The organism is Aureibaculum luteum (assembly GCF_003449015.1).
Classification (GTDB): domain Bacteria; phylum Bacteroidota; class Bacteroidia; order Flavobacteriales; family Flavobacteriaceae; genus Aureibaculum; species Aureibaculum luteum.
Genome location: NZ_QRGD01000008.1, coordinates 1 through 115343, shown reverse-complemented (window position 1 = coordinate 115343; position 115343 = coordinate 1). Strand labels below are relative to the sequence as shown.

96 protein-coding genes, 1 other RNA gene and 1 pseudogene (1 of these 98 running past the window's edge) are annotated in these 115343 nt (G+C 31.6%); 67 read left to right on the top strand and 31 right to left on the bottom strand.

Going from position 1 to position 115343, the window contains the following annotated elements; all coding sequences use genetic code 11:
• A protein-coding gene (locus D3P13_RS17025) for a GlmU family protein (RefSeq protein WP_117884085.1) crosses the window boundary here: on the top strand, positions 1-981 show its 3' portion. Its footprint begins 198 nt before the window's first position; only the last 981 of its 1179 coding nucleotides appear in the window; the start codon falls outside the window, past its left edge; the stop codon is at positions 979-981.
• A 1069-nt stretch (positions 982-2050) separates the two neighbouring features.
• On the opposite strand, the gene yidD is transcribed toward D3P13_RS17025, so the two are convergent.
• From yidD to D3P13_RS16985, 8 genes are all read right to left on the bottom strand, one after another.
• The gene (gene yidD, locus D3P13_RS17020; RefSeq protein WP_117884084.1) at positions 2051-2287 is read right to left on the bottom strand and encodes a membrane protein insertion efficiency factor YidD; all 237 of its coding nucleotides are present in this window, start codon (positions 2285-2287) and stop codon (positions 2051-2053) included.
• Positions 2288-2299: 12 nt separating this feature from the next.
• Complete coding sequence (cysS, locus tag D3P13_RS17015) at positions 2300-3775, bottom strand: cysteine--tRNA ligase (protein ID WP_117884083.1); 1476 nt, start codon at positions 3773-3775, stop codon at positions 2300-2302.
• A gap of 278 nt (positions 3776-4053) precedes the next feature.
• Positions 4054-5001: a hypothetical protein gene (locus tag D3P13_RS17010; protein ID WP_117884082.1), complete on the bottom strand. Its 948-nt coding sequence runs from the start codon at positions 4999-5001 to the stop codon at positions 4054-4056.
• The gene (locus D3P13_RS17005; protein WP_117884081.1) at positions 4982-5527 is read right to left on the bottom strand and encodes a hypothetical protein; all 546 of its coding nucleotides are present in this window, start codon (positions 5525-5527) and stop codon (positions 4982-4984) included. Before D3P13_RS17005 ends, D3P13_RS17010 begins: the two co-directional genes overlap by 20 nt.
• A complete protein-coding gene (locus tag D3P13_RS17000) occupies positions 5520-6068 on the bottom strand; it encodes an RNA polymerase sigma factor (RefSeq protein ID WP_117884080.1) in 549 nt (182 codons plus the stop codon). Before D3P13_RS17000 ends, D3P13_RS17005 begins: the two co-directional genes overlap by 8 nt.
• Before the next feature lie 325 nt (positions 6069-6393).
• Entirely contained in the window at positions 6394-7488 is a 1095-nt protein-coding gene (locus D3P13_RS16995) for a peptidylprolyl isomerase (protein WP_117884079.1), read from the bottom strand.
• A 4-nt stretch (positions 7489-7492) separates the two neighbouring features.
• Positions 7493-8047 carry a gliding motility-associated peptidyl-prolyl isomerase GldI gene (gene gldI, locus D3P13_RS16990; RefSeq protein ID WP_117884078.1) on the bottom strand — a complete coding sequence of 185 codons (555 nt, stop codon included), beginning with the start codon at positions 8045-8047 and terminating at the stop codon, positions 7493-7495.
• A complete protein-coding gene (locus D3P13_RS16985) occupies positions 8037-9068 on the bottom strand; it encodes a DHH family phosphoesterase (RefSeq protein WP_117884077.1) in 1032 nt (343 codons plus the stop codon). Before D3P13_RS16985 ends, gldI begins: the two co-directional genes overlap by 11 nt.
• 123 nt (positions 9069-9191) lie before the next feature.
• Here D3P13_RS16985 and D3P13_RS16980 point away from each other — a divergent pair, with 123 nt between their 5' ends.
• Entirely contained in the window at positions 9192-9611 is a 420-nt protein-coding gene (locus D3P13_RS16980; RefSeq protein WP_117884076.1) for a nucleoside-diphosphate kinase, read from the top strand.
• A 128-nt stretch (positions 9612-9739) separates the two neighbouring features.
• Here D3P13_RS16980 and D3P13_RS16975 read toward each other — a convergent pair whose 3' ends face one another.
• The 3 genes from D3P13_RS16975 to recF all read right to left on the bottom strand — a co-directional run bounded on the left by D3P13_RS16975 (position 9740) and on the right by recF (position 14806).
• Complete coding sequence (locus D3P13_RS16975) at positions 9740-13351, bottom strand: choice-of-anchor D domain-containing protein (protein WP_117884075.1); 3612 nt, start codon at positions 13349-13351, stop codon at positions 9740-9742.
• 69 nt (positions 13352-13420) lie between these two features.
• Positions 13421-13720, bottom strand: coding sequence for a DUF721 domain-containing protein (locus D3P13_RS16970; RefSeq protein ID WP_117884074.1), 300 nt, complete (start codon positions 13718-13720; stop codon positions 13421-13423).
• A 3-nt stretch (positions 13721-13723) separates the two neighbouring features.
• Positions 13724-14806, bottom strand: coding sequence for a DNA replication/repair protein RecF (recF, locus tag D3P13_RS16965; protein ID WP_117884073.1), 1083 nt, complete (start codon positions 14804-14806; stop codon positions 13724-13726).
• 103 nt (positions 14807-14909) lie between these two features.
• On the opposite strand from recF, the gene D3P13_RS16960 reads away from it, so the two are divergent.
• The 7 genes from D3P13_RS16960 (at position 14910) to D3P13_RS16930 (ending at position 21071) form a co-directional block, all read left to right on the top strand.
• Positions 14910-15683, top strand: a complete 774-nt coding sequence (locus D3P13_RS16960; protein ID WP_117884072.1) for a tetratricopeptide repeat protein — start codon at positions 14910-14912, stop codon at positions 15681-15683.
• Positions 15684-15689: 6 nt separating this feature from the next.
• The gene (gene ribH / locus D3P13_RS16955) at positions 15690-16163 is read left to right on the top strand and encodes a 6,7-dimethyl-8-ribityllumazine synthase (protein WP_117884071.1); all 474 of its coding nucleotides are present in this window, start codon (positions 15690-15692) and stop codon (positions 16161-16163) included.
• Between the two features lie 116 nt (positions 16164-16279).
• A complete protein-coding gene (locus D3P13_RS16950; protein ID WP_117884070.1) occupies positions 16280-16549 on the top strand; it encodes a riboflavin synthase subunit beta in 270 nt (89 codons plus the stop codon).
• A complete protein-coding gene (mutL, locus tag D3P13_RS16945) occupies positions 16550-18376 on the top strand; it encodes a DNA mismatch repair endonuclease MutL (protein ID WP_117884069.1) in 1827 nt (608 codons plus the stop codon). It abuts the gene before it with no gap.
• A 20-nt stretch (positions 18377-18396) separates the two neighbouring features.
• The gene (locus D3P13_RS16940; RefSeq protein WP_117884068.1) at positions 18397-19143 is read left to right on the top strand and encodes a rhomboid family intramembrane serine protease; all 747 of its coding nucleotides are present in this window, start codon (positions 18397-18399) and stop codon (positions 19141-19143) included.
• A gap of 6 nt (positions 19144-19149) precedes the next feature.
• Complete coding sequence (locus tag D3P13_RS16935) at positions 19150-20004, top strand: rhomboid family intramembrane serine protease (RefSeq protein ID WP_117884067.1); 855 nt, start codon at positions 19150-19152, stop codon at positions 20002-20004.
• Between the two features lie 14 nt (positions 20005-20018).
• The gene (locus D3P13_RS16930) at positions 20019-21071 is read left to right on the top strand and encodes an endonuclease/exonuclease/phosphatase family protein (RefSeq protein WP_117884066.1); all 1053 of its coding nucleotides are present in this window, start codon (positions 20019-20021) and stop codon (positions 21069-21071) included.
• A gap of 167 nt (positions 21072-21238) precedes the next feature.
• Here the strand turns inward: D3P13_RS16930 and D3P13_RS16920 are convergent, their stop codons facing one another.
• Together D3P13_RS16920 and D3P13_RS16915 are read right to left on the bottom strand one after the other, a co-directional pair.
• The gene (locus D3P13_RS16920; RefSeq protein ID WP_117884064.1) at positions 21239-21742 is read right to left on the bottom strand and encodes a GNAT family N-acetyltransferase; all 504 of its coding nucleotides are present in this window, start codon (positions 21740-21742) and stop codon (positions 21239-21241) included.
• A 16-nt stretch (positions 21743-21758) separates the two neighbouring features.
• Entirely contained in the window at positions 21759-24641 is a 2883-nt protein-coding gene (locus D3P13_RS16915; protein WP_117884063.1) for a triple tyrosine motif-containing protein, read from the bottom strand.
• A gap of 245 nt (positions 24642-24886) precedes the next feature.
• Here D3P13_RS16915 and D3P13_RS16910 point away from each other — a divergent pair, with 245 nt between their 5' ends.
• The 11 genes from D3P13_RS16910 (at position 24887) to D3P13_RS16860 (ending at position 40075) form a co-directional block, all read left to right on the top strand.
• Positions 24887-27994, top strand: coding sequence for a SusC/RagA family TonB-linked outer membrane protein (locus D3P13_RS16910; RefSeq protein WP_117884062.1), 3108 nt, complete (start codon positions 24887-24889; stop codon positions 27992-27994).
• A 13-nt stretch (positions 27995-28007) separates the two neighbouring features.
• A complete protein-coding gene (locus D3P13_RS16905; protein WP_117884250.1) occupies positions 28008-29525 on the top strand; it encodes a RagB/SusD family nutrient uptake outer membrane protein in 1518 nt (505 codons plus the stop codon).
• Positions 29526-29542: 17 nt separating this feature from the next.
• A complete protein-coding gene (locus tag D3P13_RS16900; RefSeq protein ID WP_117884061.1) occupies positions 29543-30427 on the top strand; it encodes a hypothetical protein in 885 nt (294 codons plus the stop codon).
• 122 nt (positions 30428-30549) lie between these two features.
• The gene (locus D3P13_RS16895) at positions 30550-32034 is read left to right on the top strand and encodes a glycoside hydrolase family 30 protein (protein ID WP_117884060.1); all 1485 of its coding nucleotides are present in this window, start codon (positions 30550-30552) and stop codon (positions 32032-32034) included.
• An 18-nt stretch (positions 32035-32052) separates the two neighbouring features.
• Positions 32053-33519 (top strand): glycoside hydrolase family 30 protein, encoded by a 1467-nt coding sequence (locus tag D3P13_RS16890; RefSeq protein ID WP_117884059.1) that lies wholly within the window; start codon positions 32053-32055, stop codon positions 33517-33519.
• A gap of 28 nt (positions 33520-33547) precedes the next feature.
• The gene (locus D3P13_RS16885) at positions 33548-35290 is read left to right on the top strand and encodes a cellulase family glycosylhydrolase (protein WP_117884058.1); all 1743 of its coding nucleotides are present in this window, start codon (positions 33548-33550) and stop codon (positions 35288-35290) included.
• Between the two features lie 6 nt (positions 35291-35296).
• A complete protein-coding gene (locus D3P13_RS16880) occupies positions 35297-36373 on the top strand; it encodes a glycoside hydrolase family 16 protein (protein ID WP_117884057.1) in 1077 nt (358 codons plus the stop codon).
• A 124-nt stretch (positions 36374-36497) separates the two neighbouring features.
• Positions 36498-37835 carry a tRNA (N(6)-L-threonylcarbamoyladenosine(37)-C(2))-methylthiotransferase MtaB gene (gene mtaB / locus D3P13_RS16875; protein ID WP_117884056.1) on the top strand — a complete coding sequence of 446 codons (1338 nt, stop codon included), beginning with the start codon at positions 36498-36500 and terminating at the stop codon, positions 37833-37835.
• On the top strand, positions 37832-38488 hold the full coding sequence (locus D3P13_RS16870; protein ID WP_117884055.1) for an alpha/beta hydrolase: 657 nt from the start codon (positions 37832-37834) through the stop codon (positions 38486-38488). The genes mtaB and D3P13_RS16870 overlap by 4 nt, the downstream gene beginning before the upstream one ends.
• 94 nt (positions 38489-38582) lie before the next feature.
• Complete coding sequence (rfbC, locus tag D3P13_RS16865; RefSeq protein WP_117884054.1) at positions 38583-39122, top strand: dTDP-4-dehydrorhamnose 3,5-epimerase; 540 nt, start codon at positions 38583-38585, stop codon at positions 39120-39122.
• Positions 39123-39136: 14 nt separating this feature from the next.
• Positions 39137-40075: a lytic transglycosylase domain-containing protein gene (locus D3P13_RS16860; protein ID WP_117884053.1), complete on the top strand. Its 939-nt coding sequence runs from the start codon at positions 39137-39139 to the stop codon at positions 40073-40075.
• A 48-nt stretch (positions 40076-40123) separates the two neighbouring features.
• Here the strand turns inward: D3P13_RS16860 and D3P13_RS16855 are convergent, their stop codons facing one another.
• On the bottom strand, positions 40124-41071 hold the full coding sequence (locus D3P13_RS16855; protein WP_117884052.1) for an NAD(P)H-dependent flavin oxidoreductase: 948 nt from the start codon (positions 41069-41071) through the stop codon (positions 40124-40126).
• A gap of 9 nt (positions 41072-41080) precedes the next feature.
• On the bottom strand, positions 41081-42268 hold the full coding sequence (gene mnmA / locus D3P13_RS16850; protein ID WP_117884051.1) for a tRNA 2-thiouridine(34) synthase MnmA: 1188 nt from the start codon (positions 42266-42268) through the stop codon (positions 41081-41083).
• Between the two features lie 201 nt (positions 42269-42469).
• Between mnmA and D3P13_RS16845 the strand changes: the two genes are divergently transcribed.
• The gene (locus D3P13_RS16845; protein WP_117884050.1) at positions 42470-43450 is read left to right on the top strand and encodes a fasciclin domain-containing protein; all 981 of its coding nucleotides are present in this window, start codon (positions 42470-42472) and stop codon (positions 43448-43450) included.
• 73 nt (positions 43451-43523) lie between these two features.
• On the opposite strand, the gene D3P13_RS16840 is transcribed toward D3P13_RS16845, so the two are convergent.
• Positions 43524-44243, bottom strand: a complete 720-nt coding sequence (locus D3P13_RS16840) for a toxin-antitoxin system YwqK family antitoxin (protein WP_232829225.1) — start codon at positions 44241-44243, stop codon at positions 43524-43526.
• Between the two features lie 238 nt (positions 44244-44481).
• Here D3P13_RS16840 and D3P13_RS16835 point away from each other — a divergent pair, with 238 nt between their 5' ends.
• From D3P13_RS16835 to D3P13_RS16805, 6 genes are all read left to right on the top strand, one after another.
• Positions 44482-45060 (top strand): hypothetical protein, encoded by a 579-nt coding sequence (locus D3P13_RS16835; RefSeq protein WP_198680055.1) that lies wholly within the window; start codon positions 44482-44484, stop codon positions 45058-45060.
• Positions 45061-45125: 65 nt separating this feature from the next.
• A complete protein-coding gene (gene purB, locus D3P13_RS16830) occupies positions 45126-46469 on the top strand; it encodes an adenylosuccinate lyase (RefSeq protein ID WP_117884048.1) in 1344 nt (447 codons plus the stop codon).
• A complete protein-coding gene (locus D3P13_RS16825; protein ID WP_117884047.1) occupies positions 46469-46858 on the top strand; it encodes a hypothetical protein in 390 nt (129 codons plus the stop codon). The genes purB and D3P13_RS16825 overlap by 1 nt, the downstream gene beginning before the upstream one ends.
• A 35-nt stretch (positions 46859-46893) precedes the next feature.
• Complete coding sequence (locus D3P13_RS16820) at positions 46894-47781, top strand: DUF808 domain-containing protein (RefSeq protein ID WP_117884046.1); 888 nt, start codon at positions 46894-46896, stop codon at positions 47779-47781.
• 402 nt (positions 47782-48183) lie between these two features.
• Positions 48184-50460: a TonB-dependent receptor gene (locus D3P13_RS16810; protein WP_117884044.1), complete on the top strand. Its 2277-nt coding sequence runs from the start codon at positions 48184-48186 to the stop codon at positions 50458-50460.
• Positions 50461-50869: 409 nt separating this feature from the next.
• Positions 50870-51589 carry a 3-ketoacyl-ACP reductase gene (locus D3P13_RS16805; protein ID WP_117884043.1) on the top strand — a complete coding sequence of 240 codons (720 nt, stop codon included), beginning with the start codon at positions 50870-50872 and terminating at the stop codon, positions 51587-51589.
• Positions 51590-51701: 112 nt separating this feature from the next.
• Here the strand turns inward: D3P13_RS16805 and D3P13_RS16800 are convergent, their stop codons facing one another.
• The 3 genes from D3P13_RS16800 to D3P13_RS16790 are packed head-to-tail and all read right to left on the bottom strand — an operon-like array spanning position 51702 to position 54092.
• Complete coding sequence (locus D3P13_RS16800; protein WP_117884042.1) at positions 51702-52808, bottom strand: isochorismate synthase; 1107 nt, start codon at positions 52806-52808, stop codon at positions 51702-51704.
• 1 nt (position 52809) lies between these two features.
• On the bottom strand, positions 52810-53673 hold the full coding sequence (locus tag D3P13_RS16795) for an alpha/beta fold hydrolase (protein WP_117884041.1): 864 nt from the start codon (positions 53671-53673) through the stop codon (positions 52810-52812).
• Entirely contained in the window at positions 53673-54092 is a 420-nt protein-coding gene (locus tag D3P13_RS16790; RefSeq protein WP_117884040.1) for a hotdog fold thioesterase, read from the bottom strand. The genes D3P13_RS16795 and D3P13_RS16790 overlap by 1 nt, the downstream gene beginning before the upstream one ends.
• Positions 54093-54202: 110 nt before the next feature.
• On the opposite strand from D3P13_RS16790, the gene D3P13_RS16785 reads away from it, so the two are divergent.
• The 10 genes from D3P13_RS16785 (at position 54203) to D3P13_RS16740 (ending at position 65716) form a co-directional block, all read left to right on the top strand.
• Positions 54203-54721, top strand: coding sequence for an IS1096 element passenger TnpR family protein (locus D3P13_RS16785; protein WP_198680054.1), 519 nt, complete (start codon positions 54203-54205; stop codon positions 54719-54721).
• Between the two features lie 167 nt (positions 54722-54888).
• A complete protein-coding gene (locus D3P13_RS16780) occupies positions 54889-55788 on the top strand; it encodes an ABC transporter ATP-binding protein (RefSeq protein ID WP_117884039.1) in 900 nt (299 codons plus the stop codon).
• Between the two features lie 18 nt (positions 55789-55806).
• A complete protein-coding gene (locus D3P13_RS16775; RefSeq protein WP_117884038.1) occupies positions 55807-56685 on the top strand; it encodes an ABC transporter permease in 879 nt (292 codons plus the stop codon).
• Positions 56686-57281: 596 nt separating this feature from the next.
• Positions 57282-59270, top strand: a complete 1989-nt coding sequence (gene uvrB / locus D3P13_RS16770; protein ID WP_117884037.1) for an excinuclease ABC subunit UvrB — start codon at positions 57282-57284, stop codon at positions 59268-59270.
• A gap of 233 nt (positions 59271-59503) precedes the next feature.
• On the top strand, positions 59504-60064 hold the full coding sequence (locus D3P13_RS16765) for a LemA family protein (protein ID WP_117884036.1): 561 nt from the start codon (positions 59504-59506) through the stop codon (positions 60062-60064).
• A gap of 52 nt (positions 60065-60116) precedes the next feature.
• Positions 60117-61880, top strand: coding sequence for a DUF2207 domain-containing protein (locus D3P13_RS16760; RefSeq protein WP_117884035.1), 1764 nt, complete (start codon positions 60117-60119; stop codon positions 61878-61880).
• A 101-nt stretch (positions 61881-61981) separates the two neighbouring features.
• Positions 61982-63553, top strand: coding sequence for a M28 family metallopeptidase (locus D3P13_RS16755; RefSeq protein ID WP_117884034.1), 1572 nt, complete (start codon positions 61982-61984; stop codon positions 63551-63553).
• 77 nt (positions 63554-63630) lie between these two features.
• Complete coding sequence (locus D3P13_RS16750) at positions 63631-64104, top strand: hypothetical protein (RefSeq protein ID WP_117884033.1); 474 nt, start codon at positions 63631-63633, stop codon at positions 64102-64104.
• Between the two features lie 12 nt (positions 64105-64116).
• Positions 64117-64578, top strand: a complete 462-nt coding sequence (locus tag D3P13_RS16745; RefSeq protein ID WP_117884032.1) for a DUF1569 domain-containing protein — start codon at positions 64117-64119, stop codon at positions 64576-64578.
• Position 64579: 1 nt separating this feature from the next.
• Positions 64580-65716 carry a lactonase family protein gene (locus D3P13_RS16740; protein WP_117884031.1) on the top strand — a complete coding sequence of 379 codons (1137 nt, stop codon included), beginning with the start codon at positions 64580-64582 and terminating at the stop codon, positions 65714-65716.
• A gap of 79 nt (positions 65717-65795) precedes the next feature.
• Here the strand turns inward: D3P13_RS16740 and fsa are convergent, their stop codons facing one another.
• From fsa to ffs, 3 genes are all read right to left on the bottom strand, one after another.
• On the bottom strand, positions 65796-66449 hold the full coding sequence (gene fsa / locus D3P13_RS16735; RefSeq protein WP_117884030.1) for a fructose-6-phosphate aldolase: 654 nt from the start codon (positions 66447-66449) through the stop codon (positions 65796-65798).
• 195 nt (positions 66450-66644) lie between these two features.
• Complete coding sequence (locus D3P13_RS16730) at positions 66645-67448, bottom strand: SDR family oxidoreductase (protein ID WP_117884029.1); 804 nt, start codon at positions 67446-67448, stop codon at positions 66645-66647.
• 104 nt (positions 67449-67552) lie between these two features.
• An RNA gene (gene ffs, locus D3P13_RS16725) (signal recognition particle sRNA small type) lies at positions 67553-67651 on the bottom strand.
• A 124-nt stretch (positions 67652-67775) separates the two neighbouring features.
• Here ffs and D3P13_RS16720 point away from each other — a divergent pair.
• The 6 genes from D3P13_RS16720 (at position 67776) to D3P13_RS16695 (ending at position 75225) form a co-directional block, all read left to right on the top strand.
• Positions 67776-68300 carry a DUF4199 domain-containing protein gene (locus D3P13_RS16720; protein WP_117884028.1) on the top strand — a complete coding sequence of 175 codons (525 nt, stop codon included), beginning with the start codon at positions 67776-67778 and terminating at the stop codon, positions 68298-68300.
• A gap of 14 nt (positions 68301-68314) precedes the next feature.
• Entirely contained in the window at positions 68315-69256 is a 942-nt protein-coding gene (locus D3P13_RS16715) for a glycosyltransferase family 2 protein (RefSeq protein WP_117884027.1), read from the top strand.
• A gap of 139 nt (positions 69257-69395) precedes the next feature.
• Positions 69396-71117 (top strand): phospho-sugar mutase, encoded by a 1722-nt coding sequence (locus D3P13_RS16710; protein ID WP_117884026.1) that lies wholly within the window; start codon positions 69396-69398, stop codon positions 71115-71117.
• Complete coding sequence (locus D3P13_RS16705) at positions 71117-72943, top strand: ABC transporter ATP-binding protein (RefSeq protein WP_117884025.1); 1827 nt, start codon at positions 71117-71119, stop codon at positions 72941-72943. Before D3P13_RS16710 ends, D3P13_RS16705 begins: the two co-directional genes overlap by 1 nt.
• 65 nt (positions 72944-73008) lie before the next feature.
• Positions 73009-73641, top strand: coding sequence for an NAD(P)H-dependent oxidoreductase (locus D3P13_RS16700; RefSeq protein ID WP_117884024.1), 633 nt, complete (start codon positions 73009-73011; stop codon positions 73639-73641).
• Between the two features lie 132 nt (positions 73642-73773).
• Positions 73774-75225, top strand: coding sequence for an aminoacyl-histidine dipeptidase (locus tag D3P13_RS16695; protein WP_117884023.1), 1452 nt, complete (start codon positions 73774-73776; stop codon positions 75223-75225).
• Positions 75226-75295: 70 nt separating this feature from the next.
• On the opposite strand, the gene D3P13_RS16690 is transcribed toward D3P13_RS16695, so the two are convergent.
• The 4 genes from D3P13_RS16690 to D3P13_RS16675 form a co-directional block, all read right to left on the bottom strand.
• Positions 75296-78127, bottom strand: coding sequence for a S9 family peptidase (locus D3P13_RS16690; RefSeq protein ID WP_117884022.1), 2832 nt, complete (start codon positions 78125-78127; stop codon positions 75296-75298).
• A gap of 232 nt (positions 78128-78359) precedes the next feature.
• On the bottom strand, positions 78360-78785 hold the full coding sequence (locus tag D3P13_RS16685) for a GNAT family N-acetyltransferase (protein ID WP_117884021.1): 426 nt from the start codon (positions 78783-78785) through the stop codon (positions 78360-78362).
• A 181-nt stretch (positions 78786-78966) separates the two neighbouring features.
• Entirely contained in the window at positions 78967-80412 is a 1446-nt protein-coding gene (locus D3P13_RS16680) for a glyceraldehyde-3-phosphate dehydrogenase (RefSeq protein WP_117884020.1), read from the bottom strand.
• 151 nt (positions 80413-80563) lie between these two features.
• Positions 80564-82009: a trypsin-like peptidase domain-containing protein gene (locus D3P13_RS16675; protein ID WP_117884019.1), complete on the bottom strand. Its 1446-nt coding sequence runs from the start codon at positions 82007-82009 to the stop codon at positions 80564-80566.
• Between the two features lie 167 nt (positions 82010-82176).
• Here D3P13_RS16675 and dapF point away from each other — a divergent pair, with 167 nt between their 5' ends.
• From dapF to D3P13_RS16650, 5 genes are all read left to right on the top strand, one after another.
• Complete coding sequence (gene dapF, locus D3P13_RS16670; RefSeq protein ID WP_117884018.1) at positions 82177-82959, top strand: diaminopimelate epimerase; 783 nt, start codon at positions 82177-82179, stop codon at positions 82957-82959.
• Positions 82960-82965: 6 nt separating this feature from the next.
• A complete protein-coding gene (locus D3P13_RS16665; protein ID WP_117884017.1) occupies positions 82966-83490 on the top strand; it encodes a GNAT family N-acetyltransferase in 525 nt (174 codons plus the stop codon).
• Between the two features lie 69 nt (positions 83491-83559).
• Positions 83560-84594, top strand: coding sequence for an endolytic transglycosylase MltG (gene mltG, locus D3P13_RS16660; RefSeq protein ID WP_117884016.1), 1035 nt, complete (start codon positions 83560-83562; stop codon positions 84592-84594).
• 60 nt (positions 84595-84654) lie between these two features.
• Entirely contained in the window at positions 84655-85638 is a 984-nt protein-coding gene (locus D3P13_RS16655) for a DUF2279 domain-containing protein (RefSeq protein ID WP_232829224.1), read from the top strand.
• Between the two features lie 105 nt (positions 85639-85743).
• Positions 85744-86373, top strand: coding sequence for a peptidoglycan-binding protein LysM (locus D3P13_RS16650; protein ID WP_117884247.1), 630 nt, complete (start codon positions 85744-85746; stop codon positions 86371-86373).
• Positions 86374-86449: 76 nt separating this feature from the next.
• Here the strand turns inward: D3P13_RS16650 and D3P13_RS16645 are convergent, their stop codons facing one another.
• Genes D3P13_RS16645 through dnaA form a run of 3 tightly spaced genes read right to left on the bottom strand, consistent with a single transcriptional unit; the run spans position 86450 to position 89055 of the window.
• Positions 86450-87166 carry an SAM-dependent methyltransferase gene (locus tag D3P13_RS16645; protein ID WP_117884014.1) on the bottom strand — a complete coding sequence of 239 codons (717 nt, stop codon included), beginning with the start codon at positions 87164-87166 and terminating at the stop codon, positions 86450-86452.
• Positions 87156-87617, bottom strand: coding sequence for a low molecular weight protein-tyrosine-phosphatase (locus tag D3P13_RS16640; protein WP_117884013.1), 462 nt, complete (start codon positions 87615-87617; stop codon positions 87156-87158). The genes D3P13_RS16645 and D3P13_RS16640 overlap by 11 nt, the downstream gene beginning before the upstream one ends.
• A gap of 10 nt (positions 87618-87627) precedes the next feature.
• Positions 87628-89055, bottom strand: a complete 1428-nt coding sequence (gene dnaA / locus D3P13_RS16635; protein ID WP_117884012.1) for a chromosomal replication initiator protein DnaA — start codon at positions 89053-89055, stop codon at positions 87628-87630.
• A 165-nt stretch (positions 89056-89220) separates the two neighbouring features.
• On the opposite strand from dnaA, the gene D3P13_RS16630 reads away from it, so the two are divergent.
• On the top strand, positions 89221-89625 hold the full coding sequence (locus tag D3P13_RS16630; RefSeq protein WP_117884011.1) for an acyl-CoA thioesterase: 405 nt from the start codon (positions 89221-89223) through the stop codon (positions 89623-89625).
• Here D3P13_RS16630 and D3P13_RS16625 read toward each other — a convergent pair whose 3' ends face one another.
• Entirely contained in the window at positions 89626-90204 is a 579-nt protein-coding gene (locus tag D3P13_RS16625) for an IMPACT family protein (protein ID WP_232829223.1), read from the bottom strand.
• 52 nt (positions 90205-90256) lie between these two features.
• Positions 90257-91303 carry a bifunctional diaminohydroxyphosphoribosylaminopyrimidine deaminase/5-amino-6-(5-phosphoribosylamino)uracil reductase RibD gene (gene ribD / locus D3P13_RS16620; RefSeq protein WP_117884009.1) on the bottom strand — a complete coding sequence of 349 codons (1047 nt, stop codon included), beginning with the start codon at positions 91301-91303 and terminating at the stop codon, positions 90257-90259.
• 27 nt (positions 91304-91330) lie between these two features.
• Between ribD and D3P13_RS16615 the strand changes: the two genes are divergently transcribed.
• From D3P13_RS16615 to D3P13_RS16530, 18 genes and pseudogenes are all read left to right on the top strand, one after another.
• Positions 91331-91807, top strand: coding sequence for a GNAT family N-acetyltransferase (locus tag D3P13_RS16615; protein ID WP_117884008.1), 477 nt, complete (start codon positions 91331-91333; stop codon positions 91805-91807).
• On the top strand, positions 91808-92707 hold the full coding sequence (gene prmC / locus D3P13_RS16610; protein ID WP_117884007.1) for a peptide chain release factor N(5)-glutamine methyltransferase: 900 nt from the start codon (positions 91808-91810) through the stop codon (positions 92705-92707).
• A 31-nt stretch (positions 92708-92738) separates the two neighbouring features.
• Entirely contained in the window at positions 92739-93785 is a 1047-nt protein-coding gene (locus tag D3P13_RS16605) for an AI-2E family transporter (protein WP_117884006.1), read from the top strand.
• A 177-nt stretch (positions 93786-93962) separates the two neighbouring features.
• Entirely contained in the window at positions 93963-95450 is a 1488-nt protein-coding gene (locus D3P13_RS16600; protein ID WP_117884005.1) for a T9SS type A sorting domain-containing protein, read from the top strand.
• Between the two features lie 127 nt (positions 95451-95577).
• Positions 95578-97218 (top strand): alpha-glucan family phosphorylase, encoded by a 1641-nt coding sequence (gene glgP / locus D3P13_RS16595; RefSeq protein ID WP_117884004.1) that lies wholly within the window; start codon positions 95578-95580, stop codon positions 97216-97218.
• Between the two features lie 70 nt (positions 97219-97288).
• Complete coding sequence (trmD, locus tag D3P13_RS16590; protein ID WP_117884003.1) at positions 97289-97975, top strand: tRNA (guanosine(37)-N1)-methyltransferase TrmD; 687 nt, start codon at positions 97289-97291, stop codon at positions 97973-97975.
• 114 nt (positions 97976-98089) lie between these two features.
• Positions 98090-98440, top strand: a complete 351-nt coding sequence (gene rplS, locus D3P13_RS16585; protein WP_117884002.1) for a 50S ribosomal protein L19 — start codon at positions 98090-98092, stop codon at positions 98438-98440.
• A 791-nt stretch (positions 98441-99231) separates the two neighbouring features.
• On the top strand, positions 99232-99957 hold the full coding sequence (locus D3P13_RS16580) for an NADase-type glycan-binding domain-containing protein (RefSeq protein ID WP_117884001.1): 726 nt from the start codon (positions 99232-99234) through the stop codon (positions 99955-99957).
• 436 nt (positions 99958-100393) lie between these two features.
• A complete protein-coding gene (locus D3P13_RS16575; RefSeq protein WP_117884000.1) occupies positions 100394-102619 on the top strand; it encodes an NADP-dependent isocitrate dehydrogenase in 2226 nt (741 codons plus the stop codon).
• A gap of 86 nt (positions 102620-102705) precedes the next feature.
• Positions 102706-103953, top strand: a complete 1248-nt coding sequence (locus D3P13_RS16570) for an efflux RND transporter periplasmic adaptor subunit (protein ID WP_117883999.1) — start codon at positions 102706-102708, stop codon at positions 103951-103953.
• Position 103954: 1 nt separating this feature from the next.
• Complete coding sequence (locus tag D3P13_RS16565; RefSeq protein ID WP_117883998.1) at positions 103955-105316, top strand: ABC transporter permease; 1362 nt, start codon at positions 103955-103957, stop codon at positions 105314-105316.
• Between the two features lie 128 nt (positions 105317-105444).
• A complete protein-coding gene (locus D3P13_RS16560; protein WP_117883997.1) occupies positions 105445-106905 on the top strand; it encodes a TolC family protein in 1461 nt (486 codons plus the stop codon).
• A gap of 152 nt (positions 106906-107057) precedes the next feature.
• A complete protein-coding gene (locus tag D3P13_RS16555) occupies positions 107058-109433 on the top strand; it encodes a TonB-dependent receptor (protein WP_117883996.1) in 2376 nt (791 codons plus the stop codon).
• Between the two features lie 7 nt (positions 109434-109440).
• The gene (locus D3P13_RS16550; protein ID WP_117883995.1) at positions 109441-110253 is read left to right on the top strand and encodes a DUF4249 domain-containing protein; all 813 of its coding nucleotides are present in this window, start codon (positions 109441-109443) and stop codon (positions 110251-110253) included.
• A 54-nt stretch (positions 110254-110307) separates the two neighbouring features.
• Positions 110308-111129 (top strand): N-acetylmuramic acid 6-phosphate etherase, encoded by an 822-nt coding sequence (gene murQ / locus D3P13_RS16545; RefSeq protein WP_117883994.1) that lies wholly within the window; start codon positions 110308-110310, stop codon positions 111127-111129.
• Entirely contained in the window at positions 111116-111358 is a 243-nt protein-coding gene (locus tag D3P13_RS16540) for a DUF6095 family protein (RefSeq protein ID WP_117883993.1), read from the top strand. The genes murQ and D3P13_RS16540 overlap by 14 nt, the downstream gene beginning before the upstream one ends.
• Positions 111336-112394 carry an ATP-grasp domain-containing protein gene (locus tag D3P13_RS16535; RefSeq protein WP_198680053.1) on the top strand — a complete coding sequence of 353 codons (1059 nt, stop codon included), beginning with the start codon at positions 111336-111338 and terminating at the stop codon, positions 112392-112394. Before D3P13_RS16540 ends, D3P13_RS16535 begins: the two co-directional genes overlap by 23 nt.
• Before the next feature lie 421 nt (positions 112395-112815).
• Positions 112816-115343, top strand: a pseudogene (locus D3P13_RS16530) (hypothetical protein); the annotation flags it as partial.

Below are 115343 nucleotides of genomic sequence, written 5' to 3'. Positions count from 1 at the left end.
ATGTTGAATGCCTCATTTTTACCATCGGAAAAATTAGTAGAAATGGTACAAGGTTTAGCAGAAAACGAAGCTATCTATTATAATGATGAGATTGTTGCCTTTTTCACCTCTAGTTCTCAAGAAGAAGTTGATTTTGATTCGTATAAGGTGATTAACTATGATGAAGAATTACTTCAAATAAAGCACACATGTGATATTTTCTCATTAAATGAAAAGGCAATTCAAAGTGATTTCAATTTAATTACCAAAGGCAGAAAATCAGAACCTATACCTGATACTGTAAATTGTATCAATAAAGAAAATATTTTTCTAGAAGAAGGTGTAGAAATAGACTTTGTTACGCTAAACGCTTCAGCAGGGCCTATATATATTGGTAAAGATGCTAGTATTTGGGAAGGGTCTTCTGTAAGGGGTCCATTAGCTCTTTGCAATAATGCTGTCATAAAAATGGGTACAAAGGTTTATGGAGCTACCACTTTGGGACCTTTTAGTAAGGTTGGTGGCGAGTTGAGTAATGTTGTTATTTTTGGATATTCAAGTAAAGGTCATGATGGCTATTTAGGGAATTCTGTAATTGGCGAGTGGTGCAATCTGGGAGCGGATACTAATAATTCAAATTTAAAAAATAATTATGCACACGTTAAATTATGGGATTATGAAACTGATTGCTTTGAAAGCACAGGTTTACAATTTTGTGGTTTAATGATGGGCGACCACTCTAAATGTGGTATTAATACGATGTTTAATACAGGTACCGTAGTTGGTGTTAGTGCCAATGTATATGGTAGTAATTTCCCTCGAAACTTTATTCCTTCTTTTTCATGGGGTGGTGCCTCTGGTTTTACCGAATATAGAATGAATAGAGTTAATGACGTAGCAAAAATGGTAATGCTTAGAAAGCATGTGGTTTATACAGAGCAAGATCAAAGAATACTACAAAGTGTTTTTGAACTCTCTCAAAAGTACAGAAACTATAAATAAATTTCGTAAAAAACACCTCGTTTAGTATCAATTTTTACCGTAAAATCATCTTCAACTTATATGCTAAATTAAATAAATAGCACTTTTTTTATTTTATTTTAGTTTTTTTTATTTATCCCCTTCTTACAGTTACCCCTATTTAAAATACTGTTTAACAAATACTTACAACAAAAACAAAGAACTTATATCTAATTCAAATAGTTAAATAATCCTTAAAACAGTACTATTTATTGCATAGTACTGTAACAAAATATTAATACTCTCGTCTATTAAGTGTAAATCATTTATAAACATATAAAATAAATCAAGAATTATGAGAACAATAGCAAATCAAGAGAAATTAACTTTAGGAAAATCTTCAAGTCGCATTTGGAACAAGAAAAGAAGATACAATTAATCAAAAAGAATAATAAAAACTAATATTATGAGAACAATAGCAAATCAAGAGAAATTAACTTTAGGAAAATCTTCTAGTCGCATTTGGAACAAGAAAAGAAGATACAATTAATCGAAAAGAATAATAAAAACTAATATTATGAGAACAATAGCAAATCAAGAGAAATTAACTTTAGGAAAATCTTCTAGTCGCATTTGGAACAAGAAAAGAAGATACAATTAATCGAAAAGAATAATAAAAACTAATATTATGAGAACAATAGCAAATCAAGAGAAATTAACTTTAGGAAAATCTTCTAGTCGCATTTGGAACAAGAAAAGAAGATACAATTAATCAAAAAAAATAATAAAAACTAATATTATGAGTCCCGAAGTTTCGGGATAAAAAATCAAGAGAAATTAACTTTAGGAAAATCTTCTAGTCGTATTTGGAATAAGAATAGACGTTATAGATAGAATAAAACACCTAACCTTTAAAACTTTAAATTATGAACACAATACTCAAAACAACAAATGAATCTTGGAAAAATACACTATTACCTTCTACTAAAATTAGAAAAAAAATACTTTGGACTAACTATAAACACTATAATTTCTAACAGCGTATGAAAAAGATTCTATCAAACAGCTAAAAGATAAGCCATAACTGACTTATCTTTTTTGTTATTTAGCATTATTTATCTTCCTTATCTGGCACCGGATCATAACCACTTCTACCCCATGGGTGGCAACTAAAGATTCTCTTTATTGATAACCATCCTCCTTTAAACAGTCCATGTTTTTGCAAAGCTTCCACTGTATAGTGAGAGCAAGTTGGCGTAAACCTACAACTTGCTGGAGTATATGGCGAAATGGCCGTTTGGTAAAACCGTACAAGTAATATAAACGGATATGTAAGTATTTTTTTAATCTGATAGTGTATTTATATCGAAAAAGTGGTTCCCTCTTTTCCATCCTTTAATTGGACACCAGCATCTGCCAATTGATCTCTTATTTGATCAGACAATGCCCAATCTTTATTAATCCTAGCTTCATTACGCATATCAATCAACAATTCTACAACATTACTCAACTTTTCTGAACTATCCGTTGAAGTAACATTTTCTAGACCTAAGACATCAAAAATAAATGTATTAAATGTAGCCTTAAATGTTTTTAAATCATCAGATGATAAAGTCTCTTTTTTCTCCACTAACAAATTTATTGTTTTTACACCTTCAAATAAATTTGCGATTAAAATGGGACTATTAAAATCGTCATTCATGGCATCATAACAACTTTGAATCCATTTAGAAATATCTATTGAAGAAGATTTGCTTTCTGGTATATTGTCTAATAAATTAACTGCATTCATTAAACGATAGTACCCTTTTTCAGATGCCACTAAGGCATCATTTGAAAAATCTAAAATACTTCTATAATGTGCTTGTAACATGAAGAAGCGTGCTACAGTAGCTGGAAAAGGCTTACTCAGAATAGAATTATTACCCGTAATTATTTCTTCAGGTAAAATATAATTACCAGTTGATTTTGCCATTTTTTTTCCATTCAAAATCAACATGTTACCATGCATCCAATATTTAACAGGAGTTACGTTATTATGAGCTTGAGCCTGTGCTATTTCACATTCATGATGTGGGAATTTTAAATCCATTCCTCCTCCATGAATATCGAATTGCTCACCTAAATATTTAGTGCTCATAGCTGTACATTCCAAATGCCAACCCGGAAAACCATCGCTCCATGGTGAAGGCCAACGCATAATATGCTCCGGTTGAGCTTTTTTCCATAAGGCAAAATCTTGAGGGTTTCTTTTTTCTGATTGACCATCTAAAACACGTGTGTTATGAATGGCATCCTCAATATTTCTTCCACTTAAAATACCATAATGCTCTTTCTCGTTATACTTTAAAACATCAAAATATACAGAACCATTAACTTCGTATGCCAAGCCTTTATCAATTATACTTTTTATAATCTCTATTTGTTCAATGATATGCCCCGTAGCCGTTGGTTCAATATTTGGTGGTAATAAATTGAATTTTCTCAATACATTATGAAAATCAACAGTGTATCGCTGAACGACTTCCATAGGTTCAATTTCTTCTAAACGTGCTTTTTTAGCAATTCTATCTTCACCTACATCAGCATCATTTTCTAAATGCCCAGCATCCGTAATATTTCTTACATAACGTATTTTATACCCTAAATGTTTAAAATAACGATACACTAAATCGAAAGACATAAAGGTTCTAACATTACCTAAATGCACATTGCTATATACCGTAGGTCCGCAAACATACATACCAATATAACCTTCGTTTATTGAAACAAAATCTTCTTTCTGATTAGAAAGAGAATTATAAATTTTTATTTTTTGTTGTTTATACAACTCCATAAAATATGCTCTTTTTTAGAAGCTCTAAAGGTAACAACATTTTAAATAGTGTCAGGTCGAAAATTTACAAAAATTAAAACCAATTCTTTTGAGCCCCTTTTTATTCTTTTCTTGTCGGTTGATGCTTAGGCATCTCCTTAATAAAAAAAACAAAACTATCCTTCAAAATTTATTTAGTACATAAAAACCTGTCCATTTCCGACCTGCCACTATGAACTAAAAAACCACTAAATTTAATAAAATTTAGTGGTCCATTTGAGTTAGTTTTTTTTTGATAGCTAATTGAGGAAACTTAACGTTCCGTATTTTACATTCATTTTAAATTTAGCATCTTTTGGTGCCTTAATTATTATTGTTCTTTTAACTTTTACTTTTTCTCTGTCTTCCAAAACTCCAATAATTATATTTCGTTTTTTATTAATATCAGCCTCGTGCTTTTTAAAATCCCCTCTAATAATAACTTGATTTTTTCTTTGTTTTATTAGTTCTTTTCTTTGTGTTATCTGATTTTTCATCATCTCTTTTCGCTGTTCTGCATGTTTCTTCTGTTCCTCTGCCATTTTTTCTAGTTCCACCTTTAATACTGCTGAATGTTCTTCAATTTTTTCAGCTTCTTTTTCCCAATTCACTTTGTTTTTTTCTAAATTCTCTTCCATCTCTTTTTGCCATTTTTTTAAATAGCTCTTGTCTGTCTTATATTTTTCATAATCAAATTTGGGTAGAGCATCCTCAAAATGAAAATCAAAATCAAGCATAACAGGCAATCTTGGAGATTCTGGAAAAACCATAATATCGTTGTTTAACGCTATCAAATTATCTAGCTCTAACTCTGGAAAACTATATTCAAAATTTTGAAGATCGTTACCGTTTCCATTTATAGTTATATTATTTATATCATTTGAGAAAAAGTAATTACTAGAAACACCATTAGATTTAGATGTAATTTCTACTTCACTTTTATTACCAATGGCACTAAATTTCCAATTATCTAATGTTCTTTCTGCTCTTTCATCTTCTGCTCCTTCTACTTCTATAATGGCTTCAATACTTACTTTGTTTTTGCTCCATGTTTCAATTTTAACATCTGTATTTCTTGTATTTACATCAATTATGACATCTTTGTTAGTATTAAAGTCCTCATTGTATGTTCTTCGATGGTTTTGTGCACCAATGGTTGTACTAACCATTAACAGTAACCCTATTGTTTTATATAGTATTGTCTTCATTTTGAATTGTTTTATTTGATTTAATTTCTTTGAGTTTATCTTTTAATTCCAATAGAAGTTGCAACCTTAATTGTAAATTATTTATTAATGCATTTACGATGTTTTCATTAATATCGTCAGTAATTAGCTTTTTACTCAATACTTTATAGTCATCTGACAACACTGATACTTTTTCTAAATAACTATCTAGTATTTCTTTATTGTCGTCAGTGACTTCAATACCGAGCATTTCATAATTGATAGCCGTTTCATAGTTGTTTTCGATTTGTTTTAATTCTGGAGATATAGCGGCTAGATCTATTTTTTCTTCAATTACATTTGTTTGTATGTCATTATTTCCAATTAAAAAATATCCAAGACTTATCAATACTAATATAGATGCGGCTATTTTTAGAAAAAAATAATTTTTGCTTTTTTTAGGTTGTTGTTTTTGCAACCTGTTTTCAAACCGTTCTCTATGATTAGATAACATAACTAACTTTTCATCTTCATTTTCTTTTATGATGTCTTTTATATCTTTAAGCATAGTTTTTTTGTTTTAGCATTTCCTTTAATTTATTCTTAGCTCTAAATAATTGTGATCGCGATGCTACTTCGGTTATATTTAGTATTTGAGCAATTTCTTGATGATCGTAACCTTCTAATAAAAATAACTTTAAGGTAATTTTATAATTTTCAGCCAATTGTTCAATCGCATAATAAACTTGATCTATAGAAATGGAACTTTGTACCTTCCAATTATCCTCATCTGATAATTGTAAATGATTTTCATTTATTTCAACAATTGTCAGTTTTCTCCTTTTTAAGTGATCTAAACATTGATTGATTACAATCTTCTTTAACCAAGCTCCAAAGGCAACACTTTCATTAAATTGATTTAAGTTCTGAAAAGCTTTTATAAAAGATTCCTGCATCATATCTTCAGCTTGAGCTTTATCTTTAGTAAAATTAAATGCAGTTTTAAACATTGCGTCACAATACAAATCATAGACTTTCATCTGTGCTTTAGAATTGTTCTTTTTGCATTTTTTAATTAGATCTGTATGCAAGAATTTGGTTCGATTCATTATAGCAATTGGCTATTTCTATTCGTTCAATTATTTCTGAAACTCATATTAAATACGATGAAAAAAAAGTAGTGTTGCACTTTTATCAAAATATTATATTAAATCTACAACAATTCCCTCTTATTACTATAAATAATAGGTGGGTACAAAAGAATAATTAAGAGGGTAAGTAGATGTGAATATATTGTAATCGAGAAAGAAAGTAGTGTTAAATAATAGTTGTCCCTATTAATAAAAGCATCGTAAAATCAAAAATATTAGACCTATGAAATATTTGTAGTTATTAGCTGTAATGACCTATTGAATCAATAAAAGAAAATTGTAATTATTCTACAATTTCTAATTCAAATATTAAATCTGTGTCTGGTGGTATCGGTCCACGTCCTTGAGTTCCATAGGCTAAATGAGAGGGAATAAAAAGCATCACTTTATCTCCAATATTCATTTTTTGTAACCCTTCTTTAAATCCATGTATGAGTTCAGCATCTGGACTATAATCCATTTTTTTAGGATTATAACCACCTCTTGCTTCTACTTTAGGATCATATTTTAAATAAAGTTCAGCTATTTCTTTATTATTGGTCGTAAACAGTTCCCCTGAATTGAAATAACCCGAATAATAAACATTAACGGCAGTTCCTAAGCTAGGTTTTTCTCCGTCTCCTTTATTTATAAAATATATTTTAAGTCCCGAGTGTAAACTATCAGCATTTACCTCATAAGTTTCCTTTTGCTTTAAAAAATTAGTTTTAGCCGTTTTGGCCATTTCTACTTTTATTTCAGCTTCTTTTTCTAATTTCTTAAAATAGTCTCCAAAAATTTTAGGAGCGTTAAACTTTTTTGATTCATTTCCTATTCTAATAATTTGGACTTTGTTTATTACATCATCCTTAGCAATAGAATCTAATACTTGTACACCTTCTACAACACTTCCAAAAACAGTGTGCACTCCATCTAAATTCGAAGCTTCTTTTAAGGTTATAAAAAACTGACTCCCATTCGTATCAAAACCAGCATTAGCCATTGATAAAATACCCTTTTTGCTATGTGTCAGAATTAAATCCCCAATTTCATCTAATGGAAACTCATCTTCAAATTGATACCCTGGTCCTCCAGCACCAGTTCCTTGAGGATCGCCACCTTGAATTATATAATCTTCAACAACGCGATGGAATAATAATCCTTCATAAAAATGTTTATTCCTAAATCTTTTAGCAACATAAGGGTTTGTACCTTCTGCTAAAGAAACAAAGTTTGCCACCGTAATTGGCACTTTTTTATAATCTAATTGCACTAAAATAGCCCCTTTGTCTGTTTGAATATCTGCATACAAGCCCTCCTTCAAATCAGTATAGTTGTTTGATTTACAGGAAGAGATAGCAACTACTACAATTAGAAAAAGGATCTTAGCTATTCTCATTTTATTAATTTTTGAGAACTTTAGCTAAAGTAACCGTATATAGTAGCGGCTGGTTAGAATTAATTTTTTGATATCCTGAATACCCATATGCTTTATGAGATGGAAATAGAAAAGTAACCGTCTCTCCTTCTTTCATTAATTTAATTCCATCTTGTAAACCAGTAATAAGTTCCTGCTTATCAACGAGATAATTTTTCTCACCTAATTCTTCTTTGGTATAAATCGTTTTATTATTAACATCCTTAATTTCATAGGTAAAAATTACTTCATCTCCAGTTTTAGGTAGTTCATTTATTTCAGCATTTTTGATATTATAATAATACCAAAATCCTTTTTCAGAAGTAATATATTCTTTTGTAGTGTCAGATTGCATTAATGCAATTAATGCCTCTTCTTCTACTTTATTTATAATTTTATTTCGCTCAATTGACTCTTCTAAAAAAGAGGATGTTTTCTGTACTACTGGTTTCCTGGGTTGCGGAGTTGTACATGAAATAATTAAAGCAAGTAAACTTATGCTAAACCCAATGGTTGAAATATTTTTAATTTTAGTATTCATAAGAATTTTCTAATTCATTTTTATAATCTGGTAAAAGCTCCATAAAATGTTTCACAGTATCTTGCAAAGGAATTTCGCTTCTACCTCCTGCGGCATTTAAATGACCACCACCATTAAAATGATTACGGGCAAATTCATTTACAGAAAACTTTCCTTTAGATCGTAAAGACATTTTAATAATACCCTGCTTTTGATCTTCAATAAATATAACGGCAAAAACAATACCTGCAACGGACAATCCATAATTTACAAAACCTTCTGTATCTCCTTTTTTAAAATTCTTACTATTTAGTTCCTGCTGAGATATGGTAATAAATGCTGTTCTATATTCATGCATTACCTTTAAATTGCTTAATGCTGTACCCAGTAATTGCAAACGACTATAAGAGTTGGTATCATATAAACGGTTATGTATTTTAGTATGATCAATACCTACATCCATCAAATTGGCTATAATTCGATGCGTTGTACTTGAAGTCGCTTGATATTTAAACGAGCCTGTATCAGTTAAAATTCCAGTATAAATACAACTCGCAATATCTTTATCAATACTATCTAATGCATTTACTTTATCTAAAAAATGATAAATCATTTCACACGTAGAGGCTATAGAAGCATCTGAGTACATATACTTGGCATAATCATCTGGTTGTTCATGATGATCAATCATTATATATACAGGACTAATACGCTCTAAAACATGCTCCATTTGATGCCCTACTCTATGTAATGCATTAAAATCTAAGGTAAAAACAATTTCGGCATCTTCTAAGAGCTTAGTACCTTCATCAACATTTTCGTCAAATACAATTATTTTATCTTGATTTGGTAGCCATTTTAAAAAATCAGGACAATCATTTGGAGAAACTACTTTAACTTCATGATTTCCCATTAATAAGTAACGGTATAATGCTAAACTGGAGCCATATGCATCGCCGTCTGGATTTCTATGTGAGACAATAACTATTTTTTTAGGAGTAGATAACAACTCCTTTACTTCTTGTATATCTTTCGTATTCATTGCTCGCGAATATACAATATTTTAATATTTTTTCTCCTTTTGTATTAAAACAAAAAGTTAAAATGAATTCGTTATTTTTAATAAAACGATTACTTTTGCATTTCAATAAAAGAAAATTTAAAAATGACAACAAACAGAACATTTACAATGCTTAAGCCTGATTCAATTGAAAAAGGTAATATTGGAGCTATTTTAGAAAAAATAAATGCTGCCGGTTTTAGAATAGTAGCCATGAAATTAACCCAAATGACGGAAAATGATGCTAAAGCATTTTATGCTGTTCATAATGAAAGACCATTTTTTGGTGAGTTAGTTGAATATATGACACGTGGACCTATTGTTGCAGCTATTTTAGAGAAATCTAACGCGGTAGACGATTTTAGAGCGTTAATTGGAGCTACAAACCCAGAAGAAGCAGCAGAAGGTACTATTAGAAAATTATTCGCTACATCTATTAGCGAAAACGCTGTACATGGAAGTGATAGTAATGAAAATGCAGCTATAGAAGGTGCTTTTCATTTTTCCGGACGTGAGATGTTTTAATATTAGATATAATATACTTTAGGTATTAATAAAACTAACTTATAACTTAACAGAAAACATATAGCACAAAAAAATGCCTCGTAAATACGAGGCATTTTTTAATTTAATAAATTGTAGATTAAGTAGTCTTAATACTTAATTGCTTTTTTACTTATTTCTGTACCATTTTCAAAAGTAGTATTCAAAATCAATACTGTACCTCTTCTAATATTCTGAGTATTCACTCTGAACTCACTTTCATTAGGTAACATATTCACTAGTAATCTACCAGTGACATCATACATTTTTAATTCTTTTACTATGGTTTTAGATTTTACTAACAAGGCATCATCTTCATTAATAACTACAAAGTCATTGTTTAAATCAAAATCATCAACACCTAAAGTTGCTTTAGTAAATTGTAAAGTAAATCTATTATCATGATATCCTGTTACGGCAGAGAAGTTATAATCACCCTGTTTCAAATCATGAGTAACATTTAACTCATTGTCAACTAAATAAATATCGTTATCAGTTAATGATGCCCCTTCAAAACGATCAATACTAATTTTATAAGTAACATCAGCTTCTTCAATGTAGGTATTAAAGGCCAATGGTACTTTTTTCTCTGCTGTAAAACTACTCAACCCCTGAATACCATATTTCAAAGTATCAATTTTAGAGTATAAATTTATATAGCCCTCATCAATTTTAATACCATCATATGCTCTATCAAAGCCATCTGTTGCATCCTCAATAAAACCAACTAAGATTTGACTAAAAGCTCCGCCTGTACTACTTTCAACATTTAACCAGATTCTATCTCTTTCATCTGTTTGGGTACTTTTAGTGTCTACACCTCTAAAAAATTGTGTGTTATCACCTTTCCTTCGCATTTTATCAGTAAAAGTTATTTTCTCTATATTCGAATTTGTCTGTACCATAAAGCCTTGTCCTGAACCTATTATTCCACTAGGTACTTGTCCACCAGGATTTGAAACTGCAGGTAAACCAGATAAACCTCCTAATAAATTATATGAAGCATAATCATCATCAGTATATTGTGCACCAGTTGAACTCAAATTGTTAGCTGTACTATGAGTCCAAAACCAGATTGTACCATTAATAGATGCAGCATTATTAGAATTAGAAATAAACAAATCAGCATTAATAGCTGACGGATAAGGATTACCCACTAAGTTTAAATCATCTAAATCATTACCATTATTATTAAAAACAACATCAATTGCTGTAGTCGTTGGAGAACTATTACCAAGTCCATCTCCCGATAAATTGACAGAACCTGTTTTAGGTTTCCCGGTAAAAGACACGGTAGCTTTAAAATCAGCAGGATATGGGTCACTTTGAGGTCCTTGTGAAATATATCCCTTACCCGATTTCATGGTAAGTCCAGTTGATGAAATCCATTCACCAAGTGCTTCATCACCTCCATATTCAATAACATTTGTAGCCGCTTGGTTCCAATAATATAATCTTGATTGGTGATATGTTGGTGCTCCAAATACCGTTGACATATTTGACCCTTCTACTGGCGAAGACCAATAGGTATAATCATTACTATCACTTAATTCTGTTGTCGTTTCATATTTTGTAATGGTACCTGTTATAGTAACAGGAGAGCCACCAATGTTTGATGGGTCTAAACTATTTACAGTATACAAGGATTCTTGGTCACCAAAATTAGCTGTACCCGTAATCGTCAAGCTTTTATTAACCTCTACATAATTGCTAGTTCCTCCATCCATATTCAAGGTACCCGTAACCGTTAAATCACAAGACGCAAAAGAGCCATCTGAGGCATTATAAGTAAAAGTACTACCAATCACAGCTGCTCTTGTTTTATCAGGCACACCCTTATCCCATGAAGTTGTCCATGTTGTTGTTCCACTTTCGTGAATCCCTAATGCCATATTCGATTCATTGTCTGCATTATCTACTTCACTTAAAGACACTTCAAGATAATCCGTTACTAATAAACCTGACGGACCAGTTGCCACGCTAAAAGTTATTGTTGGTAACTCTGTAGTTCCACAACCTTTAATAAAACTTTTATCTAATCCCCAATTTGGTGGTGTACCAGTTTCTTGTACTACCCCCATAATATCAGTGCGATCATTATAACAATTATCTTCAAAAGATGTAGAAATTAAAATTATATCGTTACCATTAAAACTACAAACTTCTGTTGCTTCAGCTGTAATTGCCACTGCTCTATTACCTGCTAATGGTAAAACAGCACCAGTTCGACTATACAATCTAACATCTCCTGCGGCCATGTCTCCAATTATAATAAATTCTTGAGGAGATGATGTTTCTAAATTACCATCAGTTAAAGTAGCATTAGTATCCTTGTACAACGCCAAGTAGTATTTTCCAGAAGGTACAAAATTTGAAGAAATATTTGTTACTTCAATCCATCTATCTGTATTTATACCAGAACCTTCATAATATTGAGTTATAAGCAATTCACCTGTTGGAGGTAAATCAATCGCATTACCACTTATTGCAAAATTATAAGGGGTTTCTCCGTTTGTAGAATTATTATTTATACTAATTACAGCCTCTTTTAGACCAATTGTACTTGGATCAAAACGAACTGTAAATGTTGTTGAAGCACCTGTTGCAATCGGTGTTGTAGGATTAGCCGTAACTGTAAAATCAGAAGCATCAGCTCCTGTAACACTTACAACTGGTGATACACTAGTTAAAAACAAGTCAGCTGTACCATTATTTTCAATAGTAAATATTCTTGAAAAACCATCTACCGTTTTTATATCTACGTCTCCAAAATACGTATGGTCTAATTCCGTTAAATCTGGACTCAAATCACCATCAGCAATTTCTACACTATTACCAAAAACATCCATATTTGGCGATGCGGCAATACCTTCACCTGAAACTTGATAATAAAAAAATGGAACTATAGTTGTATCATCACTTTCAATTTTGATATATGAATCAAGCGGGGCTGCAATAGAAACAGGACTAAATTCAATATCATAATCAAAACTAAATCCACTAGGAATAGTAAATGGAAATGTAGTACCTGGTGGCAATACAAGATTGTAGTGTGGATCAGGAGATGATAAAAAATCAATACTCGTAATGGATAAATCTGCACCTCCATTATTTATTATGGTATATTGTCGTGAAACAGTTTCTGAATTTGCAACTGCTTGTCCAAAATCAGTATTATCACCTGAAGATGTATTATGGAAATTATTTATTTGAACACTGTCATCACCTGTTAACACAAGCTCAGGCGTAGCAACTCCTCCAGTTCCCTTTACTTCAAAATAATAATCTTCAGCTGTTGGTACTGGTGAAGCCAAAATATCTATTACTCGGAGATGCACTGTTACCGTCTGATCACCAACAGTGGTTGGTTCAAAAGTCACTGAAAATGTAGATGTAGTTCCAACGGGGTCAACAATTGAAATACTTCCTGGAGTAGGTGAATTTATAGCAAAATCTCCAGTTAATGCTGTTGGTGTTTGGACTATATATTGTGAAGCCGCTAACGTTGTGAACGTATATGTCTGACTCGTTGAATTACCAACATTTACAGTACCTAAATCCGTACCATCTGCAGTTATAGGAGTATTTGTACCAGGGCTGGAGCTTGTAGTGGGTATGACCTGTAAAGTTGGACTACCACCACTTACGTCGCCAAATTGTGCATGAATAGACCCTATTGCAAAAACTGCAACTAGAAGCGTACATAGTAATTTTTTCATCATTTTTTTATTAGTGTTACCGTCTTTAGAGACTTTTTCTTATTTCGCAAATATACTAATTATAAACAAATGTTAATTAAGCTTAACACTTTTTATTAACATTTTATTTAACTTTTCATTTAACAATTTTACAATTTTTTCTTTTCCATAACTTAGTTCTTCTCGTAATACGGAAGAATTTAGCTTTACGGTTAAAATACCATTTCTAAATTGCACATCGCTTGTATAACTAACTACACCACTTCCCATTACCTCTTCCCAAGCTTCTTTTATTAATACTAGATCAATACCTTTTTGCAATTTATTATCTTGCAAAACATTATCCATAACATCTTTTATGGACAAAAATTCGTTATTTCTTCTGTTGCTCATAGTCTAGTTTAATTCAAACATTTTATACGATTGATCTGTTTTTTTAATTACATTTTCAGTCCTTTCTGCATGTGTATCTGTAATAAATATTTGACCAAAATTGTCATCATTAACCAAATCTACAATTTTTGACACTCTATTTTCATCTAATTTATCAAAAATATCATCTAATAATAATATTGGGGTCTTTTTTGATTGCATTTGAATAAAATCAAATTCCGCCAATTTCAACGCTATTAGATAGGTTTTTTGCTGTCCTTGCGATCCAAACTTCTTAATAGGATACTCCTCTATACTATATAACAAGTCATCACGTTGAATTCCTACCGACGTGTACTGTAAAACCCTATCTTTTTCTAAACTTTTTTGCAATAATTCTTCAAAATCTGTTTTTTCTAACTGACTTTTGTATGTAAAACTAACATTTTCCCCTTCACTACTAATGTGTTTATGCCTTCTTTCTAATATTGGGGCAAAATCTTCTGCAAAACTTTTCCTTTTTTTATAAATTCTATCACCAAAATCAATCAGCTGTTTATTATAAACTTCAATATTCAAAGCATCGAAGGTATGGTTAGATGCGAAATATTTTAATAAAGCATTACGTTGTGATAACACCTTATTATAACTAATCAAATCTTGTAAGTAATTTTTATCGGATTGGGCGATAACACTATCCATAAATTTACGTCGAACATCACTACCTTCACTTATTAAATTCGTATCATTCGGAGAAATGATAACTACGGGAATTAACCCAATGTGTTCAGAAAGCTTTTCATAATCTTTCCCATTGCGTTTCACCACTTTTTTTTGCCCTTTTTTAAAACTACAGTTAATTAACTCTTCCCTTTCGTCAAGATTAAAAAGACCTTCTACCACAAAAAATTCTTTTTCATGTTGAATATTCTGGCTTGCTATACTATTAAAATACCCTTTTGTAAATGCTAAGTGATAAATGGCATCTAAAACATTTGTTTTACCAACACCATTATAGCCAACAAAACAATTTATTTTAGTATTGAATTCAAATGCTTCCGCCTCAAAATTCTTATAATTAACAAGGCTAATTTTCTTTAAATACATACTTTATATGAAGTTCATTGCAAAAAAACGAAATTTACATCAATAATAAGAATATTATATCATAAAAAATTATACTTTTGCACCCACAAATTTTGACATAGAAATGGCAACATATAAGAAAAAAGGTAATAAGGCTAAAATTGATAAGGTTTCTAAAGTAGAGGAACAAAGCACAACAGCAGAGGTATTTAATACCCTAGACGAAACGGCTTCGAAATCTGAAAAATGGATTGAAAAAAATAGTAAACCATTAATTATTGGATTCGTAGCACTTGCGGCCTTAATATTAGGTTATTTAGCTTATAACAAATTTGTTAAGGAACCAAAAAGTATTGATGCAGCAAACGAATTGGCCTATCCAAAAAGCTTTTTTGACCAAGCCGAATCAGGTTCTGCTACAATAGCGGTAGATTCTCTTTATAAATTAGCCCTTAATGGTGCTGACGGCAAATATGGCTTAATTGATATTATTGATAATTACGGAAGCACAGATGCTGGTAATTTAGCAAAATATATGGCGGGTATTTCTTACTTAAAAACCAATGATTACGAAAATGCTGAAAAATATTTGAATGCTTTTTCAACAGATGATGAAATTTTAGGTGCTATAGCGGAAGGTAACTTAGGTGATCTTTATTCAGACACTAACCAACCAAAAGATGCTATTGACAGTTATATAAAGGCTGCTAATTTTAAAAGTAATGAGTTTACTTCTCCTTTGTATTTATTTAAGGCCGGTAACATTGCTATGGACTTAGAAAATTACACGAAAGCTGAAGAATTGTTCACTAGAATAAAAAATGAATATCCTAATTCTGATGAAGGACTTAAAATTGATATTTATTTAAATAGAGCTAGATTAGCTGCTCAAAATTAAGCCTATATGGCAACTACAAACTTATCAGATTACGATAAATCAGTAATTGGCAATGCTAAAAAATTAAAATTTGGTATTGTTGTTTCCGAGTGGAACACTTCAGTTACAGAAAACCTTTATAAAGGTGCTCATACTACATTATTAGATAATGGAGCTGTGGATGCTAATATTATAAGACTGAATGTACCTGGTAGTTTTGAATTAGTTTACGGAAGTAAACACCTACTAAAACAAGGTAAATTTGATGCTATAATTGCTATTGGATGTGTGATACAAGGTGAAACCAAACATTTTGATTTTGTTTGCGAAGCTGTTTCACAAGGCATTAAAGATTTAAATATTCAATTTGATGTACCTACTATTTTCTGTGTATTAACGGATAACTCAATGCAACAATCTATTGATAGATCAGGAGGAAAACATGGTAACAAAGGTGTAGAATGTGCAGTTGCCGCCATTAAAATGGCAACATTAGCATAGTTTTAACACGTATTTTCCCTATTAAATTTTGATTGCCCCTATTTATTTCTGTAAATTTGATTTTGGTTTAATTTTTGGTGTAAATAAGCTAAATTTATAATTAAACATTCACTGTTATGGGATTTATTAAACGTAAAAACAAAAAATTTGAATATTCTCCAAGATATTATAAAGGAGAGGGCAATCCATATAAGATAGAACATAAGTTTGACGAATTTAGAACAACTGTTGGAAAAAATTCTCTCAAAACAAAATTCACCAATGCCTTTGAAGAAACAAAAAGCTCAAAAGGCATCAATAAAACAATAGCAATTACAGTCGCTATTTTAGTGTTTATTTTTCTCTATATAATAGATTTTGATCTATCCATTTTTCAAATGAAATAAATGTCAGATATTATTCAACTACTTCCAGATCATGTTGCCAATCAGATTGCTGCCGGCGAAGTGGTTCAACGTCCTGCTTCCGTTGTAAAAGAATTGCTAGAAAATGCAATAGATGCAGATGCAACGGAAATAAAATTACTCATTAAAGATGCTGGTAAAACCTTAGTTCAGGTTATTGATAATGGCAAAGGTATGAGTGCAACTGATGCTAGATTATCATTTGAACGCCATGCTACTTCAAAAATAAGAACCGCAGAAGATTTATTTAATTTAAATACCAAAGGTTTTCGAGGTGAAGCACTGGCTTCTATTGCGGCTATTGCACATGTTGAAGTTAAAACAAAACAAGTAGATCAAGAATTAGGTACGCAAATAAAAATTGAAGGTAGTACCATCCAGAATCAAGATGTTATTGCTACACCAACAGGTACAAGTATAGCAGTTAAACACTTATTTTTTAATATACCCGCTCGTAGAAATTTTCTTAAATCCAATTCGATTGAATTACGACATATAAAAGATGAATTCTATCGTGTAGCCCTTACCCACCCCGCTATTGCATTTGATTTTTACAGTAATGATAGTGAGGTACTGAATTTAAACAGCAGTAATTTACGTCAGCGAATAGTTGCCGTATTCGGAAAAAAAATAAATGAAAAACTAGTCCCCATTCAAGAACATACAGATATTATTACTATTGAGGGATTTGTATCAAAACCAGAATTTGCCAAGAAAAAACGTGGTGAACAATTTTTCTTTGTAAACAATAGATTTATCAAAAATGGATATTTACACCATGCGGTAATCAATGCTTTTGATCAATTATTACCACCAGGACATCATCCTTCCTATTTTTTGTATCTATCTGTTCCTCCTAACACAATTGACATTAATATTCATCCTACAAAAACGGAAATAAAATTTGAGAACGAGCATGCTCTTTATGCCATTTTACGATCTACCGTAAAGCATAGTTTAGGACAATATAATGTGGCACCCGTATTAGATTTTAATAGAGATGCCACTATGGATGTTCCTTATTCATTTAAGGATAAAACATCTGTTTCTACACCACAAATAACCGTTAACCCAAGTTTTAACCCATTTGAAAGTGAGTCTAACTCAAAATCATATGACAAACCAAAAACGGCCCAATGGGATTCTTTATATTCAGGAACAGAAACAGCACTAGATGTGCAAGAAATTGAAGTGGAGGCTGATGTTGTAAATAAAGATTTATTTAATTCTTTAGAAAACGAAATAAAGGCAAAAACACTTCAAGTTCATAAAAAATATATACTTAGTGTTATCAAATCAGGTGTTGTGTACATTAATCAAAATTTAGCACATCAGCGAGTTTTATATGAAGAGTTTTTAACGAAAATGACTATTGAAGACACTTCTAGTCAACAATTACTCTTTCCATTAGAAATAACATTTAATAAAGGTGATATTACACTTTGCAAAGAAATTCAACCTGATTTAGAAAGTGTAGGCTTTCAATTTGACAAAATTGACAATGATACCATTACGTTAGACGGAATTCCTGTAAATGTTAATCAAAACAATGTGCAAGGTTTATTTGAAGAGCTTTTTGAAGACATTAAAAACGAAATACCCGATTCTAGTTTCAGTCAATTAGACGCGATAGCTAAAAGCCTTGCAAGAAGCTTAGCTATAAAAAATGGAACCAAGCTTAACAGTAAAGAACAAGAGGAGTTATTAGAACAATTGTTTTCATGTAAAGAGCCTAATCAGTCACCATTTGGTAAAAAAACATTTATTACACTTTCTTCTGAAGAAATTCAACTTAAATTTGACAATTAAACCCTTTATAAATAATAACAATGGGAAAAATAACTGATACGGTTAAACATATCATCATAATAAATGTGCTACTCTTTCTTGTAGCTAAATTTGCTTATCCGCCTTTACAGGACCTATTTGCTTTACATTTTCCTACAAATCCAGCATTTGGTATTTGGCAATATGTTACGCATATGTTTATGCACAGTCAACAATCGTTGATGCACATAGGTTTTAACATGCTAGGCGTTTGGATGTTTGGTAGTCCATTGGAACAACTTTGGGGTCGTAATAAATTTATTTTCTTTTATTTTTCTGCAGGTATAGGTGCTGGATTAATCTATAGTGCTGTCAACTACTTTCAATATACAAGTATTTACAATGATATCATTTCTATGGGATTTAGCAGTGCTGATATTCAGAATTTATTAGATACTGGAGGTTCTTCTTCAGGAATATTTGATAAGTTTTCTCAAGAAGAATTACTAAAATTCTACAGGCTTTATAACACCCCTGCTGTTGGTGCATCTGGAGCTCTTTATGGCGTATTGGTCGCTTTTGGAATGAGTTTCCCAAATGCTAAATTGGCTTTAATATTTTTTCCCGTGCCTATTGCGGCCAAATATTTTATTCCAGTTTTAATTGCATTGGATTTATTTTCAGGCCTAACGGGATATTCAATTTTTGGAGATGGTGTAGCTCATTTTGCCCACGTGGGTGGTGCCATTGTGGGATTAATAATTATGTTGTATTGGAAAAAGAATCAGTTTAAAAGGTGGGATAAATAAAATACATTGAACACTATAAAAGATCAAATATTATACAGAATAAAATCAGCAAACATTGCTGAGCAGATCATCTATGCCAACATTTTATTATATATAATTACTTTATTATTTAAAGTGTTATCTAGTTTTATGCAATGGCATGATAATTTATTTGTTAACTGGCTGTCTTTACCTGCAGATTTTAACCTATTTCTAACAAAACCTTGGACCCTAATTACGTATGGGTTTTTACATGCTGATTTTTTACATATTTTATTTAATTTAATATTCCTATTTTATATTGGAAACCTATTTTTAGATTTCTTTTCAAAACGTGATTTTTTAATTTATTATGTATCAGGTATTGCTGTTGGAGGTATAATTTACCTTGCTAGTTATAATTTTTTTCCGGCTCTAAAAGGAAGTAATGCCGTTTTATTAGGTGCATCAGCCGGTGTAACTGCAATTCTAGTAGGTATTGCTGCTAAGGTGCCCAATTACGCTATCCATTTGAGGTTTATAGGGGCTGTAAAATTATGGCATATTGCGGTAGCCATGATCTTTATTGACATTATTCAATTACCTATAAATAATACAGGCGGGCACTTGGCACATTTAGGTGGTGCTCTAATTGGTTTTTTACTCACTAACCAAGCGAATAAAGGAAAGAACCTACATCAGCTTTTCGGATCAATTTTTAAATCAAAAAAGAAAGAGTCGTTGAGAACTGTTTATAAAAACCCTAACCCTCAAAAAAGGGCGAAAAATAATGCAAATGATCAGCAAAAGATAGATGCAATTTTAGATAAAATAAGTAAATCTGGTTATGAAACATTAACGCAACAAGAAAAAGATTTTCTTTTTAAGGTTGGTAAAAAATAACATAGTAATTTTATATGGTGAAGAAACTATCATTTTTTAATAAAATACTATTTATCATTAATACAATTTTTGCGATTGCATTAATTTTTGCTATTCTTTTACCGCGATTATCTCCAAATAAATTTGGTGTATTTTCTTTATTTAGTATAGTAGTTCCTGCTGTTATAATTATAAATATACTATTTGTAGTATATTGGATATTAGTAGGCTTCAAAAAACAACTTTTACAGTCTTTTATAGTATTGATAATATCCTATTTTTTTATTCCTCAATTATATAAATTTAATGACAATATCAATCAAGAAGATTCTAATACCATAAGCGTAATGAGTTTTAATGTTAGAAAATTTAATATGTATAAATGGATAAAAGTGGATGATATAGAATCAAAGATTAAAGATTTTGTTGAAAATGAGGATCCAGATATTTTAGCATTACAAGAATATAGAATTCCTAAAAACTTTAAATTAAAATACCCCTATTTCAGCAACCCTACTTTAGAAAATTATTCTGACTCTATTCAAAATAGCAAACATAGAATTGCTTTAGGCATATATTCGAAATATCCCATTGTAAAACAAGGTATAATTAAATATGCTAGAACATCAGCAGCAGCAATGTTTGTAGATGTTGTTAAGCGTATAGATACAATAAGAATTTATACTTTTCACATGGCCTCTTTAGGAATTGTACCAAATCAGCATTACTTTGGGCACGATGATTCGGAAAAATTAGTAAAAAAAGTACGCCAATCGTTTAAAGTTCAGCAACAACAAATAGACTCCTTAAATAAGCATATAAACACCTGTAAGTATAAAGTAATAGTAACAGGTGATTTAAACAATACAGCCTATTCATGGGCTTACAATAATGTTAAGAATAATTTTAAAGATACATATTTAGAGGCTGGTGAAGGTTTTGGAACTACCTATAAGTTTAATAAATTTCCTTTACGTATCGATTATATTTTTGTGGATAAACACTTTAAAGTGAAGTCGCATAAAAATTATGGCATACAACTTTCAGACCATTACCCTATTATGGCGACCTTAGAACTTATCAAATAAATTATTACTGAAATGTTTCCGCATTCCATGATCAACGTTATGACCAAAACCGTTTGGCAGATTCCTTAGAGCCTTAATTTTGATTGTCATTGTGATCATACTCAATATTATAAAAGAAGTTGATACGGCAACGAATTGAGTTTGAAAGGGTAATAATGATTTAGCTATCATAGCTCTAAGTAATACCTTTGTTCTGGTATCTGTAAATCATCACTCACAAAATTTTCAATAAACTGAAAACCTGCATTTTTTATCATCTTTAACGAGGCAACGTTTTCTGTGGCTACAATTGCAATTAAATTTTCCATTTTTATTGATTTACAGTAAGCTATCAAACCGCTAAGAACTTCTGTTCCATAGCCATTCCCCCAATATTCTTCTAAAAATCGATACCCTATTTCATCGTTATTATGTTCATCTTTGACCAATGCAACAGTACCAACAAATAAACCATCTTCAATTCTTGAAATTGCATAAATAAAAAAATCATTCTCCTCTTTATCATAAAATTCAATTAATTTGGGTAATTCTTCCATATTCTCCTGATAGGTCATCGGTCTCCCTCTAACATATTTCATCACATTTTTATTCGTCTGCATTTTATTAAAAGCTTCAAAATCTTCCATTTTTAAACTTCTTACTAGCAGCCTTTTTGTCTTAAAAATTGTCATTATTATATATTTAATACTATATATTCATCAAAAAACCTGTTAAATTGTCTTTTCTTGATAGTCCCAGTTTTTTACGCAGTCTATATCGTGCTAGCTCTACTCCTCCTTTTGATATATTCATAACTTCAGCTATTTCCTTTGTTGACATATTTATAAGTAAATAGGTAGATAAATCTAATTCACGTGGCGTAATATTTTCATATTTATCTTGTAAGCGTTTCAGAAAATCAAAATGTACATTTTTAATATGTTTTTCCAAATCCTTCCAACTTTTGTCTGCATTTATTTCTTTTAAAACACTTTTTTTAAGACTGTGTAATTGCAATTTCGTTTCAGGACTTATTTCTGAAGTTTCTAATTTTTTCAATTTATCAATTATTCCATTTAAAATTTTATTCTTTTTTACAACTTGTAATGAATTACTTACCAACTCCTTATCCTTAGCTAGAATTCTTGTTTGTAATTTATCTCGATTTAAATCCTCAATTTCTTTCTCAAGCTTATACTGCTCTGATATTATTTTTGCTTCTTTTTCTAAATAGCGTTTTCGGTGTTCTAAGGTCTCGTAATATTTATCTTTTCTAATTTTTAATTTCATCCATAAAGAAATAAAATATATACTCACTATGATAAACAATGAATAACATATATACGCTAAATAATGTCGATACCAAGGAGGATAAATTCTGAATTTAAAGAGTGTTGGGTCAGAAACATTATTATAACTGTTTTTAACTCTAACATGCATTTGATAATCATTCTCAACTAAATTAGTATATTCCTTCATTGCATTTTTCGTCCATAAACTCCATTCTTTATCAAATGGATCTAACTTATAGGAATACAATATAGGCTCTCGATTATATTCCGGTGAAGAGAATGTGAATTTAATATTGTTTGACTTATACGGAATCTTTATATTGAAACTACTTTGTTGAGGATTGCCCTGCATTATAGTATCTTTTTCATAAATAAAACTTCTGATGACCGCTCTTGGAACTGATATTCTATTTGAAACAGTGGTATCATAATGTGCAAGTCCATCAATTAAACCAATAAAAATATTTTTATTATCCTTTGCATTAATTGACAAGTAATTAGGCACTAAATTACCAGTTAAATTAGAAAATGGTTTAATTATATTGGTATAGTCTCTATTTTTGTTTTTCATTAACACCCCCAAAGACTCATCAAAAACATACCATAAATTACCTCGTGCATCTTCTATTAAATTATTTATCGTAGCTACATCCTTAAAATAATTACTCAACTTTCTATCTTCAAAAAATCTATCTTGCCCTTTAGAATAGGAGTAAAAATGATTATTTGTTTGAAAATAAACTTCATTATTGATTCTTTGTAAACTATTAATCGCACTAACAGTATCATTAAATTTAGTTATGGTTTCTATGGAGTTAAACTCTTTATAATCTTCGGAGATCTCCATTTGATACAATAAATTATCTCTTTTCAACCATAAAAAGTTACCATCATGTTCAAATATATTTGAAGCTTTATCAAAATCACCAATCTGATTTTTGTAAACTAACCCAGTTTTTGTTTTTTCAAATATCGAAAAGCCACCATAATTAGAACCAATAATCAAATTCCGTTGATCTGGTATTTCTTTAAATCCATAATAGCCAATATTATCAAGTACTTTGGCTACCTTGTTATTCTTTATTAGCATGGCTCCCCTATTATTTGCACATACTAAATCATCACCAATAACTTGAATATTCCATGTTTGTGCCGTTGTTCCTTCAACCAATTTAAAGGAGTCATCCGAAAAAGTATTGTTCAATAAACGATAAAAAAGACCTTGATTTGTGGCTACATATAAATATCCCTTATAAATAACTGTACCATATACGGTACTCAAATTTTGACTCGAACCGAAATAGGTAAAAGGAGAGTTTATACTAACATGAGTAATTCCATTATCTAAACCTAACCAAAGATTACTATTACTATCAATAAATGAGCTAAGAATTGTATTATTTTGAAGTCCTTTATCTAAGTTAATATGTTGTTTTATTTTACCATCCATATTACATATGATAATTCCATCCAATACAGTATTAAATACTAAAGAAGTGTTATTAATTGTTATTCCACCAAGTGTACTATTCTTCTTAACAAACTCATTCGCTTCCGTATTCCAAGGTTTAACTATTTCATTTTGATAGGTATACAATCCCTTTTCTAATAAAGTAAAAAGTAATGTATTATTTGGCATTTTTAATATACTCCAAATCTCCGTGTTTTTTAATACTTCAGTACCCTTTAGTGCTATTAAAGCACCTTTTACATATTCAAATACCCCATACTCGATGTCTTGAAAATAAAGATTATTATCAACTAAAAATGAGAACTGAAATCGTTTAGGTGCTTCAAGCGTCTTTATCTCATTGTCTTTGAAAATATATGCCTTATGAAAAGCCTGAAAAATAACTTCATCATTAAATATATGAATCTTCCAAATAAAATCAGTTGGTTTACTTTCGGTACTATCAATTAATGGTAATAATGATTTAAATACAAGTTTTCCTTTTAAATTAGATTCAAAATAACCAAATTGATTATAACCACCAACATAAATACGTCCATTTGTTCTATCATATTTTACACTTCTTATGTTAGAAGAATTAGGAATTTTATATAATTGCCATGAATTTCCATCAAACTGAAGCAACCCATTATTATTGGCAAAATAAATATTACCAATGGTATCTTGATCTATTTGCCAATTTTGAGTACCACCATCATAATCTGTTTTTGTAAAATTATTAATTTTTGGTAATCCATTATTTTTAACCTGACCACTAATGCCTTTTACACCAAAACATAAAAGAATTAAAACTAAATAAACTGATAATTTATTACTAAAAAAAACCATTTAAATTATATTGATTAAGAAATAAGACCCTTACACCAAATGTAGTGTTTTATTTTTAGCTTTAACATAAAATTAATGTATTTTAACATTTTTATCAATCTGATTATTAATATTATATACCTATATTGATGTGTTTTTGTATAATAATATTTCAAGTAATGATGTGTTTTTGTATAATTAATAAATTTAATTAAAAGTTAAATATTGGTTAAATTCGTACCATTATTAACTCAAACACTAATTATATGAAATTCAGAAAACATTATGTTTTACTCTTTCTATCTATGTTTATATCTTGGATGGTAAGTGCACAGTCTGTTACCGTTAATGGTACAATTAAAGATGGTAGTGGTGAACCTGTTCCTGGGGCCACTATTCTAGTAAAAGGAACAACACAAGGAACAACATCAGATTTTGATGGAAACTATCAAATTGATGTTTCGTCCGAAGGTGTACTCGTTTTTAGTTTCGTGGGATTTACCACGGTTGAAGAACCTGTAAATGGAAGAACTGAAATTAACGTTACCTTAAATGAAGATGCTCAAGCCTTAGATGAAGTAGTAGTAGTTGGTTATGGTACACAAAAGAAAAGTGTAGTAACCGGTGCTATATCTAGTATCAAACAAAGTGATTTAGAAGACTTACCCATAACAAGGGTAGAACAATCTCTACAAGGTAGAGCTTCTGGTCTTACAATTGCGTCTAATTCTGGTCAACCAGGATCTTCTTCAACTATAAGGGTTCGTGGTATCACAACATTAAACAATAACAATCCGCTTTGGGTGGTTGATGGTGTTGTTGTAGATAATGGTGGTATTGGTTATTTAAATCAAGCAGATATTGAATCTATCGAAGTTTTAAAAGATGGTGCATCTGCTGCAATTTATGGTTCTAGAGCCGCTACCGGTGTTATTTTGGTAACTACCAAAAAAGGTAAAGCTGGTAAAATGAGCGTAAATTACAATGGATATGTTGGTGTTTCATCACCTTCGAGAAAATTGGATTTATTAAATGGAACAGAATATGCTACGTTAAGGAATGAAGCTTTAGTAGCTGGGGGTGGTTCTATATTATTTGCAAATCCAGAATCTTATGGACAAGGTACTGATTGGCAAGAAGAAATATTTAATAATAGTGCAGTACGTCAAAGCCAAGAATTAAGTTTAAGTGGTGGAAATGAAAAATCTACTTTTTATGTATCTTTTGGTTTAACAGATCAAGAAGGTATTGTAGCTACTCAAATTTCAAATTATATTAGACAAAATATTCGTTTGAATTCTACTCACAAGATTACTGATAAAATTACTTTCGGACAAACAGCAGCTTATTCTCATGAGAAAGTAGTGGGAATTGGAAATACAAATAGTGAATATGGTGGGCCATTGGCTTCAGCCATTAACTTAGACCCTTTAACTCCTGTTGTAGAAACTGATCCTGTTTTAGCGAATCAAGCTCCTTATAACAATGCTGGTATTTTTAGAAACAGTAATGGCGACCCTTATGCTATTTCAAGCTTTGTAGGACAAGAAATGTCTAATCCCTTGGCTTACATACAAACAAGATTAGGAAACTATCAGTGGTCAGATAATTTTGTTGGAAATGCTTATTTAGAAATAGAACCAATTGAAGGATTAAAAATAAGATCAACTGTCGGTGCTAAATTAGCCTATTGGGGTGAAAATAATTTCACTCCTCAATCTTATTTAAACTCTGCATTTGTTGTAGGGCAAAATAGCATAAATAAACAACTCAACAGAGGTTTTGCTTGGAACTTAGAAAATACAATATCTTATGATAAATCTATAGACGAGCATAATTTTACTTTATTACTTGGACAAGGAACTTATGTTGAAGGTATTAATAGTGGAAGTTCAGTTACTTATTCTGACATCCCGACTAATGACTATAAGGAAGCCGCCTTTGTTAGTGGTCATCCTTCAGATAAAATTACTTCTTCTGCCTACAATGGATATGAGCATACCGTTTATTCATTATTTGGAAGACTAAATTATAATTATAAAGAAAAGTATATGTTTACGGGGATTATCCGTAGAGATGGATCCACAAAATTTGGTGCGAATAATAAATTTGGTGTTTTCCCATCATTTTCTGCAGGATGGAATCCCGTATTAGAAGATTTTTGGCCAGAAAACAATGTTGTTAATCAGTTTAAAGTAAGAGGTGGTTATGGTGTTGTTGGTAATGATTCAAGTGCTGATTTTTTATATTTAGCAACAATAGGTAGTGGTCGAAATTACCCAATTGGCACAGCGGGTAGCGTAGTGGCAGGTAACAGTCCAAATGCACCGTCAAACCCTGATTTAAAATGGGAAGAGACTACTCAAATAAATATAGGTTTTGACACAAGATTGTTTCAAAATTTTACTTTTACTTTTGATTATTATAATAAAAAAACAACTGGGATCTTACAAACGATTGTGTTACCTGGTTATGTTGGTGCCACAGGAAATCCTTGGGGCAACGTAGCAGATATGGAAAACAAAGGTGTCGATTTGGAATTTGGTTACTCTAAATCTTTTGAAGATTTGAAAGTTTCCGCAAATGCAAACGTTGGTTATGTTCAAAACAATGTAACCTTTTTAGGAGCTGGAGTTGAATTTTTAACTGGAGGTGAAAGTATTCAATCAAGTACCTATCCAATCACAAGAACCCAAGTAGGGCAACCCTATAGTTCATTTTTTGGATTTAAAACGGATGGAATTTTCCAAAATCAAGCTGAGATCGAAGCTTATACTAATGCAGATGGAAGTTTAATTCAACCAAATGCAGTACCAGGTGATTTTAGATATGTTAATGTTGATGGAGAAGGAACTATAACTTCGGATGACAGAACTTTTATTGGTAACCCATTACCTGATTTTACTTTTGGATTTACAGTAAATCTTTCCTATAAAAATTTCGATTTTATGGCTTTTGCACAAGGTGCAGTTGGTAATCAAATTTATCAAGGTTTAAGAAGATTGGATATTGGTAGTGCCAATTATCAAACAAATGCTTTAAATAGATGGACTGGAGAAGGTACTTCTAATTCTTATCCTAGATTGACCACAAATGACACGAATTTGAATTTTAACAATCCTTCTGATTTTTATTTGGAAGATGGAGATTATTTAAGATTTAAAACAATTCAGTTAGGTTATTCCTTACCAAATACTGTCATTGAAAAATTAGGATTGGCTAAAATTAGATTATATATCACTGGAGAAAACTTATTTACCTTTACAAAATACAGTGGCTTTGATCCAGAAATTGGAGGTAATGTATTGGGTATTGACAGAGGGTATTACCCACAAGCTAAAACAGGAATGTTAGGTATAAATGTTCAATTTTAAAAAAAATAATATTATGAAACTAAAAAATATAAAAATTATAGTTGGGCTATTAATGATATCGCTTATGGGCATTTCATGTAGCACTGATTTTATCGAACTAGATCCAAAGTCGGATGTGCCTTTAGAGGTAAATTATTATTCTAATGAAGCGGAAGTATACTCTGGTGTTATCGCAGTTTACGATATACTTGGAAAAGAATCGAGTACCTTCGAAAATATGATCACGATGATGAATGCAGGTTCTGATGATTTTTTCGCAGGTGGTGGTGGTGCTACAGATGGTACCGGAATTCAATCTTTTTCAGATTATTCTATAAGTGAATCTACTATTCCTGGTAGTTTTTGGAACAGTTATTATGAAGGAATTTTCAGGGCTAATGTCTTACTTACTCAGTTACCAGAAGCACCCATAACTGATGCCAATAGAGTTCGTTATACTGCTGAGGCTAAAACATTGAGAGCCTATTATTACTTTCAATTGGTCCGCTTGTTCAAAAATGTACCGTTAATTCTTGACCGAATCGCTACGGCTGACATATACAATGTACCACAGGTAGCACCAGATGCTGTTTATGCACAGATTGAACAAGATTTAATAGATGCTAAAACCGGATTGCCAAACACTTTAGCAGATTTAACTACTGAAGCTGCACGTTTAACTAAAGGTTCTGCACAAGCATTATTGGGCAAAGTATATTTGTATCAAGGTAAAAATACTGAGGCTGCAACCGAATTAGCAGAGGTTAACGGAACACCAGGTGGTACAAGTACTTATGGTTACAAGTTGATTGATAATTTTGCAGACCTATGGAGTATTGACAATAAATTTAACTCAGAAAGTATCATAGAAGTTGCTAGTACCGATAAAGCCAACGTTGGTTGGGGTGAATGGGGAGGTGGACAAAATGATGGTAACACCATAAACACCATGGTAGCTCCAAGAAGTATTTCAAGACCCAGTGGTTCAACTGCACCAGATTATGCATCTGGGTGGAGTTTTAACACGGTTACATTAGAGTTATATGAGGTAATGAAGGATGACCCAAGATTTGAAGCTACCATTGCTGATTTCAAAGCTTTAAAAGAAGCAGGGCAAATAGATTATATTCCTGGCTATAAAGACTCAGGATACTTCCTGAACAAGTTTATGCCTTTAAACTCTGAAGTAACAACTGGTGGGGGTGAACCGATTTTAAACTACAGACAAAATGTTTATGCTATCCGTTTAGCTGACACCTATTTAATGGAAGCTGAAGCTTTAGGAGCTTCTGGTGCAAGAGCACAAGCCTTATTAGATGCTGTTCGGGCAAGAGTAGGATTATCATCAATTCCAGTTTCTTTAGATGTTATCGCAAAAGAGCGTAGATTGGAATTAGCGGGTGAAGGTCATCGATTTTTTGACTTAGTAAGAACAGGAAAAGCTGCATCTGCATTAGCAGATAGAGGATTTACAGCTGGTAAGAACGAAATTTTCCCAATTCCTTTAAAAGAATTAGAAAATACGATCATTGAACAAAATCCAAACTACTAAACTTTAAATAAAATCTTATGAACTTAAAAATAAAATTTAACAAATACCTATATCTTTTTATAGGTTTAATGGGCTTGGGAACTATTATAGCTTGCCAACCCGATGATTTTGGAGGTGGCAATGGTCTGGGAGATTCTAATGTTGACGCTTCCTTTACCATTACACCCGTTGATGGAGAAATAAACAGATATATGTTGGAGTCTCAAACAAGCGGCGTTATTGCCTCAAAATGGGATGTTGGCGATGGTGTTTTTGCTGGTAAAATGAATCAAAAAGTTTTTTTTCCAGATAAGGGAACTTACACAATTTCGCACATTGCAATAGGTAAAGGAGGTCTTACGAACACAACTTCACAAGAGTTAGTGGTATTACAAAACGATCCTATTGCCGGTAATATAGTACAAGGAGGTAAATTTATCGACACCGATGATCATGACAAATGGACCATTCATGAAATAAGTGATTCTGGTGCCGAATGGAAATTAAATGAAGGTAGTGCTACTATTTATAGCACTTCAGCTTGGGCTCAACAAGGTATTTATCAGGCTATTGAAGTTGAAAAGGATAAGACTTATTCAATCGACATGTTAGTTTCAGCTGAAGGCGGCTTTATAAATACGTGGTTCGAAGTCTATGCAGGTACTACCGAACCAGTTTCCGGTGTAGAATATAAAGATAATAAAATCATGGGCTTAAGTACATGGGATGGTTGTGCTACTTCCGCTTTTTCAGGGAAGTTATCTAGTGTGGGCTGCGTAAATAATTCCAATTCAGATGCAATAGATAACACCGTTTCATTTAATGAGTCTGGTACTATTTATTTGTACATAAGATCTGGTGGTGAAGTATTCGATACCGCAGGTATTACAATTAGAAATTTTGAAATGCGAGGCAGCGAATAAAATTAAAACAAATATTTATTTGAGTTAGTAAAGATTATAGCCCGTAGTTCTAAAGATTGCGGGCTATTTTCGATTTTAACAATTCAAATTACTTCCTTTTTCAATATAAAATATTTAAAAAAATGAAACTAAAACACATCTATTTTGTCGGTTTATGCTTCGCATTACTTTCATGTAATGATAAAACAGATACCAAAAAAAACAACCCTGAGCAAAGTTCTACCACTAATGAATTTACTACTAAAGATAAAACTATTATTATATACACAACTGCAAACAATACGAATTTACGTCTCACGAAAACGGATAATTTAACTTTTCAACCTGCAACACAACCCAAAGAAACAGAAATTTCTGTATTTGTAAATCCAAATAAAACATTTCAAACCTTTATAGGAATCGGTGGTGCTATAACCGATGCGAGTGCTGAAGTTTTTGCCAAACTAAATGCAGACAAACAGACGGAATTTTTAAACGCCTATTATAGTAAAGAAAACGGAATTGGTTATTCCTTATTAAGAACTAGTATTCACAGTTCTGATTTTGGTTCTGCCAGCCATACTTATATCAAAGAAGGAGATTCTGCATTAATATCCTTTTCCATTGAACATGACATGAAATATCGCATTCCGATGATGAAAAGAGCAATTGAAACAGCAGGTGGCAAATTATTGACCTATGCCTCTCCTTGGAGCCCTCCTGCGTTTATGAAAAGTAACAAGAGCATGTTAAAAGGAGGTACCTTACTTCCACAATACTATCAGAGTTGGGCCACTTATTACACTAAATTTATAAAGGCTTATGAAAAAGAAGGTATGCCCATTTGGGGAATTACCATTCAAAACGAACCTATGGCAACTCAAACTTGGGAATCTTGTATCTATTCAGCCGAAGCAGAACGCGATTTTTTAAAGAATTACTTAGGTCCTACTATGGAAACTGAAGGTTTAGGAGATAAAAACATCGTAATATGGGATCATAACAGAGATTTAATAACACATAGAGCCAACGTTATTCTATCTGATCCAGAGGCTTCTAAATATGTTTGGGGTACCGGTTTTCACTGGTATGAAACGTGGACAGGTGGTGATCCAATGTTCGATAACTTAAAAGCAGTGAATGAAGCTTTTCCTGATAAAAAATTATTGTTTACAGAAGGCTGTAATGAAAAATTTGATGCTGAGAAATATCAATATTGGCCTAATGCTGAACGTTATGGAAATTCTATGATTAACGATTTTAATAGTGGTACTGTAGGCTGGACGGACTGGAATATTTTATTAGATCAGAATGGTGGGCCTAATCACGTAGGTAATTTTTGCTTCGCTCCTATTCATGCAGATACAACTTCTGGAGAATTGATTTACACACCTTCGTACTATTATATTGGACATTTTTCAAAATTCATCCGCCCTGAAGCTAAAAGAGTTAGCACAGCCGTAAGTAGAAGTACCTTAATTAGCACCTCTTTTCTAAATGATGATGGAAACATGGTGACCGTTGTAATGAACAAAAGTGACAAAACGATTAGTTACAACTTATTTGTTGGCCAAGAAAAAACAGAGGTTGAAATTCCACCTCATGCTATGCAAACATTACTTTACTAATAAAAAAAATCTTTGAAAATGAAACAAATCATCTTAAAACCTATCAAAATAATACTAAAGAATCTATCATTTCTACTTTTAGTAGTGTTGCTTGCTAACTGTAGCTCTTCTAGCGATAAAGAACCTATTGACGAACCAGATGAGCCAATATTAACAAGTGATATGGATTTCTGGTTAACAAAAGGAGATCGTAGCGTACTTTTGAGTCAACAAGAAACGGTTTTAAGCTTTGGTACTAAACCGAATAATTATCCTCAAATTGAAATAAACGAAGGTAAAACCTTTCAAACGGTTGATGGATTCGGATTTACATTAACAGGTGGAAGTGCAATGGTAATAAATGAATTATCATCAGAAAAGAAAGCCGAATTATTACAAGAATTATTTGGCAATGGTGATAGCGATATATCTATTAATTATATCAGATTAAGTATTGGTGCTTCTGATTTAGACCCTGCCCCTTATAGCTATAATGATTTGGAAAGCGGTAAAACAGATTTAAACTTAGATAACTTTAGTTTAGATGCTGATAAAAGTGGTGTAATTTCCTTATTAAAAGAAATATTAAAAATCAACCCAAACATCAAAATTATGGCAACTCCTTGGTCGCCTCCAGTTTGGATGAAAGATAATGACAGCTTTAAAGGTGGCAGTTTACAAACGAAGTACTATGAAGTATATGCCAATTATTTTGTGAAATATATCCAAGATATGGAAGCAGAGGGTATTATTATTGATGCCATAACGCCACAAAATGAACCATTGCATCCTGGAAATGTACCTAGCTTATTAATGACTGCATCAGAACAAATCAATTTTATAAAAAATAACTTGGGACCTGCTTTTAAGGCTGCAAATATTACAACTAAAATAGTTGCCTATGATCATAATTGTGACCAACCAGAATATCCAATAACTGTTCTTAATGACGTTGATGCTAAACCTTTTATAGATGGTGCTGCATTTCATTTATATGCTGGTGATATTAATGCCTTAACTACCTTTCACAATGCACATTCTGATAAAAATGTGTATTTCACAGAACAATACACTGCATCAACTGGAGAATTTAAAGGAGATTTAAAGTGGCATTTAAAAAATGTAATTATTGGTTCTATGAGAAATTGGAGTAAAACAGCATTAGAGTGGAACCTTGCTAATAATACTTCTTTCGAACCTCACACTGATGGCGGTTGCACTACCTGTAAAGGAGCAGTAACCATTAGTTCTGGCGGAAATTTAACTAGGAATGTAGGTTATTATATTGTTGCACATGCCTCTAAATTTGTTCCGTTAGGCTCTACTAGAATTGAAAGTAATATTACGGGAGATTTAAACAACGTTGCTTTTAAAACTCCTGAGGGTAAAATAGTACTAATTGTAGAAAATGATGGTGCTACCAACCAAGTATTTACGATTAAGTACAAAGACAAATGGGTTATTGCAGCTCTAGATGCTGGTTCCGTTGGTACTTTTGTTTGGTAATAATCAAAAATAAAATCTTATTTACAAAATGAAAAACTTAGTCTTATTTTTGTTTTTAGTAATGTTTCATGTTGCTACATCTCAAAGCTTTTTGCATCGCGATGGACAAAACATTGTTGATAAAGATGGAAACAACATATTGCTTAGAGGTTTAGGTCTTGGTGGATGGATGGTTCAAGAAGGTTATATGTTGCAAACGGGAGCCTATGCCGGCCCACAACATGTTATCAAAGAAAAAATTATTGATCTCATTGGGGAAGAAAAGACAAAGATATTTTACGATGCCTATTTAGCGAATGGTATTACTAAAAGAGATATAGATTCTCTTGCGGCATGGGGCTTTAACTCTGTTAGATTACCTATGCATTATAACTTATACACACCTCCTATCGAAGATGAAACAACTGATGAAATTACGTGGATAGAGAAAGGATTTAAAATGACTGATGATGTACTCGAATGGTGTAAAGAAAATAAAATCTATCTTATTTTAGATTTACATGCGGCACCTGGAGGTCAAGGTAAAGATGCCAATATTTCAGATTATGACACTTCAAAACCTTCACTTTGGGAAAGTGATGCCAATCAGAAAAAAATGATTGCTTTATGGCGAAAATTAGCAAATCGCTATAAAGATGAACCATGGGTTGCTGGTTACGACATTATTAATGAGCCTAATTGGGGTTTTACAGGCCAAAATAAAAATGGCTGTGACGAAACATCAAATGCTCCTTTAAGAAAGTTAATGGTTGCTACTACCAAAGCAATCAGAGAAGTTGATAACAATCATATAATTTTTATCGAAGGTAATTGTTGGGGAAATAATTACGAAGGTGTTTTACCTGTTTGGGATGACAACATGGTATTAAGCTTTCATAAATACTGGAATTATAACACACTAGGTTCTATTCAACAAATGTTAGATTATCGCAAGCAGTACAATATCCCTATTTGGCTTGGTGAAAGTGGAGAAAATTCTAACGTTTGGTTTAAAGATGCCATTAGCTTAGTGGAAAAAAATAATATTGGTTGGGCATTTTGGCCAATGAAAAAAGTAGATAATATAGCTGGTGTGACATCCGTCACTATGAATCCTGATTTTGAAATTATTAAAAATTATTGGAAAGATGGCGGTGAGAAACCTTCTGAAGCGTTTGCTTTTAATGCTTTAATGCAATTGGCCGAAAATTACAACATGGAAAATGTTACAATAAAACCCGATGTAATTGACGCCATGTTCAGACAAGTAATGACAAACACTACGATCCCTTTTAAAAAACATACTGTTCCTGGAATTGTATATGCTACGGAATATGATTTGGGAACAAACGGTTATGCATATCAAGACGAAGATTTTATTAACTATAAAACAGATACAGGAATTCAAGGTCCATGGAATAAAGGAAAAAAAATGCGGAATGATGGTGTTGATATCCAACTTTGTAAAGATGATAATTCAAATGGATATGAGGTTTTTGACATTCAAGATGGAGAATGGTTACAATATACTGTTAACGCTATAGAGAAAGGTTCTTACGACATATTAATTCGATATTCAAGTACTATTAAGGAAGCTATAATTCATTTAGAAAACGAAAAAAAGCACATCTCAAAACCATTACTACTTACGAATACAACTGACAAAAGTGCAATTTATAAAATCGTAACTTTTAAGGATGTAAAATTAGTAAAAGGAGAAAACAAACTTAAAGTAGTTTTTGACAAGGGCGGCATTGCTTTAAATTATTTAGAATTTAAAATAAAAAAATAAAATTCCATGTATAAAATAAAGTCATTATTGTTCGTATTCTTATCAATAGCAATTTTATCATGTAGTAGTGACAGTGATAACGACGAACCTGCAACTACAAAACCATCTAACCTTTCAATTATCGGAAATATAACTGGAGTAGACAACGAAAATCCAAATGGAGATGGTAGCGGAATAGTAAACTTCACTATTAATGCCACAAATGCGACTTCTTATAAAGTATTGATAAATAATGAAACCTTAGATTTAACTCAAAACACATTTAGCTATACCTTTACTAAAAAAGGAACAAATGACCATACTATTATAGTTTCTGCTTACAACGCTAGTGGATTTACGAGTACAACATCTACCTTTAAAGTCTATGTAAATGATGTGTTAGCCTTAGTATGGCAAGATGAGTTTGACCAAGATGGTGCTCCAAATGGTTCTAATTGGGGCTATAATATTGGTAATGGCGATAATGGATGGGGTAATAGCGAATCTGAATACTATACAGATCGTTTGGATAATGCACAAGTCGAAAATGGACTTTTAAAAATTACAGCTAAGAAAGAATCGTATGAAGGTTTTCAATATACCTCAGCACGACTATTGACTGCTGGTAAGTTTGAATTTACGTATGGAAGAATTGATGTAAAAGCTAAATTACCTGCCGGTGGCGGTCTCTGGCCTGCAATTTGGATGCTCGGAGCCAATATAAATACAGTCGGCTGGCCTACTTGTGGTGAAATTGATATTATGGAATATGTAGGAAATAATCCGGGACATATTTCAAGTGCACTACACACCGCTTCTAGCTCAGGAGCAACAGTTAATTATAAAGCAAACACGATAACGAATGAAACTACTGAGTTTCATATCTACTCAATGGTTTGGACAGAAGAAAGTATTACTTTTTTATTGGATGATGTAGAATATTACACCTATAATCCAAGTACAAAAAACAATCAGACATGGCCATTTTCAGAAAAACAATTTATTATTTTGAATGTTGCTGTAGGTGGTAATTTAGGAGGTACTATTGATCCCGATTTTATTACATCAACCATGGAAGTTGATTATGTACGTGTATATCAGTAAACGTAACTATTTTATATATGTATGAGATAAAATGAATGCTATAAAAATCAAACTGAGTTTTCTTTCATTAAAAGAAACTCACTATTAAACTTTTTGTACTTTTGCATTTTATCAAAGTAATGGTATGCCTATACAACAAAAAGTCGCTTTTTATACACTCGGATGTAAATTAAATTTTTCTGAAACCTCAACAATTGCTAGAGGTTTTCAAGACAAGGGATTTACACGGGTAGACTTTAGTGAAAAAGCAGATATATATGTGATTAATACCTGTTCAGTGACTGATAACGCAGATAAACGATTTAAAACTATCGTAAAATCAGCTCTAAAACAGAATGATCAGGCTTTTCTAATTGCTATTGGATGTTACGCCCAATTAAAACCAGAGGAACTAGCAAAAGTAGATGGGGTTGATTTGGTTTTGGGTGCTACTGAAAAATTCAATGTTACTGATTATATAAATGATCTCTCAAAAAATGACAAAGGAGAAGTTCATTCATGTGAAATTTCAGATGCTAATTTCTATGAAGGCTCCTACTCTATTGGCGATAGAACACGTGCCTTTTTAAAAGTTCAAGATGGTTGCGACTATAAATGTACCTATTGTACGATTCCTTTAGCTCGTGGCATTTCTAGAAGTGATACCTTAGAAAATGTTTTGCAAAATGCAAAAGAAATTTCTGAACGCGGTATTAAAGAAATTGTATTAACTGGGGTAAATATTGGCGATTATGGTAAAGGTGAATTTGGTAACAAAAAACACGAACATACTTTTTTCGAACTCGTGCAAGCCTTAGAAGATGTTGTAGGCATACATCGTTTACGTATTTCTTCTATTGAGCCTAATTTGCTAAAAGACAAAACGATTGACTTTGTAGCGAATTCAAAAACTTTTGTACCTCACTTTCATATACCCTTGCAAAGTGGTAGCGATGATTTATTGAAGAGAATGAAACGTCGTTATTTAAGTAATACGTATACAAACAGAGTTAGACAAATTAAAGAAACAATGCCCAATGCCTGTATTGGAGTTGATGTTATTGTAGGCTTTCCTGGAGAAACTGATGCACATTTTTTAGAAACATATAATTATTTAAATGAACTAGACATATCTTATTTACACGTTTTTACGTACTCTGAACGTCCAAATACGGAAGCTGTTTTAATGGATCAAGTTGTCCCAAAAAATGTACGTCATAAACGTAGTAAAATGCTGAGAGGTTTATCCGTTAAAAAACGTAGAGCCTTTTACGAAAGTCAATTAGGAAATGATTTAATAGTATTGTTTGAAAACGAAAACAAAGAAGGTTACATTCATGGTTTTACAGAAAATTACGTTAAAGTAAAAACACCATGGAATCCTGAATTGGTAAACACCCTCCATCCTATTAAATTAAGAGAAATTGATGAAGATGGAATTGTTAAATTTGATTTTGTAAAACAACCTGATTTTGTAGCATGATAGAAAAAAAGCACCTCTATTTTGTGCCAGGTTTAGCGGCTAGTCCAGAGATTTTTGAATACATAAAACTACCTAAAGAACACTATGAAATTCATCATTTAGATTGGTTAATACCTGATACAAAAGAAGAAAACATTCAACATTATGCAAAAAGAATGTGTGATCGAATTACACATAAAAACCCTATTTTACTGGGAGTATCTTTTGGTGGTGTTGTTGTTCAAGAAATGAGTAAGCTTATTACAACAGAAAAAGTTATTATAATTTCAAGTGTAAAATGTAAAGATGAAATTCCTAAACGTTTAAAATTAGCTAAAATAACAAAAGCATATAAACTCTTTCCTGTAAAGGCTGTTACCAATATTGAAAGCTTAGCAAAGTATGCCTTTGGTGATACTATAAAAAAGCGTGCAGAACTTTATAAAAAATACCTCTCCATGCGAGATGATAATTATCTACCTTGGGCAATTCATAACGTATTAAACTGGTCTCAGGAAATACCATTACCCAACATAATTCATATTCATGGTAATAATGATAGTGTATTTCCCATTAAACATGTCAAAGGTTGTAAAGTTATAAAAGGAGGTACGCATTCTATGATCATAAATAAGGCAAGACCTATTTCTAAGTTATTGCTAGAAGTAATTTAGTATCTTTAACGCAACATTATTCCCTACTTGAAATAAAAAACAATACTCTATTTTAAAAGAATAAACCTTAAATTTAAGAAGTCGAACTATACTTATGAAGATTGAAAAAACATTTATCAAAGATTTACTAATTATTACACCTAATGTTTTTACAGATGAAAGAGGTTACTTTTCAGAAAGTTACAACAAAAGAAATCTGGAAAATTTAGTTAATGATGAATTTGTACAAGACAACGAATCTCTATCACATAAAGGAGTACTTAGAGGTTTGCATTTTCAAGCTCCACCATTTGCACAATCTAAACTCGTTCGTGTAATTACGGGAAGTGTTTTAGATGTTGTTGTTGACTTAAGAAAAGATTCGCAGACCTATGGACAACATTTTAAGCAAGTATTATCGAATAAAAACAAGACACAACTATATGTACCTAAAGGATTTGCTCATGGTTTTTCAGTACTCGAAGACAATACCATATTTAGTTATAAATGTTCAGATTACTATAATAAAGCCTCTGAAAAAGCAATTTTATGGAACGATAGCACGTTAAATATAGATTGGCAAATTAAAATGCCAATTATTTCTGAAAAGGATAAAATTGCAGAAAATTTCGCTAATTTTGTATCACCCTTTTAACAATCCCCAATATTATGAATAAGCCTCTTCGCATACTAGTTATATTAAGTGTTATTATTTTAAGTGGTGTTTTAATAAATGCTGCACAGCAAGACAGTGTAACTGAATATGAAAATACAGATACAACTGAAGTTACTGTCGAGCACGATAAAATAACAAGTGATTCTTATAATATCAAAGCAATAAAAATTCCAGAAAATCTAGAGTTTGCTGGCGAAAGAGTTCCTTTGGAGAAAGATTACATTAAGGAAGATGTCGATAGAGAATTTTTAGTGAATACCTATTGGCAATCGAATGGTCTATTATGGATTAAACGTGCAAATAAATACTTTCCAATCATAGAACCCATTTTAAAAGAAAAAGGTTTACCAGACGATTTTAAATATATAGCGGTTATTGAAAGTAATTTGATGAATGTAACCTCACCTGCCGGAGCAAAAGGCTTTTGGCAACAATTAAGTGGTGCAGCAAGAGAAAATGGCTTGGAAGTAAACAGTAATGTTGACGAACGTTATCATTTAGAAAAAACGACTCGTGCAGCTTGTGATTACTTAATAGACGCTAAAAAAACTTTTGGTACATGGGCTTTAGCTGCCGCAACGTATCATTCGGGTAAAGGAAATATTAATAAATACTTAAGGGAGCAAATGGTTGATAGTTATTATGATTTACTATCAGGCCCTAATACAGAACGTTATTTACCTAGAATTTTAGCAGCAAAGTATATCTTAAGCAATCCTAAAAAATATGGTTTTCAATTTGATGAGTCTGATTTATATACCTATCCTGAGCATACTACAATCAAAGTGGATACAGCTATTTCGAATTTAGCACAATTCGCTAAAGAGCATAATACAACTTACAGGGAATTGAAAATTTTAAACCCATGGTTACGTGAAAATAAATTGAATAATAAATCACGTAAAGTTTATTATATAGATATACCTAAGTAATCAATTTAAAAGATTTGATATTGCTCTCTGTTATAGAGGTTATTCCATTTAATAGGATGCCATTTCTTTTCTTGCAATTTCAAAATCTGACATAATTTCATTAACAATTTCAGAAGCTGGTTTTATGGTATGGATTAAACCTGCTATTTGACCTATTTCTAATTCACCTTCTTCTAAATCACCTTCAAACATGCCTTTTTTGGCTCTGGCTCTACCTAATAAACTTTTTAAGTCATCGATTGTAGGATTCTTTTTATACAAATCTTGAACATCATTAAAAAACTTATTCTTTAACAAACGAACGGGAGCTAGTTCTTTTAACGTCAACTGCGTATCTCCTTCCTTGGCCTCTACTACTTTTTGTTTAAAATTAATATGCGAAGAGCCCTCTTCACTAGCCACAAACCTACTCCCTATTTGAACAGCATCTGCACCCAATACCATAGCGGCTAACATTCCTCTTCCAGTGGCTATTCCACCAGCAGCAATAAGAGGAATCTTTATTTTTTCTTTTACCATGGGGATTAGCGTAAATGTAGTAGTCTCATCACGACCATTATGTCCACCTGCTTCAAAACCTTCAGCTACAATAGCATCAACACCAGCCTCTTGAGCCTTTAAAGCAAATTTCAAAGAACTGACAACATGCACTACAGTAATACCATTTTCTTTTAGAAAAGAAGTATACGTCTTTGGATTACCCGCAGATGTAAAAACTATTTTAACTTCTTCGTCAATTATAATTTGAAGTAGTTCTTTTATGTTAGGATATAACATGGGCACATTTACACCAAAGGGCTTATCAGTTGCTTTTTTACACTTTTGAATGTGTTCCTTTAATACATCGGGATACATAGATCCAGCTCCTATCAATCCGAGTCCACCAGCATTACTCACCGCTGATGCTAATCTCCATCCACTAGCCCATACCATTCCTGCTTGGATTAATGGATATTCTATGTTGAATAATTTTGTGATTTTATTATTTTCTAACATTGATTTAATTTAAGAAATTACTCCAGAACCTAACAACTCATCATCTTGATACCAGGCCACAAATTGACCTTCAGTAATAGCAGATTGTTGATTTTCGAATTCCACATATAGTCCTTCACTCATCTTATATATTGTAGCATTTTCCAACGCTTGCCTATATCTAATTCTAGCCTTTACTTGTAATTGTTGACCATCCTTTAATACCAAGTCCTCACGCACCCAATGAATTTCATCATTATTTACAAAAAGAACATTTCTATAGAGTCCTTTATGGTTTTTCCCTTCACCAGTATAAATAATATTTTCGTCAACATCTGTTTCTATAACAAAAAGTGGTTCTACAGTTCCACCAACAGCCAATCCCTTCCGTTGCCCTTTAGTAAAATAATGAGCACCTTGATGTTTACCAACTACTTTTCCATCATTTAAATGATATTCATATTTTGTAGCTTTATAGGCCAATTCCTCTTCTTTAGATTCAAATTTAGTTTTAGATCTATTAAAAACTGGAGCTTCATTAGGTATTTGAACAATAACACCTTCTTTAGGTTGTAATTTTTGCTGTAAAAATTCTGGTAGACGTACTTTACCAATAAAACATAAGCCTTGTGAATCTTTCTTTTCTGCTGTAATTAAATCTAAATCAGTAGCAATTTGTCTAACTTCAGGTTTCGTTAGTTCTCCAATAGGAAAAAGTGTTGTAGCCAATTGTTCTTGCGATAATTGACATAAAAAATAAGATTGATCTTTATTAGCATCCTTACCAGCTAACAATTGATAAGTTTCTTTACCATTATTCTCAATAATACCTTTACGACAATAATGTCCCGTTGCTACAAAATCAGCACCTAGTTCTAATGCTATTTTTAAAAAAACATCAAATTTTATTTCTCTATTACACAGTACATCAGGGTTTGGCGTTCTTCCTATTTCATATTCACGAAACATATAATCAACTATACGTTCCTTATATTCTTCACTCAAATCTACAACCTGAAAAGGTATTCCTAATTTTTCAGCAACTAGCATGGCGTCATTACTATCTTCTAACCATGGACATTCATTAGATATAGTAACCGAATCATCATGCCAATTTTTCATAAATAAGCCAATAACTTCATACCCCTGTTCTTTCAGTAAATAGGCGGCAACACTAGAATCTACACCTCCTGAAAGTCCTACTACGACTCTTTTCATTTTTAATTCAATTTAAATGCAAAGATAAGCATAGCGAAGGATATAAAAAACACCTCATTCATTAAGATGCATTGTAGAAATACAAATTCAATTTTTACTAAAAAAATGTTAAAATTCACATTTTGTTTAACTTTTTTACAAAATGTTTAAACAGTATTGAAATTTATTTATATATTTGTCGAAACTTTAAACATAAAAACGATGAAAAAACTATCAAAATTATTACCAGCATTTCTAGCCTTATTCCTTGTATTCTCATTTGTATCTTGTGATGACGATGACGATCCTAAACAACCAGAAATTAAAACCATAACTGATTTTGTGCAAGCCAATGAAGCCAATTACGGACTTTTACTTGAAGCATTGACTAAAGCAGATGGAGGATTGGCAACAGTACTTGACGGACCTGGACCTTTTACAGTTTTTGCACCAAATGACGCTGCATTTACAGCCTTTCTTTCTTCTAACGGTTTTGCAAATATTGATGCCGTACCAACTGACGTATTATCACAAATTCTTTTAAACCATGTTGTTAGCGGTGCTGTTAAATCAACAGGTTTATCAACTGGATATATTGAAACCTTATCTACACTATCTCCTGGTTCAGGAAATCTAAATATGCATGTAAATACTGAAGGCGGAGTTACTTTAAATGGTGGAGCCAAAGTTACTGCTGCTGACAATGTGTTAGAAAATGGAGTGGTTCATTTAGTAGACGAAGTTATTGGTTTACCAACAATTGTAACTTTTGCAACTGCAGATCCTAATTTCTCAACGTTAGTTGCTGCTTTAACAAGAGCAGATCAACCTGATTTTGTAGCCACGTTGTCTACAGCAAATGGAACAGATCCTGCACCTTTGACAGTTTTTGCACCAACCAATGATGCTTTTGGAAGTTTATTAACTGAATTAGGAGCTTCAGGACTGGATGATATAGATGAAGAAACATTGACTGCAACTTTACAACATCATGTTGTAGCGGGTGCAAATGTTTTATCCTCAGCTTTAACAGATAATATGACTGTTGGAACTCTTGGTGGAAATATAACTGCAAACGTTACTGGAGGTGCTACATTAACAGATGCTAACGATAGAGTAAGTAATATAGTGGCTGTGGATGTTCAAGCTGCTAACGGCGTAATACACGTAATAGACAAAGTGATATTACCTCCATTAAATTAAAATATAGTTTGGTTGGTTAGTTAGTTTAAAGGCCTTAACACCATTGTATTAAGGCCTTTTCTATACTAAAAATTTAATTTTTTTCTTGTTTTTTTGGACGTTCTTTCTTTTTGTTCGGTTGTTCTGTACTAATTAATTCTCCATCTACATAATTCTCCCAAGTACCCACTTTCTTATCATCCTTAAATTCTCCTTTTGTTGTAAGTTCACCTGTTTTTCTATTATAATAAACCGCTTTTCCATTTAACAAACCATTCTTATAATTAAAATGTTGATATAAATACCCCTTGATAGAATACTTTCTGTAAACACTATCCAATTTACCATCCTTAAAATACCCTACTTCTGTAGGTTTTCCTGTATTATAAAAGGTTTTATAGTCTCCTTCTAACTTACCATCGACATAATTTTCTTCTGACATTATTGTTTTACCATCATCATGAAAATATTGCCACTTCCCTACTCTTTTTTTACCATCCATTTTTCCACTACTTAGTAATAATCCTTCATCACTGTAAAAGCCAACATCAGCAATGTCATCATTAGTCTTATATTTTTTTATTACATTCGGATAATCAGACTGAGCCGCTGAGTAATATTTAAATGTTCCTACTTCCTTACCATGTTCAAAGGTACCTCTATAACGAATCCGACTATTACTGTAATACTTTTTCCAAACTCCATGTCTCTTTCCATTTTCATCTAATTGGTTGCTATCATCTTGTGAGAATGACAAATGAGAGCCCAAAATTGCGACTATCAAAAATATATAGGGTAGTTTAATTTTTTTCATAAACATTGTTCTTTTCTATTTCGTTAAACAAATAATGTTCCAACTCTAATTTTTATAACAATTTAACGCAACATTCAATGATAAATTATAGAGATAATAAAGAATATTATTAACTGGTATACAAAAAAAAAGTTAATATTTATAATATTTTCCTTTTTTTTCTGTTAAAATACATCCAAAATGTGGCGATTAAAACAGTTTTTAATTCTTAATGTAGTCTATGAACGCAGTTAAAAATATGAATAAATATTCTTTAATAAAAGAACTTAACATAATACCCAATACAAATAGAGAAAGTCTTAAGAAACTTTCAAAAATAATTCTTACAGACCAGTCTTTATTTGAATCATTGGTGGAAATATCATTTGATTATGATAATGATATTTCATTAAAAGCTATTGCTACATTAGAGATAGTTGTTGAGCAACGTCTTGATTGGATCGCTTATAATTTATCCTATTTCACAAAGAACATTTCCAAATTAAGTGATGAGAATGCTATTAAATCAGTATCAAAAATATGTAGTTTAATAGCCCAAGAATATACGTCTAAATTCGATTCGCCAATTAAACTGATATTAACACATGAACAATTATCTGAAATAATTGAAACGTGTTTTGATTGGATGTTAAAAGATTATAAATCGAATACCAAAACCAATGCAATGGACACATTATTCTACATTGGTAAAAAAATTGGATGGATTCATTATGAAATGAAATTGATAATTAATAAAAATATTTCGAATGAAAGTGCCAATTATGCGTCAAAAGCTAAAAAAGTATTGGATTTAATTGAAAAAACAACCGTTGCTTAGAAAAGCTCTTAATTACTTTTCTGTTCATTAGTTTTCATTTATTTTTACAGTCTAATTTAGACTAAATGATCCTTAACGAATTAAGTGCCGTTTCTCCAATTGATGGTAGATACAGAAATAAAATATCAAATTTAGCTCCTTTTTTTTCGGAAGAAGCATTAATAAAATATCGTGTTAAAGTTGAAATTGAATATTTTATCGCGTTAACCGAAATACCACTTCCGCAATTAAGTGATTACGATAAAAACACAAATACTGCATTACGTGCAATTTATATAGATTTTTCAACAAAAGATGCCCAAAGTATCAAGGACATTGAAAAAGTCACTAACCATGATGTAAAGGCTGTTGAATATTTTATAAAAGAAAAATTTGACATTTTAAATTTACAGAAGTTCAAAGAATTTATCCATTTCGGACTTACATCACAAGACATAAACAATACTGCAATTCCACTTTCTATTCATGATGCTTTTGATGCCGTTTACTATCCGGATTTAGCAACATTAATTGAAAAATTAAGAACCTTATCTAATGACTGGGCAGAAATCCCCATGTTAGCACGTACACATGGCCAACCAGCATCACCAACTAGACTAGGTAAAGAGTTTATGGTTTTTGTAGAACGTATTGAACAACAAGTCAAGCAATTACAGAACATACCGTATGCCGCTAAATTTGGTGGAGCAACAGGTAATTTTAATGCTCATAAAGTTGCTTATCCTACTATAGACTGGAAAAAATTTGGTACTAATTTCGTAGAAAATGTCCTGGGTCTACATCATTCTTTTCCTACCACCCAAATTGAACATTACGATCATATTGCTGGTATTTTTGATGCTTTAAAGCGAATAAACACAATAGTAATAGATTTAGATAGAGATATATGGACTTATATTTCTATGAATTATTTTAAACAAAAAATAAAAGCTGGCGAAGTAGGCTCTTCTGCAATGCCACATAAGGTAAATCCAATAGATTTTGAAAATTCGGAAGGTAATTTAGGAATGGCTAATGCTATTTTTGAGCACTTGTCTGCAAAACTTCCAATTTCTAGATTGCAACGTGATTTAACCGACTCAACTGTACTAAGAAATGTGGGCGTTCCTTTTGCTCATACATTAATTGGTTTTTCTTCCACCTTAAAAGGACTTAGCAAGTTATTGTTAAATAAAGAAAAATTTGAAGAAGATTTAGAAAACAATTGGGCTGTTGTTGCGGAGGCAATTCAAACCATTTTACGTAGAGAAAGTTATCCAAATCCATATGAAGCGTTAAAAGGATTGACGAGAACTAATGCTGTGATTAATCAAAAATCAATGGCTGACTTTATTGATAGCTTAGATGTTAATGATAGCATAAAAACAGAGCTAAAAGCAATTACTCCGTCTAATTACACGGGAATTTAATGCGATATTTAATTGTCATATTAACTTTTATCCTCATTTATTCTTGTGCTAAACAAGGAGATGTAAATCAATTTAAAATTGGCACATTTAAAACCCATTTAGATGATTCAGATGCTACATCTGTTGCTTTTAGAAATGAAAATATTCAAATTGAAACTTATGACAATGTAAAGGATACTTTTGCTATTAAATGGAATTCAAACTTTGAGTATGAGTTGACAAAACTAAAGCCAAAAACGCAATTAGACAGTACACCATTTATTGTAAAAATAACAGGAATTAAAGACAATTCCTATTCTTTTACTGCTCATTATAAAGGTTCTAATTTTAAACAAAAAGGAACGGCTATTAAAGTTCTAGACACTAGTTTGGAAGGACAAAACGAATAATAATTAACAATTATTAAATTACAATTTAGAAAATTATGGCTACAGGATTTTTTGCCTTACTTGATGATATTGCAGCTTTGATGGATGACGTTGCCGTTATGGGCAAAATTGCTACAAAAAAAACGGCTGGAATATTAGGTGATGATTTAGCCGTTAATGCAGAAAAAGCATCAGGCTTTATGTCCTCAAGAGAAATTCCTGTATTGTGGGCAATTACAAAAGGTTCTTTTCTGAACAAACTAATTATCTTACCTATTGCTTTTTTATTGAGTGCTTTTTTACCTTGGGCGGTAACACTAGTATTAATTTTAGGTGGTGTTTATTTAGCCTATGAGGGTGCTGAAAAAATATATGAATTTTTTGTACCTCACCATCATGAAGTAGCTGTTATTGAAGAAAAAGAGCTCACAAAAGAAGAAGTATTAGCACTTGAAAAAACAAAAATAAGGTCAGCCATTATTACAGATTTTATTTTATCTATTGAAATTGTAATTATTGCACTAGGTACCGTACTCGACAAACCCCTTCTCACGCAAATAATGGTAGTTTCGGTGGTAGCTATTATTGCAACAATTGGTGTTTATGGCATTGTAGCCCTAATCGTTAGAATGGATGATTTAGGCGTCAGGTTTATTAAACTTAGTAAAGACAAGAAAAACATATCCTATTATATTGGTACATTTTTAATAAAAGCGTTACCAATGGTGATTAGAGCGTTAGGTATTATTGGAACAATCGCTTTATTATTAGTAGCGGGTGGTATTTTTGTTCATTATATTGACTTTTTTCATCATCTTTCAGAGGACTTATTATCATCTGTACCATCAATTCTGAAAGAGTTTATTTTTGGGCTAGTCATTGGCTTTGTTGCATTATTTGTTTTAAATAGTTTTAAATTTATCTGGAAAAAAATAAAGAAGTAAAAAACTATTTAAGATTTTAGTATCTTTGCAACTTGAGAAAAAAGTATTCACATAAAATTCTATCTACATTTGTAGCTATAGTTGTTCTTTTGCCCTTTGCATTTCAAACACTACATGCTTTAGAAGGTCATGAACATTATTTTTGTAATGCGAAATTAGAAAAACACTTCCATAAAAAGCAAATTGATTGTCATTTTTACCATTTAAAAATCACCTATAATTCATTTGATTTTAGTAGTACCTTTACGTTAATCAAACCCCACATTTATTTTCAACTTTTTGATTCGTACACTCAATCTTACTTTTATTCATTTGAGAGTACAAAATCTTCAAGAGCACCCCCTTCTATTATTGCTTAATTAGTTTTTTATCAACGCATTAACAATAATAAAATTTACAAAAATGAAAATTTATTTATCTATACTTATGGTATGGTGTGGCCTTGTATTACATGCTCAACACACGCTTTCAGGAAAAATTATTGACACCAATAACCAGCCTCTTATTGAAGCCGATGTTTATGCTCCAGAGTTGCATAAAGGCACAATAACAGATATGGACGGTAATTATATCTTAAAAAATTTACCAAAAGGCACTTTAACAATTGTTATCGGTTATGTCGGATTTAATTCAAAATCCGTAACTGTAGAAATTACTGAAGAAAGAACGGTATTAGATGTAACCTTAGAAGAATCTGTCTTTAATATGGACGAAGTCATATTATCTACTCCATTTAATAAATTACAAAGCGAAAATGTAATGAAGGTAGAACACAAAACAGTTCAACAATTACAACGCTCGGGAGCAGTAAGTCTAATTGAGGGTATTTCTAATGTTGCTGGGGTTTCTCAAATATCAACAGGTATGGGTATTGGAAAACCTGTAATTAGAGGTTTAAGCGGTAATAGAGTGTTGGTTTATTCGCAAGGGGTTCGTTTAGAAAATCAACAGTTTGGTGATGAACATGGGCTTGGATTAAATGATAATGGTGTTGAAAGTGTAGAAATTATAAAAGGTCCGGCTTCCCTTTTATACGGATCTGATGCTTTAGGAGGGGTCTTGTATTTTAATCCTGAAAAGTATGCTAATGCGAATATTACTACTGCCACTATTAGTCAAAAATATTTTACCAATACTATGGGAAGTAATACTTCATTTAATTTTAAATCTTCTTCTGAAAATATAAAATTTATAGCGTCTATGGGCTATAACTCTCATCATGATTATAAAATACCAGATGGAACACATGTTACCAATTCTCGATTTAATGAGTTTGACGTAAAATCTGCTTTAGGCTTCGAGTTGAAAAATTTCAGTTCTGACAATCGTTTTAATTTAACCTCATCAAACATCGGTATCGCTGAAGAAATTGGTGTACAAAACTCTAATATTATTCCTCAAAACCCGTATCAAAGAATTGACAATTATATTATAAGTTCTCATAATCACATCTATTTTAATGATTCTAATCTAGATATCCATTTTGGTTATACAGCTAATAACAGAAGAGAATTTGAAGAGGAACATGAACATGAAGAAGAAGAAGAAGAAGAAGAAGAACATGAGGAGGAAGAACATGAAGAAGAACATTTAGAACCTTCATTACAAATGAAGCTTAAAACATTTACTTATGATGTTCAATATCATTTACCTACAATAGGTCAGTTTGAGAGTATTTTGGGTGTACAGGGTTTAACACAAAGCAATACTAATTTTGGAGAAGAGTTATTAATACCCGATGCTAACATGAATGATTTAGGGGTATTTGCTATGGTAAACACAAAATGGGATACTCATTTTTTACAAGGAGGCATTCGCTTTGACACAAGAAATATCAATACTGAAGAACATCTAATAGAACATGAAGGAGATGTGCACATATTTGAGGCCATTGATAATTCATACAACAGTTTTACCGCTTCTCTGGGTTATAAAACCACATTGTTTGAAAAGGTAGAGACTCGATTAAATTTAGCTACTGGTTTTCGTGCTCCTAATTTAGCAGAGTTGACTTCAAACGGCATACATCATGGAACAAATAGATATGAAATAGGAAATTCTGATTTAAATAACGAACAAAATTATCAAATAGATTTAGCATTTGAATATAAAAACGAACACATTGAATTTTTTGCCAATGGTTTCTTAAATGTGATAAAGAATTATATATTTTTAACTCCTACAGGAACAACTATAGACGATATTGATGCCTATACATACATACAAGATGACTCGAAGTTGTATGGTAGTGAATTTGGTTTTCACTTACACCCTCACCCTTTGGATTGGTTGCATTTAGAAAGTAGTTTTGAAATGGTTATTGGAAAACAAGACAATGGAGATTACTTACCACTAATACCGGCAAATCAGTTTAATAACACCTTACGCGGTGAGTTTGATATTAAAAACTGGATTTCTAATGGCTATGCATCCATAAAATTGGAAAGTGTATTAAACCAAAACAACGTGGGACTGTTTGAAACAAAATCTGATGGTTACCAATTATTACATTTAGGTCTTGGTGGAGATATAAAAATTAACAACACTAAGTTTAACCTCAGCTTTACACTTAACAACGCCTTAGATACAGAGTATATTTCGCATTTATCACGTTTAAAAAGTGAAGGCATTTATAATATTGGAAGAACAGCAATGTTAGGCCTAAAATTTAATATTTAGTCTGAATAACTATCGTAATTTTATTATTTTTAATTCTTAATAAAATTACGATAGTTTAATAAATACATTAACTATAACAACAATCAGTATATTATTTAAGAATTTTAAAGCTACATGAACTATCATAAAACTTAATGAGAAAGGTTCATTACTCATTTCGGTAAAGTAATTGTTTTGAATGGGTAATTTGTATGAATTAACATCAAGGTCTTAAGCTAAATTTTAGAATTTATATAATTCGTTTTCAACTTCATTTTATATCTTCGTGGTCGTTCTATCAGCTTTAATATAAAAGATAAAATAAAAACGTTGTGTTAAAAAAATAATGCGAACATTATGTCTTTTAACGTTATGCTACTATTGGATAAACGGTTACAAACAATTATAAATACTTATTCTATAAACTCATATGAAAGATTTAAAAAATAAAAAAGCAATAATCACCGGTGGTGGAAGGGGACTTGGTAAAGCTACAGCTATTGCGTTTGCTAAAGAAGGAATAGACGTTGCTATAACTGGAAGAAATGAAGCTATTTTAAAAGAAACAGTTTCTGAATTAGAAGCTTTTGGTATTAAAGCAATTTATTCCGTATTTGATGTAAGCAACTATGAAGAAGTCAAACATAGTATTAAAAGTATCATAAAAACCTTAGGATCAGTTGACATTTTGGTAAATAATGCAGGAATTGCAGCATTTGGGACTTTTAACGAAATGGAAGTTAGCCAATGGAGCCAAATTATTCAAACTAATGTGATGGGGATGTATTATGTTACTAAAGAAATTTTACCCTATTTAATAGCTGAAAATGAAGGTGATATTATTAATGTTTCATCTACAGCTGGATTAAATGGAAATGCCAGTACATCAGCTTATTCTGCATCAAAATTTGCAGTTATTGGAATGTCAGAATCCCTAATGAAAGAAGTTCGTAAAAATAATATTAGAGTTTGTACACTAACTCCAAGTACTATAGCATCTGATATGTCAATTGAACTAGGTATTGCAACCAAAGATTCTCAAGATAGTGTTTTACAACCTGAAGATTTTGCTGAATTAATAGTTGCAGGATTAAAACTACCAAGAAGAGCAATGCTTAAAAGTGCAGCCTTATGGTCTACAAATCCTTAATTCAATTAAAAGTACACTAATTTTACAATCCGTACACTTTGAAAGCAACCTTAAAAGATAAAAATTCTTAGAACCAAATACAAATAGTGACCGAGCTAAATATAAAGTGAAATTATAATACTTTTAACATTATCTTACTTTTAGCTACGGTTTCTTCCCATTCATTTTCAGGGTTACTATCATTTGTAATACCGCCACCAATATAAATTTCAATAGTATTTTTTATAAGTTGCATACATCTTAAATTAACATATAGATTTGAAGTTCCTGCTAAGTTTAATTCTCCTAAAAATCCAGTATAATATTCACGGTTATAATTTTCATTTTGTAAAATAAAATCTTTCGCTTCTTGCTTAGGCACTCCGCACACAGCTGGTGTTGGATGTAATAAATTAATTATATTTTTTAAAGTTAGTTCAGGTGATAATTTTCCTGAAATATCAGTACGAAGGTGCAGTAAATTTCCAGCTTTTGAAGTATAAGGTTTAGAGACCCTAAAATCATTTAGTACTCGTCCCTGCTCGAATTGTTCTAATATAAAGTCTGTGACATGTTTTTGTTCTTTTATCTCTTTCACTTTCCATACTACATCTTTGTAGTCTGAATCGTGACCTGAAGAATAATTTTTGTTATCAATAACCTGTGTACCAGCCAATGCCATTGTAGCAAACGTAGTTTTACTAACCTTTAACAAAGTTTCAGGCGTAGCTCCTAACCACAACCCCACTTTAGGATGAAACCAACAATACACCAACGCATTACTATAACTTGTAAGTAGTTTTTTAAAGGTTTCAACTAGGTTAAATTCTGAAGTAGGAATAGCCTGCTTTCTAGAGAGTACAACTTTTTTATAATTATTATTTTCTAAAAATTTAATTCCCTTTTCAACCAATGCTATATGACTCGCTTTTGAATTTTCTAAATTCGATACCATTGACAAATCTTTTTGGTTATCTATAAAGCGAGCATTGGTAAATTTAGAAGCGTATAATTCAGATTCTGATAATGGAAATAAAATAGAAGGTAAAGCATTGTCAAAAGGTGCAAAAACGAAACCTGAATCTAAATAGTCTTTGGTATTACAAAGGTCATTATTTGTTTGAAAAAAACCTTTAACAAAATCACTCTCAGCCTGCCTATATACAACAAAAGGTTTTTTAGTTTCAAAAGCTTGTTGAACCTTAGCGAAAAGTTCATTTATAGATTTATTTTCAAACATTCTATTTAAGTGTTTTTAAAATTTCACTTTTTATCAAATCAAAATTTGACCAAACTAATTCATGACCAACACCTTTAATGGTGATCATTTTAAATTTATCTGTGTCAATTTTCTGTTGTAAAAATATTGAATTCTCATAGGGTACAATCCAATCAGCATCACCTTGAATATTTACAATTGGTGAAGGACTTTTATTCCATAATTTCTCATACTTAGGTAAATCGGATACGTGTGAATATTTTTCTTTCGCTGCCGCTTGTACTTTTTTTGGAAGTATCCATCGTGTTAATTTCCAATCATATATTTTTAATCCCCAAAACATAGGTTCTAATTTAGCATTTACCGCACTTGCCAAAGATACTTTATACTTGTAATTTTTGGGTGAAGCCAATACTATTGAGCCACCATAAGAATAGCCTATTAGTATAATTTTTTCTGCGGAAATACCATTAGTAACCTTATTCAAAAGGCCCAATTCAAACGCTAGAGATCCTTGAACATTAGCTGTGTTTTCTGTACCATACCCTACCCTATCATAACTCAGCAAATTAGCCTTTGCATTTAATGTACTATCCGTTAAATACTCTTTATAGTCTAAAAAATCTCCTGGTGAGCCATGTACAAAAACTAATGTTGACAAACTCGTATCAATTTTTTGCTGCATTTCCACCGCACGATATTCAAACCCATTATACGTTTTGTGAATAATATTAGGATGTAAACCTGTTATAGTTAATTCCTCTAAGGCTTTTTTATCAGATGTTGGACTTAAAAAAATATGAGCAGCAAACACAACACTAATAAAAAATACCAAAAGAACAATAGCGATAAATTTTAAAATCTTCTTGATTCTTTTCGGCATCATTATCCTTTTCTATTCAGAACAATTACAGTAAGCTTACAAATAGAAATCAATTTTTCTTGTTCATCAACAATTCTAATTTCCCATAATTGTGTTGTCCTACCTTTATGGATAGGTTTGGCTATGGCGGTAACTACCCCTTCTCTTATACCACGAATATGGTTTGCTGTGATTTCCAATCCACGTATTTCTTGCGTATTGATATCAATAGAAAAATGAGCTGCTGTACTACCTACACTTTCCGCTAAAGCCACTGAAGCACCACCATGCAACAAGCCTGCTGGTTGATGCACTCGGGCATTAACAGGCATAGTAGCGACTAGATAATTCTCACCAATATCTGTATAAACAATATTTAATGTTGCCATCAAGGTATTCTCTGTACGACTATTTAGTTCTTCTAATAATGCTTCTTTATCCATAAAATAGTTCTATTTGCCGTAAAAGTAATGAAAAGACTATTAAAGAAAAAGTTACTTTCAGTTCTTATTATATATAACAAATACATAACTTTGCCCCAGATAAGAATGCTATGATATATAAAATTAGATTGATATTAGATACTGAAGAAGATGTTGTAAGAGATATAGCTATTGGTTTTAACGATTCATTAGAAGACTTGCATAATGTAATTACCAATGCCTTTGGTTTTGATGGTACAGAAATGGCTGCTTTTTACCTTACGGATGATGACTGGAACCAAGGTGAAGAAATCCCATTATTTGATATGAACGAAACTGAAGCTAATATTTCTATGCAAGGTTTTATTCTTAGAGATATTTTAACTGAAGATAAGAGTAAATTACTATATGTATATGATTTCTTTTCAATGTGGACATTCTATGTGGAGTTGATAAGTGTCGAAGAAAAGACGCCTGAAGTTGAATTACCAAGTATTTTACTTTCAGTAGGTTTGGTGCCTAGTGAAGCTCCCGATAAGGAGTTTGTCAGTGAGGATAGTTCTAATGGTGATGATGATGATGATGACTTTGATGCCATGGAAAATTTTGATGATTTTGACTTCGATAACTTCGATGAGTTGATGAATTAAAAAAGACCGCCTGCCTCTACGTAAAGGCAAGATCTTGCACGCTTAATTCAATTTTTTGAGATTTAAAATTCTTGATTAGGTTAACTAAATAAAGTAGAAAATCGTTTTTTTCTGTTACGAAATTCAATTTCGTTCGTCTTATTTAATGTAATCAAACAATCACAATCTTGGAAAACATCTTATCCCTCAGAAATTTAGATAAAAAATTTGGAAGTGTACATGCGGTAAATAACCTATCCTTTGATATTGAAAAAGGCAATGTTTATGGCATTTTAGGTCCAAATGGTAGTGGAAAATCTACTACTTTAGGAATCATTTTAAATGTTGTTAATAAAACCTCTGGAGAATTCAGTTGGTTTGACGGAAACATTTCTACACATGAAGCTCTAAAAAAAGTTGGAGCAATTATAGAGCGTCCTAATTTCTATCCGTACATGACAGCGGTTCAAAATCTAAAACTTATTTGCAAAATCAAAGGCGTTTCTTATGATAAGATTGATGAAAAACTAAAAGTTGTTAATTTATTTGAGCGTAGAGATAGCAAATTTAAAACCTATTCTTTAGGTATGAAACAACGATTAGCTATTGCCTCTGCCCTATTAAATGACCCTGAAATTTTAATTCTTGATGAACCTACTAACGGACTAGATCCGCAAGGAATTCATGAAATTCGTAAAATTATTAAAGACATTGCTAGTAATGGGACTACCATTCTATTAGCATCTCACTTATTAGATGAAGTTGAAAAAGTATGTTCACATGTCGTTGTAATCCGCAATGGTATTAAACTTTATTCTGGAGCTGTTGATGGTATTACAGCAACAAATGGCTATTTTGAATTAAATACAGAAGCCGAATCAGAAAAACTATGGGAGTTATTAGAAAAGCATCCAGCAATAGCTAGCGTAAAAAAAGAAGATGGAAAATTAATTGCCTCCTTGGAAAATGAATTGTCAGCATCTGAAATCAATGCGTATTTATTTAAAAACGGAATAACGCTATCACATTTAGTGAAACGAATGCCAAGTTTAGAGCAACAGTTTTTAACCCTTACCAACAACAACTAACCCATAAGCTACCAAATAATGTTACGACTTTTAAATATAGAATTTCACAAACTAAAGCACAATAGAGCAAGTAGAGTGCTCACTATCATCTACTTTGCATTACTAACATCAATTGCATTAATTGCAGCTATAAAATTTGATATTGGTGTTATAAAATTCCATTTAGCAGATCAAGGTATTTTTAACTTTCCGTATATCTGGCATTTCAACACCTATATGGCATCTATCTTTAAGTTCTTTTTACTCTTGGTAATTGTTTCTATGATGGCAAATGAGTATAGTAATAAAACATTGAAACAAAACTTAATTGATGGTTTAAGTAAAAAGGAATTTATTCTTTCAAAATTTTATACTGTAATTGTTTTTGCGGCAATTTCTACATTTTTCGTATTTGTAGTATCAATGACTTTAGGGCTAATTTATTCAGATTTTAATGAGCTGAGTATTATATTTTCTGATCTAGATTATCTTTTTGCCTTCTTTATAAAATTAACTGCATTCTTTTCGTTTGGTCTTTTTATGGGAATTTTAGTAAAACGATCAGCCTTTGCGGTTGGAGGTATTCTCGTTTGGTTTTTTGTAGAAAGTATTTTTAAGTTATTTCTATTTTGGAAATTTAATTCTGATAAATTGGCTTCAAATGATACTATTAGTAGTGACTCATTATCTTCTATTGGTGTAAATGATATCATGCAATTCTTCCCATTAGAGTCTATGGCTAACTTGATAAAACAACCTTTTACAAAACTAAATGCGATACAAACCGCAGGGAAACAATTAGGGCAAAATTTTGCTTTTGATGTTAGTGTACATTGGTATCAAATTGCAATTGCTACTGTTTGGATATTTATCTTTATTTATGCTTCATACGCCTTATTAAAGAAAAGAGATTTGTAAATCTCAATTTTTAATTCAAAAACACCTAAAACGCTTAGTTGCTATTTTAAATGATGAACAAAAAAAATGGGTATTGTTTATGAACCAATACCCATTATTTAACTAACTAACTCAAATAATATACTACAAATTTAAGGTAGAATTTTTTGATTAATGTTAAATTACTATTAAACAATTAATGATTAATGTTAATAATTGTTAAAATTTTAAGATTTAAATTGAATTATATGGAAAATTACTATTTTCGATTAGAAGCCTAGAAATCTAAAACAGTAAGTTTTCCAGAAAATCGTGTATTTTGAAAAAAGTATTGAAGTTCTATTCAAAAAAAAATGGGCGTTGTTTATGAACCAACACCCATTATTTAACTAACTAACTCAAATAATATACCGCAAATTTAAGGCGGAATTCATCGTTTAATGTTAAATTAGTATTAAACAATTTATACTTAGTGTTAATTAATGTTAACGATAGCGTTATAGAATATATACATCGTTTTTTTATCAAATTACAAACTACAATATTAATTCCTATCACTTCTTATTAAAGGGATTGCCATATGCCTTTAATACAAATTAGTTCGTTATTTTTGTAAAATGCAATTCGAATTAAAATCAGAATTTAAGCCCACAGGAGATCAACCTGAAGCTATCAGACAACTTACAGAAGCCATAGCTTCCGGTGAAAATTATCAAACTTTGTTAGGTGTAACGGGTTCCGGTAAAACTTTTACCGTAGCCAATGTAGTTAATAACATTCAACGGCCTACCTTAGTATTAGCTCATAATAAAACGTTGGCGGCACAATTGTATTCTGAGTTTAAACATTTTTTCCCTAATAATGCGGTTGAATATTTTGTATCCTATTATGATTATTATCAACCTGAAGCCTATATTCCTTCAAGCGGATTGTATATTGAAAAAGATCTTTCCATAAATGATGATATTGAACGTCTGCGATTAAGCACTACATCTTCGTTGTTATCTGGTCGTAGAGACGTTTTGGTAGTTGCCTCAGTTTCTTGTTTATATGGTATCGGTAATCCGGTTGAATTTAAAAAGAATGTCATACATATTGAGATTGATCAAAAAATTCCTCGTACTAAGTTTTTACATCAATTGGTTACCAGCTTATATTCTAGAACAGAATTTGAGGTAAAAAGCGGGACTTTTAAAGTAAAAGGAGATACAATAACTATTTTCCCTTCCTATGGAGATTATGGCTATCGTGTTCATTTCTTTGGTGATGAAATAGAAGAAATGGAAAGTTTTGATATTGTCAACAATCAAATCATTGAAAAATTTGAAAAACTAACTATATATCCTGCCAATTTATTTGTGACTTCTCCAGATGTATTGCAAAATGCAATACATGCAATCCAGGAAGACATGGTGAAACAGGTGGATTATTTTAAAGAAATAGGTAAACATCTTGAAGCGAAACGTTTAAAGGAACGTACCGAGTTTGACTTAGAAATGATTCGTGAATTAGGGTATTGTAGTGGGATAGAAAATTACTCACGTTACCTAGACGGAAGACAACCCGGTACAAGACCCTTCTGTTTATTAGATTATTTTCCTGATGATTATTTAATGGTAGTAGATGAAAGTCATGTTACCATTCCGCAAACCCATGCTATGTATGGTGGTGACCGTTCCAGAAAAGAAAATTTAGTTGAATACGGATTTCGATTACCTGCGGCAATGGATAACCGTCCATTAAAATTTGAAGAATTTGAAGAAGTCCAGAATCAAGTAATTTTTGTGAGTGCCACACCAGCAGATTATGAATTACAAAAAACAGAAGGTGTTTTTGTGGAGCAAGTAATTCGTCCTACAGGGCTGTTAGATCCAGAAATTGAAATTAGACCAAGCTTAAATCAAATTGATGATTTAATTGAAGAAATTCAATTACGTGTAGAAAGAGATGAACGAACTTTAGTTACTACCCTTACCAAACGTATGGCAGAGGAATTGACAAAATATTTGAGCAGAATACATATTCGTTGCCGTTATATTCACAGTGATGTAGATACATTGGAGCGTGTCGAAATAATGCAACAACTTCGTAAAGGTTTGTTTGATGTGTTAATAGGTGTAAACCTATTACGTGAAGGGTTAGATTTACCCGAAGTTTCTTTAGTTGCTATTTTAGATGCCGATAAAGAAGGTTTTTTACGTAGCCAGCGATCCCTGACCCAAACTATTGGTAGAGCAGCAAGAAACATTAATGGTAGAGCCATTATGTATGCCGATAAAATCACCAATAGCATGCAATTAACCATTGATGCTACTAACGGGAGACGTGAAAAACAAATCGCTTACAATACAAAACATAACATTACCCCAACGCAAATTAAAAAGAGTCTAGACGATAGTTTAAGTAAAAACAATATTAGTTCTTTTCATTACGATGCAGCTGCTACAAAAGCGGCTGAAGAGGATTTAGAATATTTACCAAAACCTGAAATTGAAAAACGAATTAGAGATCGTCAAAAAATGATGGAAAAAGCAGCCAAAGCGTTGGACTTTCTAGTTGCCGCACAGTTAAGAGATGAAATAAAAGTGCTGAAAGAGCAGTTGTAAAGTATTTTAAGACAACCCTAATTTACAGCTTTACTTGTTGTAAATAATATGAAAATAAAAATCTGAATTATAGTTTGTTTTTTTATACTTCTTCTCATAAAATAAATAACCACTATTTCAATAATTATACAAGAGTTTAGATATTACATTAATAAAATTATTTATTGAATTAAATTCTAACTAAAAAACATTAAATTAGACTCGTATTAAATTAACAACCTAATCTATAAATTATGGTACCTTTTATTGTTATCGGCGGAATTATCGTTCTAATTGCACTTTTCCTTATTTCTGTTTTCAACAAATTTGTAAAAAATAAAAACGTCGTTAAAGATGCTTGGAGTAATATAGACGTTGCTCTTAAACGTCGTTATGACCTAATACCCAATTTAGTAGAAACGGTAAAAGGATATGCTAAACATGAAAAATCTACCTTAGAAGCCGTAATTAGTGCTCGTAATGCTGCAATGGAAGTACCTACAGGTGATATTAATGCTAAAATAAAAGCAGAAAACCAGTTGCAACAAACCTTACGAAGTATTTTTGCATTGAGCGAGGCTTATCCTGATCTGAAAGCCAATACTAATTATTTAGATTTACAAGAAAAACTAAATACTATAGAAGAAAATCTTGAACGAAGTCGTAGATATTATAATGGTACGGTAAGAGAAAATAATACCTATGGAGAAAGTTTCCCTGGAGTTCTTGTTGCCGGAATGTTCAACTATCAACATTTTGACTATTTTGAAACCGATGAAGTAAGTAGAGAAAATGTAAAAGTAGAATTTTCATAAAAACTTTGTATTTACAGACATAAATGTTTGTGAATTAGATTTATTTTTAGACATGAAGAAAATTCTAACTATATTCTTATTAATTTTCACATCTGCCTTAGGGTTTTCTCAAGATTTTACGGTTGATAGCTGTTCGGTAGATATTTTTATCAATCAAAAAGGATATTTTGATGTTGTAGAAAATTACAATCTGAATTTTGAAGCTCAAAAACATGGTATTTTCCGTACAATTAATACCGAATATGATCTAGTAACCTACGATCAAAAGAAAGAAAAAAGAAAAATTAGAATCAGTACTATTGAAGTTCCTGGATATAATTTTGAAAAACCATTCGATTTTGAACAACGGTTAAGTAAATCTCTAGAGATAAAAATTGGCGATAAAGATAAATTCGTAATTGGTCCTCAACAATACCAAATAAAATATCGTGTCCACAATGCCTTTCTTTTTGAAGACAACCAAATCAGTTTTTATTGGAATATAAAACCTGATGGATGGAATGCTAGTTTTTACAAGCTGAATTTCAAAATACATGTACCTAAAGACATTCCCTTAAATGCAGATAATTGCTTCGTTTATTCTGGACCTACAGGTACTACTGAAAAAAGTGATGCGTTTGTTTTATCATATAAAAATAATATTTTTTCAGGTACAAGTAACCCTGATTTTCAATCAAACCCAGGCGAAAGTGTAACCATTTTACTTAACCTTCCTAAAAATTCTATTGCAGAAATAAAACCGTTATGGCCTTTTTGGACTAATTACGGCTGGTCTTTTATTGTTCTGGGGTTGATAGCAGGATTCTATAATGTTTGGAAAAAATATGGAAAAGATGATGACGTAGTCAGTACAACGAGTTATTATCCGCCAGAAAACATTGATCCACCCATGGCTGGTTTCTTAATAAACGATAGAAACGATACTTCTGATATTATATCATTATTACCCTTTTGGGGAGCTAATGGTTATTTGAAAATTGAAGAAATTCCAAAGGGAGGTCTATTTAGTAAAGCTGATACTAAACTTATAAAGTTAAAACCATTACCAAATTCCGCATCTTCGTATGAGCATGAAATATTTGATGGACTGTTTGGTGGTTCTTTACAACTAAGTAATAAAGGTAAAACGAAAAGTTTTCTTAACGATATATTGGGAGTTGAAACAGTTAAACTAAATGCTAATGAAATATTGGTCAGTAGCTTAAAGGAGACTTTCTATACCACAATGGCAAGTGCCGGAAGCATGTTAAAAGAAAATGCTCAACTTTATTATGAGGCTGAATCAAAAAAAATAAGAACAATTACCTATATCCTTTTGATGTTAATGGCGATAGTTTTGGGATTAGTTGGATTATTTTTCTGGGGTCCAATAGCCACCATCGGTATCGTAATTACTTGTGTTATGCTTATTTTATTTAACACTTATATGATTAAAAAAAACAGTAAAGGAAACAAAGTGTTTTCTGAATTAAAAGGCTTTAAACAGTTTATAAAAATTGCGGAAGAAAATAAATTAAAAATGCTATTGAAAGAAGATCCAGGTTATTTTGAAACCACAATGGCATATGCTTTAGCATTTGGAATGTTTAAAAAATGGGCCAATAAATTTGATGCCTTAAATATAGAACCACCAAATTGGTATCGTTCAACAACGGGTAACTACCTATCAATGAATAGCTTTTCAAAATCGTTTTCAAGTGCTATGTCAAACACAACCTCTACTATGGTAAGCTCCCCTTCCAGTAACAGCGGTGGTTCTTCTGGTGGTGGATCATCAGGTGGTGGTTTTGGCGGCGGTGGCGGCGGAAGCTGGTAAATAGCTATTTTATACCTAAAAAATAATATCATTTTTTTTTCGTAATATCGTAAATTGAAATTTCTAATAATCAACAACTACTATTAACTCAATTTATTTTTATGAAAAAACTTTTATCCCTATTAGCAATAGCTGCTGTGCTTGTAAGCTGTAATAGTACCAAAAAGACAACTTCAGCTACTCCTGCTAAACCAACTTTAACGGTTGAAGATTACGCGAAATCAATTACGGCCGAAGAATTAAAAGAGGCACTATATGTTTACGCATCAGATGAATATGAAGGAAGAGATACTGGCGAACCAGGTCAGAAAAAAGCAATAGAATTTATAAAGAAACATTATGTCGCATTAAATGTACCTTCAGCTTTGCCAAATGATGAGTATTTTCAAAAAGTACCATTAGAACGTACAAGTTCTCCTGAGGTTACAGTACATATTAATGGTAAAGATTATAAATCAGTTGACGATTTTGTTTCATTTTCTGGAAGCAATGGAACAATTAATGCTGAAGAAGTAATATTTGTTGGTTACGGTATTGACGATGAAAAATATTCTGATTATAAGAATATAGATGTTACTGGTAAAATAGTATTGTTCAAAAATGGTGAACCAAAAGATAAAGACGGTAACTATATTATTTCTGGAACTGAAGAAAGTACTGGAAAATGGTCTAACATGCGTCAAGAATTTAGTTCTAAAACGGATATTGCTAAAGAGAAAGGTGCGAAAGCCGCTTTATATTACAATCCTGATGCTTATGCAAATATTGCTAAACGATTTGGTTCTGGAAGAACTAGAATGGGTCTAAAGAGTACCGAAAAAAAAGATAGTGAAATAAACTTCATGTTGATTAATACTTCATTAGCTGAGGCTATTGTTAGTGATATTGCAACAAATTCAACATCTAAAACAGTAAAAGTTCCAGCTGTTTTAACTTACAAATCAAATGTAGAGGATTTTAATTCTGAAAATGTAGTCGCTTATATTAAAGGATCCGAAAAACCTGATGAATATGTTATTATCTCTGCTCATTTAGACCATGTTGGTGTAAAAGATGGAAACGTTTATAACGGTGCTGACGATGACGGTTCTGGTACGGTAGCTATTTTAGAAATTGCAGAAGCTTTTAAAAAAGCTGTGGATAATGGACAAACTCCTAAAAGATCAGTTGTATTTCTTCATGTAACGGGAGAAGAAAAAGGATTATTAGGTTCTCGTTATTATGCGGATGTTGATCCTATATTTCCTCTTGAAAATACAGTTGTTGATTTAAATATCGATATGGTTGGTCGTTCTGACCCAAAAAGAACAGAAGGTGATAGAAATTATGTTTACCTAATTGGTAGTGATAAATTAAGTAGTGATTTACATAATATTTCAGAAGAAGTAAATAAAAAGTATACCAATGTAGAATTGGATTATACATATAATGATGAAAATGATCCGAATAGATTTTACTATCGTTCAGATCATTATAATTTTGCCAAAAATAATATCCCTGTAATTTTTTATTTTAATGGAACCCATGATGATTATCATCAACATACAGATACTCCAGACAAAATAGAATATGATTTATTAGAAAACAGATCTCGTTTAGTTTTTCACACCGCTTGGGAATTAGCAAATCGTGATCAGCGTATTGTAGTTGATAAACCCACTGAGAAAAAATAATAAATATAAAATAATAAAAACCTTGTTCTAACGGCAAGGTTTTTTTTATGCTTCAAATTAGTTTAAATTTGAATCTTATGAAAACAGCTACAGTAACAGTACTGAAAAAAGAATTAAAGTATAAATCTAATGACGAACTTTTAAATTTATGCTTAACATTATCTAAATTTAAAAAAGAAAATAAAGAGTTACTCACCTATCTTTTATTTGAAGCCTCAGATGAAGAAGCTTTTATTCAGAGTGTAAAAGATGAAGTTTCTGAATTATTCAATCAAATAAACACCGCTAGCTACTTTTATATTAAGAAAAGTGTTCGTAAAATTTTGAGAATGGTAAAAAAATACATCCGCTATTCAAAAAAGAAAGAAACTGAAGTAGAATTATTAATTTATTTCTGTACAGTACTAAAAGAAATGCATCCTTCAATGGAAAGAAACACCAGTTTGTTAAATATATTTGACAGGCAAATTATACTCATAAAAAAAGCAATTGGTACATTGCATGAGGACTTACAATACGATTATAATATAGAATTAGAAGAGATTATTTAGAAAAGAGAACCCATGTCAATACTTCAAATTGAATTATCAGAATTAGAGAAAGCAATTATACATTCAGATAAGCTAGCTTCCAATGTGTCTTCGAGTAACATCGCTTGGCATATTGATCATTCCTTAAAAGTAATTCATAACGTTAGCATGGTAATAATAGCTTCTGATCCTTCTAAATACAAATGGAGGTTTAACAAATGGAGATTTATAATCTTTTTAAAAGGTTCTTTTCCTAGAGGTAAAGTAAAAGCTCCAAAACATGTTCGCCCTCCTGAAATTATTAAATTAGAAGACTTAAAATCACAACTAAAAGAGGTTCATAAAAACTTAACTGATATAGAAAAACTATCTTCTAAAAGTCATTTTGAACATCCTATTTTCGGACAATTACACTTAAAAAAAACAATTCGTTTTTTAGAGTTGCATACGACGCATCATATAAAAATTATAAACGATATACTTAAAGCCCTTTAAAATGAAATACCTTAGTCTTATGCTGATTATTACTACTGTTATTGGTTGTAAAAATAATACACAAAAAGATATAAAACCTTCTTCAGAAAATGAAAAACTAATCTCCTTTTTTGTAGGTACCTATACAGATAGTTTAAGTGAAGGCATTTATTCTTATTCGCTTTCGAATAGTGGTAACATAAAAAAAATAAAACTGGCAGCAAAAACGGAAAATCCATCCTTTTTAGCGAAATCTGCAGATGGTAAATTCTTATTAGCCGTAAATGAAATTAATTCTGTGGATAGTATGGGCACTGTGGAGGCTTATAGAATTACAGGTGACAGTTTAGCGTTTATGAGTAGACAATCTTCAGGTGGGGCACACCCTTGTTTTGTAGGTGTAAATAAGAATGGATTTGTTTTAACGGCCAACTATTCAAGTGGAAACTTGGGCCTGTTTAAATTAAATAAAGAGGGTGATTTGTCAGACTTACTCGATAAAAAGCAACACTACACAAATAATCATGTAGAAAAAGGACAGTGGGAACCTCATGCACATTCTGCCTATTTTATAAATGATTCACTCATTGTATCAGCAGATTTGGGAACAAATGATCTTTGGTTTTACACTTTAGATACCGTACAAAATAAATTAAAAGGAACCATAGTAGAAACGTTGAGAATTGGTGTAAACCCTAAACCAGGACCGAGACATATTGCATTTCAACCACAAAAAGATTGGATGTATGTTATTAACGAATTGAATAGTACCATTGCTTTGATTAAGAAAGGTGAAAATGGAAAGTACATGGTACAGTCTTCAGTTTCTACCTTGCCAGATGGTTATTCCGAAAAAAGTTTCTGTGCAGATATTCATATTTCTAAAGATGGAAAATTTTTATATGCTTCGAATCGCGGACATAATAGTATCGCCATTTTTGAAATTAATCAAGAATCTGGAGAGTTAACAGCTATTGGATATGAGTCTGTAAAAGGTGATTGGCCTAGAAATTTTGCTCTTTCTCCTAATAATAATTTTTTATTAGTGGCTAACCAACGTTCAGAAAACATAGTGTCATTTAAACGAGACAAAGTAACGGGATTACTAACATTTCTTGAAGAAATTAATGTGCCTTCACCCGTTTGTATTCTGTTTTAATTTCCTTGAAGTGATTATAAAATAAAAATCCCGCCAATTGGCGGGATTTTTATTACGCATTCAATTTCTAAATAATTATTTAGTTACCTTTTTTATAATCTGCTAAGAATGTGGCTAAACCAATGTCAGTTAACGGATGATTTAACAATCCATCTATTGCACTAATTGGACCTGTCATAACATCTGCACCAATTTTAGCACAATCAATAACATGCATGGTATGTCTAATTGACGCTGCTAAGATCTGAGTATCGAAACCATAGTTATCATAGATTAATCTAATTTCTTGGATTAAACCTAATCCATCCGTTGAAATATCATCTAAACGACCAATAAATGGTGATACATAAGTAGCTCCCGCTTTTGCCGCTAATAAAGCTTGTCCAGCTGAAAATACTAATGTACAATTTGTTTTTATTCCTTTATCAGAAAAATACTTAATCGCCTTAATACCTTCTCGTATCATTGGTATTTTTACTACAATTTGAGAATGTAGTTTTGCCAATGCTTCACCTTCTCTTACCATTCCTTCAAAATCTGTAGAAATAACTTCAGCACTTACATCTCCTTCTACAATTTCACAAATAGCTTTGTAATGGTTTATAATATTATTGTACCCTGTGATTCCTTCTTTAGCCATTAATGTAGGATTGGTAGTAACACCATCTAAAACACCTAATTCTTGGGCTTCTTTAATTTGATCTAAGTTTGCTGTATCTATAAAAAACTTCATGCTTTATCCTTCTTTAAGTTTAATTAAGCAAAAATAAACCTGTGATAAATTTTGCTTATTAAGATAACGTTTAACTTAATAACATATTACTGAAAGCATAAATTATTCAAAATATTAAACATAAGTACGTCAAAGAATAATTAAAACCAAAATGAAATAGAGTATCCGAAAATTTCTTTAAAAGAATACTAACACCTATAATTTATAATGGTTCATTAGTAATTTTTCATACCAAGAATCTGGTAAAATACGTTTTAAAACTATTGAAAACTTCTCCATAAACCCACCAACTTTGTAATGAATTTTTGGTTGTTTTTGCTGTATGATCTTATAAATAGAATGAGCCATCACTTCAGGGTCTAGCCCTCCATCAACATGTTGATCCAATAACGCTAAGTTTTCAGCATACTTTTCTTTATATGCAGAAGTATCAAAAACAGGAGTATGATATCTACCTGCCGCAATATTTGTAGCAAAATCACCTGGAGCCACATTTGTAATATGTATTCCAAATTCTTTAACCTCCATCCGTGTAGCTTCGGTAATGACCTCCAAGGCACCTTTACTCGCTGAGTAAATTCCGCGAAAAGGCAAGCCCATATAACCAGCTATTGAAGTAATATTGATAATTAACCCAGATTTTTGTTGACGCATTTGAGGCAAAACTACTTTCATCACATCAATAGGTCCAAAAAGGTTCGTATTAAAAACAGCACGCATCTCATCAGTAGGCGTATCTTCTATAGGCCCAGTAATACCCATACCTGCATTATTGATTAATATATCTAAATGGCCTTCATTTTTTACAATTGTATCAACTGCTTTTTCAATAGTACCAACCTCTAGTACATTTAAAGCAAGCATTTTTACTCCATTTATAACGGGTTCTTTAGGGTTACGACTCGTACCATAAACAACCATTCCTTTTTGATGTAAATATTCGGCTATACTTTTACCAATTCCTGATGAAGCACCAGTAATTAAAACAACTTTTGACATGCTATTTGTTTAAAATGTAAATGTAAGAAATTATTAAATGAAGCTATTGTGGATAATTTGATTTCTTCTGAAGCTATTCAACCTACTATATAAGTTAAATAAAAAATGGGTAAGCGACCTACATCACACCGCTACGACCTAATACCTTTGCTGCATTCCTGCCCTGGAGGATTCAAAGGGAGCTGGTTGTGTAGGACTTACCCACGGCAAAAATACAATCAATTTAGTTCTCTGCAAGTTTTTTTTGCAATATTTTAATCTTTAAATAATAAGATACTAATTCTTAAATATTTATATTTGCTCCACTAACCAAAAAAACTCAAAACAATGGAAAATCAAGATAATTCAAAAAGAAAAAGTGTAATGATGAACTATGGTTTATTATTAGCTTTTTTTACAATTATTGTAAGTGTAATTAATTATGCTTTTGGTAATGCTTATGAACCTCATTGGTCAATTAATGTTATCTCCTTAATTGCAATGGTTGTTGCGATTTTTTTAGGAATAAAAGAATATAAGAAACAAAATGGTAGTTTTTTATCCTTAGGACAAGGACTAAAAGTAGGTGTTGGTATTGCCTTAATTTCCGCGATTATCTCAGCAATCTATATTTATATTTTCGCAAAATTTATTGAACCAGATTTTGTTGATAATATTATTGAAATACAAAGACAAAAATTCTTAGAAAACCCTAATATGGCTGAAGAAATGATAGATACTATAGGGGAAAACACACGACAATATTTCTTTGCTTATACAATAGGTTCTATTTTAATTTTCAGCATATTTCTGGGTTTTGTAGTGTCTTTAATTGTTTCATTAGCAATGCAAAAAAAAGAAGATCAATACTAAACAACGAATAGAATATGAACATTTCAGTAGTTATCCCACTACTTAACGAAGACGAGTCATTAAGCGAATTATATGTTTGGATTGCAAAAGTTATGCAAGCCCATCAGTTTAGTTACGAAATTATCTTTATTGATGATGGTAGCACAGATAATTCTTGGCAAGTTATCGAAGCTTTATCAAAAAAGGACTCCGCTGTCAAAGGAATTCGTTTTCAAAAAAACTATGGTAAATCTCAAGCTTTAAATGCTGGATTTAAAATAGCAAAAGGTGACGTAGTTATTACTATGGATGCGGATTTACAAGACAGTCCTGATGAGATTCCAGAACTTTTCGAACTGATTACTGAAAACAAATTGGATCTCGTTTCTGGTTGGAAAAAGAAACGCTACGATTCTAAAATTAGAAAAAATATACCTTCAAAACTGTTTAATGCAGCCGCAAGAAAAACATCAGGTCTAAAACTTCATGACTTTAATTGTGGACTTAAAGCTTATAAAAACATCGTCATTAAAAGTGTTGATGTTTATGGCGAAATGCACCGATACATTCCTGTTTTGGCAAAAAATGAAGGTTTTACTAAAATTGATGAAAAAGTAGTACAGCATCAAGCCAGAAAATATGGAACTACAAAATTCGGAATGGACAGATTCGTTAACGGATTTTTAGATTTAATTACCATTTGGTTTTTGTCCAAGTTTGCAAAACGCCCTATGCATTTGTTTGGTTTATTGGGTAGTTTTATGTTTTTTATCGGATTCTGTTTTGCATTATTTTTAGGTATAGACAAAATGTTTTTCAATACTTCAGGCAGATTACTTACAGAACGACCTCAATTTTATGCTTCCATTGTTGCTATGATTATTGGTACACAATTATTCTTAGCAGGATTTTTAGGTGAGCTTATACTTCGTTCTAAACGGAATGATGAGCGTTATAAAATTAGCGAAGTAGTTTAAAAATGATTCTATTTTTTATGTTACGTTAGTTATTATAAAAACTTCTTGTGTCGCATTATTGTATTGTTACTATTTGAATCTTATTTTTTACCATTTAATTCTTTCAATTAATCCTTATATTTGTTTAAAATTATACCTTATGAGCACTCAACAAATTCTAGAAAAAGCCAAACAATGGTTAGTTGCACCTTTTGATGCCACTACCCAAGAAAAAGTACAGAAATTAATTGATAATAATGATGAAAACTTAACTGAAAGTTTCTATAAAGATATGGAATTTGGTACCGGTGGTATGCGTGGTATCATGGGTGTAGGTACTAATCGTATCAATCAATATACGTTGGGTAGAGCTACACAAGGCTTGGCAAATTATTTACGTCAAACCTTTCCTGATAAAGAACTAAAAGTTGCCATAGCTTTTGATTGTCGTCATAATAGTAAATCATTAGCAAAAATAGTAGCTGATGTACTTACAGCTAATAATATTAGAGCCTTATTGTTCGAGGACTTAAGAACAACTCCAGAACTTTCTTTTGCAGTTAGACATTTAGGTTGCGATGCGGGCATCGTTTTAACAGCTTCACACAATCCTCCAGAATATAATGGGTATAAAGTATATTGGAACGATGGTGGACAAATCGTGCCACCACACGATAAAAAAATAATTGACGAAGTAAGCTCAGTAAATTTTGATAAAATTAACTTTAAAGCCAATGAAAATTTATTAAATATAATTGGTAAAGAAGTTGATGACGTATTTAATAAAGCGTCTGTTGCGAATGGTACTTTTAACACTCCAAATAGAAATAAATTAAAAATTGTCTTTACTTCATTACATGGAACTTCTATAATGTCAGTTCCTAAAGTGTTGAAAATGGCCGGCTTTAAAGATGTACATATTGTTAAGGAACAAGAGAAACCAGATGGCGATTTCCCTACTGTCACTTCTCCAAATCCAGAAGAACCAGCTGCCTTAAAAATGGCAACTGATTTAGCCGAAAAAATTGGTGCTGATATTGTAATAGGTACTGACCCTGATTCTGATAGATTAGGTATTGCCGTTAGAGATTTAGATAATAAATTAGTGTTACTTAATGGAAATCAAACCATGGCAGTAATGACTGACTATTTAATTAAGCAATGGCATGAAGATGGTCGATTAAACGGAAACCAATTTGTTGCTACTACCATAGTTTCTACTAATTTGATTGAAAAAATCGCACAAAGTTATAATGTTGTCACTAAAGTTTGCTTGACAGGATTTAAATGGATTGCAGATTTAATAAGAGAAGCAGAAGGCGAACAGGAATTTATTGGTGGTGGTGAAGAAAGTTTCGGATATATGGTAGGCGATTTTATTCGTGATAAAGATGCTGTAACTGCCACGCTACTAGCATGTGAAATTGCTGCTCATGCAAAAAATAACAATTCAACAATCTATAAAGAATTGTTGAACTTGTATTCTAAACATGGGTATTACAAAGAGTCTTTAATTTCATTAACAAAAAAGGGAATGGATGGGGCTCAACAAATAAGCCAAATGATGGTGGATATGCGAAATAGTCCTTTGAAAAATATAGATGGATCGCCAGTAGAATTTTTATTTGATTATGAATCTTCTATTTGTACAAATTTATTAACTGGTGAAAAAACAGCTATAGATTTGCCAAAATCTAATGTGTTAATTTACCAAACTAAAGATGGTACAAAAGTAGCTGCAAGACCTAGTGGAACTGAACCTAAAATTAAATTCTATTTTAGTGTTAATCTTCCTTTAGAAAAAACTGAAGATGCTACTATTGTTGACAAATTACTCACTCAGAAAATTGATAGAATCATCAAAGAGATGAAATTAAATTAATGGAGTATTTTAAAAAGATTTTACGCTTTGCTTATCCTTATAAAATATATGGCATATTAAATATTATTTTTAATGTTTTATATGCCTTATTTAGTGGCTTATCTTTTATGGTATTAATGCCATTATTGAAAGTTATATTTAATCCAGAACTTAATCAAGTTACTAAAAAACCAGTTTATGAAGGCATTACTTCTTTATCTGATTTTTTTAACAATTATGTAAGCTACCAAATTACATCAATTGCTGGTGATGATAAGTCAAAGGCATTGTTAGTGGTTATTGTATTGATTATGGTCGTGTTTTTCTTAAAAAACATATTCAATTATTTAGCCATGTATTATATTACGTTTTTACGAAATGGTGTTTTAAAAGATTTAAGAAACCAACTATACAAAAAAACAGTAGAATTACCCCTCTCCTACTTTTCTGAAAAGAGAAAAGGTGATATTATGGCAAGAATAGGTACAGATGTTTTGGAAATACAACATTCCTTTCTTTCTATTTTAGAACTACTGTTTAGAGAGCCGTTGACTATTATATTTACAATAATTTTTATGTTAACACTAAGTCCTCAGCTTACTTTATTTGTTTTTATTTTTATTCCCCTTTCAGGATTTTTAATTTCTTTAGTTGGTAAAAATTTAAAACGAAAATCGGATAGAGTGCAAAAAGAACAGGGATACTTTTTATCTTTAATTGAAGAAACATTAAGTGGGCTTCGTATTATTAAAGGTTTTAACGCTGAAGGTATCTTTAACAAAAAATTCAATGAATCAACAAGTAGATTTAATAAATTCTCCAATAGTTTATTAAATAGAACAAATTTAGCGAGCCCAACTAGTGAATTTTTGGGTATAGGTGTTATTGCTGTTCTTTTATGGTATGGTGGTACTTTAGTTTTAGTTGATAAATCTTTAAGTAGTGAAGCTTTTTTAGCTTTTATGGGCTTAGCATATAACATTTTAACTCCCGCAAAGGCTATTTCTAAAGCGAGTTATAGTGTAAAAAAAGGGAATGCTGCCGCAGAACGCGTATTAGAAATTATTGAAACTGAAAATCCTTTAAAAGATAAAGAAAATGCTATTGTAATTGATGGTTTTTATACTGATGTTAAGTTTGACCATATATCATTCAAATATGATGAGGAATTTGTTTTAAAAGATTTTTCACTTACAATTCCCAAAGGGAAAACCGTGGCATTAGTTGGACAATCGGGTAGCGGAAAATCGACCTTAGCGAATTTAATCACTCGTTTTTATGATGTAAATTCTGGCAGTATCACTATTGACGGATTGGACATTAAAGATTTAACCATAAAATCTTTGCGTGCTCAATTGGGTATTGTTACTCAAGACGCCATTCTATTTAATGATTCTATAAAAAACAACCTCCTTTTAGGTGATGAAAATGCTAATGATGAACAAATTATAGAAGCTTTAAAAATTGCTAATGCTTGGGAATTCGTAAGTGAATTACCAAAGGGAATAGATACTAATATTGGTGATTCAGGTGGTAAGCTCTCAGGCGGACAAAAACAACGCTTAAGCATTGCAAGAGCCGTTCTTAAAAACCCCCCAATTATGGTGTTAGACGAAGCAACATCTGCATTAGATACTGAATCAGAGAGATTAGTACAAGTTGCGTTGGAAAATATGATGAAAAATAGAACGTCATTGGTTATTGCTCATCGTTTATCAACAATTCAAAAAGCAGATACCATTGTAGTACTTCAAAAAGGTGTTATTATGGAGCAAGGTAAACATTCAGAATTAATGGCGAATAACGGTATCTATAGAAAACTAGTTGAAATGCAGTCACTAGGATAATTAATTAAAGTTCAAAGCTACTTTTGATCCAAAATTTAAAATCCTAATCTTTAAAATCTGAAATATTGAACAAAACAATTGATAGCCTAAAATGGCGTTATGCCTGCAAAAAATTTGATGAAACAAAAATATTGTCTGAAGACAAAATTGATATTTTATCCGAAGCATTTAATCTAACGGCAACCTCTTTCGGATTGCAACCCATAAAAATGCTTATCATAAAGAATAAGGAATTGCAAAAACAATTGATGACGCATTCTTTTAATCAAAAGCAAATAGTTTCAGCATCACATGTATTGGTTATATGCATTCAGGATTATTTCACTTTAGAAGATATTGATAAATATTTTGATCTTGAAAAAGAAATAAGAGGTACTTCAGAAGATATTATAGAAAAGTATAGAACACAATTAAAAGATATATTTTCAAATAAATCAACCATCGAAAAACAAGAGTCAGCTATCAATCAAGCATATATAGCCTTGGGGAATTTAATGACCGTTTGTGCCATAGAAAAAATAGATGCCTGCCCAATGGAAGGTTTTAATGCACAGAAATTTGATGAAGTTTTAGATTTAAAAGAAGACAGCTTAAAATCAGTTTTAGTTTTACCTGTGGGTTACAGAGCCGATGATGATTTTATGAGTACCCTAAAAAAAGTAAGAAAACCTGTTGAAAATACAGTCATAAGGAGGTAATTATTAATTCTAATAGAATTCATAGAACGGAGGAATTAATTCATCTTTAACCACAGTTTTAGATTTAAAACGGGCTCTTCATTAACAAGTTGACAATTAAATTGATTAATAAACGATTAAACAAGATAGAAAATGAACAATGAAATAAGAAACCTAGAACCCAAAGCTATTTGGAACAATTTTGCTGATTTAAATGCTGTACCTAGAGCGTCTAAAAAGGAAGAACGTGTTATTCAGTTTATGGTAAATTTTGGTAAAAAATTAGGTTTAACCACTAAAGTAGATAAGGTAGGTAATGTTATCATCACTAAACCTGCGACAGCGGGTATGGAAAATAAAAAGACCGTGGTTTTGCAGTCCCATTTAGATATGGTACATCAAAAAAATAATGAAACCAATTTTGATTTCAGTAAACAAGGAATACAAATGATTGTTGATGGTGACTGGGTAAAAGCTAAAGGCACTACTTTAGGAGCAGACAATGGTTTGGGGGTGGCTACCATAATGAGTATCTTACAAAGCACTGACATACAACACCCTGCTCTTGAAGCTTTATTTACTATTGATGAAGAAACCGGAATGACAGGTGCCATGGGCTTGGAAGGGGGATGGTTAAATGGAGAAATACTTTTAAACCTAGATACTGAAGATGATGATGAAATTGGTGTTGGTTGTGCAGGCGGAATTGATATTACCGCCTCAAAATCATATAAACCAGTAAGAACTTCTGATAATGTTACCGCTTTTAAAATAACCGTAAATGGATTACAAGGTGGACATTCAGGTATGGATATTCATAAAGGTTTTGGCAATGCAAATAAACTCATGAATCGTATTCTCTTTGATTTAAAAAAGGTAATGTCTATTTCAGAGATTGACGGAGGTGGTTTACGAAATGCCATTCCAAGAGAAAGTAATGCTACTGTTGTAACGAATAATTTAGATGACTTCACGGCTCAGTTTAATGCAATTTCTAAAGCAATAATTGCAGAATATAAATCGATTGAAAAAGATATAGAAATTACCTGTAATGGTTGCGACAAACCTGTAAATGCCCTTTCAAAACAAGATCAAAATACATTATTGAAAGTTATATATGCAATTCATAACGGTGTTTTTAGAATGAGTCCTGATATTAAAGATTTAGTAGAGACTTCTAATAATGTTGCTCGCGTCTTGGTTAAAGATGGTCAAATTAAAATACTATGTCTTACACGTAGCTCCGTAGATTCAGGTAAAGACAATTTAGTAAACACCATCTCATCTGTATTTGAATTGGCTCATTATTCCGTAAGAACCTCAGGTACTTATCCTGGATGGAAACCAAATCCTGATTCTAACATTCTAAAAGTGTTAGAAAAAACCTATCAAGATTTATTCAATGAAAAACCTCACATTATGGCCTGCCATGCAGGTTTAGAATGTGGTATCTTAGGACAAAATTATCCTAAAATGGATATGATTTCTTTTGGTCCAACGATAAAGGGAGCACACTCACCTGATGAAAGAGCAAGTATTAGTTCTACACAGAAATTTTGGAAATATGTGTTGGAGATTTTGAAAGAGATTCCAGAAAAGGCTTAAAACCAAAGAATACCATTAAACTCAATATATGTTTAATGGTATTCTTTTTTATTGTACTAAATATTGACAATTAATTGTCCTCTAACGCATAGCCAAAATCCTTTCCTTTTCTTACTTGAGATACTCCTTCTGTCATCCACTTTGGAGCAGGAGCTCCTTTTAGATAATGATCAAAAAATTGCATCATTCTTATGGATAAATCTTGTCTATTTTTTTGCTTTCTTAAATTATGTGCTTCGTTATTATAAACCAATAACCAAGCTGGTTTATTTAGTCTACGCATCCCCATAAACATTTCAATACCTTGATAGTAAGGTACCGCTCCATCGGCATCATTATGCATCATCAATAATGGCGTTTCAATCTTCGGAATACCAAATACAGGTGAATTTTCTACATATAAATCAAAACCTTCCCAAAGCGTCTTACCAATTCTACTTTGTGTTTTTTCGTATTGAAAGGCTCGACTTAAACCACTTTGCCAACGAATTCCTCCATAGGCGGATGTCATGTTACTTACGGGTGCACCTGCCATTGCCGCTTTAAATTTATTAGTTACTGTCACTAAATAAGCAACTTGATAACCACCCCAACTCTGCCCTTGAATAGCCATATTATCACTATCTATATATCCTAATTTTTCCACGGCATCAACACCAGAAACAATACAATTATATGCACTTTGACCAGGCTTACCATCTGTATAAACAATATCTGGTACGAAAACTACATAATCATTACTTACCAAATAACTCATATTTACAGTTGAAGCACTTGGTCTTGGGGTATGATAACTATTTAAACTATTACTACGTTTTTCATAGAAATAATTTATTAATGGATATTTTTTAGTGGCATCAAAATTCTCAGGTTTGTATATAATTCCATCCAACTTTGTACCGTCATATGCCGTCCAATTAAATTTCTCCGAAGTTCCCCATAAAAAATCTTTTTGCTGCGGATTAGCATCAGTAATTTGTCGCGATTTTTTACCATCGAAATAGTGCAAATCTGGAAAGACTTTAAAATTCTCCTTAGTGTATAATAAAACATCTGCTTCTTTTGCTTTTCTAAATCCACCTAAAAGCATTTTATCGGCACTTACTATTTCTTTTGCTCGATAACTTTTAGCATTAAGTCCTACAATCGAATTTGTTTTATTTGATCTGTCAAACACATCTACTAATAACTGCTTTTTAAAATAAGAGGCTTTATTTCTATTTTTTACATCCAAACGTAAAGTTCTGTATTCAAGATTCTTTTTCCTTCCATCTTTAGTTATATTTACTGGTGACTTAACACTCTTTAAATCAACTTTCCAAATATCAAATTGGTCATTTAATAATGCAAACCCCTCTTTATCAAAACCACCAAAACCATAAGATCCGGCTGTGGCTGGATGATCATCTTCTACATCATAAAAAGGAACACCAATATTTTGAGTTAAGTTTATTTTTTTATTGTTCGTTAAATTTAATGCCCACCAATGTTGACTCTCCCCATTAAAATAAACAGCAAAATTACCATCAGGTGATAAATACGGACGAGCAGAAGTACCTTCCATTGCCAATTCTTTCATACCCGTTTCCGTATTTATAATATAATAATCTGATAACCAAGGGTACTCCCAAGAACGTTCCACATCATAGGGACTAGAAGAATTTCCTAATACATATTTCTGCTCTTTATCAGTATCAAAAAGCATATTATTAATTGATTCGTCTTGCAATTGTACTACGTTGTCATTACTCAAATTAATGAAAGATAAATAGGCTTTATCCTTTAAAGATGCTAATTTTGATTTTTGTTCAGGTTGTATTAACTTATCTTTATAATTCCAAACATCAACTTCTGGAATTTCTTCTTTTAATAACGTTGTGTCGATATCATAATTGACTATGGGTTTAGAATAAAAATATAACCGTTTTGAATGTTTAGAAAAATAAGGGTTTTGAGCTCCACTCAACTCCCAATCTGTACGTAAATTCTTTCCTAACGTATCTGTAACTTGTTTTAAATTATTCTTTGTAAGATAAAATAATTCATATTTTAAGGAATCTTTCCCTATAGAATCTTTAGCAGATAAAAAAGCTAAATAATCACCTCTTTTATCAATTGCTAATCTATCATATGCATACTTACCTGTATCAATAACTTTCTCATTGCCATCAGCAAAATCATATTGATAAATACCAATATCTCCTTTCTTTTTAGTTTTGGTTTTTGTAAAATATAAGGCGAGTGCGTCTTCTGCTAATTTTAAAGATTTGATATAAAAAATAGTATCGGAAGTTTTACTTATAAGATTATAAACCAAGGCATAATCGGCTTCGAGTGCAGGGTTTTTAGTTTTTATGCTATCTTTTTTCTTTTCTTTAGCATCCTTAGACTCTTTAGATTTCGTTTGAGTTGTATCTTTTGGTGGTTTTAAGTTTTTGATTTTTTCAATAATAAGCCAATCATTATATTTTTTGGGTACATCAAAACTTTTAACTCTTAAAATACTATCTATAATTTTGTTAGCGGCCACATCATAAATTAAGAGCTTATTTTTAGACTGTTTGTCTTTTTTTACCTCTTTTTTCTTCTCTGCTCTGATAGTTTGATAATCTGGTTTTTGAAGAAAGAATACAAATTTATTATCGTTAGAAATCTTGGCTCCACTACCATTGTGAAATTTACTAGATTTACCTGTTTTTACATTGTAAATTTTCAAATAGCCATCTCCTCTAGTTGTTGCTGTGCTCACAGCAGTAACTACTAATTTACCGTTGTCAGAAACTTGGGGACTTTCTATTCTTTTCCACAAATCATAATCATCGTGCGTAAGACTTCTTTTTTGCTGAGCGTAACTCAATGAAAAACTCAATACTATTAAAGATAAGGTGATCTTTTTTAACATAATTATAAGGGGTTAATTGAACCCTAAATATACAATTATATATAAAAATTGAATTAATAACGGGGCTGAAATATTGAAAATAGGAATTTCATCTCTACTATCCCTATAAATTTTAGGACAAAAAAGTAATATGACAATAAAAGTAGCGTTGAAAAGCATTTTATAATTTAAGTAAATAATGCCATTGCACTTCTTGTCCTTATTTTAAAATGTTAGACCAATAAAAACATAATTACATTCTTAAAATATAAAGCCCACTATGTTTTTGTTTAAAATCAAGGCTCTTATAAAGGCTTATGGCTGCTAGTCGTTTCTCATTACTAAAAAGTAAAATTTCCGAAAGTCCTTTTTTCTTACCTTCTTCCAACAACTTATTCATTAATTTTCTACCCAGACCTTTACCTCTATAATTACTATCAACCACCACATCTTCAACCCAACCTTTGTAACCAGAAATAACAGCATAGTTGCACATTAAAGCCATACCCGCTAATTTATCACCATCCATACAATAGGCAAAAACAATATCGTTCTTTGGGTTAAACAGTGTCGCTAAATCAATTTGATTAATTTCTGAATTTAATTCACCGAAAAGTGCTTTAACTTGTTTTGATAAATTCTCATTGACTTCAGAAGCTTTTAAAATGGAAACTTTCATGGTTATATTGTTTGTTTTGTGAGAAAAGACTGTTTTACATTTTAAAGATATGTAATTTTTTGATAGACAGAATATTTCATGTTAAGTACATAAAGAAATTGAATACAAAACTGAGACAGCGTATTCAATAAATCGTTATTTATTTTTTAATTCGTCGGTTTCCCAACCTCAAACCACCTCACTAATAATACGTAAAACGTCTCACTTTAGAAATATGTTTTGCCAATCTAATTACCTGATGGCTATAGCCATATTCGTTATCATACCAAACATAAACAATTGCATTTTTACCATCATCAGTTACTATAGTAGCATTACTGTCAAATATTGCAGGAGCCGAAGCACCAACAATATCAGAAGAAACCAATTCATTACTTAACGAATATTGAATTTGCTCTACCAAATCGCCCTCCAAGGCATATTTTTTCATTACCGAATTAAGGCTTAATTTACTGGTTGAATTATCTAACCGTAAATTTAAAATGGCCAAAGATCCATTCGGAACTGGTACACGAATTGCATTTGATGATAATTTTCCCTCCAAAGATGGTAACGCTTTTGCAACCGCACTACCCGCACCAGTTTCTGTAATTACCATATTTAAAGCTGCTGCCCTACCTCTACGATACTTTTTATGCATATTATCTACTAGATTCTGATCATTGGTATACGCATGAATAGTTTCTAAATGTCCACTTATTATACCAAAACTATCCTCAATTACCTTTAAAATTGGAGTAATGGCATTGGTGGTACAAGATGCTGCAGAAAAAATTGAAACTTTATCAGGATCATAATTAAAATGATTAACACCATGCACTATATTAGGTATCTCTTTTCCTGGAGCCGTAAGTAAAACCTTGTCCGCCCCTTTACTTAATAAATGACGACTTAACGCTTCTTTATCTCGAAAAGCTCCTGTATTATCAATAACAAGAGCTTCATTTATACCATATCTGGTATAATCTATATCTTCAGGATTACGAGCAGAGATCATAAACACAGTTGTACCGTTTATGATTAAAGCACTATTTTCAACATCTGCCTTTACTGTTCCCGGAAAATTACCATGAACAGAATCATTTCTTAATAAGGAAGCTCTTTTTTCTAATATGGTCTCTGTGATTTCTCCTCGTGTTACAATAGCACGCAATCGCATTTGCTTGCCTTTGCCTGTTCTTACCATTAATTCTCTAGCTACTAATCTGCCAATTCTACCAAAACCGTATAGTACAACATCTTTAGGCTCAATATCATCAGTTTTTTCTGCTCCTTTTAATTTGTCATTTACAAAATCGATTACATCCTCATCTTCTTCAGTAAGATGAAACTCATAAGCTAGTTTACCAATATCTAATTTTGCAGGTGGTAAATCTACTTCTTGAATAGCCCTAGAGATTTCAACAGCATCAAAAATAGAAATGGGTTTTTGCACAAACTCACTTGCATATTCTATCAAGTTTAGAATTTCACTTACATTTCTATTGATTAATTGGTTTCTAAAAAGTATCAATTCTATGGCATTGTCATACCAGAGATCACTAATAATTTTAATAAATTCAACCGTGGCTCGTCTTCTATCGGCCTGAAATGCTAATTCTGATTCGTAGGTGTGGTCTAATGACATTGCTTATTTAGTTTTATTCTCTTTCATTACAAATGAGAAGTATTTTAATACAAAAGTACTATTTCAAACGTTTTCGTAAAAGTTTTAGTTTATTTTCAATAAAAAAATCCCCCAACAAAGTTGAGGGATTCCTATTAAACCATTAATACTATTAGTTTCCTACAGCTATTCTATAATATTCTACATAACCTTCACCTTCACTATTTAACACTTTAACAATAACCTGTTCTCCTTTATGTTGTCTTAAAATATCTTCGGCATCTTGTACCTCATAGATTTTCGTATCTGCAATGCTTAAAATAATATCTCCATCTTTAACACCATTCTTTCTTAAGGTTGAACTTCTTACTCTTTCTAACTGTAGCCCATAATTAATTCTAAATTTCGCAGCATCTTTTTTGGAAATTTTATTTAAACTACCCAATAGATTTTTAGAATAATCTAATTCATCTATGGTTTCCTTACCAAATTGGTTCCCCAATTTCACTTCAAACTGTTTCTCTTCATTATCTCTTAAAACAGTAACATTAATTTTATTTCCAGGTCTTTTCGTACTTAAGAAGCCTTTCAAATCAGCAAACTTGTTTATTTTAATGTTATCTATTTGAATAATGATATCATTCTTTTCAATTCCTGCTTTAATTGCTCCTCCGCTCTCAGTTACACTGGCCACTAAAACACCTTGGGTCTGATTTATATTCAATTCTTTAGCCAATTCTCCGTTCAAATCTGCAGATTGAATACCTAAATAAGCAGTACGCACGTCTCCAAACTCCATCAAATCTTCAATTACTTTTTTTGCAATATTAGAAGGAACAGCAAAAGAATACCCTACATAAGAACCTGTTTGAGAACTAATTGCTGTATTAATCCCTACCAATTCTCCTCTAACATTGACTAAAGCTCCACCACTATTACCTGGATTTACAGCTGCATCTGTTTGAATGAATGATTCTACCATTTTACCTCCGGAAATATTAATATTTCTAGCTTTAGCACTAACAATACCTGCGGTAACCGTTGATGTTAAATTAAACGGATTACCAACTGCCAATACCCATTCGCCAACCTTAACATTATCTGAATTTGCAAAAGAAACAAATGGCAAATTTTCAGCATCTATCTTTATCAAGGCAATATCAGTATTTGGATCAGATCCTATAACTTCAGCTAAATATGATTTCTGATCATTCAATGTGATTTGCAATTCCTTAGCTCCATTAATTACATGATTATTTGTAATTATATATCCATCAGGAGAAATGATTACGCCAGACCCTGTACCAACAGTTGTTCTTCCTCCACCACCTGCTCCTTCACCGTAGAAAAACTCTGCTAAAGGATTTGACTTTGACACAGAAGTATTTTTAACATGCACCACTGCATGAACGGTAATTTCCGCTGCTTTTGTAAAATCAGTTGCCTCTGCAATATAACTAGAGCTCGGTATATTATAATTCGCTTGGACTATTTTAGGTTGATTTGAGGATTCACTACTATTTATAATTTCAGTATTACCTAAAACAAATACATAGGCACCTAACGCAATAACTCCTCCTAATAGGGAAGCGAAAACTAAACTTACTATTTTTTTCATTTTCTAAATATTTTATATTTTTAAAATCTCTTTCTTATTAACATTCAAAATTAACAACTTATTTTATGGTAAAAACCACTTTAACGATACTTTAACGCCGTTATTAACGGTACTTTAACAAAAAACAAATCAATTGGGCAGATTAAAAAAATGTTTACATTTGCACCATGAGTCAAATTGAATTTTACAAATATCAAGGTACAGGAAACGATTTTGTTATGATTGATAATCGCCAACAACAGTTTCCCAAAAATGATACCAAATTAATAGCACGACTATGTGACCGAAAATTTGGCATAGGAGCCGATGGTTTAATACTATTGGAACTGTCAAAATTGCATGATTTCACTATGAAATATTATAATGCTGACGGAAATGAAGGAAGTATGTGCGGAAATGGAGGGCGATGTCTCGTCGCTTTTGCAAAACAATTAAAGGTTATTGAAACCGATACAATTTTTGATGCTGTTGATGGCTTACATGAAGCTCAAATTAAAGACGGTATCGTTAGTTTAAAAATGAAAAATGTAGCTGATGTTGAACAATTTTCAGATTATTTGTTTTTAGATACGGGGTCTCCTCATCATATTGCTTTTGTAGATGGTATACAGAATTTTGATGTTTATAATACAGGGAAAAGTATTAGATATGGTGCTCCTTATTTTGAAAAAGGAACGAATGTAAACTTTGTAGAGCAGCAAAATGAAAATACTTTTAAAATCCGCACCTATGAACGTGGTGTAGAAGATGAAACCTTAAGTTGTGGTACGGGTGCCACAGCAGTTGCCATAGCTGCACATCATTCAAAAAAAACAAGTAAAAACAATGTTTTTTTAGAAACCCTAGGTGGAACATTAGAAGTTTCTTTTGACTCAGATACTAATTCTTATAAAAATGTGTTTTTAAAAGGTAAAGCAACAATGGTATTTAAAGGTTTATTTGAATTATAATAAAAGATGCGAGCATTAACAGGAAACAACGTTCACTTAAGAGCTTTAGAACCAGAAGATCTAGAGTTTTTATACGAGATTGAAAATGATTCAACTTTTTGGGAAGTTAGTAGTACAGAAACACCTTATTCTAAATATATTTTACAACAATATTTAGCAAATGCCCACTTGGACATTTATGAGGCGAAACAGCTTCGTTTGGTTATCGGTATTAATAAATCTGACGAACCTATTGGTTTAATTGATCTTTTCGATTTTAATCCACAACATAAACGTGCGGGAATCGGCATTTTACTATTAGAAAAGGAACAGCAAAAAGGATATGCCTCTGAAGCTTTAGAATTGTTGATTGATTATAGTTTTAAAAATCTAAACTTACATCAATTATTCGCTAACATAACCAAAGACAATAAAAAGAGTACAAAACTGTTTAAAAAGTATCATTTTAAAGAAATTGGTATCAAAAAAGAGTGGATTTTTATGGAAGGGGAATTTAAAGATGAAGTTCTATATCAATTACTGAACTCCTAAAACCATTTGGAGTAGATTCTAAAAAACACTAATAATTACAGACTAATTAGATTCTTTAAATATATCTTAATGAAGCTTAAAAAAATAATTCTAGCCGTAATTGCAATACTCCTTATTGGAGGAGCACTAATTGCCTATCAATTCTACGGAAAAATATACGGTACCAATGTAAAAGAAGATACCGCTATTTTTATTCCCACAAATGCTACTTTTGATGAAGTAAAAGAGGTTTTAACTCCTGTTGTGCGTAATATTGATAGTTTTGTTTGGGTAGCCAATCAAAAGAACTATCCTAATGTTATAAAATCAGGTAAGTACCTTATTAAAGAAGGAATGAGTAATAACGCCTTAATTGACTTATTACGCAGTGGAAAACAAACGCCTTTAACACTGACTTTTAACAATCAAGATACTTTAGAAAAATTAGCTGGTAGAATAGCAGCTCAAATAGAACCTGACTCACTTCAAATATTAACAGCCTTAACAGATTCTAAATTTTTAGCTAAAAATCATTTTACTAAAGCTACTGTCTTAGGTCTTTTTATACCTAATTCTTATGAGTTCTACTGGAATACTTCTGTTGAAAATTTTAGAAATAAAATGTTGAAAGAATATGACCGATTTTGGAATACAGATAGAATTGCAAAGGCCAAAAAACTGAATATGTCTAAGAACAATGTCATTACCTTAGCGTCTATTGTTCAAAAGGAAACGGCTAAAGTAAGTGAACGACCTACAGTGGCTGGACTTTATTTAAATCGTTATAGAGATGGTTGGGCATTACAGGCCGATCCAACCGTAATATTTGCGTTGAAACAAAAACATGGTCAAGACTATGAAGTAAAGCGTGTATTAAATGCTGATCTTCTAATTGACTCACCTTACAATACCTATAAAAATACGGGCTTACCTCCTGCTCCAATTGCGATGCCTGATATTTCTTCTATAGACGCGGTGTTAAATTCTGAAAATCATGAATATTACTATATGTGTGCGAGTATATCAAATATTGGGTCTCATGAATTTGCGAGAACACTATCTCAGCATAACCTAAATGCTAAAAAATACCAACAATGGCTTAATAAGCAAGGTGTGAATAGATAATTGTTATTACTTTTACCGCTCAGATAAAAGTATTTTGTTTTGCATAAAATCAAAAATTTGTTGACAAAGATTAGCTCGAGTGATACGTCTATGATGGATTGTACCAAAAATTATTCTTTTCAAGTAAGCTCAATTAGAACTATTTTTATCCCGCTTTTTATATTATTCTATTGTTTTTCATCGGTAGCTCAGCATAAGTCAACTTTTTGGACAAAAGCTGATAGTCTTAATGTTAAGAGAAAAAATGCCGTTTATATAACAGAAGGATCATTAGCTAGTTTAGCTTTATTAGGTATTCATCAGCTATGGTATGCTAATTATGATTCCTCATCTTTTCATACTATTAATGATAGTAATGATTGGTTACAAATGGATAAGGCAGGACATACCATGAGTGCTTATTATGTAGGTAAAATGGGGATGAATGTTTTAGATTGGGCAGGTGAAAGTAAAAAGAATCAATTACTATACGGTGCAACCTTAGGTTTTGGCTTTTTAAGCGTTGTAGAAATCTTTGACGGGTTTTCGAAAGAGTGGGGATTTTCACCATCAGATATTCTAGCAAATGCGACAGGTGCTGGTCTTTTAATAGGACAAGAATTATTATGGGATGAACAACGCATTTTAATGAAATACTCTTTTCATACTACCAAATACGCAAACCGCCGACCTGAATTATTAGGTGAAAACATTTTGGAACAAACCTTAAAGGATTACAATGGCCAAACGTATTGGCTATCAACCAATATATGGTCATTTGCAAAAGAGAGTCGTTTTCCTAAATGGCTGAATATTGCTTTTGGTTATGGAGCCGATGGTATGATATCTAGCAACAATGATTATTTTATTGATAATGCTATAATAAATAAACCACAGCGACTCAGACAGTTTTATTTAAGTTTAGATGTCGATTTATCTAAGATAAAAACACAATCAAAATTCCTAAAAACAATCTTCTCAACGATAAACTTTATCAAAATACCAGCCCCAACATTCGAAATAAACTCCAATGGGCGTACCAAATTCCATATGCTATATTTTTAAACTGTTGATTTCTAAATGATTAAAAATTAGGTTAGTTTAAATAAATTGTTATATATTTGCCGACTGATTTGAAAAATGCGTTTAACCCCTTTTAATGCATCAACAATGAAAAAGAAAACTAGTAAACTATTAGTATTATTAGTATCCATTTTTACGATATACGGATTTACCGATATGTATAAAATAGAAACTAAAACAGCAAAATTCAATGTGCCTAGTGCAGATTATTTTGCTACCGTACCTCAACTTGCAGAACCTTTTGTTGATTTTGACTCTCCTAATATTGGTAAATCCTTTATTGGTTTTAAAGAAGCATTGGCTTTTAAAGAATCGCAAGGAAAGTATAACAGCATTAACACCTATGGTTATTTAGGCAAGTACCAATTTGGTAAAGGAACTTTAAAACGGTTTAAAATCTACAATACTGCTGAATTCTTAAAAGACCCTCAATTACAGGAAGAAGCATTTTTAGCTTTATGCTCTGTAAACAAATGGATCTTAAAAAGAGATATCAAAAGATTTGTAGGTAAAACGATTAATGGCGTTAAAATTACTGAATCTGGTATTTTAGCTGCCGCACACCTTGCCGGTGCCGGTAATGTAAAAACGTATTTACGGAGCTATGGTCAAATAACTTTTGAAGATGCATACGGAAGTAGCATAAAATATTACATTAAGAAATTTGCTGGCTATGACACTTCGTTTATTGAAGCAAACAGACATCCTGTTCTATAAAAGGCTGATTTAAACTTAAAATCACAAAAATAATTCTAACTATCAACGAAGATCCTCAATGTTACATTGGGGATTTTTACATTTTATGAATAATAAAAATAGCAGGTCTTTTATGTAAATTTACTTTCTGCCTCTTCCAATCATTTACGGTCATTGTCTTAATATATTCTGTAGACAATGTGATATCTACTGCGATACATAATTTTGTTTGACCAGAAAGCGTTTGCTTTAAATCTTCAAGCAATTTCTCGTTGCGATAGGGTGTTTCGATAAAAATTTGTGATTGGTTTTTATCGAAAGATAATTTCTCTAATTGTTTTATAGTTTTTTTACGCTCTCCCTTTTCAATGGGTAAATAGCCATTAAACGCGAAGCTTTGTCCGTTTAAACCCGATGCCATCATTGCCATTATAATAGAAGATGGCCCAACTAACGGAACAACACCGATACCTTTTTGATGTGCTAACTGCACTATTGAAGCTCCCGGATCAGCGACTGCAGGCACACCTGCTTCTGACAACAACCCTACATTAATACCTTCAGAACAAACGTCTAAGTAATTTTGAATCTCTAAGATATCTGTAAATTTATCTAGAAGATATATCGTTAAATTGGGCTGTGACTTTCTAGGTGATATTTTTTTTATAAATCGTCGAGCTGTTTTTTCATTTTCAACGATATAATGATCTGTCCGCTCAATTATTTTTTTCACAGACATCGGTAATACTTCCAAAGGTTCATTGTCACCTAAAGTAGTAGGAATTAAATAGAGTTTCCCTTTACTATTCTCCATCATTCAGTGTATTAGCAATTATTGCACATGATTTATCTAGCATTTGATAAACATTTTCGAAACCACGTTCTGTATCATGATACGGATCTGGAACATCAACATTTTCATTTGGAAACAATTCATTAAGAATCATTTTAACCTTAGCCCTATCATCTTCATTTCTTGCTAAACTTAAAATATCGTCTCTATTAAAGGCATCCATTACATAAATTAAATCGAATTCATCAAAATCTGATTGTTGAAATTTTCTACAACGCTGATCTGTAATGTCAATGTTATATTTTTTAGCAACAGCAATAGAACGACTATCAGGTAATTTACCAATATGGTAACCTCCCGTTCCGGCTGAGTCTATAAAAACTTTTTGAGAATCAACTTTAGATTTTAAAATACCTTCAGCTAATGGTGAGCGACAAATATTACCGAGGCAAACCATTAAAATACGAGTCATTGCTTTGGTATTAAAATGACAACTTCTTAGTTATATCTTCAACGTACTTTTTAAATTGCTTATCAGTTTCGGTAAGGTTATCTACAGTTTTACAAGCATGTAATACCGTAGCATGATCTCTACTTCCTATTTGAGAACCAATACTAGCTAATGAAGCTTTAGTCATACGTTTTGCGAAATACATAGCTAATTGACGAGCTTGCACAATATGCCGCTTACGCGTTTTAGATTGTAGCGTCGTTACGTCCATTTCAAAATATTTAGAAACTACTTTCTGAATATAATCAATAGAAACTTCACGTTTCGTGTTTTTAACAAATTTGTCAACTATCTGTTTAGTAAGAGCTAACGTAAATTCCTTTCTATTAAAAGAAGCTTGGGCAATCATAGATATAAGTACTCCTTCTAACTCCCTAACGTTCGATTTTATATTCTTAGCAATATATTCAACTATCTCATCAGGCATCTCTACACCATCTCTAAATAGTTTTTTCTGTAATATTAAAATTCTTGTTTCATAATCAGGTGCCATTAATTCGGCTGATAATCCCCATTTAAAACGTGACAACAAGCGTTGTTCAATATCTTGCATGTCTACAGGAGCCTTGTCGGATGTCAAAATTACCTGTTTACCATTTTGATGCAAATGATTAAAAATATGGAAAAATACATCTTGCGTACCTGATTTACCAGATAAAAACTGCACATCATCAACAATTAAAACATCTATCATCTGATAAAAATGAATAAAATCATTACGTGTATTTCCCTTTACAGAATCTATATATTGTTGTGTAAATTTTTCAGCAGAGATATACAATACTGTTTTTTCCGGATATTTATCTTTAATATCAACACCAATAGCATGAGACAAGTGCGTTTTACCTAAACCAACACCTCCATAAATCAACAAAGGATTAAACGAAGTACCACCTGGTTTATTAGCAACTGCCATACTCGCAGATCTTGCTAAACGGTTTGAATCTCCTTCTATAAAACTATCAAAATTATAATTTGGGTTAAGTTGAGATTCTATTTTCACTTTCTGAATACCTGGAATAATAAAAGGGTTTCTTAACTCTCTTTTATCAATTTCTAACGGTACGGTTATTCCCTGACTATTAAATGGCTTTCTATTAGAGCTTGGTATTTTTACCGTATGCGGATTTTTACTACTATAAGCATTTTCCATCCTAACATCATACACTAATTTAGCATCATCTCCTAACTCCCTTACCAAAGCAACTCTCAACAATTTAATGTAATGCTCTTCTAACCATTCGTAGAAGAACTTACTCGGAACTTGAATAGTTAACGCTTCTCCAGCTATTTTTACGGGTAAAATCGGTTCAAACCATGTTTTATATGCTTGGGGCTTAATGTTATCTTTAATAAAAGACAAACAATTATTCCAAACTGAAGTAGCAGTTTTACTCATTCTAATTATTTAGTTTTGTTAGTTTAAAAAAGAGCTTAAAATTGGGGTTATGCTCTCTCTTATTTCGAGCTACAAAAATGTGAATAAATTTTATTATAAAAAATTTTTTTATCCTTGTTTTTCAACTTTTTTTTTATTACACTCGTCTTCAAATATAGCAAATTTATGTTGAACCATGAAATAAATATTAGAGTACGTTACGGAGAAACCGATCAAATGAAATATGTGTACTATGGTAATTACGCTCAATACTTTGAAATGGGTAGAGTTGAATGGCTTCGCAACCTAGGTTTGTCTTATAAAAAGATGGAAGAATTTGGCGTTATGCTTCCCGTTATCAATATGAATATTAACTATTTAAAACCTGCTAAATATGACGACCTACTTACCCTTAAAACTACTTTGATAAAACTACCTGGATTTAAAATAGATTTTGCCTATGAACTTTACAATGAAGCGGATGAGTTATTAACAAAAGCAACTACAACTTTAGTTTTTATTGACATAAAACGTAACCGACCAACGAAAGCTCCTGAGTATATTTTAGAAAAAATTAATCCTTATTTTTAATCAAATAATTTTCCAATGTATATGCCTTGATTCTTCTAAGACTAATTGCAACTTTTTAGCTTCACTTTTTCTTATGGCAATTACGAATTCGCACTTCATTTCCATTATTTGCTCTATTATATCCGCATTTGTTTCTTTGATAATTCTCATTACAACATTCATTTGAGCATATTCAAAAGATAATTGAAACTTCGTATTTATAGTCTTGATCACTATTTTCGATGACTCCAATGCAAGTTGTGCCGCCGTTTTATAAGCATTCACTAAGCCTCCAACCCCCAATTTAGTACCACCAAAATAACGAACTACTACGACCAAAACATTCGTCATGTCTTTGGATAGAATTTGCCCATAAATAGGTTGGCCTGCAGAATTATTAGGCTCACCATCATCATTTACACGATAATGCACATCTTCTACACCAATTTGCCATGCATAACACCAATGTCTCGCCTTATGGTGTTGACTTTTAAGGTTATCAACAAGTTGCTTTACATTTTCTTCATCAATTAAAGGATAGGCATAGCCTAAAAACTTACTACCTCTATCTTTAAATATTACTTCTTCCGAAGCTTTCAATATGGTTTTATAGGTATCGATATTTATTATTTTAATGTTTACTCAAATTTAATTACAAAACCTTTGGAACCAAAATTTTTAATGAATCAGACTTAATTTCTTTTTTTGAAATTTCAACACCTTTAATATAAGGAGCTCTTACTCCATCATAAAAAGTTGAATTTCCAACAAAAACCCTCGCTTCATCCCATAAATTAGCCTCTATAAAAGATTGTAACGTTTTAGCACCTCCTTCTATTAGTACTGATTGAATTTCATTTTGATATAAATAATTACAAATTTGCTGAGGAACATTTTCTGAAAAATTAATTTTACAATAGACTAAGGCTTCCTCTTCTCTGTTTTCGACTTCATTAAACACGATGGTCTTATTTCCCCCATCTAAAACATGACAACTATCTGGAATTCGTAATTTTCTATCTAATACCAATCTCAACGGATTTTCTCCAGCCCAATCTCGCACATCCAATTTAGGATTGTCTTGCATCACGGTATTAGTACCCACTAAAATAGCAGGTTCCTCAGCTCGCCATTTATGCACCAATTGACGTGAATATCGGTTGGTAATCCATACTGGTTCATTTTTTACAACTCTTTTAACAGGAGCAATAAAGCCATCTGTTGTTTCTGCCCATTTTAATATAATAAAAGGTCTTTTTTTATTATGAAAAGTAAAAAAGCGACGATTTAACGCAATACATTCGTTTTCTAGAACACCAACAATTACCTCACAACCCGATTTTCTTAATTTATCAATACCTTTTCCTGCAACTGCCTCAAACGGATCTACACATCCCACAACAACTTTTTGAAGTTTATGCTTAACAATCAAATCAGAACAAGGAGGCGTTTTTCCATAATGATTACATGGCTCTAAACTCACATAAAGTGTTGATTTTTGCAACTTACTTTTGTCTACCACTGAATTAATCGCGTTTACTTCTGCGTGATTCCCTCCATATGGGCTGGTAAAACCTTCTCCAATAATAGCATCATCGCATATAATAACACAACCCACCATGGGATTAGGTCTTGTTAAACCCAATCCGTTTTTTGCCAATTCTAAACAGCGTTTTATGTATTTTTCATGTATCTTCACATCGCAAAAATACAGATTTAAAAAGATATGATTATTCGAAAAATAGAACCGAAAGATAATCAAGAAATAGAACAAATAATTAAAGAAACTATATTAGAATTTGGCTTACCTACTAATGGTACTGCTTATGAAGATATAGAAACCACAAAAATGTATGCGTCGTATCAAAAAAACAAAGAAGTTTATTTTGTTATAGAAAACGAAAATAAAATTGTTGGTGGTGCTGGAATTAAAGCTTTAAAAAATAATACTGAAGGCGTTTGCGAACTTCAAAAAATGTACTTCAGCCCTATTGCCAGAGGTAAAGGTGTAGGTAGCGTCCTTATAAAAAAATGCTTACAAGAAGCGAAAAACTTCGGATTTAGTGCATGTTACATAGAAACGGACCCGAGAATGGAGGCGGCCATACACTTATACAAAAAGAATGGTTTCACCTCATTAGAAAGCTCTTTAGGTGATACTGGTCACAGCTCATGTAGCGTTTGGATGCTAAAAACTTTATAAATGAACTTATTACAATTAAAATCTCTTTTTATAGATGAATTAACGGACATTTACCCTAAAGATGAAATTTTATCAATTTATTATTTATTAATTGAAGGGTTTTTACAATTACAAAAAAAGGAAGTTTTTTTAGAGCCTACTATTGAATTATCTACTCAGCATTTGAGTCAATTTAAAAATTCTATAGCACTTTTAAAGCAAGAAAAGCCAATTCAATATATTTTAGGGAATACAGAATTTTGCGGCTTTATATTTAAAGTTAATGAAAATGTGTTGATTCCCAGACCTGAAACAGAAGAATTAGTCAATTGGATTTGTTCAGATAGGATTTCTGAAATTTCAAATCAAAAAGATACAGACAGTAGCCGAACATCAATATTAGACATTGGAACTGGTAGCGGTTGTATTGCGATTAGCCTCGCTAAAAAATGCCCTAACACTAAGATAAGTGCTTTAGATGTTTCCAAAAATGCTTTGACTACCGCAAAGGAGAATGCAAAAGTAAACGATGTTGATATCAATTTCATTGAACAAGACATTGTAAACTTACCTCGTAAACTTAACACTACCTTATTAAAAAAATATGACATTATTGTAAGCAACCCACCATACGTTCGTGAATTGGAGAAAGAAGAAATGCAAAATAATGTATTACAGAACGAACCTCATTTAGCCTTATTTGTAGATAACGATAACCCTCTTTTGTTTTATGAGAAAATCGCAGAATTTGCCAAAGAGAACTTAACAGAAAATGGATTGATTTATTTTGAGATCAATCAATATTTGGCTTCTGAGACCGCTCTTTTATTAGAACAAAAGGGATTTGAAATGATTGAAATAAGAGAAGATATTTACGGAAACAAAAGAATGTTAAAAGCAACTAACAAATCAAATCTTTAATTAACTTTGCAAATTAAATTTTGCGACATTAATGAATAATCTTAAAACAACAAATACATTATTGCTAATTTTAGTAGTACCTGTAGTATTCTATTTATTAAATATACTCTCATTTATTTTTATACCATTGGTATTCTCAATGTTTATTGCATTATTATTTTTACCATTGTTGCGTTGGTTACAAAAAAAAGGAATAGCTAAAGCGATAAGCATCTCCATAGTTATACTTATAATTATAGGTGGCCTAAAAATTATAGCCGAACTGATACAATTATCTAGTAGGGAAATAATTGCTACAAATGAAGCTTTTATCGAAAAAGCCCAGATAAAATTAGTAGCTATTTTAAATTCTTACCAAGATATTTTTGGAGTTGAACAAGGGGCAGATACTAATTTTTTAAACCACTTTCTTAATAAAGACAATTTCGGCTCAACCATTAGTTATATTGGTAATACGTTAACAATGACTTTGATGACTGCATTTTTCGTTGTTTTATGGCTTGCTGAGTCTATTAATGTTCAAAAACTCATGAACAATACCATCCTTAAACAAAAGCATACTTCTGTAAAGACTTTTATGAAAATTGAGAAAGACTTAATAAAATTCATTAAAGTAAAATTTTTAGTGAGTTTAGGTACAGGAATTTTTACTGGATTAGCATGTTACTTTTTTGATGTTAGTTTTCCAATTTTCTGGGGACTGTTCGCCTTTGTCATAAACTTTGTTCAAATGATTGGCTCCTTTATAACTGTGATTCTATTAGCTTTATTTGCTTTTGTAGAATTAGATCCTAATAGTATTTTACTATTTTTTGTCTTAACAATTACGGGAGTACAAGTTTTATTCGGAAGTATTTTAGAACCAATTTTTATGGGGAAATCATTCTCCATAAATATTATTACCGTATTGGTAATGTTAATGTTTTGGGGCTTTATTTGGGGTGTTCCAGGTATGATAATGTCTATTCCTATAACGGTATTCATAAAAATCATATTAGAACAATACCCAGAAACAAGAGGAATAGCAAATATTATTTCCGGAAACGACACCGTAATTCCGTTACCTGTCAAAAAATAATACCCGCTCTTTAAATTTAGATTTCCTTTAGATTCTTTGAATATCTTTAGCTCTTAAACGCTAAACACATTTCCCTTATATGTGTTTTTCTTTTAAAAGATATTACGATTAATTTGATTGAATTCAGCCCCTACTTAATCGTGAAAAATTTAATTGAAAATTATTAACGCTAACATTATGAGGAGCTGTATTGCTTTATTCTTGACTTTTTTTTTCATAACTTTTACGTATTCACAAGATTTAGGCTACGGTCTTGTTGCAAATGATTTAACCAACAGACCAATGCAAAATATTGATAAACCGGGCTATCTTCAAACCATTACCGACCCTTCTTTTGGCACCACGATTAGACGTATTACAAATGCAGCTAATGGTGAAATTATAAAACCAATGTATAGCACCATACAAGCTTGGAATGCAGATGAATCTTATATGCTTGTTTATCAAGTTGGTAAAGGTCACTTACTTTTAAACGGAACAACTTATCAATTTATTAAAACGTTAGATGTTAAGCCAGATGATATAGAACAACTATTTTGGGACTTTAACAACCCCAAATACTTTTACTATTTAGAAGCTACGTCCGATGATTTTATCAAATACAATGTAGACACTAACTCTAAAGAAATTTTAGTCAATTTAGATACAGCATCAGGCTGCAATGGTAATATAAGTTTAGGTAATGACGTACAAATGATGTCATGGGACTCTGACATCATTAGTTTTAGGTGCGATAATAGCAGTGCTTTTTATTATAAAATTTCAACAGGAGTAACAACCTCATTTAATATCAACACTATAAATTACCTTGCCCCTATGCCAACACCATCAGGCAATTACTTCTACCATGATAAAATATCTTACAATTCGGCTGGAAATATACAAACCACATTAAATGAATTAAAAGGCGAACATTCTTGTATGGGAAAATTAGCGAATGGGAACGATGCTTATTTCGCCGTTGCCTTTGACCCAACATCACAAGGTGGTTGTACAGGAGATATTGTGGCTCATAACATGGCAAGTGGAGAATGCTTTTCAATTATCAGCGAATCACTAGGGTATAATTACACACAATCGGGTACTCATATATCCGCACTGGCACATAAAAACACACAACCCGGATGGGTAGCAGCATCTCTGGTTGGCTATAAAGATGGTGGACAAAATGGACAAACACTATTGGATCAAGAGCTGGTCATTGCCAAAGCGGATAAAAACAACATTAAAGTATATAGAATTGGTCATCATAGAGCTGACGAAGATCAATTTGATTATTGGGGTGAACCACATGCTGTTTTAAGTCCTACCGGCACTAGAGTGCTTTTTGGATCTGACTGGAGTGGCTCTGATGATGGCAAATCGATAGATTGCTATGTAGTAGAACTACCCATATATAACTCAGCATTAGCCGTGTATGATAATATCTTAGAAAATTCAATAAACATATATCCTAATCCCGTTAAGGATCAAATCACCATCGATAATGATAGTGGGCAAAAAATTAAGAACATCGCCTTATTTAATATGAACGGGCAGAAAATTAAAACGTTGAACCTAACTAATACTACAATTAATGTTTCCACTATTTCGGGCGGAATTTACTTATTAACCATACAACTTGAGAATACTATAATAAACAAGAAAATTGTTATTGAAAAATAAGTTAGTATTAATATTAGGTTTCTTGACTGTTAACCTATCACATTCTCAATAAAAACTTATTCGAAATACATAATTTCGGTCATAAATTGTATTATTTTTGTAGCTTCAAAAATAAATTAAAATAATTATGTCTTCGAAATACAATCAGTGGTATCATCCCTACACTCCAGCAAAAAAATTCAGTAAAAAAGTTGCCTATTTTAGTATGGAATTTGGAATTGACCAAGCTTTAAATATATATTCAGGTGGTTTAGGCTTTTTAGCCGGTTCACATATGCGTTCAGCTTTTGAATTAAAACAAAACCAGATCGGTATTGGTATGTTATGGAAATATGGCTATTATGATCAAAACAGGAATGAAGATCAAACCATGAAAGCTGATTTCACTGAAAAACATTTCGATTTTTTAGAAGATTCAGGCTTAGAGGTTGAGATAAAACTACATGATAATCCTGCTGTAAAAGTACGAGCAATGGTACTAAAACCAGAGATCTTTGGTACTGTGCCTATCTATTTGCTAACCACTGACGTGGAAGGAAATGACCATTTATCTAGAACTATTACCAATCATCTTTATGATTCTAATGAAGTAACACGTGTATCACAAAGTATCGTTTTGGGTCTTGCTGGTGCAAAAATTGTTGAAGCCTTAGGAGGAGCAGATGTTTATCATTTGAATGAAGGCCATGGTTTACCCGCTTTTTATTATTTAAGAGATCAAGGTGTAAAAAAGAGCCAAATGGTTTTTACTACCCACACTCCAGAAAAAGCAGGAAACGAGGAACGTGAAGCTCGTTTCTTAAACCGTTGTGGATTTTTTGGAAGAAACTTATCTAACGATGAACTATCGAAAGAAGCTGTTAATGGAGGAATGATCAATTATACTGTGTCAGCCTTAAGAATGGCAAAAAAATCAAACGCGGTTTCTAAATTGCATGCTAAGGTTTCTCAAGATATGTGGAAAGACTTTAAAGGTGTGAGTAAAATTATTCCTATAACCAATGCTCAAAATCAAAAATTTTGGCAAGATGATAAAATAAAGAAGGCCGCTAAAACTAAAAACGCGAAGGCATTTACCAAAAGAAAAACGGAATTAAAATCAGATTTATTTTCCGAAGTTTATATGCAAACAGGCAAACAATTTGATCCAACTATTTTAACAATCGTTTGGGCACGTCGTTTTGCAGGTTACAAAAGAGCTGACTTATTACTTTTTGATATTGAGCGTTTTGAAAGACTCATATCAAATGAAAAATATCCGGTACAAATTATTTGGGCAGGTAAACCTTATCCATTTGATTATGGAGCTATTGATAGTTTTAATTATTTAGTGAACTACTCAAAACCTAGAAAAAATATTACCGTACTTACTGGTTATGAAATTGAATTATCAAAAAAACTAAAAGAAGGTTCAAATATCTGGTTAAATACGCCAAGAATAACGAGAGAAGCTTCTGGTACCAGTGGAATGACTGCTGCAATGAATGGATCTGTAAATGTATCTACTAATGATGGATGGATACCAGAATTTGTAAAAGATAGCAAAAACTGTTTCGTTTTTCCTGAAGTAGATCATAATTTACCTTCTTGGGATCAAGATAGACTGGATAGCGAAAGCCTTTATGATATTTTAGAAAATAAAGTATTACCTACTTACTATGATTCGCCAAAAAAATGGCAAGAAATTGTATTTAATGGTATTGATGATGTACTTCCAGAATTTGGAAGTAAACGTATGGCAACACAATACTATAAAGAGCTTTATTAGTTCTAATTGACTTTCGTTTGTTAATGATAAATAACAAACGAAAGTCTATATAAAATGCACCTAAAATAATATGAGAATAGATATAATTACTGTTTCACCTGATCTTATTAAAAGTCCTTTTGAGCATTCAATAATCAAAAGAGCCATTGATAAAAAATTGGTGGAAATTCATTTTCATAATTTAAGAGATTATGCAGTTAATAAATATGGAAAAATAGATGATTCACCTTACGGTGGAGAATCTGGCATGGTGATGATGATTGAACCCATTGATAAATGCATTTCAAAGTTAAAATTAGAGCGGAATTACGATGAAGTGATTTATATGACGCCAGATGCCGAAATGCTCAATCAACAAACAGCAAATACGTTATCTTTAAAGGAGAATATTATTATTTTATGTGGCCATTATAAGGGTATAGATCATCGTGTACGCGACTTATTAGTTACTAAAGAAATTTCAATTGGCGATTATGTACTCAGTGGTGGCGAATTAGCAGCTGCTGTTTTATCAGATAGTATTATCCGATTAATACCCGGAGTTTTAGGTGATGAAACCTCTGCTTTAAGTGATTCATTTCAAGATGGGTTGTTGGCTCCTCCCGTTTATACAAGACCTTCAGAGTATAATGGATTAAAAGTACCGGCAATATTACTATCAGGTAATTTTCCTAAAATTGAAGAATGGCGAACAGAAAAAGCTATAGAAAGGACAAAAAACATACGGCCTGATTTATTAAAAAAGAGTGAAAAATAATTTTAACATTTCACAACTCACTTCAAAAATAATTTATTATATTTGCACACTCAAAATCAACCTCTGACGAAAATCGTGAATGTTGATCTTTGAAATTTTCTCAAAATATAAAAAATGGAAGATTTAGTAAAATTTGTACAAAACGAATTTGTAGCAAAAAATGAAATTCCTGAGTTTGCTGCCGGAGACACAATTACTGTGTATTATGAAATTAAGGAAGGTGAAAAAAAACGTACGCAATTTTTTAAAGGTGTAGTTATTCAACGTAGAGGTTCTGGTTTATCTGAAACTTTTACAATTAGAAAAATGTCTGGTACTGTAGGTGTTGAAAGAATATTCCCTATTAACTTACCTGCAATTCAAAAAATTGAAATAAACAAAAAAGGTGCCGTAAGAAGAGCTAGAATTTTCTACTTTAGAAAACTTACTGGTAAAAAAGCTAGAATTAAAGAAGTACAACGCTAAACAATTAGTGTTCAATATATCAAACCCCATTTCTTCTAAAGAATTGGGGTTTTTCTATGAGCTTAAGTTTTTAACAAATGTTAATAAACCCCACTCAAAACTTATTAATAACTAGAAGTCTACATTTTTTTTAAATCCATATTACTTAGTTATCTTTGAGATAAGATTTTAAAGTAAACATCTGATTTAGATATTACGTTTGGTATTCGTACCAGACAATAGCTCAAACTAGTTTACTAAAAATCTGAAAAGAACGTTCTTTTTATTGTTTTAATACAAAACCTTTACCAAGTGTTTAGCATGAATAATTGGAATTGTCACTGTTATTAAAACAACTTAAAATGCAACTACAAGCATAATGATACAATTTAGATTGTAACATCTTACTGATTGTAAATGTATTTTAAAGAAATTTTTAACTGAGTACACTATTTTTTAATAGTCATTATGATTCGCAAGTCATCATAAACTTGAGTTAACTATTTCAGCTAATAGCCATAATTGAAATTAATTTCTGTTATGGCTTTAGTTTTTTATAAAAGTCTTACCCATTGATAACAGCTATTTCTATTGTTTTTAAAAATCATAAGAAGTTCCCTCTATTTACTCCCTATATTCAGTAGCTCTATTTCACTTCTTTACAGGGGATATTTTTAACCGCTACTTGATTATTTTTATTGAATATTTTATTAATAGTAATGCAAGGCAGTTTTATGCGTTATATGTTACTTCTAACCTTTCTAAAATCATACTACTACATGATACATCCTATAAAATAATTTTTAATCATATTGACCATAACCTGTTTTAGTTCTTTTACAATAGCTCAAAATTTAAAATTAGCTACTGAAAAAATAATTACACCCGAACTAGGTAAAAGTCATGATATTTCTGAAAGTGGCATAAAAGTATATCAGAAGATTCAAAGTAAATTAAATCGTATTCAAAATGATTATGAAACGATGGGGCCTGAAGGAATATCGAAATTAGATGTTGAATATTTAGAGTTGCATGAAATGGATACGCCACCCAATTCAACGGATACTCCTGGTTGCAGTTGGTATTGTGCTGCATTAATAAATAATGTTATCGCCAGCAGTACGCTTGACGATTCTGATACCTATAAAGCATGGAATATCCATGATTTTGACTTGTCCAATACTTGGGCTACAAATAAAAACAGAGGTATTGGTGAGCAAATTACTTTTGTTTTTGGGAAAACAAGAACGTTATCAATTCATCAAATACAAATTTATAACGGATACCAAAAGTCAGAATCTACTTGGAAAAATAATAGTAGAGCAAAAAAGATAGCCTTAAGTATAAATGGTAAACACTATGCTTACCTTGAACTTGAAGATGTAAGAAATGTTCAAAAATTTACTATTGATGTTCAAAAATTTTTAGCAGATACCAGTCTAACTTTTGAATTTAAGATCATGAAAATCTATCCTGGAAAAAAATATGAGGATTTGTGCATCTCTGAAATTAATTTTGATGGTACAGGAGATCATTAATAAATGTTAGATAAAAAAAAGAAATTTCTTACACGTCCGTTATTAACATTTGTTTATAACTGTTGTTCATATCAAGTTAACAAATTACATTACACAATTCACACAATTCAAGGCTTTTAAGTGTACTTTTAACCACTTGAATCTAAATTCAAAATAATAATTTACCCCTTTTTGTTTTTTATTTTGAAAATACTATGAGTTTTAGATTCAAGATGTATTGTTCTTAAACTTTATGTTAACATGGTGTTTAGCACACGATAGATAATATCAATAAAAGAGCATCAACTAAAAGCACCTTTTTATTAAAGGTGCTTTTTGCATATAAAGAAATTGAAGTAAAATGCTAACAAATTCTTAAATCATATAGAATTTTATGCTTTTATGTGTAGATTTGCTTTCGCTAAATCAAAAAAAATTAATTAATATAAAAGAGTACATGTCAAAATCAGCATCTATTATCTATACAAAAACAGACGAAGCTCCTGCATTAGCAACGGCTTCTTTTTTACCAATAGTACAAGCATTTACTAAATCTTCGGGTATTACAATTGAACCCAAAGACATTTCTTTAGCTGCAAGAATTTTGGCGGCTTTTTCAGATTTTTTAAGAGAAGATCAAAAAGTCGTTGATGCATTGGCTGAATTAGCAGTATTAGTTAATAAACCTGAAGCGAACATAATTAAATTACCAAACGTAAGTGCTTCAATTCCGCAATTAAAGGCTGCAATTGAAGAATTACAATCTAAGGGTTATGCCCTACCCAACTATCCGGATGAGCCGCAGAACGATGAAGAAAAGAGTATCAAAAGTCGTTATGAAAAAATTAAAGGTAGTGCTGTAAATCCAGTATTACGTGAAGGAAACTCTGACAGAAGAGCTCCAAAAGCGGTTAAGAATTACGCCAAAAGAAATCCGCATTCTATGGGAGCTTGGTCTTCTAGTTCTAAAACACATGTTGCAACGATGTCTCATGGTGATTTTTTCCATAATGAAAAATCAGTTACGCTTCCAGAGTCAACATCTATAAAAATATTACATACAGACAATCAAGGCAAAACAACCGTTCTAAAAGAAAATTTAGAATTACTAAAAGGTGAAATTATTGATGCTACTGTAATGAGTAAAAAAGCATTGATTGAATTTTTAGAAGAACAAGTAATAGATGCTAAAGAAAAAGGGGTGTTATTTTCTTTACATATGAAGGCTACAATGATGAAAGTCTCTGATCCTATTATTTTTGGTCATGCTGTTCGTGTTTTCTTTAAAAATGTTTTTGAGAAACATGCCGCTGTTTTAGATAAAATTGGAGTTGATGTTAATAATGGATTTGGAAATTTACTATCTCAATTAGATGAATTACCAGAGGCTACTCGAAAAGAAATTGAGGCGGATATTGAAGCTGATTTAAAAAATGGACCTGCTCTAGCAATGGTCAATTCTGAGAAAGGTATTACAAACTTAAATGTTCCTAGTGATGTGATTATCGATGCATCCATGCCAGCAATGATTAGAACTTCTGGACAAATGTGGAATGCTGATGGAAAACAACAAGATACAAAAGCTGTGATTCCTGATAGTTCATATGCAGGTATTTATGAAGCTACTATAGAATTTTGTAAAGAAAATGGTGCATTTGACCCAACAACTATGGGTACAGTTCCAAATGTAGGTCTAATGGCTCAAAAAGCGGAAGAATATGGCTCTCATGATAAAACTTTTGAAATAGAAAGTGATGGTAAGGTTCAAGTTATTGATACAAACGGAAACGTTTTATTAGAACACAATGTAGAACATGGTGATATTTGGCGTATGTGTCAAGCTAAAGACGCTCCAATCCAAAACTGGATTAAACTTGCCGTTGATAGAGCAAAAGCAACTCAAATACCAACTGTATTTTGGTTGGATAAAAATAGAGCTCACGACGCTGAATTAATTAAAAAAGTAAATCAATATTTACCGAACCACGATACCTCAGGACTAGAAATTAAAATTCTTTCGCCAGAAGAGGCAACATTATACACGCTAAAAAGATTAAAAAACGGAGAGGATACTATTTCTGTTAGTGGTAACGTACTCCGTGATTATTTAACGGACCTTTTCCCTATTTTGGAAGTAGGTACAAGTGCTAAAATGCTATCTATCGTTCCTTTAATGAATGGTGGTGGTTTATTTGAAACGGGGGCGGGTGGTTCTGCTCCAAAACACGTGCAACAATTTTTAAAAGAAAACCATTTAAGATGGGATTCTTTAGGCGAATTCTTAGCATTAGCAGTATCCTTAGATTATTACGGAAATGTAAATAATAATGAAAAAGCTAAAATTTTAGCGGAAACATTAGATGACGCTACCGATAAGTTATTGGAAACAAGTAAAACCCCTTCACGTAAAGTAGGTGAACTAGATAACCGAGGTAGTCAATTTTACTTAACCTTATATTGGGCACAGGCTCTTGCTTCTCAAACTAAAGATGCTGAATTACAAATGCATTTTAAGGCTGTTGCAGAAGAATTAAAGTCTAATGAAAGTAAAATTGTAAATCACTTAAACGAAATACAAGGTGTAGCTGTAAACATTGATGGATATTACGCTCCGAAAGAATCTTTAGTAACTGAAGCAATGAGACCGGACAAAATATTTAATGACCTTATAAGTAGCATTTAGCAATTTTAAGAGCATATTAACGAAATATCTCACTGCTTCAATTTCTTTTTTACTATTTTTGAAAAAACGATCAACCCACGTATGTCATGAATAAAAAAAAGCTTGCAATTGCAGCTGGTATTGTTATACTTATAATAATAGGTTATTTTTATTATCAAAAGGAAAATGACGAAAATATATCGCTCACAGCAAAAGTACAAAAAGGAACTTTTAAAAACGAAGTAATTATATCTGGCGAAGCTCAATCTACGAGTTCGAAAGATATAAATGGTCCTATAAACGCCAGACGACATAATATCTATCAGCTAAAAATACAAGATTTGGTAGCTGAAGGTACTGTCGTTAAAAAAGGTGGATATATAGGTAAACTAGATGCATCTGAGGTTAATGGGAAAATTAACGACGCCTTATTAAATTTAGAAAATGCACAATCTAAATATACACAGCAGCAGTTGGACACTACCCTTTCATTAAAACAGGAAAGAAACGGAATTAAAGATTTGCAATTTGAGATTGAAGAAGCTAAATTGGAAGCAAAGCAATCTATCTATGAGGCTCCTTCAATAATCAGACAATTAGAGATAAAACTTGAAAAACTTGATAGAGATTTAAGAGAAAAGAAAGAAGATTACTCGATCAAAAAAAGACAAGCTAATGCCAAAATGATTGAAGTTGGCACTGAAGTTTCCAAAATCAAAAAGAAAATTGAAGAATTAAACAGTTTACAAAAGGAATTTACTATTTATTCTGAAGATGAAGGGATGGTTACTTATGTTAAGGACTGGAATGGTACAAAAAAGAAAGTTGGTTCTACCATCTCTCCATGGGAACCTGCAATTGCTAGTTTACCAGATTTGACTAAAATGGAATCCAAAACGTATAGTAATGAAGTCGATATTAGAAAAATAAAAAAAGATTTAGTCGTTAAAATTGGTTTTGATGCTTTTCCCGATATAGAACTAGATGGTATTGTGACTGATGTTGCTAATGTAGGTGAAAACAAAAGAGGATCGGATATAAAATTATTTCAAGTTTTAATAAAATTGAATGAGATAAATAAAAATATTAGACCTGGAATGACAACATCTAATCGCATTCTAACGCATGAAGAAGAAGATGTACTTATGGTACCTCTTGAGGCTATTTTCTCTAAAGATTCAATTAGTTATACTTTTGTAAAATCAGGATATTCTATCAACAAAAAGCAAGTTGAACTTGGGTTAGCCAATAATGAAATGGTTATTATTACCAAAGGACTGGAAGAAAATGATGTTGTTTACTTAAACAAGCCAGAAAATTCAGATGACAATACTATAACGCTATTGCAAAAATAGAATGGTAGATAAAATCTTTATAGAAAAATTAAAAGCCAATTTTAGTGAAGCCTATCGCGTAATAATCACGAACAAAGTAAGAACCTTTTTAACGGCGTTAGGTATAATTTTTGGTGTAGCTGCAGTAATAGCGATGTTAGCAATAGGTAACGGAGCTGAAAAAGAAATCTTAGCTCAATTGGAGTTAGTGGGAGTTAACAATGTTGTTATTACTCCTTTACCTGACAATGAAGATTCAAGTAATAGCGATGAATATGAAGAGGTAGGTGAAAATAGTGAACCAAAAAGGTTTTCTAAAGGTCTAGATATTTTAGATGCCCTTAGTATACAGAAAAACATTCCTTCGGTAAAATTAGTGAGCCCAGAAATTATTTTAGATACCTATGTAATTAATAATGGCAAACAAAATTCGGTAAAACTTATTGGGGTTAGCCCGCTTTTTTTCAAAGCTTCTAACATTGATATTGAAACTGGATCTAACTTCTCAGAATATCAAACTTCAAATGCCCTTTCTGTTTGTATTATTGGTAAAAAAGTAGAGAAAAAATTATTCACCGGAGAAAGTGCACTCGGTAAAAATATAAAGGTAAAAAATGTTTGGCTCCAAGTTGTAGGAATTATTGAAGATAAATTAATTTCAGAAAAAGCTCAAGAAAATTTAGGCATTAGAGACTTAAATCAGGATGTGTATATACCCATAAAAACATTTTTAGTTAGATATAGGGACCGAAAAATTATTACAGACAATATAGACATTAGCAATTTTCAAAATCAAAATACTGGGCCTAAAAAAAGGTTTCCTAGAGGAAATTATCATCAAATTGATAAATTAACAGTTCAAGTAAACAACACAAATGAACTTCAAGCTACAGCCGATGTTTTAAGTAGAATGATTAAACGGAGGCATAATGATGTGTTGGATTTTGAAATTACCATCCCCATACAACTTTTAAAACAGCAGCAAAAAACGAAACAAATTTTTAATGTTGTGTTAAGTATAATTGCTGGTATTTCTTTATTAATTGGAGGTATTGGAATTATGAATATAATGCTGGCTTCAGTGTTAGAAAGAACCAAAGAAATTGGTATTATAAGAGCCATTGGGGCAACTCAAGAAGATGTGATTTTACAATTTTTATCAGAATCTGTTCTTATTAGCATTGGTGGTGGAATCATAGGAATTATTGTAGGAATTATTGGAGCATATGTAATTCAATTTGCAACTGGTATTGAAACCATATTATCGATTAATTCAATAATATTATCATTTTTTGTAGCAATAATTATTGGAATTGTCTTTGGAATTGCACCAGCTAGAGCAGCTGCTAACAAGAGACCCATTGAAGCTATTAGAGATGAATAAGCACCTTGTATAATAATACTTTACTTTCTGTATTTATCATTTAATATGCAAAGAGGAAGCTATATGAAATAAACAATAATAACAACCATAAATAAATAAAACCAAGGGGTTGGCTAAATTTTATTCAAATGAAAAAAATATTACTCGTACTTTTAGTTACTTTCCCATTTATAACTTTTAGTCAATCGAAAAAGATAACGTTAAACGAAGCTATAAAAATTGCTAGGCAAAAATCACCAGACTATAAAACCAACTTAAATAAAAATCAATCTAGTTATTGGCGATTTAAAAATTACAAAGCTAGTTTTTTACCTCAATTAGAATTAAGTGCTACCTTACCTGAATTCTCTAATTATACCAAAAGAATTACGAATGACCTAGGTGAAGATATATTTGTAAATCAAAACCAATCCAGAATAGAAGGTAACTTATCTTTATCTCAAAATATTCCTTATACAGGAGGTACCTTATCGGTTGGCTCTAGTCTAGAAAGAGTTGATATTTATGGAAATAACGAAAATACGGGTTATTCAGTCGTACCGTTTTCCTTAAGTTATTCTCAAAATTCAATATTTTACAATCCCTTTAAATGGAATAAAAAAATTGAACCTCTTATATATGAGGAATCAAAGAGAGATTTTATTGAAAATATGGAGCAAATTTCTTTAAATACTTGCAGTCGTTATTTTGACCTTCTCAATGCTCAAACACAATTAGATATCGCAGAAAAAAACTTATCTAACCAAGATACATTGTTTCAAATTGCAAAAGGTAGATTTAGAATGGGCAAAATTGCAGAAAACGATCTGTTACAAATGGAACTTGCTCTTTTAAATTCTAAAAATAAACTTACAACAGTTTCTATTTCGTTAAAAAAGGCATCACAAGATTTTGCCCGTTATTTAGAGCTAGATTCCGAAAATATTCTATTAGAAATACCAAATAAATTATCACTTTTTACTGTTGATGTTGAAAAAGCAATGGCAGAAGCTCAAAACAACAGAAAAGCTGTAATTGAATTTAGAAGAAGACGTTTAGAGTCAGAAAAGGAATTGGCAAGAGTTAAAGGTAGTAACAAATTAACGCTTGGTTTGAATGCTAATTTCGGAATTTCTCAACAAGGTGATGTATTTGATGAGCTGTATCAAAATTACAATAAACAACAGTATTTTTCTTTATCTGTTGGACTACCCATTTTTGATTGGGGCGTTTCAAAATCGAGACGTAAAATGGCAGAAGCTAATTTAGACTTACTCAATAATAATATAGAGCAGGAAAAACAAGCTTTTGAACAAGAAATTTATTTGCATACGCTGAATTGGTCCAATCAAAGAGAATTTCTATTAACCTCTGAGAAAGCTCAAGAAATAGGAAATAAAAGATATGACATCACGAAAAAAAGATATATTTTAGGAAAAATATCAATTACTGATTTAAATTTAGCACAAGAAGAAAAAGACAAAGCTGCCGTTCAATATTTAAATTCTTTACAGAAATTTTGGGTAGATTATTACATCTTAAGAAAATTAACGCTTTATGATTTTTTAAACGATAAAAAAATAACTTCAGATGCTATCTTTAATGAATAAAATTTAGATCAATTTTAAGGCATAATAAAGAAGTAATAAGCCAAATCAATTGTATAAATTCTATTTATTAAAATTTAATATTATATTAAATAAAAGTTAAAAGCGGCTTTCAAGCGGCTTTTTTTAATATTTTTACTTGAAAATTTGATAATTTGAGCAAACTAAAACTAACTTCACTCCTATTTCTTTTATTTTATGGGACTCACCTTTTCTCTCAAGAAAAATTCACATTAAGTGGAACTATTTCAGAAAAATCCAGTAATGAAACGCTTATCGGAGTCTCAATTGTTTTTCCCGAGTTACAAACTGGTACCACTACGAATGAATATGGGTTCTACTCTATAACATTACCAGAAGGAACATATAATGTGCTCATAAGCTATATAGGTTTTAAAGATATTGAAACGAGTATCATTTTAGAAAATGATATTTCTAAAAACTTTAATTTAGAAGAAACTACAGAAGCACTAGATGAAGTTATCATAAAAGAAAATGTCGAAAAACTCAATATCAGAAAACCGCAAATGAGTGTTAATGCACTAACTTCCGCTACAATAAAGCAAATGCCTGTGGTACTAGGAGAAGTTGATGTTATAAAATCTATTACATTATTACCCGGAGTTACTAATGCTGGTGAAGGATCATCTGGGTTCAATGTCCGTGGTGGTGCTGCAGATCAAAATTTAATTTTATTAGATGAAGCAACAATATATAACTCATCACATTTATTTGGTTTCTTCTCCGTTTTTAATCCCGACGCTATAAAAGATTTAAAATTATATAAAGGAGGTATACCTGCTAGATATGGTGGTAGAGTCTCTTCCGTTTTAGATATCTATCAAAAAGAAGGGAATAGTAAAACATTTCATGCCAATGGCGGTATAGGCATTGTTTCAAGTAGGTTACTGTTAGAAGGCCCATTAAAAAAGGACAAAGGATCTTTTTTACTCGGTGGTAGGGGTTCGTATGCTCATTTATTTTTACCCCTTTTTGATCTTGACAATGTGGCTTATTTTTATGATTTAAACACTAAATTAAGTTATAAATTAAACCCAAATAATAATATATATTTATCTGGCTATTTTGGTAGAGATGTTTTTAGTATTTCTGATAGCTTCCAAAATACCTATGGAAATACCGTCGTAAATTTTAGATGGAATCATCTATTTTCAGATAAATTATTTTCTAATGTTTCATTGATTTATTCGGATTACTATTATGGGTTAAAATTAAATTTAGTAGAATTCAATTGGAATTCAGGTATCCAAAACTTTAATGTTAAATATGATTTTAAACACTATTTGAGTAATACATTTAAATTAGAATATGGTTTAAATAGTATTTATTACAAATTCAATCCTGGCGAAATTGAACCGTCAACGCCAACTTCAGGTATTAATCGTTTTAAGTTAATAGACAAATATGCTTTTGAAAATGCATTATACATTGATGCTGAACATCAGCTAACTGATAAGTTAGCCCTATCATATGGATTGAGATACAGTTCCTTTATTCGCTTAGGGCAGGACGAATTAAATATTTATGAAAATGATAATCCTATTATTTTTAACGAAGCCCTTCAGATTTATGAGAAAGCGGAACCCATCGGAACGCAATCACTAAAAAGAAGTGAAACCATAAAATCATTTGGTAATTTAGAACCTCGATTCTCATTAGCTTATCAACTAAATGATGTCTCATCCGTAAAGTTGAGTTATAACAAAATGAGTCAGTATTTGCATTTACTATCTAATACCAGCTCACCAACGCCTTTAGATGTTTGGGCTCCTAGCGGTAAATACATAAAACCTCAATTGCTAAATCAATACGCTATTGGATACTTTAAAAGTATTAATGATGATAAATATTCGGTTGAAGTGGAAAGTTTTTTTAAGGATATTAAAAACCGTATTGATTATGTTGATGGAGCAGATTTAATTGCGAACAATGCTATTGAGCAAGTTATACTTAATGGTGAAGCAAGAGCTTATGGTTTAGAATTTTTATTGAGAAAAAATCAAGGAAAATTTAAAGGTTGGTTGGCTTACACCTTATCTCGATCTGAACAAAAAACTCCAGGAAGAACAGTTTCAGAAATTGGTATAAATAATGGCAATTGGTATAAAACAGGATATGACAAAACCCATGATATTTCTTTAACCGGAAGTTATGAGTTGAATAAAAAATGGACCTTTAGCTCTAATTTTTTATTTCAAACGGGTCAACCCACTACCTTCCCTAATTCGCAATATCAATATAATGGTGTTACTATTCCTAGTTTTACAGCTAGAAATGAATTTAGATTACCATCGTATCATCGCTTAGATATTTCAGCGAATTATGTACCAAAGCCAAATAAGAACAAAGGGTGGCAAAGCGAATGGGTTTTTGGTCTTTATAATATTTACAATAGAAAAAATGCCGCTTCCATAAATTTTAGTACTAATAATGAAACTGGGGTTAACGAAGCCACACGATTATCCATTTTCGGTATAGTTCCTTCTATATCTTATAATTTTAGATTTTAAGAAGATTATGAAAAAAATATTGTTTTTTATTGTGTTGATTGGTTTTATATCTTGTGAAGATGTTATTGATGTAGATTTACCTCAATCAGAACCAAGACTGATTATTGACGCCTCAATCAACTGGCTAAAAGGAACTTCCGGTAGTTCACAATTGATTAAGTTAAGCCTTTCTGCTCCCTATTTCGATACAATTATTCCTCCTGCTAATAATGCTGAAGTTAAAATAACCAATTCACAAAATACTGAATTTGTATTTGCCGAAGAAGGTGATTCTGGGTATTATACAAATAATACATTTAGCCCTGTTATTGATGAAACATACCAATTAACAATAGTTTATAATAGCGAAACCTATATTGCCTCAGAAACCTTAAAATCTGTTAGTCCAATAACACGCATTGAGCAAAGCCAAACTGGTGGTTTTTTAGCTGAAGACTATGAAATTAAAGCCTATACACAAGATCCTGAAAATGAAGACAATTACTATCTTCTTGAATTTTCGAATGATATACCCACATTACCTACGTTAGAAGTTTTTAAAGATGAGTTTGTCAATGGTAATGAGATATTTGCCTACTTTTCTGATGAGGATTTAGAAGTTGGTAACGAAATAAAAATAAGGTCTTATGGTACTTCTGAGCGATATTATGAATTTATGTTTATACTTTTACAACAGACAAGTGATGGCGGTGGAGGGCCTTTTGAAACGCAACCAGCTACTGTGAGAGGCAACTGTATTAATACAACAAACAAAGAAAATTATCCATTAGGCTATTTCAGATTATCAGAAGTAGATGAATTCACATACGAAATTCAGTAAGTTGAATAAAAAATAATGTATTTTTGAATTTTAAGTACTAACCACAATAATAAAATGAACTTTACTAAAACCACCGAACAAGACTCTAATTATACTCATCTTGACAAGATGAGTATTAATGAATTGTTAACCAATATAAATAATGAAGATAAAACAGTAGCTCAAGCTGTAGAAAAAGCAATTCCGCAAATAGAAAATTTAGTTACACCAGCTGTTCCTAAATTGAGAGATGGTGGACGTTTGTTTTATATTGGAGCAGGCACAAGTGGTCGATTAGGTGTTTTAGATGCCTCTGAATGTCCTCCAACTTTTGGTGTTCCTTTTGATCTTGTAATTGGTTTAATTGCAGGTGGCGATATTGCTATTAGAAAAGCAGTTGAAAATGCGGAAGATTCTAAAACGCAAGGCTGGAAAGACTTACAAGACTATGATATTTCAGATAAAGATGTTGTAGTAGGTATTGCAGCATCAGGTACAACACCTTATGTTATTTCTGCCTTAGAAAAATGTAATGAAAAAGGAATTATTACAGGTTGTATTACTTGTAATGATGCAAGTCCATTAGCATTAACTGCAAAATATCCTATTGTTGTAGTTGTAGGGCCTGAATTTGTTACAGGTAGCTCACGAATGAAGGCCGGTACGGCTCAAAAGATGGTGCTAAACATGATTACAACTACCATTATGATTCAGTTAGGAAAAGTAAAAGGTAACAAAATGATTGACATGCAGCTTTCTAACAATAAACTAGTAGATAGAGGTCATAAAATGTTAATGAAAGAACTTAATATTGAAAGACCTTTAGCAGAAACACTCATTAAAAAATATGGTAATGTTAGAAATGCCATAAATAATTATCTCCTTGAAAAAGAATAAACCCACATTATTTGGTGCATTAAAATTTTTAGGCATAGCCTTTCCGCTGTTTTTTATTGCCCCAGTAGTTATTACAATTGGGTTTAAAGCTTTGAAAAAAGATGGTAATTATATATTTTTGATTTTAGGGTTAGCCTTAGGGTTAGTTGCAATTTTGTCAACTGCATATGGCTTAATGAAAATTTCAAGATTTATTTTTGACAAGGATGAAGCGAATGATAAGAGCTAGAATTTTATTAACAAAAATTTTTCATTCCGAACATTGGCCTACCTATCTATTCTATGTTCCCCTTATCCCCTATTTCTTATATAAATCAATTTTAGCCAGAAGTTTAACTTTTTTTTTAGCAGTAAATCCAGCTATTAAATATTCGGGGATGGGTACTGAATCTAAATATAAAACCCTTGGTTTATTACCTGAAGCTTATATCCCTAAATCCTTACTAATTTCTCCAACTACTGAATTTAATTCAGTTTTAGATTCTTTAAAAAAAGCACAAATAATTTTTCCCTTAATAGCTAAGCCAGATATTGGTTTTAGAGGTTTTTTGGTTAAAAAAATTGACACCATAACTGATTTAGAAAATTATCTTAAAGAAATATCAATAGACATTATTTTACAAGAATATGCAGCATTTACTGAAGAATGTGGCTTGTTTTATTATAAAATTCCAGGAGAAAACAAAGGTAAAATTACTTCTATTACATTAAAGAAATTTATTACTGTTACTGGTAATGGTGTAGATAACTTATCTCAATTAATTTTAATTGATAATCGTGCCTTTTTATACTATAAGTTATTTCAGAATTTACATAAAAACAAACTTAATACTATTCCTAATAGAGGAGAAATTATAAGGCTAACGGTTATAGGAAACCATTCTAAAGGAACTCAATTTGTTAATGGGAATCATTTAATTGATAATGAATTAGAGCAATTTTTAGATAAATTAACTGCAAATATACCCGATTTCAACTATGGTCGTTTCGATATAAAATTTAAAACATTAGATAAACTAAAAAAAGCGAAAGATTTTAAAATACTTGAACTTAACGGTGTAATTGCGGAACCTACCCATATTTATGACACTGATAAATCTAACTATTTTGTGTCTCTAAAAACAATCTTAAATCATTGGAGAATAATGAATAAGATTGCCAGAAAAAACCATAACAACTTTAAAATACCTTACCCTTCACTTATTCCTTTTTTAAAAGAAATGTTTTGGTTGAAAGCATATGCTCAATTACTTAAAAAACATTAAAATAAGTATAATACCTCCCATAATTAACCTGTGTAAATAATATGCACGCATAATATTATTGAAATTTCGCCGTTTTCCCAATACAACATAAGTGGAACTATGAAATTACTAACCTTTTACGAATAACCCAAAATTTTATCTTAAGTAATAAAATAATTTCTGATTTTAAAATCTTTCATCATTTTTAGGTTTTAGGGAGTTATTACTAATTATTTGATGCTAAGTTAACCAAATTGATAAAAACAGCTGTATAAATCTGTTTTATTGATAGTCTAACTTTTTCATTTCCAATTATTTTACAAAAAAAACAATAGCTTTTATTGGGGAAGAACACCATTGAAGTTGTTACATCATTAATTAACAGTTATGCATGCATAATAATTTCAATTTAAAAAAGATAAAAAAAGTAAATACCCCTGCTATGAAAATATTTAAATTTTTATTCCTTCTTCTAGTTTCATCTGCTGTCTACGGTCAGGTTAAAATAGGAGAAAACCCAAATACTATAGACTCTTCTTCTTTATTGGAGCTAGAGAGCTCTAACAAAGCATTTGTTTTGACAAGAATAACCAACATTGAGATGAACAATATGACTCCCTTAAATGGAGCATTAGTTTACAATACTGATGAAAAATGTGTTTTTCAATACTCCACAATCTGGACCAATTTATGTGATACAGGTACTGATAATCAAAAATTAAGCTTTGATTCAAATACCAACATCCTTAGTTTAGTAGATGGTGGTACGGTAGATTTATCAAAATTCATAAATACAGACGATCAAAAATTAAGTATCAACAATAACATCTTAACTTTAGAAGATGGTGGTATGGTCGATTTAAGTAATTACTTAGACAATACAGACAATCAAAAAATATCGGATTTTAGTTTAGCTGGTTCTATGCTTACCATTACATTAGAAAATGGTAATACACAAACTGTAGACATTGCTAGTTCTAGTTCTGATGATCAAAAATTAAGTATTGATAACAACATTTTAACGTTGGAAGATGGTGGTACGGTTGATTTAAGTAATTACTTAGACAATACAGACAATCAAAAAATATCGGATTTTAGTTTAGCTGGTTCTATGCTTACCATTACATTAGAAAATGGTAATACACAAACTGTAGACATTGCTAGTTCTAGTTCTGATGATCAAAAATTAAGTATTGATAACAACATCTTAACGTTGGAAGATGGTGGTACTGTCAATTTAAGTAATTACTTAGACAATACAGACAATCAAAAAATATCTGATTTTAGTTTAGCTGGTTCTATGCTTACCATTACATTAGAAAATGGGAATACACAAACTGTAGATATTGCTAGTTCTAGTTCTGATGATCAAAAATTAAGTATTGATAACAACATCTTAACTTTAGAAGATGGTGGTACGGTCGATTTAAGTAATTACTTAGACAATACAGACAATCAAAAAATATCGGATTTTAGTTTAGATAACACAACCAACACTATTACATTAACATTAGAAAATGGTGGTACTGAACAAATTGATTTAACACCAATCCTATTAAAAGGAGAAAAAGGTGATAAGGGTGATGATGGAGATTCAGCGTATCAAGTAGCTATAGCTAATGGTTTTTCAGGAACTGAAGCTGCATGGTTAACTTCTTTAGAAGGAACTGATGGTACAAACGGAACAAACGGTACTAACGGTGTAACGGGTGCTCAAGGTGAAAAAGGTGACACTGGTGCAAATGGTACTAAAGGAGATAAAGGTGAACAAGGTGATGCTGGTATAAATGGTGCTGACGGTGCAACGGGTGCTCAAGGTTTAACAGGTGATACTGGTGCAAATGGTACTGACGGAACGAATGGTACTAAAGGTGAACAAGGTGATGCTGGTACAAATGGTATCGACGGAATTAACGGTATTGATGGAACAAATGGTGCTGACGGAACTAATGGTACTAAAGGAGATAAAGGTGAACAGGGTGATGCTGGTACAAATGGTACTGACGGAACGAATGGAATTAACGGTGTAGACGGTGCATCAGGTGCTCAAGGTATCCAAGGTGAAAAAGGTGATGCTGGTACAAATGGTACTGACGGAACTAATGGTACTAAAGGAGATAAAGGTGAAAAAGGTGATACGGGTGCAAATGGTATCGATGGTGCAACAGGTGCTCAAGGTATTCAAGGTTTAACAGGTGATACTGGTACAAATGGTATTGACGGAACGAATGGTACTAAAGGAGATAAAGGTGAACAGGGTGATGCTGGTACAAATGGGACTGACGGAACGAATGGTGCCGACGGTGCAACAGGTGCTCAAGGTATCCAAGGTGAAAAAGGTGAAAAAGGTGATACGGGTGCAAATGGTGCTGACGGAACTAACGGTGCAAATGGAATTGATGGCATTGACGGTGCTCAAGGTGATGCTGGTACAAATGGTACTGACGGAACGAATGGTACTAAAGGTGATAAAGGTGAACAAGGTGATACTGGTGCAAATGGTACTGACGGAACTAATGGAATTAATGGTGTAGACGGTGCAACAGGTGCTCAAGGTATCCAAGGTGAAAAAGGTGATACGGGTGCAAATGGTGCTGACGGAACTAACGGTGCAAATGGAATTGATGGCATTGACGGTGCTCAAGGTGGTGCTGGTACAAATGGTACTGACGGAACGAATGGTACTAAAGGTGATAAAGGTGAACAAGGTGATACTGGTGCAAATGGTACTGACGGAACTAATGGAATTAATGGTGTAGACGGTGCAACAGGTGCTCAAGGTATCCAAGGTGAAAAAGGTGATACGGGTGCAAATGGTGCTGACGGAACTAACGGTGCAAATGGAATTGATGGCATTGACGGTGCTCAAGGTGGTGCTGGTACAAATGGTACTGACGGAACGAATGGAATTAATGGTGCAACAGGTGCTCAAGGTATCCAAGGTGAAAAAGGTGATGCTGGTACAAATGG

Excerpts from the sequence above, each read along its gene's own strand:
- D3P13_RS16675 (WP_117884019.1), bottom strand. The coding sequence starts at position 82,009 with ATGAAAAAAATAGTAAGTTTAGTTTTCGCTTCCCTATTAGGAGGAGTT.
- rplS (WP_117884002.1), top strand. The coding sequence starts at position 98,090 with ATGGAAGATTTAGTAAAATTTGTACAAAACGAATTTGTAGCAAAAAAT.
- dapF (WP_117884018.1), top strand. The coding sequence starts at position 82,177 with ATGAGTCAAATTGAATTTTACAAATATCAAGGTACAGGAAACGATTTT.
- D3P13_RS16930 (WP_117884066.1), top strand. The coding sequence starts at position 20,019 with ATGGTGAAGAAACTATCATTTTTTAATAAAATACTATTTATCATTAAT.
- D3P13_RS16960 (WP_117884072.1), top strand. The coding sequence starts at position 14,910 with ATGGCAACATATAAGAAAAAAGGTAATAAGGCTAAAATTGATAAGGTT.
- D3P13_RS16985 (WP_117884077.1), bottom strand. The coding sequence starts at position 9,068 with ATGAATACGAAAGATATACAAGAAGTAAAGGAGTTGTTATCTACTCCT.
- D3P13_RS17005 (WP_117884081.1), bottom strand. The coding sequence starts at position 5,527 with ATGCTTAAAGATATAAAAGACATCATAAAAGAAAATGAAGATGAAAAG.
- D3P13_RS16940 (WP_117884068.1), top strand. The coding sequence starts at position 18,397 with ATGGGAAAAATAACTGATACGGTTAAACATATCATCATAATAAATGTG.
- mltG (WP_117884016.1), top strand. The coding sequence starts at position 83,560 with ATGAAGCTTAAAAAAATAATTCTAGCCGTAATTGCAATACTCCTTATT.
- D3P13_RS16565 (WP_117883998.1), top strand. The coding sequence starts at position 103,955 with ATGGTAGATAAAATCTTTATAGAAAAATTAAAAGCCAATTTTAGTGAA.
- D3P13_RS16640 (WP_117884013.1), bottom strand. The coding sequence starts at position 87,617 with ATGACTCGTATTTTAATGGTTTGCCTCGGTAATATTTGTCGCTCACCA.
- murQ (WP_117883994.1), top strand. The coding sequence starts at position 110,308 with ATGAACTTTACTAAAACCACCGAACAAGACTCTAATTATACTCATCTT.
- D3P13_RS16775 (WP_117884038.1), top strand. The coding sequence starts at position 55,807 with ATGTTACGACTTTTAAATATAGAATTTCACAAACTAAAGCACAATAGA.
- D3P13_RS16905 (WP_117884250.1), top strand. The coding sequence starts at position 28,008 with ATGAAACTAAAAAATATAAAAATTATAGTTGGGCTATTAATGATATCG.
- cysS (WP_117884083.1), bottom strand. The coding sequence starts at position 3,775 with ATGGAGTTGTATAAACAACAAAAAATAAAAATTTATAATTCTCTTTCT.
- D3P13_RS16715 (WP_117884027.1), top strand. The coding sequence starts at position 68,315 with ATGAACATTTCAGTAGTTATCCCACTACTTAACGAAGACGAGTCATTA.
- D3P13_RS16980 (WP_117884076.1), top strand. The coding sequence starts at position 9,192 with ATGACAACAAACAGAACATTTACAATGCTTAAGCCTGATTCAATTGAA.
- D3P13_RS16575 (WP_117884000.1), top strand. The coding sequence starts at position 100,394 with ATGTCAAAATCAGCATCTATTATCTATACAAAAACAGACGAAGCTCCT.
- D3P13_RS16645 (WP_117884014.1), bottom strand. The coding sequence starts at position 87,166 with ATGGAGAATAGTAAAGGGAAACTCTATTTAATTCCTACTACTTTAGGT.
- D3P13_RS16870 (WP_117884055.1), top strand. The coding sequence starts at position 37,832 with ATGATAGAAAAAAAGCACCTCTATTTTGTGCCAGGTTTAGCGGCTAGT.
- D3P13_RS16790 (WP_117884040.1), bottom strand. The coding sequence starts at position 54,092 with ATGGATAAAGAAGCATTATTAGAAGAACTAAATAGTCGTACAGAGAAT.
- D3P13_RS16800 (WP_117884042.1), bottom strand. The coding sequence starts at position 52,808 with ATGTTTGAAAATAAATCTATAAATGAACTTTTCGCTAAGGTTCAACAA.
- D3P13_RS16605 (WP_117884006.1), top strand. The coding sequence starts at position 92,739 with ATGAATAATCTTAAAACAACAAATACATTATTGCTAATTTTAGTAGTA.
- D3P13_RS16840 (WP_232829225.1), bottom strand. The coding sequence starts at position 44,243 with ATGAAAAAAATTAAACTACCCTATATATTTTTGATAGTCGCAATTTTG.
- D3P13_RS16920 (WP_117884064.1), bottom strand. The coding sequence starts at position 21,742 with ATGACAATTTTTAAGACAAAAAGGCTGCTAGTAAGAAGTTTAAAAATG.
- D3P13_RS16825 (WP_117884047.1), top strand. The coding sequence starts at position 46,469 with ATGCGATATTTAATTGTCATATTAACTTTTATCCTCATTTATTCTTGT.
- D3P13_RS16560 (WP_117883997.1), top strand. The coding sequence starts at position 105,445 with ATGAAAAAAATATTACTCGTACTTTTAGTTACTTTCCCATTTATAACT.
- dnaA (WP_117884012.1), bottom strand. The coding sequence starts at position 89,055 with ATGAGTAAAACTGCTACTTCAGTTTGGAATAATTGTTTGTCTTTTATT.
- D3P13_RS16860 (WP_117884053.1), top strand. The coding sequence starts at position 39,137 with ATGAATAAGCCTCTTCGCATACTAGTTATATTAAGTGTTATTATTTTA.
- D3P13_RS16690 (WP_117884022.1), bottom strand. The coding sequence starts at position 78,127 with ATGTTAAAAAAGATCACCTTATCTTTAATAGTATTGAGTTTTTCATTG.
- D3P13_RS16695 (WP_117884023.1), top strand. The coding sequence starts at position 73,774 with ATGAACAATGAAATAAGAAACCTAGAACCCAAAGCTATTTGGAACAAT.
- D3P13_RS16765 (WP_117884036.1), top strand. The coding sequence starts at position 59,504 with ATGGTACCTTTTATTGTTATCGGCGGAATTATCGTTCTAATTGCACTT.
- D3P13_RS16750 (WP_117884033.1), top strand. The coding sequence starts at position 63,631 with ATGAAAACAGCTACAGTAACAGTACTGAAAAAAGAATTAAAGTATAAA.
- D3P13_RS16910 (WP_117884062.1), top strand. The coding sequence starts at position 24,887 with ATGAAATTCAGAAAACATTATGTTTTACTCTTTCTATCTATGTTTATA.
- D3P13_RS16650 (WP_117884247.1), top strand. The coding sequence starts at position 85,744 with ATGAAAAAGAAAACTAGTAAACTATTAGTATTATTAGTATCCATTTTT.
- D3P13_RS16895 (WP_117884060.1), top strand. The coding sequence starts at position 30,550 with ATGAAACTAAAACACATCTATTTTGTCGGTTTATGCTTCGCATTACTT.
- gldI (WP_117884078.1), bottom strand. The coding sequence starts at position 8,047 with ATGAATACTAAAATTAAAAATATTTCAACCATTGGGTTTAGCATAAGT.
- D3P13_RS16795 (WP_117884041.1), bottom strand. The coding sequence starts at position 53,673 with ATGATGCCGAAAAGAATCAAGAAGATTTTAAAATTTATCGCTATTGTT.
- D3P13_RS16855 (WP_117884052.1), bottom strand. The coding sequence starts at position 41,071 with ATGTTAGAAAATAATAAAATCACAAAATTATTCAACATAGAATATCCA.
- D3P13_RS16710 (WP_117884026.1), top strand. The coding sequence starts at position 69,396 with ATGAGCACTCAACAAATTCTAGAAAAAGCCAAACAATGGTTAGTTGCA.
- D3P13_RS16835 (WP_198680055.1), top strand. The coding sequence starts at position 44,482 with ATGAATAAATATTCTTTAATAAAAGAACTTAACATAATACCCAATACA.
- fsa (WP_117884030.1), bottom strand. The coding sequence starts at position 66,449 with ATGAAGTTTTTTATAGATACAGCAAACTTAGATCAAATTAAAGAAGCC.
- D3P13_RS16630 (WP_117884011.1), top strand. The coding sequence starts at position 89,221 with ATGTTGAACCATGAAATAAATATTAGAGTACGTTACGGAGAAACCGAT.
- uvrB (WP_117884037.1), top strand. The coding sequence starts at position 57,282 with ATGCAATTCGAATTAAAATCAGAATTTAAGCCCACAGGAGATCAACCT.
- prmC (WP_117884007.1), top strand. The coding sequence starts at position 91,808 with ATGAACTTATTACAATTAAAATCTCTTTTTATAGATGAATTAACGGAC.
- D3P13_RS16550 (WP_117883995.1), top strand. The coding sequence starts at position 109,441 with ATGAAAAAAATATTGTTTTTTATTGTGTTGATTGGTTTTATATCTTGT.
- D3P13_RS16970 (WP_117884074.1), bottom strand. The coding sequence starts at position 13,720 with ATGAGCAACAGAAGAAATAACGAATTTTTGTCCATAAAAGATGTTATG.
- D3P13_RS16740 (WP_117884031.1), top strand. The coding sequence starts at position 64,580 with ATGAAATACCTTAGTCTTATGCTGATTATTACTACTGTTATTGGTTGT.
- D3P13_RS16755 (WP_117884034.1), top strand. The coding sequence starts at position 61,982 with ATGAAAAAACTTTTATCCCTATTAGCAATAGCTGCTGTGCTTGTAAGC.
- D3P13_RS16995 (WP_117884079.1), bottom strand. The coding sequence starts at position 7,488 with ATGAGAATAGCTAAGATCCTTTTTCTAATTGTAGTAGTTGCTATCTCT.
- glgP (WP_117884004.1), top strand. The coding sequence starts at position 95,578 with ATGTCTTCGAAATACAATCAGTGGTATCATCCCTACACTCCAGCAAAA.
- D3P13_RS16665 (WP_117884017.1), top strand. The coding sequence starts at position 82,966 with ATGCGAGCATTAACAGGAAACAACGTTCACTTAAGAGCTTTAGAACCA.
- D3P13_RS16685 (WP_117884021.1), bottom strand. The coding sequence starts at position 78,785 with ATGAAAGTTTCCATTTTAAAAGCTTCTGAAGTCAATGAGAATTTATCA.
- D3P13_RS16785 (WP_198680054.1), top strand. The coding sequence starts at position 54,203 with ATGATATATAAAATTAGATTGATATTAGATACTGAAGAAGATGTTGTA.
- D3P13_RS16915 (WP_117884063.1), bottom strand. The coding sequence starts at position 24,641 with ATGGTTTTTTTTAGTAATAAATTATCAGTTTATTTAGTTTTAATTCTT.
- D3P13_RS16975 (WP_117884075.1), bottom strand. The coding sequence starts at position 13,351 with ATGATGAAAAAATTACTATGTACGCTTCTAGTTGCAGTTTTTGCAATA.
- D3P13_RS16950 (WP_117884070.1), top strand. The coding sequence starts at position 16,280 with ATGGGATTTATTAAACGTAAAAACAAAAAATTTGAATATTCTCCAAGA.
- rfbC (WP_117884054.1), top strand. The coding sequence starts at position 38,583 with ATGAAGATTGAAAAAACATTTATCAAAGATTTACTAATTATTACACCT.
- D3P13_RS16880 (WP_117884057.1), top strand. The coding sequence starts at position 35,297 with ATGTATAAAATAAAGTCATTATTGTTCGTATTCTTATCAATAGCAATT.
- D3P13_RS17000 (WP_117884080.1), bottom strand. The coding sequence starts at position 6,068 with ATGAATCGAACCAAATTCTTGCATACAGATCTAATTAAAAAATGCAAA.
- D3P13_RS16570 (WP_117883999.1), top strand. The coding sequence starts at position 102,706 with ATGAATAAAAAAAAGCTTGCAATTGCAGCTGGTATTGTTATACTTATA.
- D3P13_RS16760 (WP_117884035.1), top strand. The coding sequence starts at position 60,117 with ATGAAGAAAATTCTAACTATATTCTTATTAATTTTCACATCTGCCTTA.
- D3P13_RS16900 (WP_117884061.1), top strand. The coding sequence starts at position 29,543 with ATGAACTTAAAAATAAAATTTAACAAATACCTATATCTTTTTATAGGT.
- mnmA (WP_117884051.1), bottom strand. The coding sequence starts at position 42,268 with ATGAAAAGAGTCGTAGTAGGACTTTCAGGAGGTGTAGATTCTAGTGTT.
- D3P13_RS16810 (WP_117884044.1), top strand. The coding sequence starts at position 48,184 with ATGAAAATTTATTTATCTATACTTATGGTATGGTGTGGCCTTGTATTA.
- D3P13_RS16720 (WP_117884028.1), top strand. The coding sequence starts at position 67,776 with ATGGAAAATCAAGATAATTCAAAAAGAAAAAGTGTAATGATGAACTAT.
- D3P13_RS17010 (WP_117884082.1), bottom strand. The coding sequence starts at position 5,001 with ATGAAGACAATACTATATAAAACAATAGGGTTACTGTTAATGGTTAGT.
- D3P13_RS16730 (WP_117884029.1), bottom strand. The coding sequence starts at position 67,448 with ATGTCAAAAGTTGTTTTAATTACTGGTGCTTCATCAGGAATTGGTAAA.
- D3P13_RS16805 (WP_117884043.1), top strand. The coding sequence starts at position 50,870 with ATGAAAGATTTAAAAAATAAAAAAGCAATAATCACCGGTGGTGGAAGG.
- D3P13_RS16820 (WP_117884046.1), top strand. The coding sequence starts at position 46,894 with ATGGCTACAGGATTTTTTGCCTTACTTGATGATATTGCAGCTTTGATG.
- ribH (WP_117884071.1), top strand. The coding sequence starts at position 15,690 with ATGGCAACTACAAACTTATCAGATTACGATAAATCAGTAATTGGCAAT.
- purB (WP_117884048.1), top strand. The coding sequence starts at position 45,126 with ATGATCCTTAACGAATTAAGTGCCGTTTCTCCAATTGATGGTAGATAC.
- D3P13_RS16845 (WP_117884050.1), top strand. The coding sequence starts at position 42,470 with ATGAAAAAACTATCAAAATTATTACCAGCATTTCTAGCCTTATTCCTT.
- D3P13_RS16600 (WP_117884005.1), top strand. The coding sequence starts at position 93,963 with ATGAGGAGCTGTATTGCTTTATTCTTGACTTTTTTTTTCATAACTTTT.
- mtaB (WP_117884056.1), top strand. The coding sequence starts at position 36,498 with ATGCCTATACAACAAAAAGTCGCTTTTTATACACTCGGATGTAAATTA.
- recF (WP_117884073.1), bottom strand. The coding sequence starts at position 14,806 with ATGTATTTAAAGAAAATTAGCCTTGTTAATTATAAGAATTTTGAGGCG.
- D3P13_RS16745 (WP_117884032.1), top strand. The coding sequence starts at position 64,117 with ATGTCAATACTTCAAATTGAATTATCAGAATTAGAGAAAGCAATTATA.
- D3P13_RS16680 (WP_117884020.1), bottom strand. The coding sequence starts at position 80,412 with ATGTCATTAGACCACACCTACGAATCAGAATTAGCATTTCAGGCCGAT.
- trmD (WP_117884003.1), top strand. The coding sequence starts at position 97,289 with ATGAGAATAGATATAATTACTGTTTCACCTGATCTTATTAAAAGTCCT.
- mutL (WP_117884069.1), top strand. The coding sequence starts at position 16,550 with ATGTCAGATATTATTCAACTACTTCCAGATCATGTTGCCAATCAGATT.
- D3P13_RS16615 (WP_117884008.1), top strand. The coding sequence starts at position 91,331 with ATGATTATTCGAAAAATAGAACCGAAAGATAATCAAGAAATAGAACAA.
- D3P13_RS16705 (WP_117884025.1), top strand. The coding sequence starts at position 71,117 with ATGGAGTATTTTAAAAAGATTTTACGCTTTGCTTATCCTTATAAAATA.
- D3P13_RS16535 (WP_198680053.1), top strand. The coding sequence starts at position 111,336 with ATGAAGCGAATGATAAGAGCTAGAATTTTATTAACAAAAATTTTTCAT.
- D3P13_RS16890 (WP_117884059.1), top strand. The coding sequence starts at position 32,053 with ATGAAACAAATCATCTTAAAACCTATCAAAATAATACTAAAGAATCTA.
- D3P13_RS16885 (WP_117884058.1), top strand. The coding sequence starts at position 33,548 with ATGAAAAACTTAGTCTTATTTTTGTTTTTAGTAATGTTTCATGTTGCT.